Source organism: Limnohabitans sp. 2KL-3, assembly GCF_001269405.1.
Classification (GTDB): domain Bacteria; phylum Pseudomonadota; class Gammaproteobacteria; order Burkholderiales; family Burkholderiaceae_C; genus Limnohabitans_A.
The window spans coordinates 1-110,816 of record NZ_CXON01000014.1 but is presented as its reverse complement, the minus strand read 5'-3'; the positions used below and the strand labels follow the sequence as shown (position 1 = coordinate 110,816).

Genomic DNA, 110,816 nt, shown 5'->3' with positions numbered 1-110,816 from the left:
ACCAGCGACTCGTCCTTGGCGCTGGCCGGGATGTTTTTGGGCAGCCATTCGATCAGCTGGTCCATCTCGGGAATGGGCTGAGTGATGGATGCGGCGTATTGCTTGCTCCAGCGGCCAATTTGGCGCTCGATGTAGTTGCCGGGTTTGCCGTAGCTGGACAGTCCTTGCTTGGCGACATCGACCTTGTGCAGCGCCGCCAGCACGCGGTTCATCTCGTCGTAAATCGCACCGCGCTCGGCAGGCGTCATACCGGGCAGCGACTGGTCCCACAGCACACGGCCTTGCACGAACTCCATAACGTAAAACGCGCGACCGATCACCGATTCGTCGTCGCACAGCACATGCATTTCGGCCACGGGCACATCGGTGCCGTAAAGGCCTTGCATGACGGCAAATTCGCGTTCAATGGCATGCGCCGAGGGGAGCAGCTTGGCCACCGGTCCCGGCTTGGCACGCATCACGTATTGGCGCGAGGGGGTGATGAGCTTGTAGGTGGGGTTCGATTGCCCGCCCTTGAACATTTCCACGCTCAAGGGACCCACAAAACCGGGCAGCCGGGCGCTGAGCCAGGCCTCCAAGGCAGGGATGTCGAAGGCGTGGGTGCCGGTGACAGGCCGGGTCCCCACAAAATGATCAAAAGCACTCATGGGTGGACCCGTCGGAAATTGGTTTTCGCCGCTGTTGGCAGCGAGAGGGTGGAAATGGGGTGTGTCAATGGTCCGCGTTGACGATCAGCAGCAGCGCGTCGCGGTCCAGCACCACCAGGCCACCGGGCTCGATGCGGATGATCTGCTCGCGCTCCATTTGCTTGAGTTCCTGGTTGACCCGCTGGCGCGATGCACCCAGCAGCTGAGCCAGTTCTTCCTGGGCCAATTGCAAGCTGATGCGAATCGCCTTGGCGTCCGACAAACTGGGCACGCCGTAGCTGCGCAGCAAGTGGTTGAGCTGCTTGGCCAGCCGAGCCCGCAAGGGCAGGGTGTTGAGGTCCTCTACCAAGCCATAAAGCTGGCGAATGCGCCGCGCATGCAGGCGCAGCATCGCGTCGTAAAACTCGACGTGCTGCGTGAGGATTTTCTTGAAGTCGGCCTTGGCCACGTTCAGGGTGGTCGTGTCGCCGTGTGCATAGCAGTCGTGCGTGCGACGGTCCCCGTCGAAGATCGACACATCGCCAAACCAAATGCCCGGCTCCACGTAGGTCAGCGTGATCTGTTTGCCCGACACCGAGGTCGAGCTCACGCGCACAGCGCCCTTGGCACAGGCGATCCACTGCTCGGGCGGGTCTCCCCGCGCAGCGAGCATATCGCCGTCTTTGTGACGTTTGACGTAAGCGCATCGAAGTATGTCGTGTCGAAGTGAAGGTGAAAGGCTTGAGAACCAGCGACCACTGTTGATCGCCTCTCGTTCCTCCATTGTCAGAATCGGTTCGTCCATGCTCTGTCCTTTGAGTGACTGATGATTGGGTTTTTGTCGCCTGGGGGACCAGTCGCTTTACTCGTATTTAGGTTTGTGCTTGTTCAAGAACGAAGCAATGCCGATGCCTGCGTTCACATGATGCAAGTTTTTGACGAAGTGATCACGTTCGCGTGCCAATTGCGCATTGAGGCTGCTGCCATCGGCATCGCTGAGTAAATCCTTGATGCTGGTCAAGGCGTTGGGGGCGCGGCTGTTGAGCAGTTCACCCAGTTGCAGTGCTTGCGCAAGGGCTTGGCCTGCATCGGCCAGGCGGTTGACCACACCCAGTTGCTGCAAACGCTCTGCGCCAATGCGCTCACCACACATGAGCAGTTCGGTGGCCAACTGGCGTGGCAAGGCGCGTGACAGACTCCAGCTGCCGCCGCCATCGGGCGACAAGGCAATCGAGCTGTAGGCCATCACAAACACGCTGTTGCGCGCCGCCACGATCATGTCGCAAGCCAGTGCCAACGAAAAACCGGCACCGGCCGCAGGCCCTTCGACGGCGGCAATCACCGGCTTGGGAAAGGTGCGGATGGCTTCGATCCAGTTGTGCAGGCCTTCGATGCTTTGCGCCTGGTGCCCGGGCGGCAGCTGGCGGTTGTTTTGCAAGCGCTGCAAATTGCCGCCTGCGCTGAAAATGCCATTGGCACCGGTGATGACCACGCTGCGCACGTCCGGGTTGGACTCGGCCACGCTCAGGGCTTCCACACCTGCGGCGTACATTTCGGGCCCGAGTGCGTTGCGAAACTCCGGGTTGCTGAGGGTCAGGACCAGGGTCCTGCCTTCGCTGGTGCTGAGCAGTTGGGCGGTCATGCTCAGTCTTCCGTGTGCATGAGGGACAAGCCAATGGCACCTCGGCGGCGCAACCAGGGGCTTGGGCGATAGCGTGTGTCGCCATAGACTGTTTGCAGGTTGAACAACACTTCCAGAATGCTGTCGGGTCCGAGCTTATTGCCCATGGCCAGTGGACCCATGGGGTAGGCCAGGCCCAAGGTGACGGCAGTTTCCAGGTCTTGTGGGCTGCAGATGCGCTGCTGGCACATGTCAGACGCGATGTTCACGATGGTGGCCACGACGCGCTGCGTGACAAAACCGCCGCTGTCGCGGATGACCGACACGGCCTTGCCGTCGCGGGCAAACAGGGCATGGGCCGCATCGCGCATGTCGGCGCGTGTGGCCGGGTTGGTGGCCAGCACGCGGCGTTTGGTGGAGGCATCCACAAACAGCATGTCGATGCCCACAGTGCGGGCCGGGTCCAGGCGCTCGACCACGGCCACGGTGGTGATGTCAAAGCCCAATGGGGCGACGAGGGTCAGTGCTTCAGGCGAGGGCGACGCGCCGGTTTCGATTTTGGCACCCACGTCTTTGAGCAACTGCAGCAGCTCCATGCGGCGGGCTGCACGGGGAGAAACCCAGACGGGTGGCATGCTGTCCACCACGGGAACAGGTGGCTCGGCGGGCACTTGCGCTGCGCCATCGACGTATTTGTAAAAGCCTTCTCCGACCTTTTTGCCGACCACGCCACCGGCCAAGCGTTGGGCCGTGATCACGTTGGGGCGGTAGCGCGGCTCTTCGTAATACTGGTGGTAAATCGATTCGATCACATGGTGAGACACATCGAGCGCAGTCAGGTCAAACAACTCGAAGGGGCCGAGTTTGAAGCCGACTTGGTCGCGCAGGATGCGGTCAATGGTGGCGAAATCGGCAATGCCCTCGCTCACAATGCGCAGCGCTTCGGTGCCATAACCGCGCCCAGCGTGGTTGACGATGAAGCCGGGCGTGTCTTGGGCCTGCACCGGGGTGTGGCCCATCTGGCGTGCATAGACCGACAGACGTTGGCACACAGCCGGATCGGTTTTGAGCCCCGCGATCACCTCGACCACCTTCATGAGGGGCACGGGGTTGAAGAAGTGGTAGCCCGCAAACTGCGCCGGGCGCTGCAAGGCGGCGGCAATGGCGGTCACGGAGAGGGACGAGGTGTTGGTCACCAGCACCGCCGTGGGTGCCAGCACTTTTTCGAGTTCGGTGAACAGGCTTTTCTTGATGTCGAGCTTTTCAACGATGGCTTCGACCACCAGCTCGCATTCGGCCAGGTCTTGCAGGCTGGTGGCACCCAACAGACGACTTTTGTGACCGGTCACGGCTTCGGCTGTCAGGCGGCCTTTTTCCTGCAATTTGTCCCATTGCTGGAACACGGCATCGCGCGCTTTTTGAATGGCTTCGGCTTGTGTGTCGTACAGCCAAACTTGGCTGCCTGCTTGTGCGGCGATTTGGGCGATGCCTCGGCCCATGGCGCCAGCGCCGATGACGGCGACTTTGGAAAATGCGAGTGTCATGTTGGTTGTTGAAGAAGCTGAAAGCGTTTAGGCGCAAAACTGCTCAAAGAGAGTCAATTTGAGACATTCAGTGAGGCATGGCCCGAGGGATTATCGCCTCACTCTTGCAGGACCCAGCGAGTCCTTGGAGCATCTCGTCTTGGACGAGTGTTGGGGCCGACGGCATGGAATTCGGTTTTTTGAGGATGGCTTTAGCGCCTGACTTGCAAGGCACCGGGGTTGACAATGTTGGTGGGGGTGCCCTTGATGTAGTTGACCACGTTGTCAAATGCCACACCGAAGTAAAGCTCGTAGCTGTCTTTTTCGACATAGCCAATGTGTGGCGTGCAAATGCAGTTTTCCAGTCGAAGCAGGGCCGATCCCTGCAAGATGGGTTCAGATTCAAATACATCGACTGCGGCCATCCCAGGGCGTCCGCGGTTCAATGCGCCAATCAAGGCGTTGGCTTCCAACAGTTCAGCGCGTGAGGTGTTGACCAGCAAAGAGCTGGGTTTCATGCGGCACAGGTCTTCCGTGGTCACAATGCCTTGGGTTGATTCATTCAAGCGCAGATGCAAGGACAAAACGTCTGAGTTTTCAAAAAATGCCTCTCTGCTCGTGGACGCAGCGTAGCCGTCCTTGACCGCTCTGACGCGCGATTCATCGCTGCCCCAGATCTGAACTTGCATGCCAAAAGCTTTGCCGTAACCGGCCACCAGTTGTCCAATTTTTCCGTAACCCCAAATGCCCAGGGTTTTGCCCTTGAGGACAGTGCCCAAGCCAAAGTTGACGGGCATGGAGCTGGATTTCAGGCCAGACTGTTGCCAAGCGCCGTGCTTGAGGCTGCTGATGTATTGCGGCAATCTTCGAGAGGCGGCCATTACCAAAGCCCAAGTCAATTCCGCAGGAGCGGTGGGCGAACCAACACCCTCGGCAACTGCAATGCCACGTTCGGTGCAGGCTGCCAAGTCAATGTGACTGCCAACACGTCCAGTTTGTGCAATCAATTTCAATCTTGGCAGTTTTTCAATCAAGGCCCGATTGAGTGCCGTGCGTTCACGGATCAGGACAATCACGTCAGCATCTTTGAGGCGAACAGAGAGTTGACCAATGCCTTTGACTGTGTTGGTGTATACCTTGGCGGGAAAATTCTCGAGCTTGGAAGCGCAACTGAGTTTGCGGACGACGTCTTGATAGTCGTCGAGGATCACGATGTTCATCTCGACATTGTGCCTTGACACTGGGCGCTTACGGCGGGGATGCGCAGATTCCTTTTGAGTGAATCCGCTTTCATGGGCTTGCGTTGCGAAAGCGTGGTGTCGATCCAATGGATTGGGCGGGTTTGTACCCGCCGTGTTTTTACCGATGTGTTTGCCTTGACTCGAGTGCCACCAAGCGGTCCAGCTCGGCGCAAACATCCGCCATGCGCCCCGAAATCACCATTCGTCCGGCACAGTCGGCCTGTTGACCGTTTTCCTGAATGCGCAAGACACGAAGGAGGGGCGGATTGTCTGGCACTTGCGTGCGCTGCGCGGCTGTACAAGCACTTGGGGAGCGAACGGCCCAGCTGGGGTGTGGGCGCGATGTTCGAGATGTTGTCAAAACCGATGTGTTGACAGGATTATGGTTCAGTTTTTTTAAAAAAACTGACAAAGTTAGCAGAGCGATTCCCATGTGAAACCTTTCAAATCATGGAGGTTGGACACAGGCAGGATTGCTGAAGAAAATCGCTGGGCTCAGGGCTGAAGAACAGCGCCCGCCACCTGAGCCAGGATTTAAAGCATCAAATGATGAATGTGTTGCGTATCAGGCCCACCGCCAAGCCTTCAATGTCAAAAGGTTCGCCAGGACGCACCAAAATGACGGGGTAGTCTGGATTTTCAGGCAGCAGTTCAATGCCAGAGGCTGTTTTGTTCAAACGTTTGACCGTGACATCGTCCCCCAAACGGGCCACCACAATTTGTCCATTGCGAACGTCTTTGGTTGATTTCACGGCCAACAAATCTCCATCCATGATGCCCGCGTCCCGCATGGACATGCCTCTGACACGCAACAAGTAATCAGGCTGTTGTGCGAACAAAGTGCTTTCGACTTGGTAAGAGCGGTCAACATGTTCTTGCGCAAGGATGGGAGAGCCAGCGGCAACCCGCCCCACCAAAGGCAAACAAAGTTGCGCCAGTCCGGGCAGGTTCAGGCTGAACGAATCCGCAGGCACACGGGTCGTGCTGCGGGCGCTGCCTTTGAGACGAATTCCGCGGGAAGTGCCGCTGACCAGTTCGATGACGCCTTTGCGGGCCAGTGCTTTGAGGTGCTCTTCGGCCGCGTTTGCCGACTTGAAACCCAATGCCGTCGCGATCTCTGCGCGTGTGGGTGGGGAACCCGTGTTGGCCATGGTGTTCTGAATCAGGTTCAGAATTTCTTGTTGCCTGGCCGTGAGTTTCGGATCGTCGGTCATCGGTGCTCCTAGGGCTGTTGTTTCATCCAGTGACTGTATTTTTAACCAGTTTTTGCGGTTTTGCAAGGAGTGTATGTAAAAACCATCAACCATGGGCCTTGGATGCAAAGCGCCTTGGTGTGGAGCCGCAGGGCATTTGCAACAAAAGCGATGGCCAGGCATCCCCAAAACAAAAAAGCCCCTTAACGGGGCTTTGTGGGGCTGTGCAGCGCATGCTGCGCTCAAGAATTCATCAGCTGAGTGCAGCGAAGGCGCGAGCCGTGATGTCTTCCACACTGCCGGAGCCACTGATGGCGCGGTAGCGGGGGGCTGACGCCGCATCTGCTTTGGCCCAGTTGGAGTAGTAGTCAACCAAGGGGCGTGTTTGCGCACTGTAAACATCCAGGCGTTTTTTGACGGTTTCTTCTTGATCGTCAGCGCGTTGAACCAAGGGCTCTCCGGTCATATCGTCCATTCCGTCCACCTTGGGCGGGTTGAATTTGACGTGGTAGGTCCGACCCGAGGCAGGGTGCGAGCGACGACCGCTCATGCGTTCAATGATGGCATCGAAAGGCACATCGATTTCGAGCACGTAATCCAACTTGACGCCTGCAGCCTTCATGGCATCTGCTTGAGGAATGGTTCGTGGAAAACCATCGAACAGGAAGCCATTGGCACAATCTGCTTGGGCAATCCGCTCTTTGACCAGGTTGATGATCAGGTCATCGCTGACCAGACCGCCAGATTCCATCACCGCTTTGGCTTGAAGTCCAAGCGGTGTTCCTGCTTTCACGGCAGCACGCAGCATGTCACCTGTGGATATTTGTGGGATGTTGTATTTCTGGCAAATGAAGGTGGCTTGTGTGCCTTTGCCGGCGCCAGGTGCGCCCAACAGAATCAGTCTCATGGAAGTTCCTTATAGCTTGTCATGGGTGTCTGTCAGATGGATCTCATACGGACCCACGTCTCCTGACAACGTAGGTCGAGAATATCACGCGATGCTCAAGCCAGGCTTACGCCATCAGCAGGGCGCGGACCCGATCCAAATCTTCAGGCGTGTCTACACCAGGCCCAGGGGCTTTGTCAGTGATGTGCACCGCAATGGCGTGTCCATGCCAAAGTGCGCGCAGTTGCTCCAGTGATTCCACAGCTTCAATGGGGGCTACAGGCAATTGTGGGAAAAGTGACAAAAATCCTGCCCGGTAAGCGTAAATGCCCACATGGCGCAGGGGTGCAGGGTCTGGCAGTTGCATCAAAAGCGGGTCAGCAGGGCCATCTCGCCACCAAGGGATGGGCGCTCTGCTGAAATAAAGCGCGATGCCACGGGCATCGGTGACCACTTTGACCACATTGGGATTGGTGAAGTCGGCGCAGGATGTGATGGCATGGGCAGCGGTGCTCATGCTCGCTTGCGGACACTGCGTCAAAGCAAGGGCGACTTGGTTGATCAATTCTGGCTCGATCAGGGGTTCGTCGCCCTGGACATTGACCACCACCCGGTCGGAGGGCAATCCCAGTTGCTGACAAGCTTCAGCCAAACGGTCACTGCCGCTGGGGTGGTCTTGTCGTGTGAGCAAGGCCTGTATGCCGTGCTCGGCACAAGCATTCACAATGCGGACGTCATCTGCGGCGACCACCACTTGTTGGGCCCGCGAGCGTTGCGCTTGCCTGGCCACTCGCACGATCATGGGCAATCCCACGACATCGGCCAAAGGCTTGTTGGGCAGTCGCGTTGAAGCCAGGCGTGCTGGAATCAGGACCGTAAAGTCCAGTTGAGAGGTAGTTTCGCTCATGACCGTGGGCTCACAAGGGGGGACGCAACGCGGCCAATTTGTCGAGCTCATCATCGCTCAAGGGGCGGGCTTCATTCTCAAGCAAGATGGGAATGCCCTGGCGCACTGGATAGGCCAGCCGGGCGCTTCGTGAGAGCAACTCTTGCGCCTCACGGTCAAAGTTCAAAGGGCCTTTGGTCACGGGGCAGACCAGCAGTTCAAGCAGTTTGGTGTCCATCAAGGAATGATAACTGCGACAAGGTGGCCCTCGTGCTGGGTTGCCGCGAAATCGTGTTCCGATGTCACGCAAGAACCGTTTTGCTCAAGGGTGTGGGTCTGTTTTTGCCAACAGTGCGTCCAGGGCATGCCAAAAAGCAGGTTCAGGCGTGAGCACCAGGGGCACCGCCAGCGCGGTCGGTTGTCGTTGCCAGAGCTTGGCGGCGTCTTTTTCGGTGCACAGCAAGGGTCTTGGACCTTCGCTTCTTGGCCAAGTTGCAAAGTCGAAATGATCGGGCAAGGCTTGAGTGGTTGCCAGTTCAAGGCCGTTTTCTCGGAGCATGTTGAAGAAGGATGCCGGACGCGCCAGTCCAGCAACTGCATCAACGGGGCTGCTTTTCAAATCGTTCAAGGTGCTTGTGCGACCTTGTGCATCCTGCGCCATTTGACCCAGTTGCCGCTTCGCCTGGAAACCACCAGACAGGTTGTTGATGCCCGTGTGGAGAAGCAAGTCAACGGATCTGGGCCATTTTTCTCGCAAAGGCCCAGCAGGAAGCAGCCAGCCATTCCCAACGCCGCGTTCGTCCATCACACAAATTTCAATGTCTCGGGCCAAGGCCCAATGCTGCAAGCCATCGTCACAGACCACGGTGTCCACTTGAGGATGGGCGGCCAACAAGGCCTGACCTGCTTCAACGCGGGATGAACCCACCCAAACAGGAACCCCTGTTTTTTGGCGAATGAGCAAAGGCTCGTCTCCCACGGTTTCGGGACGATCGGCCGGAAGAACTTCACGGGTGTCACGGGTCTGACGGCCATGACCCCTGGAGATCACGCCGACCGTGTGCCCTTTGTGTTGCAGGTGTTCAACCAAGGCCATCGTCACGGGCGTTTTTCCTGCGCCTCCAGCCACAACGTTGCCAACCACAATGACCCGAACGGGCAGTCGATGTCTGCTTTTGAGGCCGGTCAGGTAAAGGCCTGTTCGAGCCATCAAAGCAAGCTGATAAAGCCAGGCCACGGGCATGAGCAAGTGGGCAGCCCAGCCACGCGACAGCCAAACGCGCGGCAGTCGTTGGTGAAGCCAGGTGCCAAGCGCCATGGAGAGTCAAGACCCCGATGAATCAGCCGATTGGGTCGCAAAGGTGATTTGCGACAAGCCTGTGCGGCGGGCCGCTTCCATCGCATTGACCACCGACTGGTGGCTTGCTTGGGCATCCGCACTGATCACCAAAGTCATTTCTTTGGAGGCCAAATTGGCCAAAACAGCTGAAAGTGCACTGACTGAGCTGCCATTGACCGGTGTTTTGTTCAAGGCATATTGGCCTTGTGCGCTGATGGTCAAGATGATTTGCTGAGGCCGGTCTTTTTGTTTTTGCGCATCGGCCACAGGCAAAGTCAGGCTGATTTCTGTCAAACGCGACCATGTGGTGGTGAGCATCAAAAAGATCATCACCACCAACAAAATGTCGATGAAGGGGATCAAGTTGATTTCGGGCTCTGAGGAGGGGCGGTTTTTACTGAAATTCACAATCAATACACAGTCAGTCGCGCAAATGGTTCAGGTGCCGGCAAAATTGTTCGCTGGCTATTTCCATGTTCAGCAGGTGATTGTCCACCACGGATCGGAAGTAACGCCAAAACATCAAGGCAGGGATCGCCACAATCAGGCCGAAAGCGGTGTTGTACAAGGCGATTGAAATGCCCTGAGCCAATTGGGCCGGTTGGTTGTTGGCCGCAGTGTGAGCGCCAAAAATCTCGATCATGCCCACCACGGTGCCCAGAAGACCCAACAACGGGGCGGCCGAAGCAATGGTGGCCAAAGCGGTCAGGTAACGCTCTAAGTCTCGTGCTGCCTTGCGCCCGGCCATTTCCATCCCGGATTGGACATCTTTGTGGGTGGCTTGGGGGTTTTGTTGCAAATTTCTGATGCCGCTGGCCAGAACGGGCCCTAAAACGCCCATGTTTTCCAATTGGCGCACCACTTCTTCTGACGGCAAGTTTGAGCGAGTGACCTCCATGGCTTTTTCCAAAGTGTTCGATGGGGCAACTTTGCGGGTCTGCAATTGAAACAATCGTTCAATGATCAAGGCCAAGGCCAGGACAGAGCACAGAATCAGGGGCCAAATGGGCCAACCTGCGGCTTGTATGATCGATAACAAAACTTTTCCTTCTTGAGAGTTCGGTGTGACAAAAGATTGTCATTATGAACGATGTCTCAAGCGCACGAGGGCCTCTTTAGAGCCCGTCTTTGAGGGTTTCCAACGGGGGAGGCTGTCCTGTGGATAACTTTGTGAAGAACTTTTGAATGAATTTTTTTGAATACTTCTATATTCGATCAATTTTCAGAATTTGGTGATGCTGTTTTGGGAAAAATTGAATGAAATCAATTGCTTAAGATGAACAAAGAGCGTGTGTGCTTTTTGATGGCCCTTGGTGTATGTCGTCCTTCATCTGTGGAGTACTTCACATCAAGCCTCAGCCCGAAGCGGATGGCTCGCCCCCCATTTGAATAACAATCCCCACAATGAACATGCTCGAATCAAGCCAAGAAAGTGCCTGGACAGTCTCCGCTTTGTGCCGTGCTGTGGCCGATACCTTGGACCTGCGCTTCAACCCCGTGATCGTTCGAGGTGAAATTTCCGGCTTTTCACGCGCGGCCAGTGGCCATTGCTATTTTTCCATCAAAGATGACGCGGGTCAGATCCGATGCGCCATGTTTCGCCGTGCGGCCAGTTTGGTTGACTTTTCCCCGCGCGATGGCGAGCTGGTCGAGGTACGAGGCCGTTTGGGGGTGTATGAGGCCCGGGGAGACTTGCAATTGATTGTCGAGTCCATGCAGCGGGCAGGGCAGGGCGCACTTTTTGAGCAGTTTTTGAGACTCAAAATCAAACTGGAAAGCGAAGGGCTGTTTGATGCTGTGCACAAGCGCCCATTGCCAACACAACCCCGCGCCATTGGTGTGGTGACTTCTTTGGGGGCTGCCGCTTGGCACGACGTGATGACCGCCTTACAGCGGCGTGTGCCGCACATTCCGGTGTTGCTGGTGCCTGCGCTGGTGCAAGGTTCAGCTGCGCCCGCTACCTTGGTGCAGGCACTGAACAATCTGTACGCCCTTACCGCAGAAGACAATCCATGGTGTCCGCCTGTGGATGTGATTTTGCTGGTGCGCGGAGGCGGCTCTATCGACGATTTGTGGTCGTTCAACGATGAAAACCTTGCCCGTGTGATCGCCCAAAGTCCAGTGCCGGTCATCAGTGGCGTGGGCCATGAAACCGACTTCACCATTGCCGACTTTGTGGCCGATGTGCGTGCCCCCACACCCACGGCTGCCGCCGAGCTGGCGGCGATGGATCGCGGTGCAGGTTTGCAGGCCCTGTCGGTGTTGGAGCAAAGGCTGAGCCGGGGCTTGATGCGACAGCAAGACCGACAAGCCCAGCGGCTGGACAGCGTTGCTGCCCGTTTCGGTGTGGGCCTGGTTCGTCAGCAAGAGCGGCAGACGCAACGCCTGAGTGCGCTTGCATCTCGTTTGAGTCGCCCGCAGGGCCTGCTGGGCCAGCACAGCCAGTGGCTTGATCGATTGGACAGTCGTCTGCAAAGCGGCGTGCAAACCCAGTCAACTTTGCAGTCTCACCATTTGGACCGCTTGACCGACCGCCTGGCTTTCAACCGAAGCCAGCAGGTGCACCAACGTGCACAACGTTTGGAACACGCTGCATTGCGCTTGTCATCGGTTGACCCGCGTCTGGTTTTGGAGCGTGGCTACGCATGGTTGAGCGATGAGCAAGGCCATGCTTTGAGCCATGCCACTCAATTCAGGTCCGGACAAGGGGTTCGGGCGACCTTGGCCGATGGGGACGTGTCCTTGGTGGTCACACCCTGAACGAAAGTTCTGAACGGGTGGCTCTGTTTGGTGATGGCGGTGAAGGTGATGAACCTGCTCCTTGGATCGTTATTTTTCAGTGACCTGTCACCCTCAAGGGCGATCAAGCTGCCCCTAAAATGCAACAGTTATCTTTTTCACACCACCAAAGGACGCCTTCATGGAACACACCTTGCCCGCATTGCCTTACGCGATTGATGCTTTGGCCCCTCATTACAGCCAGGAAACTTTGGAGTTTCACCACGGCAAGCACCACAACGCTTATGTTGTGAACCTGAACAACCTGCAAAAAGGCACTGAATTCGAGAGCATGTCCCTCGAAGAGATCATCAAGAAGTCCAGCGGCGGCATCTACAACAACTCCGCTCAGATCTGGAACCACACCTTCTTCTGGAACTGCATGAAGCCCCAAGGCGGCGGTGAGCCCACTGGCGCATTGGCTGATGCCATCAACGCCAAGTTCGGCAGCTACGCCGCTTTCAAGGAAGCCTTCGTCAAGAGCGCCGTGGGCAACTTTGGCTCCGGCTGGACATGGTTGGTGAAGAAAGCCGACGGTTCGGTGGACATCGTCAACATGGGCGCTGCTGGCACCCCCTTGACGACTGGCGACACCGCCTTGTTGACTGTGGACGTTTGGGAACACGCTTATTACATCGACTACCGCAACATGCGCCCCAAGTTCGTTGAGACTTTCCTCAGCAACTTGGTGAACTGGTCATTCGCAGAGAAAAACTTCGCCTGATCGAAGTTCTCTCCAAGTCAAAAAGCCCGCAGATGCGGGTTTTTTGCTTTCTGGCCCTAAGGTAAATGGGGCTCTTGGGCAAATCTCCGGTTTCGAAATGCACTTTGACTGTATTGCGATCAACCACTGAGCTGAGAGCGGGGAGGGGCCGGGTGCCGATTTCTGGTACCCCAGCATGAGGCGCCCGGCCCCTCCCCGTTCTCAGCGGACTTCGCACAAACAAGCAGATCAGCGAATCATCATCCCCCCATCTGCCACGATGGTCTGCCCCGTCACGTACTGCCCAGCCGGGCTGGCCAGGAACACCGCCACACCGCCAATGTCGTCGGGCTCGCCCATGCGTCGAAGTGGCGTTTCGTTGTTGTACTTGGCGCTCAGCACCGGGTCCTCGTGCAGAGCCTTGGCAAAGTCGGTCTTGATCAGGCCCGGCGCGATGCAGTTCACGCGGATATTGTCAGGACCCCATTCCACCGCCAAATTGCGCGCCAGCTGCATGTCGGCCGCCTTGGAAATGTTGTAAGCCCCGATGATGGCCGAGCCGTGCAGGCCGCCGATCGACGACACGATGACGATGGAACCGTCCTTCTTGGCTCTCATGTCCGGGTAGACCATGGTGCACAGCCAGGTGTTGGACAACACGTTGTTGCGCATGACCTTGTCGAACACCTCGTCGCTCATGCCGGTGGTCGGGCCGTAATAGGGGTTGGTGGCCGCATTGCAGACCAAGATGTCGATCGGGCCCCAAGCTTGGCGGGTTTGATCAATCAGGTTTTGCAATTGCTCTTTGCTGGAGATGCTCGCGGCAATCGCCATCGCCTCGCCCCCTGCGGCCTGAATTTCCTTGACCACCACTTCGCAGGCGTCTTGCTTGCGGCTGGACACCACTACTTTGGCGCCTTGCTTGGCCAGCTGGTGTGCAATCGAGCGACCAATGCCCCGGCTAGAGCCCGTGACGACGGCGACTTTGCCTGTGAGATTGAACAGTGACATGAAACGGTCTCCTTGTGTGAATTGCTGGCAGTCTGCCTGCGTGTGGTGCTGGTGTCTGTCTTGCGGGTGTCAGCTTGGAGGGTTATCCACCCTGTGTGCTCGCCTCGCCTTGTGTGGGCACCCCACCTTCAGGGCGATGGCTTGTGGTCTGCGAGGCTTATCGCGACGAGGGCGTCGCTCCTACAAGGGGAATGTCTGCATTTTGTAGGAGCCCCGCCCCCGGGGCGATGGGGGTGGTGGTCTGCGAGGCTTATCGCGACGAGGGTGTCGCTCCTACAAGGGGAATGTCTGCATTGTGTGGGAGCCCCGCCCTCGGGGCGATGGCTTGTGGTCTGCGAGCGGCCTATCGTGGCGAGGGCGCCGTTCCCACAAAGCCCCCAATCCTGGCCTCAAGGCTTGTCAGACTGAGCCACAATGCTGCCCATGGAACAAGTTGATGCTGTTGTGATTGGGGCCGGCGTGGTCGGCCTGGCTGTGGGGCGGGCGCTCGCGCTCTCGGGCCGCGAGGTGCTGGTGCTCGAATCGGAAAACGCCATCGGCACGGGCACCAGCTCGCGCAACAGCGAGGTCATCCATGCGGGCATTTATTACCCGGCGGGCTCGCTCAAGGCGCGGCTGTGTGTGCAAGGTAAGGAAATGCTTTACGCCTATTGCGCTGAGCGCGGTGTGGCTCATCGGCGGTTGGGCAAGCTGATCGTGGCGACAAGCTCCGAGCAAGTGCTGGCGCTGGACGGCATCATGGCCAAGGCCGCCGCCAACGGTGTGCACGATTTGCAAAAACTCACGGCTGCGCAGGCCCAGGCGCTGGAGCCTGCGCTGTCTTGTGAAGCGGCGCTGCTCTCGCCCAGTACAGGGGTGATTGACAGTCACGGCTACATGCTTGCCTTGCAAGGCGACATGGAAAACGCAGGTGGTTTGCTGGCGCTGGTCTCGCCTGTGCAGCACATTGGCGTGCGGCAGGGCACCGCCACACATCCGATTCGTGTGACCACACAAGACGGCACCGAGCTGGCGTGCAAAGTGCTGGTCAATGCTGCAGGATTGAGCGCCGTGGCGCTGGCCGAGCGCATGGACGGGCTGGACAAAAGTCTGTTGCCCCAAGCCCATTACGCCAAAGGCAACTATTTCACGCTCTCTGGCAAGGCCCCGTTCTCCCGCCTGATTTACCCCGTGCCCGAAAAAGCTGGTTTGGGCGTGCACCTCACGCTTGACCTGGGTGGCCAGGCCAAGTTCGGCCCAGACGTGCAATGGGTAGAAGACCCCGCCGATCTGCAAGTCGATCCGCACCGAGGCGATGCCTTTTATGCCGAGGTGCGCAAATATTGGCCGGGTTTGGCCGATGGCGCTTTACAGGCGGGTTATGCGGGCATTCGCCCCAAGATCAACGCACCGCACGACGCAGCAGCCGACTTCATGATCCAAGGCCCCGCCGAGCATGGAGTGCCGGGTCTGGTGAACCTGCTGGGCATCGAGTCGCCCGGCCTGACCAGTTCTTTGGCAATCGCAGCGCAAGTGACCGCTTTGCTTTGAATGAAAAAGGCCATGCATGGGCATGGCCTTGTGTGTGATCTTGCGCAAATGCGCGAAGATCAGTTTTCCTCTGAGCCAATCAGGCGGTACACCAGCGCACCCAAAACGGCACCTGCAATGGGTGCCAGCCAGAACAGCCACAGTTGTGATACAGCCCAGTCACCCACAAACACGGCCACACCGGTGCTGCGGGCAGGGTTGACGGATGTGTTGGTGACCGGAATGCTGATCAGGTGGATCAGGGTCAAGCACAAACCGATGGCGATCGGTGCCAGGCCTTGCGGTGCGCGCTTGTCGGTCGAACCCAGAATCACCAAGAGGAACATCATGGTCATGACCACTTCGGTCAACAGGGCCGCCACCATGCTGTAGCCGCCGGGTGAATGCTCTCCAAACCCGTTGGAGGCAAAGCCGCCAGCAACGTCGAAGCCCGCCTTGCCGCTCGCGATCAGGTACAGCACGCCACCTGCGGCAATGCCGCCGAGCACTTGGGACACGATGTAAGGTGCCAGGTCTTTTGCAGGGAAGCGACCACCGGCCCACAGGCCAATCGAGACCGCCGGGTTCAGGTGACAGCCCGAAATGTGACCGATGGCAAAGGCCATGGTCAGGACCGTGAGGCCAAAGGCCAGCGAAACGCCTAAAAAGCCGATTCCCAATTGAGGGAATGCAGCCGCAAGCACGGCGCTGCCGCAGCCGCCCAAGACCAGCCAGAATGTTCCGAAAAATTCGGCACCGTATTTTTTCATGATGAGCTCCGATAGAGTTGTTTGCCAACGGATGTTGGCTGTATTCAGTCTAAGCCGAATAAGAGCTATTTATGACTCTATAAACACTCGGTAACACCTTTGCGTGCAGGTCAGCCTGGTCAAGGCTTTGCACTGGTGCCTCAAGCGAGACAGCGCGGCTCGCATGGCAGCCTCTAACATCTTGTCCATGCACCCATTTGACGAAGCCATTGACCTGAGCCCCACCGCGCCCCACCAATTCACGGGCGTGACCCATCCGGCCTACGCCAACATGATTGGGCCTTTTGGCGGCACCACCTCGGCGCAGTTGTTGCAATCGGCCCTGCTGCACCCCGAGCGCTTGGGCGAACCCGTGGCCCTGACGGTCAACTTTGCGGCCCCGGTGGCCGATGGCGAGATCCGTTTTGTGGCGCGTCCCGTGCGCACCAACCGATCGACCCAGCACTGGATCATCGAAGCCCATCAGACCCAAAATGACACAGAAGGCGTGGTGGCCACCGCCACAGCAGTGTTTGCTGTGCGTCGCGAAACCTGGTCGGATGTGGAGGCCGTGATGCCTGTCAACGTGCCCCCACCCGATGCTGTGCCCCGCATGCCCGTGAAAGGCATGCCGGCCTGGCCACAGCGCTACGACATGCGCTTTGTCGAAGGCGCTTTCCCCTCGGCCTTTGACGAGCAGGAACAAGCCCATTCGCGCTCGACCCTGTGGGTACGCGACGAGCCCGAACGGGCGCTGGACTTTGCTTCTTTGGCGGCCTTGAGCGACAGCTTTTTCCCGCGCATCTATGTCCGTCGCCGCCGCCGCGCCCTGATTGGCACGGTGTCCCTCACCACCTATTTCCATGCCGACAGCGCCTTGCTGGCGCAAGTCGGCACGCGCCATGTGTTGGGCGTGGCCAAGGCACTCAACTACCGCCACGGCTACTTTGACCAGACCGGCGAACTCTGGAGTCCCGAAGGCCAGCTGCTGGCGAGCACGCACCAGCTGGTGTACTTCAAGGACTGAAGGCGCTCAGCTGCCGCACCCCCGTTTATTTCTGTCAGGCAGTGGGTCTTGACGGTTTTATTATTTGCATCTACATTAATTCAATGGATGCCAAGCTGAGTTGGGATGAAGCTAAGAGGCAAATCAACCTGCGCAAGCATGGGCTGGACTTTGCCCTGGCTGGGGCTGTTCTGGATTCCCGTTACCGGCTGGACATACCAGTGGTCCGCGGCGCAGAGCCGCGAACCTTGTCCATGTCCTATGCCATGGGATTTTTGGCTGTTTTGACGGTGGTACACATGGCTCGTGATGGGTCTTTCCGAATCATCAGTTTCCGCCGTGCCAGCCGTGAAGAAAGAGAGGCTTACCTTGTCTGGATCGAAAACGAATGCGATGAGCCGTAAAGACGTGATCAAGGCTTTGAAGGTCAGCGAGCGTGAGGCCCCTTATGTGTGGGATGGCCAGGATGAGGACGAACGGCCCGCAACGACTGAAGAGTTGGCGCACGGTCTGGCGTTGGCCCGCAAACGCGGCAGGCCAGCGGGCAGTGGCGTCAAGGAGCAGGTGGCCATTCGCTTAGACAAGGACATCCTGGAGGCGTTTCGCGCTCAAGGACAAGGCTGGCAAACGCGCATCAACCAGGCCTTGAGGTGTTATCTGGCTGAGCATCCGGCGCAGTCGTGACAACTCGCGAAGGGATCGTTAGGGCTCAGCGCTTCATCTGCTGCAGCGCACTCGCCACTTCAGTGACCAGTGCCGGGCCTTTGTAAATGAGCCCGGTGTAAATCTGCACCACGTCGGCCCCTGCTTCTATTTTGGAGATCGCATCGTGCCCACTCAGGATGCCGCCCACGCCGATGATGGGGAAGTCTTTGCCCAAGGCGGCGCGCAGCCCGCGAATGACTCGGTTGCTGCCTTCCAGCACGGGCGAGCCCGACAGGCCGCCCATTTCTTCGGCATGCGCCAAGCCGCTCACGGCGTCTCGCGCCAGCGTGGTGTTGGTGGCAATCACGCCGTCCATGCCGTGCTTTTGCAAAGTGGCGGCGATGACGCCCACTTGGGTTTCGTCCAGATCGGGCGCGATTTTGAGGAACATGGGCACGCGTCGGCCGTGCTCGGCGGCCAGTTCTTTGCGCCGCGCCACCAGTGCGCCCAGCAAGCCGTCCAGAGCTTCATCGCTTTGCAGGGCGCGCAGGTTCTTGGTGTTGGGGCTGGAGATGTTCACCGTCACGTAGTCGGCATGCGGGTACACACCTGCCAAGGCGACGAGGTAATCGTCGGTGGCGTTTTCAATGGGGGTGGCAGCGTTCTTGCCGATGTTCAGGCCCAAGAGGCGACCTTGCTGGCGAAACTTGGAGCGCTTGACGTTGGCGATGAAGGCGTCGAGCCCGTCGTTGTTAAAACCCAGGCGGTTGATCAGCGCGTTGGCTTCGGGCAGGCGAAACATGCGGGGCTTGGGGTTGCCCGGCTGCGCCTTGGGCGTGACGGTTCCCACTTCGACAAAGCCAAAACCCATGGCACCCAGGCCGTCGATGCAGCGGGCGTTTTTGTCCAGACCTGCGGCCAAGCCCACGCGGTTGGGAAAATGCAGACCCGCCAGCGTGATGGGTTGGGCCACAAAGGGCTGGCGGTAGAGCCGGTCGAGGGGGGTGTTCTGGGTGCGGGCCAGGCCTTCGATGGTCAGCTCGTGGGCCTCTTCGGGGTCCATCCTGAACAAAACAGGGCGGGTCAGGCAATAAGGGATCAGGGACATTGGATAATTCCGGGCTGGTGCAGGAGCGCTGCGTGGGGATCGGTTGCTCCGATTGTCGCAAACCCCGGCCTGCCTTTTTGACATTCCAACCGAGCCCCTTTCATGACCCAAGACGAACTCAAAGCCCTGGTGGGCCAAGCCGCCCTGAAATACGTTGTTCCCGGCGAGATCGTCGGCGTGGGCACGGGCTCTACGGTGAACAAATTCATCGATGCGCTGGCCACCATGAAAGACCAAATCAAGGGCGCGGTGTCCAGCTCCGAAGCCTCCACCGTGCGCCTGAAGGCTTTGGGCATTCCGGTGTTTGACAGCAACGATGTCGAGAGCCTGTCGGTCTACATCGACGGCGCGGACGAGATCGACCACCAAGGCCACATGGTCAAGGGTGGCGGCGCGGCGCTCACCCGCGAAAAAATCGTGGCGGCCCAGAGCCAACAGTTTGTCTGCATCGCCGACGAGAGCAAGTTGGTGGATGCGCTGGGCGCTTTTCCATTGCCCGTTGAAGTGATCCCGATGGCCACCGCCCGGGTCATGCGCCAGTTCGCGGCCATGGGCGGCAGTGCGGTGGTTCGCCAGAAAGATGGCCAGCCGCTGGTGACCGACAACGGCCAGCACATCGTCGACGTGAAGGGCTTGAAGATCACCGACCCGGTGGCGTTTGAGAACACCGTCAGCCAATGGCCGGGTGTGGTGACGGTGGGGGTGTTTGCGGTGCAAAAAGCGCAAGTGTGCTTGTTGGGCACCTCAGCTGGCGTGAAGACATTGGCTTTTTAAAGGCCCCATCTTTGGCGTTGGCAGGTCTTGGACCCGTGGTTCAAGACCCTCGGTCAGATGTTTGCCATGCAAAGGTGTCAGCTCAGCGCCGCCAATTCAGCCTCTTCAAACCCCGCCAGTCGCCTGGCCGCCAGGTTGAAGGGGGGGCGCAGTTTGGGCGCGTCGTATTGGGCGATCAGCTCGGCATAGGTGCTGACCGGGTCCAGACCGCGTTGCGAACACAAATACCGGTACCAACGGTTGCCTGCGGCCACATGGCCGATTTCGTCTTCCAAAATGATGTCTAGGATCTCGCCCGCGCGGTGGTCGCCCACACTGACCAGCTTGTTTTTCACGCCCGGTGAGGCGTCCAGGCCCCGCGCCTCCATGGTGCGCGGCACGATGCCGATGCGGGCCAGGATGTCACCCTGGGTGCGCTCGGCCATGTCCCACAAGGTGTTGTGGGCGGGAAAGTCGCCGTAGTCAAAACCCATGTCCAGCAAATGCTGGCGCAGCAAGCTGAAGTGTTTGGCCTCTTCCTGGGCGATGCGCACCCAGTCGGTGTAAAAAGCCTCTGGCATGCCTGCAAAGCGCCAGACCACGTCGAGCGCCAGGTCGATGGCGTTGAGCTCGATGTGCGCAATCGAGTGCACCAGCATGGCCCGACCTTCGGGCGTGGCCATGGATTTGGCTTTGAGCTGGGTGTGTGGCACCAGCAGCGGGCGGGCGGCGCGGCCGGGGCCAGCAGTGGGGGCGCTCAGGCTGTCGAGCGCGCCCACTGGCAGGCTCAGGTCCAGTGCCAAAGTGGCCTGGGCCTTCAGGTTAGGGTCGGTTTGTGCCCAAGGGATCAGGGCGGCGGAGCGCAGGGTGTGCATGGTGATCGCTGGCAGCGCCCACGGCAGGGTGTGGGCTTCCCTACAATTGTAGGTTTTCAAGAAAACCCAACCGACAGGAGACCGCCATGGCCATTTACCAACTGGATGATCAAACCCCCGAACTCGCCGAGACCGCCTGGGTGGCCGATAACGCGCAGGTCATGGGCGCGGTCAAAATCGCGGCCGACGCCAGTGTCTGGTTTGGCGTGACCGTGCGCGGTGACACCGAGACGATTGAGATTGGCGAGGGCAGCAACATCCAGGACGGTAGCGTCATGCACGCCGACCACGGCAAGCCGATCAAGGTCGGCAAGCACGTCACGGTGGGCCACATGGTCATGCTGCACGGCTGCACGATTGGCGACGAGTCGCTGATCGGTATTGGCGCGGTGGTGCTCAACGGTGCCAAGATTGGCAAGAACTGCCTGGTGGGAGCCGGCTCTCTGGTGACCGAGGGCAAGGAATTTCCCGATGGCTCCATGATCATGGGCACGCCCGCCAAGGTGGTGCGCGAACTCAGCCCCGAGCAGATCGAAGGCCTGCGCCAAAGCGCCAAACATTACGTTGAGAACGCTCGCCGCTTCAAGGCGGGCCTGAAAAAAATCAGCTGACACTTTGGCTGATTTTTTGGCCAGTCCAAACGCTTTTTAACTTTTGAGGATCGGCCCCACGGGGCTGTTGAATGCACTTTGTCCGAACTCCATAAATTCATTTTCGAAGGCCTGCCGGTGCGCGGCATGCTGGTGCGCCTGACCGACGCTTGGCAAGACATCCTGGCGCGGCGTGCCGCCAATTCCGAAACCGGTGCTTACCCCGCGCCCGTGCGCCAGTTGCTGGGCGAAATGGCCGCAGCAGGCGTGCTGATGCAGGGCAACATCAAGTTCAACGGCGCGTTGGTGCTGCAGATTTTTGGCGACGGCCCGGTCAAGATCGGCGTTGTGGAGGTTCAACCGGATTTGAGCCTGCGCGCCACCTGCACCCAAGTGGGCAAGGTGGCCGACAACGCCACCCTGAGCCAGATGGTGAACGTGAACAATGAAGGCCGCTGCGCGATCACGCTCGACCCGCAAGACCGTTTACCGGGCCAGCAGCCTTACCAAGGCGTGGTGCCCTTGTTTGGTGACCGGGGTGAAAAGCTCGAAAACATCAGCGAGGTTCTGGAGCACTACATGCTGCAGTCCGAGCAACTGGACACCGTGCTGGTGCTGGCGGCCGACGATAGGGTGGCGGCGGGTTTGTTGATCCAACGCCTGCCCATCGAAGGTGAGGGCAACTTGGCGGGCAAGACCGACTCCCTCCTGCGCGAGTCGGTGCTCGGTCAAAGTGAAGACTTCAGCCGCATTTCGATCCTGACCAAAAGCCTCAAGCGCGAAGAGCTGCTGGGGCTGGACGCCGAAACCATTCTGCACCGCCTGTATTGGGAGGAACCCCTAGCCCGTTTTGAGCCCTTCATCGGCGAGACGGGTCCGCGCTTTGCCTGCCGCTGCAACCGCGAGCGCGTGGGCAACATGATCCGCAGCTTGGGCACCGAAGAGGTCGAAGGCATCATCGCCGAACAGGGTCAAGTGGAAGTGGGCTGCGACTTTTGTGGTGCGCAGTACCGGTTTGATCCGGTCGATGCGGCTGGCTTGTTTACAGGCTTGCCTGCCGATGTGCCGGGCGGCTCGGTGCACTGATAGTTTCGCAGGTTGGCAGCTCCTGCGCCCACAAAGCTCTCTTCTGCGCAGCGCTCATGTCGGGGCTGAAGCCGCCGACCTACCAATACAGGGTTTTGTAGATTGGTAGTTTCAGCTTCGACATTGATCTCTTGGGTGCAGGTCTCATGTCGGGGCTGAAGCCGCCGACCTACAGGGGATCGGTCGAGGCCGATGGCGCCGACCTGTAGGGTCAAGTTGACCGCTTGGCCAGCAGCCCGGTGAACAGCTTGTGCTCGCACTCGGGGTCGCTGCATTCATTGCACTGCCACACCGTGCGGCCCTGGTTGATGGCAAATTGCGCGTTTTCACGGGCCAAGCGGGCGGCTTCGTCTTCGCCTGGCAGGTCCAGGGCCAGTAGAGCGTTGCTGAGGCGTTGGTGGCCTTGTCCGTAAACCACGCGGTAGCCGATGCCTGCCCGCTCCAGTGCCTGGCGCACCAGGGTGTCCACCGGGCCGCGCACATGCGGGCCATCGCGCTGCAGGCCATCGGCCACCCACGGCAAATCCAGGCCGGTGATCAGGGTGTGGTCGTACAGGGCCTGATGCGCCAAAGCCATGGGGTAGAGGCTCTCGTCTGCAAACAACATGTGGCTGTAGACGGCGGTCATCAGGGGCGTGGTGTCTGAAATGACCCAGCCCGGCGGTGCCTGGTCCACGGCCTGGGCTTGTGTGTGCGCAATGCCCGCTTGCTCATGGGGCTGGGGTGTGCGGCCTTCACGGGCGCACCAGCTGCGCAAGACTTCATCCACGGTGTGCACTGTTTGTCCTCGCATGCGCAACACTTCGGTCAATGCTTGCGTCAGCCAGGATTTGCCGGTGCTTTCGGCACCGACAATGGCAATGCGCCTGGCATTCATGGATGCGCTGCCTTGAGCCGGGCTTGCCAAACGCGCCAACCCCACACGCTCATGAGTGTGAACAGCGCATACAACACGCAAGTCAGCCACAGACCTTTGTGAGCAAACAGCGCCACACTGATGATGTTGACGACCATCCAGACCAGCCAGTTTTCGATGTATTTGCGCCCCAGCAGGGCTTGGCCCACCAGGCTCAGGGCTGTGGACAAGGCGTCCCACCAGGCCACATCGCTGTCGGTGAAGTGTTGCAGCAGCAGGGCCAGTGTGGGCCAAAGTAATCCGCTCACCAGCACCAACCACAGCCAGCCTCGCGTCGACAGCCGCTGGATCACAAGGGCCGGTTGCGTATCCGCACCTTTGCGCAGCCACTGCCACCAGCCCCAGAGCGCGAGAGCTGCAAAAACGATTTGCAGGCCAGCTTCGCCATACAGCAGGCTGTCCTTGAACACAAAAAAGTAGATCAGCGAGCTGAGGATGGCCAGTGGCCAGCTCCAATGCAGTTCACGGATGCTGCACAGGACCATCATCAAACCCAAGACGAAACCGATGAGCTCGGTGGCAGACATCATTTGGCCAGCTGGACCAGAATTTCGTTGGGCTTGACCATGCCCAGTTCACTTCGGGCCCGCTCTTCGACCATGTTCAAACCCTCTTTCAGATCATTCACTTCGGCGCTGAGTTGTTCGATTTTGCGGCGAGCGTCTTCGTTGGATTGCTTTTGTTGTTCCAACTCCTCACGCAGTTCCGAGACATGGGTCAAACTACCGCGCCCGAACCACAGCTGTACTTGCATGATCAACAACAAGGCGATCAGCACAACGGGTAACAGGCGCTTGCCCATGCTCGATCGTTCAGCGCAAGTTGTAGAAGGCGCTGCGGCCAGGGTACACGGCCACTTCGCCCAGGTCTTCTTCGATGCGCAGCAGCTGGTTGTACTTGGCCATGCGGTCCGAGCGGCTCATCGATCCGGTCTTGATCTGGCCGGCGTTCAGGCCCACGGCGATGTCGGCAATGGTGCTGTCTTCGGTTTCACCCGAACGATGCGAGATGACAGCGGTGTAACCGGCGCGTTTGGCCATCTCGATGGCTTCAAAGGTTTCGGTCAGTGTGCCGATCTGGTTGATCTTGATCAGGATCGAGTTGGCGATGCCCTTGTCGATGCCTTCTTTGAAGATCTTGGTGTTGGTCACGAACAGGTCGTCACCCACGATCTGCACGTTTTTGGCCAAGCGGTCGGTCAGCACTTTCCAGCCATCCCAGTCGCTTTCGGCCATGCCGTCTTCGATGCTGATGATCGGGTACTTGTCACACCAGGTGGCCAGCATGTCGGTCCACTGCTCGGATGTCAGGCTGATGCCGCCTTCACCTTCGAGCACGTACTTGCCGTCCTTGTAAAACTCGCTGGCCGCGCAGTCCAGGCCAATGGCGATTTGCTCGCCAGCGGTGTAACCCGCTGCAGCAATCGCGTCGAGCACCATCTGGATGGCCGCTTCGTGGCTGTCCACGTTGGGGGCAAAGCCGCCTTCGTCGCCCACGGCAATGCTCATGCCTTTGTCGTGGATGATTTTCTTCAGGGCATGGAACACTTCAGCGCCCCAGCGAACGGCTTCGCGAAAAGACGGCGCACCCACGGGGATGATCATGAACTCTTGCAGGTCCAGGTTGTTGTTGGCGTGAGCGCCGCCGTTGATGACGTTCATCATGGGCACAGGCAGCTGGTTGCAGTTCATGCCGCCAAAGTAGCGGTACAGGGGCAAGCCAGACTCTTCGGCCGCAGCACGGGCCACGGCCATGGACACGGCCAGCATGGCGTTGGCACCCAGGCGGCTCTTGTTATCGGTGCCGTCCAGGTCGATCAGGGTGCGGTCCAAAAAGGCCTGCTCGGAGGCATCGAGGCCCAACACGGCTTCGGAGATTTCGGTGTTGATGTGCTCGACGGCTTTGAGCACGCCTTTGCCCAGATACCGGCTCTTGTCACCGTCACGCAATTCGATGGCTTCGCGGCTGCCGGTCGATGCGCCGGACGGCACAGCGGCGCGGCCCATGACGCCCGATTCCAGCAGCACGTCGCATTCGACGGTGGGGTTGCCACGGCTGTCCAAAATTTCACGGCCGACGATATCAACGATTGCACTCATTGGGGGACTCTCTCAAAAAGTAAAAATAAAACGGATAAACCAGGCAAAAATTCAAACGCCTTCCACAGCCACCATGCGCATGATGGCAGCACCTTCACGGGCTTCACGGGCTTTGAGGTATTCGGGCAGTTCGTAAAAGGCCTTGGCAGCGTCAAAAGACGGAAATTTCAGGATGACGATGCGCTCTGGTGCCCAGTCACCTTCGAGCACTTGCACCTGGCCGCCGCGCACGCAGACTTCAGCGCCTGCGGTTTTCATGGCAGCGGTTGACCATTTTTTGTACTCTTCGTATTGGGTGGGGTTGGTCACCTGAACGTGGGCGATGATATAGCCGCTCATGCGAAATCTTCCTCTAAAAACGGGTTCTTTTTGGTCACGGAATCGAGCTGTACCAGCGTCTCCAGCAATGCCTTCATTTTGCCCAGCGGCACAGCGTTGGGGCCGTCGGACCAGGCCTCGACGGGCTTGGGATGGGTTTCCATGAAGAGACCCGCCACGCCTGCAGCCACGCCTGCACGGGCCAGTACCGGCACCATCTCGCGTGCGCCACCGCTGCTGGTGCCTTGACCGCCCGGCTTTTGCACCGAGTGGGTCACGTCAAACACCACCGGGGCGCCGGTTTTGCGCATTTCAGCCAGGCTGGTCATGTCGGCCACCAGGTTGTTGTAGCCAAAGCTCACACCACGCTCGCAGGCCAGGAAGTTGTCTTCGGGCAGACCGACTTCACGTGCTGCGCTGCGGGCTTTGTCGATGACGTTTTTCATGTCCCAAGGGGCCAAGAACTGCCCCTTTTTGATGTTCACCGGCTTGCCCGACTGGGCCACGGCTCGGATGAAATCGGTCTGGCGGCACAAAAAGGCGGGGGTCTGCAGCACGTCGACCACGCTGGCCACGGTTTTGACCTGCGACTCGTCGTGCACATCGGTGAGGATCGGCACGCCGATTTGGCGGCGCACTTCATCCAGAATTTTCAGACCTGCATCCATGCCAACGCCGCGTTGGGTGCTGCCCGAGGAGCGGTTGGCTTTGTCGAACGAACCTTTGTAGATGAGGGGAATGCCCAGCGCCGAGCAGGCCTCTTTCAGACGGCCCGCCACCTCGATGGACATCTCCAGGCCTTCGATGGAGCAGGTGCCTGCGATCAAAAAGAAGGGCTGGTTCAGGCCAACGTCAAATCCGCAAAGTTTCATGGGGCTGTCCTCAGGGGGTGTTTCAAGCGGCAGACTTGTGTTCAACGGCCGCTTTCACGAAGGCGTTGAACAAAGGGTGACCATCCCAGGGGGTGGACTTGAATTCGGGGTGGAATTGCACGCCCACATACCAGGGGTGCACGTTTTGCGGCAGCTCGACGATTTCGGTCAGTTGTTCGCGCTGGGTGAGGGCGGAGATGACCAAGCCCGCTTGGCGCAGCTCGTCCAGGTAATTCACGTTGGCCTCATACCGATGGCGGTGGCGTTCGGTGACCACGTCGCCATAAATTTGGTGCGCCAGCGTGCCCTTGGCCACGTCGGAGCTTTGCGCGCCCAGGCGCATGGTGCCGCCCAAGTCGGAGTTTTCATCGCGCTTTTGGATCGAACCATCGGCGTCTTTCCACTCGTTGATCAGGGCGATCACGGGGAAGGGTGTCTCGGGCTCGAATTCGGTGCTGTTGGCGTCCTGCATGCCGGCCACATGACGAGCGTATTCAATGGTCGCCACTTGCATGCCCAGGCAGATGCCGAGATATGGTACTTTGTGGGTGCGTGCGTATTGCGCGGTTTCGATCTTGCCTTCTACACCGCGCTTGCCAAAGCCGCCAGGCACCAGCACACCGTCAAAGTGGGCCAGGCTGGCCACGGTCTCGGGGGTGATGGTTTCAGAGTCGATGTGCTCGATTTTCACGCGCACATGGTTGCGCATGCCCGCATGGCGTAATGCTTCGTTGACCGATTTGTAGCTGTCGGTCAGTTCCACATATTTGCCGACCATGGCAATGGTCACTTCGCCCTTGGGGTTGGCGGTTTCATAAACCAAATCGTCCCAACGCTTGAGGTTGGCAGGTGGGGTGTTCAGGCGCAACTTGTCGCAGATCAAGCCGTCCAGGCCTTGTTCGTGCAGCACGCGGGGCACTTTGTAGATGGTGTCCACATCGGGCATGGAGATCACGCCCCAGCTCTGCACGTTGGTGAACAGCGAAATTTTGTCGCGTTCGTCGTCAGGGATGTAGCGGTCCGCGCGGCAGAGCAGGGCATCGGGCTGGATGCCGATTTCGCGCAGTTTTTGTACCGTGTGCTGCGTGGGTTTGGTTTTGAGCTCGCCTGCGGTGGCAATCCAGGGCAGGTAAGTCAGGTGCACAAAAGCGGTGTTGTTGGGCCCCAGGCGCAAGCTGAGTTGGCGCACGGCTTCCAGAAACGGCAGGGACTCGATGTCGCCTACGGTGCCGCCAATTTCGACGATGGCCACATCGACCGCTTCGGGCGTGCCAAAACCAGCGCCACGCTTGACAAAGTCCTGGATTTCGTTGGTGACGTGGGGAATGACCTGAACGGTTTTGCCCAGGTAGTCGCCACGGCGCTCTTTTTCAAGCACGCTTTTGTAAATTTGGCCGGTGGTGAAGTTGTTGGCCTTCTTCATCCGGGTGTTGATGAAGCGCTCGTAGTGGCCCAAGTCCAAATCGGTTTCAGCGCCGTCGTCGGTGACAAACACCTCGCCGTGTTGAATGGGCGACATGGTGCCTGGGTCGACGTTGAGGTAGGGGTCGAGCTTGATGAGGGTGACGGAGAGGCCGCGCGATTCAAGGAGGGCGGCGAGCGATGCGGAGGCGATTCCCTTGCCCAGGGAAGACACCACACCGCCGGTGACGAAGACGAATTTGGTCATGTCCAAGACGGGAGCCTTGAGCTCCCGGAAGGTGGAAATCGTGATTATAGACAGTCGCTCCCGGTATTCCCCCGTTTCTGTTCTGTTTCCACGCGGAGCTGTCATGTTTTTTTACCCGGGTAATTTAATTTAATCCGGGCATAATTAGATTTTTTGAACAGGACCCATCGTTTGAGCCCGCTGAACCTTGACGCATCCCCCTCAGAATTCATCGCATTTGAAGGCAGCCGTTGCCTGGCACAAGGGGGACTGGCCCAGGTGGCATTGCAGGTCAAGATTGCGAGCGAAGCGAGGCCTTTGGCACGCTTCGTGGTATTCGATGTGTGCAGCAGTGAGGTGTTGGATTTTGACTTGCGGGGCACGTCACAACAGGTGCTCGATCGGTTGGCGCTGTCTCACCCCGCAGTGATGGCGGACATTGCAAAGTCTGTTGACGGGATACATGCCACAGACCCATCTGGCACTGACTCTAACAGTGAAGACGCGGCATCAACCAAGTCAGGCCCGGGTCGCCCCAAGCTGGGCGTGGTGGCGCGTGAGGTGACTTTGTTGCCGCGCCACTGGGCCTGGCTGAGCAGCCAGCCCGGCGGGGCTTCGGTGGCTTTGCGCAAGCTGGTCGAGCAAGCCCGCAAAGACAGCCAGTCACAAGACCAGCGCCGCCTGTCGCAAGAGGCCACTTACCGCTTCATGTCGGTCATGGCAGGCTGCCTGGAAGGCTTTGAAGAAGCCGCCCGCGCCCTGTTTGCCGCCGACCGTTTGCGCTTTGAGGCCTTGACGGCGTCGTGGCCGCAAGACATTCAAAACCATTTGCAACACCTGGCCCAAGCGGCCTGGCTGCCTTCAGACGTTCCCCATTCTCCGGAGTTGCCCCATGCGTGAAAAGTTTCGTTCCCGAGAGGCCGCCATGCCTTTCATCATGTTGGCCGTGTTGATCGACATGGCGGCCATTGGCGTGATCATTCCGGTGCTGCCTGCGCTGGTGGGCAGTTTTTCGGTCAGCCAGGCCGATCAGGCCTATTGGTATGGCGTGACGGCAGTGGCGTTTGGGCTGTCCAACTTTTTGGCAGCGCCGGTGCTGGGCGCTTTGTCCGACCGTTATGGGCGCAGGCCGGTGTTGCTGCTGGGTTTCATGGGCCTGGGCGTGAGCTTTTTTGGCACGGCCATGAGCACCACGCTGTGGGGTTTGATTGCGGTGCGCACGCTGGGCGGTGCCATGCAGGCCAATGCGGCCATTGCCAACGCCTATGTGGCCGACATTTCTGCCCCTGAAGAGCGGGCCAAGCGTTTTGGCTTGCTGGGTGCCATGATGGGCTTGGGCTTCATCGTGGGGCCGGTGATGGGTGGCTTGTTGGGCGCGATTGACCTGCATTTGCCCTTTTATGTGGCCGGTGGCCTCACTTTGCTGAACGGTTTGTATGGCTACTTTGTGTTGCCCGAGTCGCTGCCCGCCGCGCAGCGCAAAGCCTTCAGTTGGCGCTCGGCCAACCCGGCCAGCTCATTGCGCAAGCTGGGGCAGCTCAAGGGCGTGGGGCCGCTGGTGGGCGTGGTGGCCTTCAGCGCTTTGGCGCAGTTTGTGCTGTACACGGTTTGGGTGCTTTACAACAGCTTCAAGTTTGGCTGGGGGCCCAGTGAAAACGGCTGGTCACTGGCCGTGGTGGGCATTGTGGCGGTGCTGGTGCAAGGCGTCTTGATGGGCCGTTTGCTCAAGCGCTATGCGCCGCCCAAGCTGGCCATCATGGGCCTGGTGTCGTCGGTCATCGCCTACACGCTGTGGGGCGCGGCCACCGAGGGCTGGATGATGTACGCGGTGATTGCTTTCAACTTGCTGGGTGGCACGGTGAATGCCTCGGTGCAAAGCATGATTTCATCGGCCGCCGACAGCAAGAGCCAGGGCCAGACGATGGGCGCGGTCAGTGCGCTCAGCAGTTTGATGGCCGTGGTGGCCCCCATGCTGGGCGCGCCCTTGCTGGCCATGGTGTCGCACTTGCCGCAAGGTGACTGGCGCATTGGCGCACCGTTCTTCTTTTGCGCGGTCTTGCAGGTGGCGTCGCTGGCGCTGGCGGTGATGCATTTGCGCAGGCATCGACGCCATCACTGAGTTTTTTCGGTCGGTCCGCAGGCCTTGGGCAAGTCATTGTGGGGGTGGGCAGGTACCTTGCTGTGCAGCGAGGCTTTTGTGCCTTGTCCGTGAACAATGTCGAGTGACCGCTCTGATACATTTCCCCCCATGAGTACATTGAGTGGAAAACACATCGTTCTGGGCTTGTCGGGCGGCATCGCGGCCTTCAAGTCGGCTGAACTCTGCCGGGCTTTGATCAAGGCGGGCGTCACCGTGCAAGTGGTGATGACCGAGGCGGCCGAGCAATTCATGACGGCCGTCACCATGCAGGCCTTGTCAGGTCGGCCGGTCTACACCTCGCAGTGGGACCCGCGTGAGGCCAACAACATGGCCCACATCAACCTGAGCCGCGAGGCCGATGCGATTGTGGTGGCCCCGGCCAGTGCCGACTTCATGTCCAAGCTGCTGCATGGGGGGGCCGACGAATTGCTCAGCCTCATGTGCCTGGCTCGGCCGCTGGACAAGGTGCCGCTGATCGTGGCCCCGGCCATGAACCGCGAAATGTGGTCCAACCCCGCCACGCAGCGCAACGTGGCGCAGCTCAAGGCCGACGGCATCCATGTGCTGGACGTGGGGCAGGGCGACCAGGCCTGCGGTGAGACAGGCGACGGGCGCATGCTCGAAGCCGATGAAATTCTGGAAGAACTCGAGGCGTTTTTCACGCCCAAGGTGCTGGCGGGCAAGCAAGTGCTGGTCACGGCCGGGCCGACCTACGAAGCCATTGACCCGGTGCGCGGCATCACCAATTTGTCGAGTGGCAAGATGGGTTTTGCGATTGCCCGTGCAGCGCGCCTGGCCGGTGCCCAGGTCACGCTGGTGGCAGGGCCTGTGCATTTGCCAACGCCCAGGGGCGCTCAGCGTGTGAATGTCCAGTCAGCCCGCCAGATGCTGGACGCGGTGGCGCTGCATCTGGATAAGGCCGACGTGTTCATTTCTACAGCGGCTGTGGCCGATTGGCGTCCTGCGAATTCGGCCGACCAAAAAATCAAGAAAGACGGATCGGGACAGACCCCTCAGCTGAGTTTTGTGGAAAACCCGGACATTTTGGCCACAGTAGCGCACTCGCCCCGTGCCGAGTCGGGTGAATTGTTTTGTGTGGGTTTCGCCGCCGAAAGTCACGATTTGCTGGCCCATGCCACGGCCAAGCGCATCCGCAAGGGCGTGCCGCTTTTGGTGGGTAATATTGGCCCGGCCACCTTCGGTCAAGACGACAATGCCTTGCTGCTGGTGGATGAAACTGGTGCCCGCGAAATGCCGCACGCCAGCAAGCAGACGCTGGCTGTGGGCTTGATCGCTGACATCGCCACCCGTTTGAACCGCTAAGTCGTTTCAGGGCGCGGCGTTCAGCGTTCAGCGAAAAAACTGAAGCAAACGTCCAGCCCTGTTTGCCCAACGCCCAACCCCATACGCTCAACCCCACATGAACATCGACCTCAAAATCATCGACGCCCGCATGGCCGATCAGCTGCCCGCCTATGCCACGCCTGGCAGTGCCGGGCTGGATTTGCGTGCTTGCCTTGACGCTCCTTTGACCCTGCAACCCAACGCTTGGCAATTGGTGCCCACGGGCATTGCGGTGCACCTGAAAGACCCCGGTTATGCGGCCATGCTGTTGCCGCGCTCCGGTTTGGGCCACAAGCACGGCATCGTGCTGGGCAATTTGGTGGGCTTGATTGACAGCGATTACCAAGGCCAGCTCATGGTCAGCGCCTGGAACCGCAGCGATGTGGCCTTCACCATCGAGCCGATGGAGCGCATCGCGCAGATGGTCATCGTGCCGGTGGTGCAGGCCACGTTCAACCTGGTGAGTGAATTTGATGCGCCCAGCGAGCGCGGTGAGGGCGGTTACGGCTCTACCGGCAAACAATAAGGTCGGGGTGAAGATGTCGGACTCTTCGAGTGCCGACCTGCGCGATGATTTTTTGCAGGTCGGTACTCGAAGAGTCCGACAACGGCTTTTGATGGACCGGTGTATGTCTTAGCGGAAACCGCCGACATGCCTCTGTCGGAATTGCCCTGATGGATCAGTGCAAAGTAGGCCCGGTGGGCAGGCCTTCATCACCGACTTCGATTTTGAAGAACCCGGTGCCGCAGCTGCCGCTGCCCACTTCGGCTTCGGTGGGCTCGCGCACCGATTCCACCTTGAGGCTCAGGCGCAGGGCAATGCCCGACAGCGGGTGGTTGCCGTCCAGCACCACATGCTCGGGATAGATTTCGGTCACGGTGTACAGCACATTGCGCGGCGCATCGGGGTGGCAGCCAGCGGGCAAGGCTGTGCCTTCAATGGTCAGGCCTTCTTCCAAGCCTTCAGGAAACAGCGCAAGGGGTTCCAGAAACAGCAGGTTTTCATCAAAGTCACCAAAAGCATCTTCGGGCTCGAGGTGCAGGTCGACCTTGGCGCCTTTTTCGTGGCCTTGCAGGGCTTCTTCGATCTTGGGCAGCAAATCTTTGCCGCCAATGAAAAATTCAACGGGCTCGTCCAGGGTGTCCAGAACTTCGCCCAGCGTGTCTTTGAGTGTCCAGGTCAGTGCGACCACAGAAGGTGTCTTGATTTCCATAGGACAATTGTCGCAGTTTGGCGGCCGGTTTTGGCCGCTTGTGCTTTGAAGAGGCCGCGCATTGTTGGCCTCAAAGGAACCCACCCATGAACACAGAACAACCCTTGGCCCTTTTAGGCGGCCTGACACCCAGCCAATTCATGAAGCGCCATTGGCAGAAAAAGCCTTTGCTGGTGCGCAATGCCATCCCGGGTTTTTCGCCCTGTGTGGGCCGCGCCGAACTGGTGGCTTTGGCGGGTGAGGAGGGGGTTGAGTCGCGCCTGATCATCGACTCGGACAAAGGCTGGAAGATGAAGCATGGCCCTTTGCTCAAGCGCAGCTTGCCGCCTTTCAGTCAGAAAAAATGGACATTTCTGGTGCAAGGCGTGGACTTGCACCACGATGGCGTGCACGCGCTGATGCAGCAGTTTCGCTTTGTGCCCGATGCACGGCTCGATGATGTGATGATCAGTTACGCCACCGACGGCGGTGGCGTGGGGCCGCACTTTGACAGTTACGACGTGTTTTTGCTGCAAGCCCACGGCCAGCGCAAATGGCGCATCGGGCGTCAAAAAGACTTGAGCCTGCAGCCGGGCGTGCCGCTCAAGATTTTGCAAAATTTTGAAGCTGAAGAAGAGTTTGTGCTCAACCCCGGCGACATGCTGTATCTGCCGCCCAAATATGCGCACGACGGCATCGCGCAAGGCGAATGCATGACCTGGTCGATTGGTTTTCGATCACCGCAAGAAGGCGAGTTGGCCCGTGAGTTGCTGCTCGGCTTGGCCGATGAGGCCTTTGATGGTGTGGGCGATGCGCTGTACCGTGACCCGAAGCAGCTTGCCGTCAGCGCCCCTGCAGCCATGCCGACGCAATTGGGTGATTTTGCACGGCAGGCCATTGCTAAGGCTTTGAATAACCCCCATTTGATCGACAGCTTGCTGGGCGAATACCTGACCGAACCCAAGGCACAGGTATGGTTTGACTCTGTAGAGGACGAACCCGACTTGTCGGTTGGCGTGCAATTGGATCGCCGCACCAAAATGATGTACGACGAGCGTCATATTTTCATCAATGGGGAGAGCTTTCGGGTGGCCGGAAAAGATGCGATGAATTTGCGTGCGTTGGCTGATTTGCGAGAACTTTCAGGGCCTGCATGGAGAAGTTTAAGTAAAAATGCCAAAGAGGCTTTGGTCGATTGGGCGCTCGCTGGATGGCTTTACCCGCGACAGAATCATCCACTTTGAGCTTTTTTACGCTTGCTTTGTCAGTTTGGTGAAGGCAAAGGGAAAACAATTAAGGGAAAACGCTATAATCGTAGGCTGAGTACAAAAGAGCTCGAGTGCTTTTGTCTCGGTCCGACATCCCTCAAAAGTTGTTGTGACAATTTCCGGAAATTGTTTTCTCATCCATTCTTACATCAGGAAAATCAAAATGAACAAGTCTCTCGTTCTGGCCGCCATCATCGCCGCTGCAGCTTTGTCCGCTTGCGGCAAAAAAGAAGAAGCTGCTGCTCCTGCAGCCGCACCTGCTGCTGCTGCACCCGCTGCCGCTCCTGCCGCCCCAGCGGCTGATGCCTCTGCTGCTGCTGCACCCGCTGCCGCTCCTGCTGCTGACGCATCTGCAGCCAAGTAATCTGGCTCAGTTTGAGCGCCTGATGTTGAGTCAGGTTGCCCATCAAAAAACCCCGCATTGCGGGGTTTTTTTTTGGCTGATTGAATCTTGGCTTATCGCAATTGCGGAGCAATCAAATTCAAAATGCGCTCGGCATCTTCCTTGCTGGCAGCTTTGCCCTCAGAGGTCAGAATGCGAATCACGCTTTGATCTGCTGACAAGCCCGTCACACTGATGCGGTAACGAGCCAAAGTCGAGAGTTCAGTTTTGCTGCTGAAGATCCGACTGAAGAAGCCAGGTTGCTCGGCGGTTTTACCTGCTGCAACGTAGCGAACAAAATACAAGCCATTGGCACGATCGCGGTCTTCCACGGTGAAACCGCTGCGATCAAGCGCAACACCTGTACGACGCCATGCACGGTCAAGGGTGTCAATCAAGGTGATGGACGCTTGGCCCTGGGTCACGCCGATGGTGGCACTTTGGCTGACGGGGTTGGCTGCCGTTGCAGCGGCTTTGGCTGCTTCTGGCGAAGTCCCCAGTTTGACCATCAGTCGACGCAAGAACTCAATCTCCAACTCAGGATCGGAAGCGCGAGGTTGCCAAACTGTCTGGTCTTTTTGGGCGTTGGTGTAATTTTCGGCCATGCCTCGGTGTGTGATGTAAATCTCGACGCCACCTTGCGCGTTGCGCTCGATACGGGTTCTAAACTTGTCACGCTCACCAGAGGAATACAGTGATTCCAACACTTTCCCCAAGGTTCTTCGGATGAAGTCTTGTGGAATTTTGGCGCGATTTTCAGCCCAATCTGTTTCCATGATGCCCAGTTCAGGCGAGTCAGTGACCAAAGTGAAGCCATTGCTGGACCAAAATTCGCGCAAAGGCTCCCAAAGCTTGTCTGCGGGCATGGCTGCTACCAACCAGCGTTGATTGCCTTGGCGCTCCAGGCGGACATTGCCCAAGGTGTTGGTTGCGGTACCTGAGTCAACGACCCGCGAACCTGCATTTTGGAAACCAGAGGCCGTGGCCGATGTGCTTTCGATGGCGTAACGCGATTCCTTGCGCAATTGCGTCAAATCGGGGGGGACTTCAAGGGTCGGCGCTTTGGCCGCGCTTTTGTAGTTGATCTTGTCCTCTTCGAGTGCCGCACATGCGTTCAGCAAGGCCGCCAAGGACAGGATGCTGGCTGTCCGCTTAAAGGGGATGGAGGAAAGGGTAAGGAAAGGGGTGGTGTTCACAAACATCCTTGAGGTGCTCATCAAATCAGGCCGGCGGCGTGGAGTGCTGCTTCAACCACTGGGTGTTGGGCCGCAGACAGTTCCGTCATGGGCAGGCGCAAAGTCGGGCCGCTCAGCCCCATGCGTTGCATGGCCCATTTGACAGGGATGGGGTTGGCTTCAACAAACAAGTTTTTGTGCACAGGCAGCAGTTGAAACTGGATGCGCATGGCTTCTTTCACATCACCACGGGTTGCGGCCATGCACAGATCATGCATGAGCCGAGGCGCGACGTTGGCGGTCACGCTGATGTTGCCGGCACCGCCGCACAGCATCAGAGCCACAGCGGTGGCGTCGTCGCCAGAAAACACCGCAAATTCTTTGGGCACTTCACGAATGAGCCACTGGGCACGCTCAATGTTGCTGGTCGCTTCCTTGATGCCGATGATGCCGGGCACCTGGGCCAGTCGCAGCACGGTTTCGTGCTGGAGATCGGCCACGGTGCGGCCTGGCACGTTGTACAAAATCACGGGCAACTCGGGCACAGCCTCGGCGATGGCTTTGAAGTGCTGGTAGAGGCCTTCTTGGGTGGGCTTGTTGTAATAGGGCACCACTTGCAGCTGGGCGTCAGCGCCGACTTTGTGTGCAAATTTGGCCAGATTGATCGCTTCAGCAGTGGAGTTGGCTCCACAACCGGCAATGATCGGGATGCGTTTGGCCGCTTGTTCTACGGAGACACGGATGATTTCACAGTGCTCGTCCACGGTCACAGTGGGCGATTCGCCCGATGTGCCGACCACCACGATGGCGTCTGTGCCTTCGGCAACATGCCAGTCGATCAGTTTTCGCAAAGTGGGGTAGTCCACATTGCCATTGGCAAGCATCGGTGTGATCAGGGCAGGAATGCTGCCACGGATAGGGCGAAATTCGGTGGTCATGTCAGGTGTTTCTGAGCAGGAAAAAAGATCATTCTAACGAGTGCCAGTCACTTGCAGCTTGGCAAACCCTGCACAGGTGCCAAGACATGCCAAGGCGCGAGGCGGGCAGGGTTTCAAGCAGCTTGTAAGGGCCAGCGTTCGATGGCACCGGATGCCCCGGCTCGCACGGCCACAATGCGCTGCACAAAACGGTCTGGCGAAGACTCGAAACCGTCTTCGTAAGCCACTGTGCGCAAGCCAACAGTGGCTTGTAGAAGTTCGCCGGGCTGCAGCAAAAAGTCAGGCCGCGACGGTTTGCCCACGCTTTCGTTGCCTGCCGCAAAGGTTTCGTAAATCAGAACCCCCCCGGGGGCCACAGTGCTCACGAGGGTGGGCAGCAGCGCACGCCACAGGTAATGGGTCACCACCACGCAGCCAAATGTTTGCCCGGCAAAGGGCCATGGGCCGTTTTCAATGTCGGCGCAAATGACCGAGCCACTGGCTTGGGCTATTGCCACCGCTTCGGGGTTGCGGTCCACCCCGGTAACGCGGTGTCCCAGGGCGGACAGATGGCGCATGTGACGACCCGCGCCGCAGGCCACATCGAGCACGGTGCTGCCCGGGGCAATGAGGTGGGACCAGCGTTGGACCCAGGCAGAGGGGTTTTCGGTACCGTGCATGTTCAGTCAAAGGGTAAAGTTAAAAACACGACCACAATTGGTCGGCCAGCATCAGCACCACATCGGGTTGGGCGTACAGCCCGAAGGTGATGGCCAACATCAAGGCTGCGAGCAGCCAAAGGGTGCTTCGGGTGCTCATGCGGTTTGGGGGGATGCACGCACGATGGGGCTCTCACGCACCGGCAAGTTCACCAGCGCAGCCAACACGCCCAGCGCAATGGCCAAGTACCAAACGATGTCGTAGCTGCCGGTCTTGTCGTACAAATAACCACCCAGCCACACGCCCATGAAGGAGCCGATCTGGTGGCCGAAAAAGATGAAACCGCTGAGCATGGACAAATGCGCCACGCCAAAAATGTGCGCCACTGCTGCGTTGGTGGGCGGTACGGTGGACAGCCACAGCAATCCCATCACGGCCGAAAAGATGTAAACGCTGGTGGGCGACAGTGGCACCAGCAAAAACAGCGTGATCGCCACCGAGCGCGAGATGTAAATGGTGGCCAGGATGTGCTTTTTGGGAATTTGTGGGCCCATGGTGCCCGCAATGTAGGTGCCCACCACGTTGAACAGACCAATCAGGGCCAGCGCATAACTGGCCACTTGGGGTGCCATGCCGTGGTCTTTCAGGTAGCTGGGCATGTGCACCCCAATGAACACCACCTGAAAGCCGCACACAAAGTAGCCCGCCATCAGCAGCTGAAAACTTGGGTACTTGAAGGCTTCTTTCAGCGACTGGAGGATGGTCTGCTCACGTTTGACCTGGCCCGCAGCATGCAAAGCCGGCTCGCGCAGCCCCCATGCCAGTGGAATGATCAGCACGGTGGCGGCGGCCAAAATCATCAGGGCGTTTTGCCAACCCGCTTGGCTGATCAGCATGCCTTCCACCGGCACCATCAAAAACTGCCCGAAGCTGCCGGCCGCTGCCGCAATGCCCATGGCCCATGAACGACGCTCGGCCGGCACATTGCGCCCGATCACGCCATAAATCACGGCGTAGGTGGTGCCCGCCTGCGCAGTGCCGATGATGACGCCTGTGAAGAGCGCAAACATCCAGGGCGTTTGGGCCTGGGCCATGCCCATGAGCCCCAATCCATAGAGCAAGGCCCCGGCCGTGATGACGCGGAATGCGCCAAACTTGTCGGCCAGCATCCCTGCAAAAATACCCATAAAACCCCAGGCCAAATTCTGGATGGCCATGGCAAAGCCAAATTCTTGGCGGCCCCAGCCTTGAGTTTGGGTGATGGGCTGAAGCCACAGGCCAAAGCCGTGGCGAATGCCCATGGAGAGGGTGACGATGGCCGCGCCGCAAATCAGCACCTGGGTCAGTGAAAGGGGTTTGTGTTGCATCCCCCGACTTTAACCAATCTCCTTGGCGTTCCCGGTAGCAAGTCAAAACCACTGTCTATGCATCCAGTAAGCTTGCACAAATCCCACTACAATCCGCCACCATGGCCACCCAAACAACTGTCAAAACCTCCAGCGAATACTCCGAAGGCTCGATTCGAGTTCTCAAAGGTCTGGAGCCCGTCAAGCAACGCCCGGGCATGTACACCCGCACCGACAACCCCCTGCACATCATTCAAGAGGTGCTGGACAACGCCGCCGACGAGGCGCTGGCGGGTTACGGCAAAAAGATCAAGGTCATCCTGCACTTGGATGGCTCGGTCAGCATCGAAGACGATGGTCGGGGCATTCCCTTTGGCATGCACCCCGAAGAAAAAGCCCCCGTGATCGAACTGGTCTTCACCCGCTTGCATGCGGGCGGCAAGTTCGACAAGGGCAAGGGCGGCGCCTACAGCTTCTCGGGCGGCCTGCACGGCGTGGGTGTGTCGGTGACCAACGCACTGTCCAAACGGCTGGAAGCCACCAGTTACCGCGAAGGTCAAGTGGCCACCTTGGTGTTTTCGGGCGGCGACGTGACCGAGCCGCTGGTGAGCCGAGCCACAGGCGCGGGTGACCGCAAACAAGGCACGACCGTTCGTGCGTGGCCCGACGCCAAATACTTTGAGTCCAGCAACCTGCCCATGAACGAGCTGACGCACCTGCTGCGCAGCAAAGCCGTGCTCATGCCGGGCGTAACGGTGACCTTGGTCAACGAGAAAACCAAAGAAACCCAGCAATGGCAATTCAAGGCGGGCTTGCGCGACTACCTGACGCAAACGCTCAATGGTGAGCCCGTCATCCCGCTGTTTGAAGGCGAAGGCTTTGCCGACGGCAACAACGACAGCTTTGCCGAAGGCGAGGGCGCCTCGTGGGCCGTGGCCTTTACGGAAGACGGTGCGCCGGTGCGTGAAAGCTACGTCAACCTGATACCCACCAGCGCAGGCGGCACGCACGACAGCGGCTTGCGCGACGGCCTGTTCACCGCCGTCAAAAGCTTCATCGAGCTGCATGGCTTGTTGCCCAAAGGCGTCAAGCTCATGCCCGAAGACGTGTTTGCCCGCGCCAGCTATGTACTGAGTGCCAAAGTGCTGGACCCGCAGTTTCAAGGCCAGATCAAGGAACGCCTGAACTCGCGTGATGCGGTGCGGCTGGTCTCCAGCTTTGTGCGCCCGGCCTTGGAGCTGTGGCTGAACGAGCATGTGGACTACGGCAAAAAACTGGCCGAGTTGGCCATCAAGGCTGCGCAAACCCGCCAGAAGGCCGGTCAAAAGGTGGAAAAGCGCAAGAGCTCCGGCGTGGCCGTGTTGCCCGGCAAACTGACCGATTGCGAGAGCAAAGACATCCTGCACAACGAGGTGTTTTTGGTCGAGGGCGACTCGGCCGGCGGCAGCGCCAAAATGGGCCGCAACAAAGAATGTCAGGCCATTTTGCCCCTGCGCGGCAAGGTACTCAACACCTGGGAAGTCGACCGCGACCGCTTGTTTGCCAACAACGAAATCCATGACATCTCGGTGGCCATTGGCGTGGACCCGCACGGTCCGAACGACAACCCCGACATGAGCAACCTGCGGTATGGCAAGGTGTGCATCTTGAGCGACGCGGATGTGGACGGCTCGCACATCCAGGTGCTGCTGCTGACTTTGTTCTTCCGCCATTTCCCCAAGCTGATTGAAGCGGGTCACCTGTATGTGGCGCGGCCGCCTTTGTTCCGGGTCGATGCGCCTGCACGCGGCAAAAAGCCTGCCTCCAAAGCCTATGCGCTGGACGAGGGCGAGCTCACCGCCATCATCGACAAGCTGCGCAAAGACGGCGTGAAAGAAGGCGGCTGGAGCATCAGCCGTTTCAAGGGCCTGGGCGAGATGAGCGCCGAGCAGCTGTGGGACACCACGCTCAACCCCGACACGCGCCGTTTGCTGCCCATCGAGTTGGGCCCGCTGGACAACGCGGGTACTGAAAACCTGATGATGCAACTGATGGGCAAAGGCGAAGCCGCCGCCCGCCGCGAGCTGATGGAACTGCACGGCGACAGCATCGAAATCGACGTTTGAATTTCTTGTAGGTCGGAGCTTCAGCTCCGACAAATGTGTGCGCACCCCACGTCGGAGCTAAAGCTCCGACCTACAAAACCATTGACATGACCACTGACCTCTTAACCCCCGAACCCACCGCTGCTCCTGAAGGCGACCACCTGGGTGCTTACGCCCAGAGGGCCTATCTGGAATACGCGCTGTCCGTCGTCAAAGGCCGCGCCTTGCCCGATGTGTGCGACGGCCAAAAGCCTGTTCAGCGGCGCATTTTGTATTCGATGGACCGCATGGGCCTCTCTTACAGCGGCCCCAACAACAACACCGCCGCCAAGCCCGTCAAAAGCGCCCGCGTGGTGGGCGATGTGCTGGGCCGTTACCACCCGCACGGCGACACGGCGGCGTATGACGCCCTGGTGCGCATGGCGCAGGACTTTTCGCAGCGCTACCCGCTGATCGACGGCCAGGGTAATTTTGGCTCGCGCGACGGCGACGGCGCGGCCGCCATGCGTTACACCGAAGCGCGGCTGTCGCGCATCACCAGCTTGCTGCTCGACGAGATCGACATGGGCACGGTGGACTTCATCCCCAACTACGACGGCTCCACCGAAGAGCCGCGCCAGCTGCCCGCCCGCTTGCCGTTCAGTTTGCTGAATGGCGCCAGCGGCATTGCCGTGGGCCTGGCCACCGAGATTCCCAGCCACAATCTGCGCGAAGTGGCCGACGCCTGCGTGGCCTTGATCAAAAACGACAAGCTGAGCGACAGCGAGTTGATGGCCATCATCCCTGGCCCCGACTACCCCGGTGGCGGCCAGATCATCAGCCCGGCCAGCGACATCGCCGACGCCTACCGGACGGGACGCGGCAGCCTCAAAGTGCGCGCCCGCTGGAAGATCGAAGAACTCGCCCGTGGCCAATGGCAGCTGGTGGTGACCGAGTTGCCGCAAGGCGTCAGCTCGCAGCGCGTGCTCGAAGAGATCGAAGAACTCACCAACCCCAAAGTCAAAGCCGGTAAAAAAGCGCTCAGCACCGACCAGATGCAGCTCAAGGCCAGCATGCTGGCTGTGCTGGATGTGGTGCGTGACGAATCGAGCAAAGACGCCGCCGTGCGCCTGGTGTTCGAGCCCAAGACCAGCCGCATCGAACAGAGCGAACTCATCACCGCCTTGCTGGCCCACACCAGCTTGGAAACGTCTGCGCCGATCAATATGACGTCCGTGGGCATCGACGGCAAGCCGATTCAAAAATCGCTGCGCCAGATGCTGGTGGAGTGGATCAGCTTCCGCCAGACCACCATCACCCGCCGCAGCCAGCACCGCCTGAACAAAGTGCTGGACCGCATCCACATTCTGGAAGGCCGTCAGCTGGTGCTGCTGAACATCGACGAGGTGATCCGCATCATCCGCCACAGCGATGAGCCCAAGCCCGCGCTGATCGAAGCTTTCAAACTCAGCGACCGCCAGGCCGAAGACATTCTTGAGATTCGCCTGCGCCAACTGGCCCGCCTCGAAGCCATCAAGATCGAGCAAGAGTTGAGCGAACTGCGGGGTGAGCAAGGCAAGCTCGAAGAAATTTTGGGCAGCCCCGCCGCACTGCGCCGTCTGATGATCAAAGAGATCGAAGCCGACGCCAAAACCTTTGCCGACCCACGCCGCACCCTGATCCAGGAAGAGAAAAAAGCCGTGGCCGAAGTCAAGGTGGTGGACGAACCGGTGACGGTGGTCGTGTCGGAAAAAGGCTGGGTACGCGCCCGCACGGGCCATGGCCACGACGCCACCAGCTTCGCCTTCAAGGCGGGCGACGGCCTGTACGGCACTTTTGAATGCCGCACGGTGGACACGCTGCTGATCTTTGGCACGGCCAAAAATGGGACAGGCCGCATCTACAGCGTGCCCGTGGCCACCTTGCCCGGCGCACGCGGCGATGGCCAGCCGATCACCACCCTCATCGATCTGGAAACCGGCACGCAACCCGCCCACTACTTTGCAGGCCCGGCCCACGCCACGCTGCTGCTCAGCGGCTCTGGCGGCTATGGCTTCATGGCCTCGGTCGAGAACATGATTTCGCGCAACAAAGCAGGCAAAGCCTTCATCAGCCTGGGCGATGGTGAAACCGTCTGCGCCCCCAGCCATGTGAGCGGCAGCAGTGCCACCGTGCCTGCCGATAAACAGCCTATGCCCGCGGCGACCAGCGTCTGCTGCGCCAGTGCAGGCGGCCGAGTGCTGACGTTTGAGATCAGCGAACTCAAAACCATGGAAAAAGGCGGCCGGGGCCTGATGCTCATCGACCTGGAAGCCAAAGACACCTTGGCTGGAGCGGCGGCTTACACCCGCAGCGTCAAGATCGCCGGCATTGGCCGAGGCGGCAAAGAGCGCGAAGAAACGCTGGAAATCCGCAGCCTGAACAACGCCAAAACCGCCCGCGCCAAAAAAGGCAAAGTGGCGGACTTGGGCTTCAAGCCGAATCGGGTGACGCGGGTCGAGTGATCAAGGCGCAGTGATGCTTTTTTAAGCACCCCCCGCCAGCCCTTATCTGGCGGGCCTTTCGCGGCTTGTCCCTGCACTTGTCCACAGCTTTGGGCACGGTGTTTGGGGACAGTTCTTTGCAGGGGGCATCTTTCGGGTGTCAACCTTGACCAGCGCAAAAATGTCAATTGACCATGACCAATTTGCCTTTGACACTGCGCGATCCCATGAGGGTGTAAGCTGCCTTGAGTTCGCTCATGGGCAAGGTCCGATCCAAGACAGGTTTGATTTTTCCTTGGGCGTACCATTGACTCAACTCGGCCATCATTGCCGCATTGGCTTGGGGTTCGCGTCGGGCGAAATCACCCCAAAAAACACCAACCAGTGATGCGCCTTTGAGCAAAGGCAGATTCAAGGGCAATGATGGGATGGGCCCCCCCGCAAACCCTACAACCAGATAACGACCACGCCACGCAATTGAGCGAAAAGCGGGTTCTGCCAGTTCTCCCCCGACAGGGTCGTAAATCACATCTGGCCCGCGTCCTTGAGTGAGTTCTTTCAAGGCTTCACGCAAGTTTTGTTGGCTGTAATTGATGGTCTCGTCTGCCCCTAATGAGGTGCACAAAGCGCATTTTTCGTCGGTGGACGCCGCCGCAATGACTTTGGCCCCCATGGCTTTTGCAATCTGAATGGCCGCAGTGCCAACGCCACCTGCGGCACCCAAAATCAAAACGGTTTCGCCTGCTTTCAGCTGCGCACGGTCGACCAAGGCGTGGTGCGAGGTGGCATAGGTCATGATGAATGCAGCCCCATCCGTGGCCGAAAACCCATCCGGTAAGGGCAGGCATAACTTTGCCGGTGCCAATGTGTGTGTTGCAAAGCCTCCGGTGCCTGATAAACAGGCAACCGACTGACCTACAACAAGATGCTTGACCCCTTCGCCCACAGCCTCAATGGTGCCCGCATACTCCGAACCCGGCACAAATGGAAGTTCGGGCTTCATTTGGTATTTGTTCTGCACAATCAAGAGGTCTGGAAAATTCAGGCTTGCTGCTTGAATTTGAATCAGCACCTGGCCTGGGCCCGGTTGCGGTGTGGGCAGCTCTTTCCAGTTCAGGGCATCGACTCCCACAGGGTTTTCACAAAGCCATGCTTGCATTCAATCTCTCCAGATCATCAAGTTCAACAAAGCGTTTGATCTTAGGGAATGGAGCGTATCGTTTCGTGTCCCCCGAGCGACCCCGAGGTGAAGCACCCTGTCAAACGCCAATTGGCGACCGATGGCTGCAGCAGGCCTACAATGGTTCAACCTCAAAAAATTCACATGAAAATTCTGATTTCAAACGACGATGGTTTCCGAGCCGAAGGCATTGTGGCTTTGTACGAATCCTTGAAAAAAATAGCAGATGTTGAGGTTGTTGCGCCTGAACACAACAACAGTGCCAAATCAAATGCTTTGACTTTGCACACCCCTCTCTACGTGAACCGCGCTGAAAATGGCTTCAGATACGTCAATGGCACACCTGCAGACTGTGTGCACATTGCTTTGACGGGCCTATTGGGTTACAAGCCTGATCTGGTGATCTCGGGCATCAACAATGGTGCAAATATGGGGGACGACACGATTTATTCCGGAACGGTGGGCGCTGCCATGGAGGCTTACCTATTTGGGATTCCGGCGATGGCTGTTTCACAAATCAACAAAGGCTGGGAGCATTTGAGTGCGGCCGCCCAGACTGTTCAAAACATGGTCCAGAAAATGATGGTGGGGGCGCTGCTTGACCAGCAGCCTTGGCTGTTGAATGTGAATATTCCCAACTTGCCATTTGAGCAAATCAAGCCCCCCATTGTTTGCCGATTGGGGCGACGGCATGCAGCCGAGCCCGTGATCACACAAGTCGATCCTCGTGGTCAAACAATGTACTGGATTGGCAATGCCGGTCCGGCCATGGATGACAGTGAAGGGACGGATTTCCATTCAGCTCAATTGGGCCATGTGGTCGTCACGCCCCTGAAAGTGGACCTGAGTGACCATGACAACTTGTCTTCTTGGTCGCAATCGTGCAAAGACATTTTTCACCGGACATCCGTATGAAAGAGCGCCCGGGTTTCCCCGCCAAGTGGCGATCTTCGGGCGGCGCAGAGCCAGATCATGGGCGTGCAGTGCAGTCCAAGTTGGGTGCAGGCCAGTCGGAGCGCAATCTGAGTTTAAGGACGGGGGCAATGACCCCGAATGTTCGCACTCAGTCGATGACTTACGCCCCCCATGGACTGCCCGTGACGACCGGTTTAGGGCTGGATTCAAGCGCAGTGCGCGCGCGGATGGTGAGTAAATTGGCAGAGCAGGGCCTGCAAGACCCTTGGGTATTGCAGGCCCTGGGGCGGGTTGATCGCCATCTATTTGTGGCGTCAGCATTGGCCAACCAAGCCTACGAGGACACCAGTTTGCCCATTGGTTTTGGGCAAACGATTTCCAAGCCCAATGTGGTTGCTCGCATGATCGAGTTGTTGCGTCATGGTGCAAACGGACGTCTGGGTCGTGTGCTGGAAATTGGAACGGGTTGTGGTTATCAGGCCGCAGTCCTGAGCCACATGGCCAGCGAGGTTTACAGCATCGAGCGTGTCCGAGGTTTGCATGAACAAGCCAAAGAGCATTTACGGCCCTTTCGTCTGCCCAATGTTCACTTGATCTTCGGTGATGGCATGCAAGGCTATCCCAAGGGGGCACCCTATGCGGGGATTATTTCTGCGGCAGGTGGTGACCAAGTGCCTGCGGCATGGCTGGATCAGTTGGCTGTTGGTGCTCGATTGGTGGCCCCAACCATGACGCCCGCGGGTCACCAGGCATTGCTGGTCGTTGAGAAAACGGCTTCAGGCTACGAACGGCAGGTTTTGGAAGCTGTTCACTTTGTTCCTCTAAAATCAGGGGTCGAATAAATGATTGAGCTCGGATGATATTCAACGCCTTACCCCGTCGATTTTGGACTTGTCTGACCGCTTTGATTTTGGTCGGATGCTCTGCTTCACCACGCGCACCTGCGCCAGTGGAAGACCGCATGCAGGGCGTCACTGTCAGGAGTGCCCCCGTTCCTGCGCTTATTGCGTCGACTTTGCCCGGTGCTGAAAATGCGGGCAAACCGGGGTACTACACCGTACAAAAAGGGGACACCCTGACACGGGTTGCCTTGGACCATGGTCAGTCATGGCGCGATTTGGTGCGTTGGAACAGTTTGTCCAATGCCCATCTGATCGAGGTGGGCCAGGTTTTGCGTGTCCTGCCGCCAGGGGCTTCTGTGGAAGCCAAAGGTGTGGTTGTCCAACCGATTGGCGGCAGTGCCGAGGTGGTGGTCAGCAAACCTGCTGCTTCCCCGCCTTTGCCAGTTGCAGGCACCTCCACAACAACGGGCAATGACGATGGGCTAGGGTTCATCTGGCCCGCCAGTGGAAATTTACTCGCTGGTTTTGATGATGTGAAAAACAAGGGTCTTGACATTGGCGGCAAAGCGGGCGATCCGGTTTTGGCCGCCGCAGACGGCCATGTTGTGTATGCTGGTGCGGGTTTGCGAGGTTACGGCAACTTGATCATCTTGAAGCACAACAACACTTTTTTGAGCGCATACGCTCACAACCAAGCCTTGTTGGTCAAGGAGGACCAAAAGGTCAATAAAGGGCAAAAGATCGCCGAAATGGGCAAAACCGATGCTGACCGCGTCAAACTCCATTTCGAGATTCGCCGCCAAGGAAAACCTGTCGATCCAGCCAAGTATTTGCCCAGTCGCTGAAGTGTCCATGCATTGACCCGCCAACAGAAGAAAGTCTTCGACGCGGTAGCGGCATTGATGTGGCCTCACCAGCGTTTTTCCCTTTCTTGTTGGATTGGGTATATCCCATCAAAAGTATGACGCAGCCCCATCAAGTGGGCACCACATCCTGAGACAATCAGGGCATGAGCGATCCAGACATTTCCCTATCCCAAGCCCACGCCGACGAACCCAGCCACTCCAGTGCTGACCTGCCCGAGGGCTGGTTGCGTGTCGGCTCCCTGGACATGGATGCCCAAGGCATCGCCCGCCGCCCTGACGGCAAAGTCGTGTTCATTGAAGGCGCTTTGCCTTTTGAGCTGGTCTCGGTCAACGTGCACCGCAAAAAGAACAACTGGGAGCAGGGCACCGTCACCCAGATCCACCACGAGTCATCCCAGCGCGTGCGGCCTGGTTGCCCGCATTTCGGCCTGCATGCGGGGGCCTGCGGCGGTTGCAAGATGCAGCACCTGGAGGCATCGGCCCAAGTGGCCATCAAGCAACGCGTGCTCGAAGACAACCTGTGGCACCTGGGCAAAGTCAAAGCCGAAACCATGCTGCGCCCCATCGAGGGGCCGACTTGGGGCTACCGCTACCGCGCCCGCCTGTCGGTGCGCTACGTGATCAAAAAAGGCGAAGTGCTGATTGGTTTCCACGAGCGCAAAAGCCGCTACATCGCCGACATGAAAGTGTGCCATGTGCTGCCGCCGCATGTCAGTCGGATGCTGCTGCCTTTGCGTGCCTTGATTGGGCAGATGGAGGCCCGCGAAACACTGCCCCAGCTGGAGTTGGCCTGTGGCGACGAGGTCACGGCCTTGGTCCTGCGCCACCTGGAACCCTTGGGCGAGGGCGACAAAGCCCTGCTGCGTGCATTTGCCGCCGAGCACCAGGTGCAATGGTGGCTGCAGCCCAAAGGCCCGGACACGGTGCATTTGCTTGATGAGGGTGGGTCACAGCTCAGTTATGGTTTGCCCGACTTTGGCATCACCATGCCATTTCGGCCCACCGATTTCACCCAAGTCAATCCCTTCATCAACCGCGTGCTGGTGGCCCGTGCCTTGCGCCTGCTGCAAGCGCAAAAGACCGAGCGGGTCATTGACTGGTTCTGCGGCCTGGGCAACTTCACCTTGCCGCTCGCCACGCAAGCGGGGAAGGTATTGGGCATTGAAGGGGCCGAGACCCTGGTGGCACGTTCACGCGACAACTATGCCCGCAACCAAGCTACACGGCCCGAAGGTCAGACCTTGGCCCCTACGCAGTTTGTGGCGCGCAATTTGTTCGAGATGACGCCCGAGATGCTGGTGGCCGACGGCACCGCCGACAAATGGCTGGTGGACCCGCCGCGCGAAGGTGCCTTTGCCCTGAGCAAAGCGCTGGCCGAGCTGCACGAAAACCAGGACCTGCGCCAAGGCTGGACACCACCCCAGCGCATTGTGTATGTGAGCTGCAACCCCGCCACCCTGGCTCGGGATGCGGGCATTTTGGTGCACCGTGCAGGTTACCGCTGTGTGGCCGCAGGGGTCATCAACATGTTCGCGCACACGGCCCATGTGGAGAGCATGGCGGTGTTTGAGTTGGCCTGAAGACTCTTTGACGGGCAGTGACCCACTTGCCTGCCGATCGGCATAGGGGGGCCGCGATTTTCGCAGCCGCCCCTGCCACACCACCCGGCATGCGGGTCCGCACCGGGCGGTTCGAGAGCTTGAGGTCATGACAGCCTTGGCACTCCCAACCTATCAAAGTACGCAATCGTCAGCACCGTCTTGAGCAACCGGTCACTGTTGCGCCACCAGCGACGGCTATTCACCGCCACTTGCCGCGCCACGTTCTCCTTTGCTCCCAGTGCCTTCAGCTCCCGATAGATCGCCCGGGGACTCTTCCAGTGCTTGAGCTGGATGGCCCTCAACCGATGACGCAGCCACTCATCCAACTCTCGCCAGACCCTGGGCGTTTGCGACATCCCGAAGTACGCCTTCCAGCCCAGCACGTAGGGCCGCAGCTTTTCCACCACTTGCGCCATGCTGCGCCCACCCGAGCGGCGCGTGAGTTGCCGGATGCGGGCCTTGAAGTTGTCCAGTGCCTTGTAGGCCACCGCACATTTGACTTCTTTGCCCTTGGCCACCCACAGCTCGTAACCCAGAAACTTGCGCCCGAAGGCGCTGGCCACCGCGCTCTTGGCTTCGTTGATCTGAAGCTTCAGGCCCGTGTAGAGTTTTCTGAGATACGCCATCACCCGCTCGCCAGCTCGTCTGCTGCCCACGTAAACGTTGCAGTCGTCAGCGTAGCGCGCGAAGCTGTAGCTGCGCGCCTCCAACGCCTTGTCCACTTCGTCGAGCAACACATTGGCCAGCAGCGGACTGAGCGGCCCGCCTTGCGGCGTGCCCAAGTGGCGATCGACCACCACCCCGCCATCCATGATCCCAGCATTCAGATACGCCCGAATCAGCCGGATCACGCCAGCGTCATCGATGCGCCTTTTGAGCCTGTCGATCAGGATGTCGTGATTGACTCGGTCAAAGAACTTGGCCAAGTCCACGTCCACCACCACGCGCTTGCCCGATTGGACGAACGCCCGCGCGGCCTTGACCGCATCGTGTGCACGCCTGCCCGGTCGAAACCCGTGGCTGTGCTCGCTGAAGGTGGGGTCGATCAACGGTTGCAGCACTTGAAGCAGTGCTTGCTGGATCAATCGATCTATGACCGTCGGAATGCCCAGCTCGCGCTGGCTGCCGTCCGGTTTGGGAATCAATACCTTGCGTACCGGACTGGGCCGGTAGCTTCCTTCCAGCAGCGCTTGGCGAATGTCCGGCCAGCTCGTTTGCAGCAAACGGGCGGTTTGCTCGATATTGAGCCCGTCAACCCCGGCTGCGCCCTTGTTGGCCTTGACCCGCTTCCACGCCGTTTGCAGGCTCTGCCCTTGTCAGCGCCGCCTCCAGCAGGCCACCTGTGCCTGCCAGTTGCTTTGCCGACCCTGTATCCGGGTGCTCATGCAACGTACCTCGGGTTTCGTCGCTGGCAGTGTCTGGCCCGGCTTCACCGTGCCGCCTTCCTGCCCGCCCGGATCGCTCCGGCATCTGACGCATGACCTTGTGGCTTTGCATGTCCTCGGTTACTCACTCTCGTTCGGTCCTTCGCTCTTGCCTTGTGGCCTCAGCGGCCCCGGCTTGCAGCTACTACGACCTCTGCTGACTTCTCGCTCCGGCAAAGCCGTCTTCCTTTCAGAAACAAGGCGAGATCTCCCCAGGTAAGGGTCGCACACCTTCATCGCAAAACCGCCGCATCTACGCCACCTCGCCTTGGTCACAAGAGCTTCGCGGTTTCGTGCCCGCTCGCCCTGCTTGGCAACGCCTTCTATGCGGTTCTTGTTCATCGGCTCACGATTTACGCTCCACGCTTCCTTCCCACGCTCGGTCGCCCTCACGCAGTTGCGCAACACTCAAGCTCACTGTGACCAGCTCGCAGCGGGACTTGCACCCGCAGGTGTGCGCCCATGCTGGGCGCACACGTCAAAAAGGCTCCCGAAGGAGCCTTTTTGATGGAACCACAGGACCGTTATCAGTCGCGTTCGCCACCCATGATGCCCAGCAGAGCCAGAAGGCTTTGGAAAACGTTGAAGATGTCCATGTACAAAGCCAAGGTGGCACTGATGTAGTTGGTTTCGCCGCCATCGATGATCTGTTTGAGGTCATACAACATGTAAGCGCTGAAAATACCAATGGCCATGACCGAGATGACCATCATGCCCACAGTAGAGCCCACAAACACGTTGATGATGCCGCCGATCATGATGGCCAAAGCACCGACAAACAGCCACTTGGACATGCCTGACAGATCACGTTTGATGGTACTGGCCAAACTGGCCATCACGAAAAACACGCCTGCTGTGCCTGCAAAGGCGGTCATGATCAGTTCGGAGCCGTTTTTGAAGCCCAGCACCATGGCGATCATGCGGGACAGCATCAAACCCATGAAGAAGGTGAAGGCCAACAAGACGGGCACGCCAGCCGCAGAGTTTTTGGTTTTTTCGATGGCAAACATGAAACCGAAGGCTCCGGCCATGAACACAATCAGGCCCACGCCACCGGACAGTGAACGGGTGATGCCAGTGGCCACGCCAAGCCAAGCGCCCAAAACAGTGGGCAATAGACTCAAGGCCAGCAGCCAATAAGTGTTGCGCAGAACGCGGTTGCGAGCCGCTGTGTCCACATGGCCCCAGCCATTGGAATTGAGAGTTTGAAGGTCGCTCATGGTGTATCTCCTGTCATGCCTGATTAAAGGTGGTCTCATTGTAGGGTGACCCTCATCGCTTTGGCTTGACTCCTGGGATTCCCGGCAGTTGATGGGGTTATACGGGTGCATCAGTTTTGCGTTGAAGTGAGCAATCGAGGGCGCGGGCCCGTGTATGCTTGTGGTTTTCATTTTTCAGACCCTCACCTCCATGAAAACTCAGTCTTCTCTCGAACTGTCCGATGTCAAAGCCATTGCCGCTGCGGCCGAAGCCGAAGCCCTCCAGAACAATTGGGCAGTCAGCATCGCCATTGTGGATGCGGGTGGCCATTTGCTGCACTTTGCCCGTCTGGACGGTGCGCCCCCTGTGTCTTCGCATATCGCCCCAGCCAAAGCGCACACCGCAGCTTTGGGTCGCCGCGAGAGCAAGGTGTACGAAGACGTGATCAATGGTGGACGCACTTCCTTTTTGTCGGCTCCGACCATCCACGGCATGCTCGAAGGCGGTGTGCCGATCATGAAAGACGGTTTTTGCCTGGGCGCAGTTGGCGTGAGTGGCGTCAAGTCGAACGAAGACGCTCAGATCGCCAAAGCCGGTATCGCCGCCATCGGTCTGTGATGGCCTGATCAGGGCAGTCTGGGGCTGTCCTGACAGGTTTGCCAAAACCATTGACCCACAAAAAAGCCGCTGAAAAGCGGCTTTTTTGTGGGCGTCAAGAACGCATCAATACAGGTCGAGCACAGCACCTTTGCTCGCGCTCGATGCATTAAAAGCGAACTTGGCCTGCACGCCACGGGTGTAACGGGGTTCGGGGGCTTTCCAGCCTTCACGGCGTTTGGCCAGTTCGGCTTCGGGCACGTTCAATTCCAAAATCAGCTTGTGCGCGTCGATGGTGATGCTGTCACCCTCGTTCACAAAGGCGATGGTGCCGCCTGCTGCAGCTTCTGGGGCGACGTGGCCCACCACCATGCCCCAGGTGCCACCGGAGAAGCGACCGTCAGTGATCAGGCCCACGCTTTCACCCAAGCCTGCACCGATGAGCGCGCCCGTGGGGGCCAGCATTTCGGGCATGCCGGGGCCGCCTTTGGGGCCGAGGTAACGCAAAACCATCACGTCACCGGCTTGAATCTTGCCTGCCAAGATGGCTTGCAGGGCCGATTGTTCGTCGTCGAACACGCGGGCTGGGCCAGTGATGACGGGGTTTTTCAGGCCAGTGATCTTGGCCACGGCGCCTTCGGGCGACAGGTTGCCCTTGAGGATGGCCAAGTGGCCTTCGGCGTACATGGGCTTGTCAATCGGGCGGATCACATCTTGGTCAGCGCGAGGAACGTCGGGCACGTCCTTCAGGTTTTCGGCAATGGTTTTGCCAGTGATGGTCATGCAGTCGCCGTGCAACAAGCCAGCGGCCAGCAAGGTTTTCATGACTTGCGGAATGCCGCCCGCTTGGTGCAGGTCAACCGCCAGGTACTTGCCGCTGGGCTTCAAATCGCAAATCACGGGGATTTTCTTGCGCATGCGCTCGAAGTCGTCAATGCTCCATTCCACGCCTGCGGTGTGGGCGATGGCCAAGAAGTGCAGCACCGCGTTGGTCGAGCCACCTGTGGCCATGATCACGGCCACGGCGTTTTCAATGGCTTCTTTGGTGACGATGTCGCGGGGCTTCAAGTCGTTTTTGATGGCTTCGATCAGCACTTTGGCCGATTCTTTGGCCGAGTTCTGCTTTTCGTCGTGCGGGTTGGCCATGGTCGACGAGTAGGGCAGGGACATGCCCAGCGCCTCAAAAGCCGAGGACATGGTGTTGGCGGTGTACATGCCGCCGCAAGAGCCCGTTCCGGGAATGGCGCGTTTTTCGATTTCTTTCAGGTCAAAGTCGCTCAGCTTGCCCGCTGCGTTTTCGCCCACGGCTTCAAAAACGCTCACGATGTTCAAGTCTTTGCCTTGGTAGCGGCCGGGCAAGATGGTGCCGCCGTAGACATAAATGGCCGGCACGTTGGCGCGCAGCATGCCCATCATGCCGCCGGGCATGTTTTTGTCGCAGCCGCCGACCACCAACACGCCGTCCATCCACTGGCCTTGCACGCAGGTTTCGATGCAGTCCGAGATGACTTCGCGGCTGACCAGCGAGAACTTCATGCCCTCGGTACCCATGGCCATGCCGTCCGAGATGGTGGGGGTGCCAAAGACCTGGGCGTTGCCACCGGCTTCTTCAATGCCTTGGATGGCCGCGTCAGCCAACTTTTGCAGGCCGCTGTTGCACGGGGTGATGGTGCTGTGGCCGTTGGCCACGCCCACCATGGGTTTGACGAAATCCCCCTCTTCATAGCCCATGGCGTAGTACATCGAGCGGTTCGGGGCGCGGGATTTGCCCTGGGTGATGTTGGCGCTGCGGCGGTTGATGGGGGTGATCGGGATGATTTTGTCGCTCATGGTGGTGTCTCTATAGATGCCCAAAAGAAGGTCGCCACATTCTAACGGGCGCTTATCGGGTCTTGGTGTCGAGTGCGAGGCATCTCCGGTGCACAATCCGGGAATGCTGATCCATCCTCAAATTGACCCCGTCGCCCTGCAATTGGGCCCCTTGGCCATCCATTGGTATGGCCTGACCTATTTGGCCGCCTTTGGCCTGTTTTTCTGGTTGGGCGAGCGTCGTCTGGGCCATGCGCCCTTCAAACACCTGCCGCAATGGCAAAAACGCGATGTGGAAGACATCCTGTTTTTGGGCGTGCTCGGTGTCATTTTGGGCGGGCGCGTGGGTTATTGCCTGTTTTACAAACCCGCTTATTACCTGTCGAATCCCCTGGAAATCCTGGCTGTCTGGCAAGGTGGCATGAGTTTTCATGGGGGCTTGCTGGGCGTGATCTTGGCCATGGTGTGGTTTGCACGCAGCCGACAGCGGTCGTTTTTGCAGGTCATGGATTTTGTCGCGCCGTGTGTGCCCACGGGACTTGCCGCTGGTCGGGTGGGCAATTTCCTCAATGGCGAGCTTTGGGGCCGAGTGGCCGACCCCTCGCTGCCTTGGGGCATGGTGTTCCGGGGGGCGGGCGATTTGCCGCGCCACCCCTCGCAGCTCTACCAAATTGCCCTGGAAGGCTTGCTGTTGTTTGTGTTGCTGTGGTGGTTTGCCCGCAAAGACCGTCCCACCGGCCAAGTGTCGGCAGCCTTTTTGCTTGGCTACGGTTTTTTCCGCTTTGTGGCCGAATTTTTCCGCGAACCCGATGCGCATCTGGGCCTTTTGAGTCTGGGCATGAGCATGGGGCAGTGGTTGTGTGTGCCGATGATGTTGGGCGGCGTGGCTTTGTGGGCCTTCTCAGCCCGAAAACCCAATTGAAAGGGTGAGGGCTGACACCTTCGGGTCAGCACCCGTGAACGGAATCCTTCACCATGAAGCACTTTTGACATGGAAGGACGGGTCCCATGAATTTGCTGCGCAGAAACCTTTGGCTTGCTGCTTTGTCCACGCTGTTGCTGGGGGCCTGCTCGGGTACCTTGCGCACTGCGGGGGCTGACAAACCGCCCGTGGTGTTTGTCCACGGCAATGGGGACACGGCCGCCCTGTGGCAAAGCACGATGTGGCGCTTTGAATCCAACGGCTGGCCGCGCGAACGCCTGCATGCCATCGATGTGCCCTATCCCCTGGCGCGAGACGCCGACAACAGGCCCCAAGCGGGCCGCACCTCCACCGCCGAGCACATGGCCTTTTTGCGCGAAGAAGTGCAAGCGGTCTTGAAGCGAACCGGTGCCGCGCAGGTGGTGTTGGTCGGCAACTCGCGGGGTGGCAATGCGATTCGCAACTTCATCTGCAATGGTGGGGGGCAAAACCTCGTCAGCCATGCGGTGCTGGGCGGCACACCCAATCACGGTGTTCAGGCTATTCCCGGCGTCAACGAAGCCAATGAATTTTCCGGCACTGGACCCTTTCTGAGTCAGCTCAATGCGCCCAAAAATGCACAGGGCGACGAGGTCTGTGGCCTAGCCAAATGGATGACCATCCGTTCGGACAACAACGACAAGTTTGCGCAGCCCGATGGCCTGTGGATTGGCATGAAAGGCAAAGCGACCAACGTGACTTTTGCCGGCCCGGAGCTCAAAGGGGCGACCAACGTGGTGATCCCCCGCATTGACCACCGCGAAACGTCTTATTCGGCAGCGGCTTTTGAAGCCACTTACCGTTTCATCACGGGTCGCACGCCTGCTTTGGGCATCCAAACCGAGGCTTCGGTGCTTTTGAACGGCAAAGTGGTGGGTCTGGGCTTGAATCCACAAGACGCGCAGAGTGGCAACTTTGTGAACAATTTGCCACTGGCTGGTGCAGGCCTAGAGGTTTATGAAATTGACCCCGTGACAGGGCAGCGCAAAGGCGCTGCGGTTCATCAAAAAACGGTGGGAGTAGACGGGCTTTGGGGGCCTTTCAAAGGCACATCACAAGCAACCTATGAGTTTGTCATCACGGCCAAGGGCTATGCCACGACACACATTTACCGCAGCCCATTCCCGCGCTCGAGCGGCATCGTTCACATGAAGCCCGAGCGCGTGGCCGAGGCCGACCGGTCGGCTTCTGCATTGGTCAGTTTTGTGCGGCCCCGTGGCTACTTTGACCCGCCGCGTGACAGCATGCGCCTGGACGGCAAAACGAGCTTGCCGGGGGTGCCCCCGGGAGCGGGTGTGGCCAGTTCCAAACTGCGGCTGGATGACAAAACCCAGCGAACTGTGGCCGCAGAATTCAACGGTGAGCGCCTGGTCGGCTTGACCTGGCCCATGGCCGAGGGTCGCACCACAGTGCTGGAGTTGACCTATTGAAGTGCCCCGGCGCTTGCAAGTTCGTTTTCAGCCAAATTACAACCACAGGAGACATGCACCATGAAAAAAAGCTTTTCACTGGCCTTTGGCGTCATCGCCGTGTTAGCGGGTTTGCAGGCGCAGGCCCAGACATCCGCCTCTGGCCCGACCGTTTACCCCAGCAAACCGATCCGGATCGTGGTGCCTTTTCCGGCAGGCGGCACATCCGATGTGCTGGCCCGTTTGGTCGGCCAAAAGCTGACCGAGTCTTGGGGTCAGCCCGTGGTGGTGGACAACAAACCGGGCTCCAACGGCAATTTGGGCGCTGATTGGGTCGCCAAGTCGGCCCCCGACGGTCACACCTTGGTGCTCATGGATGTGGGCAACCTGGTCATCAGCCCGGCTTTGTACAAATTGCCGTTCAATGTGCTCAATGACTTCGCTCCCGTCGGCATGGTGGCCTATTCACCCCACCTGTTGGCCGTCAGCACCAAGGTGCCCGCCAACACACCCGCTGAATTGGTGGCATACGCCAAAGCACAAAAGGGCAAACTCAATTACGCAGCGGCGGCGGGCATGGGCAGCGCCACGCACCTGGCCGGTGTCATGTTTGCCCAGCGGCAGGGTATCGAGTGGGGTTATGTGCCTTACAAAGGTGGGGCACAGGCCATCACCGATCTGATCGGTGGCCAGGTGGATGTGATGTTCAATGGCATGGTGGCCACCTACCCACATGTCAAAGCCGGAAAAATCAAACTCATTGCGGTGTCCAGCACCAAGCGCAATGGCCAGTTGCCCGATGTACCCGCCATCAGTGAGAGCCTGCCGGGTTTCTTGACCGGCAGTTTTCAGGGTCTTTTGGCACCCGCTGGAACGCCCAAAGCGATTGTGGACAAGCTCAATGCAGAGGTCCAAAAGATCGCCGCCATGCCCGACATCAAAGAGCGCTTGGTCACATTGGGGGCCGAGCCCTCGAACATGTCACCTGAGCAGTTTGGCCAATGGATCAAGTCAGAAATTCCGGCCATGGCCAAAATCGTGAAGGATGAAAAAATCACGGTGGATTGACCTTGCGACCTTGTGCTGTGACCTTGCTCAGACCATCCAGTGGGTGGCCAGTCAGGGGCACGGTGTGATTTGGGGGGTTCAAGCCAGGTGCGGTGGCTGCACAAAGCCGCACCACTCGGTTTCGAGCCAGCGGGCCATGTTCAGGCACAGCGGGTCGGCCAAACTGTTGCCGATGATTTGCGCGCCAACGGGTAAGCCGTCCGGGCTTTGACCGATCGGGATGGCGGTGGCGGGCAGGCCCACCAAGCCGGGATAGCCCGCCCAGAACAGACTGTCGGTGTGCGGCTGGTTCTGGCCGTTGACCTGCAGCATGCGCTCCCAACGTTCGCCTTGCTGGTTGTGCAAAAAGGCGGGCGAGGTGGCCACTGGCGTGATGAGCAGGTCCACAGTCTCGAAGTAGCTTTGCCACTGAGTCCGCAGCACGGCGCGTTGCTGGTCAAATTCGACCCAGTCGCGGTGCGTCAGGGTGCTGCCGCGCCAGACGCGCTCGCGCATGGTGTCCAGTGCCGGGTCGGCTTGCTGGCCCAGCGCCTGAAAGCGGGCAAAGGTCGCGTCGTCCAGCCAGGCGCCAGTGGCCGAGCGCAGCAGGTAGGAGTACACACGGTGCGACTGCGCGCTGTCCACCGGGCGGTGGTCGTCCAGCACGGTCACGCCTTGCGACCGTAAAAAGTCGGCCAACGCGTGCAGCCGGTCTTGGATGCTCTGGTCCACCCGAGCCTCGGGGTCGTCGTAGACGATGGCCACGCGGCATTGCCAGGGGGCTTTGTCGGTCTGCCGCCATTGGGCGGGCGTCCAACCCATGGGGCCAAACTGTTGCAAGGGGGTGGTCAGCACCTGCATGGCCAGTTGCAGGTCCTGGGCGCTGCGCGCCAGCGGCCCTGCCACGGCAATGTCCAGGCTGTCAATGCAGCGCACACCGGGCAATTGGTGGCCCTCCATGGGCACCACACCCCAGGTGGGTTTGTGGCCATAAACGCCGCAGTAATGCGCCGGGTTGCGGATGGAGGCACCAATGTCGCTGCCCAGCTCCAGCGGCGTCATGCCTGCGGCCAGCGCCGCGCTGGCCCCGCCCGACGATCCGCCCGGCGTGCGACTCAGGTCCCAGGGGTTATGGGTCGTGCCATAGACCGGGTTGAACGATTGCCAATCGCCCAAAGCCACCGGCACATTGGTCTTGCCAAACACCACCGCCCCGGCGTTCAGCAAGCGCTGCACGGCCACGGCTGGTTGTTGTGCGATGTTGTCTTTGTACTGAGGAAAGCCCCAGCAGGTGGGCGTGCCCGGCAGGTCAAACGACTCTTTGACGGTCATGGGCAGGCCGTGCAGCAGCCCCCAGTCTTCGCCATGGGCACGCGCCGCGTCGGCTTGGGCGGCGCGTTCGCGGGCGGCCTCAAAGGTGCGCACCACCACGGCGTTGATCGGGCCATCGCGCTGCTCGACGCGGGCGATGTGCTGTGCGAGTAATTGGCTGCTGGTCACTTCGCCTGCGCGCAGGCGGGCCATCATTTCGGTGGCGGTGCTGTAAGTGAAATCGGTCATGCTGAACAAGTTAGGCTGGAATGAAAAAACCCGGGCATGTCACGAGGGGTGAGCATGTCCCGGGTGGCGCGAGCGTCAGCACGGGTGCGCTGCGCACTCAGTGTTTCACTGCGGTTCGACCTTGGCGGCCTTGAACAAGGCGCGGTAGCGTTCCACTTCGCCATAGTAAAACTTGTCCAGCTCGGCCATGCTCATGGGCGCAGGTATCTGGCTGCCCGTGGTGGACATGCCTTTGACATAAGCCTCGCTCTTGATGGCTTCGTTCATGGCCTGGTTGATTTTCTGAACGGCGGCCTCGGGCGTGCCTTTGGGAACTTGCAGACCGATCCAGATGTCAAAGTTGAAACCCGGGAAGGTTTTGTGGGCGCTGATCGGCGCCACGTTGGGGAAAAGCGTGTGAGGCTGGGGCGAGGACACGCCGATCAACTTGAAGCGGCCTTCCTTGATCATGCCCGGGGCCGGTCCTGCCAGAGGGGTAAAGCTCATGTCCACCGCGCCGCCACCCAGGTCGGTGAAGATTTGCACAGCTGCTTTGTAGGGCACGTGCAGCATGTCGAGTTTGCTTTGCGCTTTGAATTGCTCGCCCATGATGTGGTACAGCGAGCCTTGGCCCACGCTGGCATAGCTGACCTGTTTGCCTTTGGCCCAAGCCAGAAATTCATCGATGTTGTTGGCCGGGATGTCCTTGCGGATCGCCAGACCAATGGATGTGCGGCCCATCAGGCTGGCCAGGCGAAGTTCTTCGGGCTTGAACTTCACCGCCGAAAGCGCCAGGGGGGCCATGACCAACTCCATGGGCGTGCCCAGAATTTGATAGTAGCCATCGGCCGGTGCAGCCAGAACCTTTTGAATGCCCAGAGCGCCGCTCACGCCACCGAGGTTTTCGACCATGATTTTTTGGCCCAGGCTTTTTTCGTACTCGATCTGAACCATGCGGGCCACAGCATCAGAGGCCCCCCCTGCCGGATAGGGAACCATGAAAGTGACCATCTTGTTGGGAAAGCTTTGTGCAGAGGCGCTGAGCACCATCAAGATGCCCAGCAGGCCTGCGAGCAGGCTGGAAATCGTTCGGCGTGAAATCATGGGTGTCGTCCTTGTGTGTCTTTTTGGAGTGGGGCGCTTGACACCCCGGAGCAGAACCAAAGTCTGAACAAGATACGGGTTTCAAGCTATCGAAAACTTGCAAACCCTGGGCGGGGTTTTCCCGAAAAAGCGGAGGGTGACCCGGTTCAGTCTGTTGTAACCAAGCCCTGGATGGCCTGCTGTGCCGCAAGTAATCCCTGCTGCCAGACCTGTTCTTGCCAAGCGGGCGAGGGCGGGTTGAAGGCCTGGAGCATGTCGGCACGGATGGCGCGTTGCTGCTCGGACGGGGCTTCAGGATGCAGGGCCAGCCAGTGATCGGCCCGCATGGCCTGGATCATCTGTGCCAGGGGCAAGGTGCCGAACTCCAAGCAAATGCCGGTGTACTGCGCTTGCGGGCACTCTTCATAAATGGCCATCTGGATCGGGCCCGAGAGCGGGACGCTTTGGGACGTGCCCGTATCTACAGAAGTGATGTCTGGCCCCCACCACTGGCGGGCGCGTTGCAGGGACTGGCCGTTGTCGGTGCAAGCAAAAATGCGCTCGCCATGGCCGTGCGGCCCCAAGCCCGTGTGCAGGTCGATCCAGGCGATCTGGCGCGCTTGCCTGAGGTGCTTTTGCAGCACCTGCCTGAACGTGCGGTGGCTCCAAGTGGGGGCCAAGCCCCCAAACCAGACGCCCAGGTCAAACTGGTATTGCCCACTGGTGATGGCACGCTGCATGCGGCGCTCGCCCCAGGCATCGGCCTGAGCCTGCAAAGCAGCGCTGGCCTCTGGGCTGGGCGGCCAGTGGGTGGGCAGCAGCAGTTCATGAACCTGCGCGTAGTCGGCGTTGACCGGCAGGGGCTGAGAAAAGTCAATGAAGTTGCGGTTGAGGTCGACGTTGTCTTCGTTCACCCGGCGTGCATGTGAAAACCCATGCGGGTTGACTGCGTGCACATGCACCACGGCCACTCCAGGCGGCAGCGTCAGGTTTTGCAGCAAGCCCGTCTGGATGGCCGAGCCGCAAAACCCCTCGATGCCGTGCACTGCGCTGGTGGTCATCAGCACTTGTGCGGCATCGGCCGGGCCGTGCACGGCCACATCCATGGCGAGTTGCTCGCCATTTGCACCTGGCAGTGACATGGCGTTGATGTGCAACTGTGCGTTGCAGGCTTGCGCGGCCAGCACAAATCGAGCGCGGGCCTCCCGGTAGCTGGGGCTGAAAAGCGGTGTGCTCATGGTGTGGCCTTGTGTTGGTTGAGCCAGCCTGCGGCCAGGCCAAAGCCCGCGATCATCCCCATGCCGCACAGGGCCAGGGCGTCAGGCAGGTGGTCAAACATCCACCAGCCGCCCAGGGCAGAAAACCCGATGGCCGTGTACAGGTAAGGCGACAAAACCGAGGCGGGCGCTTTGGAAAATGCCAGCACCGTGAAGTACTGCCCGTAAGAGCCCGCCAGTGCTACGAAACCCAGCAGGGCCAAGTCGGGCCAAGGCATCTGGGCAGGCCAGAAAAACGGCACCACGGCCGACATGAGCGCCAAGCCCAGCGCGCTGGTGCACAGCTGGATGGTCAGCGGCGAGTCCTGCCGCGCCAAGTACCCTGTCAGGGTTTGAAAGCCGGTGTAGCAGACCACCCCCAGCAGTGCCAGGCAGGCACCCGTCGGGTCCACATGGCCCCCTGGACGCACCACCAGCAGGGCTCCTGTCATGCCGCCCGCCACACAAAGCCAGCGCAGCCAGGGCACGCTTTCTTTCATCACAAAGCGGGCGACCAAGGTCACGGCCAGCGGCACCAGGCAATAAATGGCGGTGAACTCGGCCACGGGCATGCGCTGCAAAGCGCCATAACCCAACACGCTGCCCCCCACGACCAGCGCGCCGCGCAGCCACTGCAGACGCCACTGCCGTGTGCGCCACAGTTCGGGCGATTGTCTGCGCCAGATCGTGGCGCTGACCAGTGCGGTCTGCAGGGCGTAGCGCGTCCAGATGATGATGACGGGCGCCACGCTGAGCATCAGTTTTTTGCTGAAGGTGTCTTGCGTCGACAGGCAGGCCATGGCCGCGACCATGGTCAGGATGGCGGTGAGCTGGGTTTGGCGGGCGGTGCTCATCGCTTGTGCAGGGTGTCGGAGGGCAGCTCGCCAAACAGGCGACGGTAGTCCTGGGCGAATTGGCTCAGGTGCCAAAAGCCCCAGTGCGAGGCGATGTCCTGGATGGTGACGCCTGGGGCGGCCTGGCGCAGGGCGCGGCGCACGCTGTTCAGGCGCAGCGAGCGCAGGTATTTGATGGGCGTGGTGCCCAGCACATCCTGAAAGCAGTAATTGAGCTTGCGGCGGCTGGTGCCCAAGCGGCTGCAGACCTCGAGGATGGACAGGGGCTCGTCGGCGTGGCCCAGCATCAGCTCGCAGGCGCGGTCCACCAGTTTTTTTCTCCGCTCCAGGGTGGGCAACTCCGAGGTGTCGACCTTCGCAGGCAAGGCTTCGAGCCATTCCATCAGGATCTCGTCGCGCAGCTGGCGCAGGGCTTGCGGGTCGTGCTGGCGGTGGGCCAGCGCGCTGGCCTGGTCCAGGACGGTGAGCTGCATGTCGCGCAGGTTTTGGGCTTTGATGTCGGTGGTTTGCAGCACCAGCTGCTTTTCGAGCCAATGCGCCAGGGGTTTTTGGTACATGCGCTCCCACAGCGGGTTGAGCAGGCTGCGCTCCACCACCACCGCGATCAGAGTGAAGTGGGGCGGGGTGGTCAGGTCGACCTCGTCGCCCTTGCCACACATGATGGCGTGGGCGGGCACCCGTTGGCCGTTGAAAAACAGGTCGGGGGAGTCCTGCAGCGCCATGGCAAATCCGTACACGCTCTCATGCAGCTGTCCCCGCTGTCGCAGCGCGATGCTGGTGTCTTCGCGCAGCAGCGTCACCTCGGGCAGTTGCACCTGGTGGATACGCCCCTTGAACTGGCCGGGCGAGAGTTGTTCGTACTGCAGCGCCCAGCCTTGCTGGGCCAAGGCGTGCTGGTCCATGTCCTGGGTGTCGAGCACTTGGACCCAGGGCGAATCGGGGGTGGGAGAGGTCATCAAAAAGTCAAAACAGTCAGCTGGGGCATGGACCTGAGTGTGCCTGTTTCGCTTGGGCAGGCTTTTTCGTGAAAACCCGGGGTGTGTGATGCCCAAACTTGATAGCGCGATGAGCGCCTTGTGCATAGCATGGCTGTCAGCATGAAAGACACCTGATGACCCTGCCGAACTTGCATATCGCCGTTTTGCTGACCAACAACGACACCTCGGCGTTTGCCGCGCATTTTCCGAACGACGGACAAAAGGTCGTCCAGTTGCTGCAGCCCCTGCGGCCTGACTGGTCTTTTGAAGTGGTTTCGGTGAAGGACGGCATGTTTCCGAGCGGCCCTGAGGCTTTTGACGGTTATGTCATCACCGGCAGCCCGGCCTCGGTCAACGACGACCGCCTGCCCTGGGTGGGGTCGTTGCTGGATTTCATCCGTGCCGTGCATGCCGCACGCCAACCGCTGATCGGCCTGTGCTTTGGCCACCAGGCGGTGGCCCGGGCGCTGGGCGGGCAGGTGGCGCGCAACGCGGCGGGTTGGGGCTTGGGCACCGCCCCAACGCACTGGCAGGTTGAACGCCCCTGGATGCAGCCCTTTCACAGCACCACTACCTTGATGGCCGCCCACAACGAACAGGTCACCCGCATGCCCGAGGGGGCCGAATGCCTGGGTGGCAGCGATTTTTGCCCCATCGGCTCGATGCAGATCGGCCAGCACATCTGGACCACCCAGTACCACCCCGAAATGCCGCAGGTGTTCATGCAGGCGCTGCTGGGCTACCTGGCCGACAAGCTCGACACGAACACCATGGCCCGCGCCCACGCCAGCCTGCAGCAGTCCGCCGATGTGCCGCTGTTTGGCCAGTGGATGGCGCAATTCATTGAACACGCAAGGAACACCCGCCCATGACCGTCTGGCACCCCACCGACGATGGCCACGCCGACTTGGCGGACCACGACAGCTATGTGAACGGCACGCCGCACAACACTTTCCAGCGACTGCGCGACGAGGACCCGATGGCCTGGTGCGATTGGTCCGAAGGCAAGGGCTTTTGGTCGGTCACGCGGCATGCCGACATTCTGGAGCTCAACCGCAACCACCAGCGCTTGAGTTCTGCCCAAGGCATCCGCATGGAAGACCAGTCGCACGAGGAGTACATGGCGCGGCGCACCTTCCAGGAGACCGACCCGCCCGAACACACCCGCACCCGCATGCTGGTGGCCAAAGCCTTCTCCAAGCCCATGATGGCGCTGTACGAAGACCAGATCCGCGAGCTCTGTGTGGGCATCCTCGACCAAGCGCTGGCGCTGGGCGAGTTTGACGCCACGCACCAGATCGCCCGCCAGCTGCCCATGCGCATGCTGGGGCGCATCGCGGGCTTGCCCGAAGAAGACCTGGACTGGCTGGTGGACAAGGGCGACGCGCTCATGGCCAACACCGACAGCGACTTCACCAGCCATGTGGTCGACAAAATGGACACCGAGGCCTACCGCTTCATGCCGTTTCGCTCGCCTGCCGGGGCTGACTTGTTCGATTACGCGGCCCAGATGATGGAGCGCAAACGCGCAGCGGGTGACACCAGCGGCGTGCTGCACCAGATCACCCAGCCCGATGCGCAAGGCAATGTCATCAGCGACACCGAGTTCCGCAATTTCTTTTGCCTGCTGGTGGCGGCGGGCAACGACACCACGCGCTACTCGATTGCCGCCGCTTTGCACGCGCTGGCCAACCAGCCGGGACTGATGCAGCAACTCAAGTCGGTGCAGGGCGAAGCCGCCTGGGAAGGCGTGGCCGACGAATTCATCCGCTGGGCATCACCCGCCACGCATTTCCGCCGCACCGCCACCGAGGACTTCGAATACCACGGCAAACAGGTCAAGGCGGGCGACAAGGTGCTCTTGTGGTTCATCTCAGGCAACCGTGACGAGCGGGCTTTTGACCGGCCGTTCACGGTCGATCTGAGTCGGGGTGTGAACCGACACCTGTCATTCGGGCAGGGTGGGGCGCATGCCTGTCTGGGCATGTGGCTGGCGCGGCTGGAGCTGCGGGTCTTGTTGCAAGAGCTGATCCAACGGGTCGACCGCATTGAGCAAACAGGCGAACACGCCTTTTTGCGTTCGAATTTTGTCTGTGGCATCAAACGCCTGCCGGTGCGCATGCACCTCATCTGAAGGGAAAACACCATGTCGAATGTTCAAGAACGCCTGCGGGTGCTGTTTTGCGACCACCTGGCCATTGCGCGAGGCAAATACGTCACACTCCAACCCGGTCAGGGCGGCGGTGCCCGTTTTTGCCGCGGCACCTTTGGCGTGACGTATGAAAAAGAGCTGATCCCGGCCCCCGGCGCCATGGTCATGGAAGGCCTGCCCGACATGGAAGCGGCCTACACCGCCGAAGACATCCGCCCGGGCTGGCAGCCGTTCACCCAAGTGGCCATTGGCGACCTCAAAGCCAACGACGGCGCGCCCCTGCCCATGTGCGGACGCAGTGCTTTAAAGCGCGCCGTGGCCGACTGGCAGGCCATGGGCTACGACCCGATGGTGGGCATTGAGCTCGAAGCTTTTGCCTTCCAGATTGAGCCCGACGGCTCGCTCAAACCCTACGACACCCCTGCGGCCCATGTGTATTCAACCGGTCCATTCTCCGACCCGAGGGGCTTCACCGATGCCCTGTGGGAAAAAGCCACGGCCGCGGGCTTTCGCATCGACAGCATGAACACCGAATACGACGCGCCGCAGTTCGAGTTCACGCTCACCTATGACCGCGCCGTCAAGGCGGTGGACGACATCTTTTTGTTCCGCCTCTTGGCGCGTGAAGTCGCTTTCCAGCACGGCATCGTTTTGACCTTCATGCCCAAGCCTATCCTCACGGTGGGGGGCAGCGGGGTGCACATCAACTTCAGCCTGCGCGACGGCCAGGGCCACAACGCGATATCGGGCGGCCACGACGCCAGCCAGTTCAATGCATTGACGCTGGGCTGCACCGCCGGGCTGATGCACCACCACCAGGCCCTGGCGGGCCTGCTGGCCCCCAGCGCCAACTCCTACCAGCGCCTGCAACCGGCCAGCCTGTCCGGCTTTTGGCAAAACTGGGCCGTGGACCACCGGGGCGTCACGGTGCGGCTTTCGGCTGAAAGCGGTCCGGGCGCACGCATTGAGCACCGCATGGGCGACGCTGCCGCCAACCCCTACACCCACACCGCCGCCGTGCTGCAGGCCGCCCGTTTGGGCGTGGCCAACGCCTACCCACTGCAGCCCGCCGAAACCGGCGATTGCCTGGAAAACAAGGACGCCACCCACAGTGTGCCGGGCACCTTGGCGGGTGCCTTGGATGCGCTCGAAGCCGACACGGCGCTCACGCAAGCGCTGGGCGAAGGCCTGGTGGCCAACCATGTGGGCATCAAGCGCCACGAGATCGAGCGCACCGCAGGCCTCGAAGGCGACGCGCTGCGCGATCACTACATCCGATTCATTTGATCTGAAAGAACCCACCCCATGCCCCAAGTGCACTGGATCATGAGCAACGGCGACCGCGTGAGCGACGACGTGAACGACGGCACCAACCTGATGGACGCCGCGCAGATGAACGGCATCCCCGGCGTGGCGGGCGAATGTGGTGGCTGCCTGTCTTGCGCCACTTGCCACGTCTACGTCGACGAAGCCTGGCTGGCTGCTTGCCCGCCGATGGATGAGGTCGAAAACGCCATGCTCGACATCGTCATCGCGCCCCGCCAAAGCGGCAGCCGCTTGAGCTGCCAGCTGGTCGCCTCCGCTGCGCTGAATGGCATCGTGTTGCATGTGCCTGACTGAAAATTTTTCGGACCACTGATCCATTGAACGTAGGGAGAGATCATGAAACAAGAACACATCGACGCGCTGCGTCACCTGCCGATTGCCCACCAAGGCCTGCTGATCGACGGCCAGTGGCAGCCCGCAGGATCTGGCCAGACCTTGCCCGTGGTCTCGCCCATCGACGGGCAGACGCTGTGCTCCATCGCGGCGGCCGGGGCTGTGGATGTCGACCGCGCTGTGCAAGCGGCCCGCCGCAGCTTTGAGCAGGGCGTGTGGTCGCGCATGGCGCCTGCCGAGCGCAAGAAAATTCTGCACCGCATCGCCGACCGCATCGAGGCGCACCACGCCGAGCTGGCGGTGCTGGGTGTGCGTGACAACGGCACCGAGATTGCGATGGCCTGGAAGGCCGAGCCGGGCAGCGCGGCGGGCACCTTCCGTTATTACGCCGAGTGTGTGGACAAGATCAATGGCGAAATCGCGCCCACGCCAGAAGGCACGCTGGGCTTGATCCACAAGGAGGCGGTCGGCGTGGTCGGAGCCATCGTGCCCTGGAACTTTCCGCTGATGATCGGTGCCTGGAAGATCGCCCCAGCGCTTGCAGCAGGCAACTCGGTGGTGCTCAAACCTTCTGAAGACGCCTCGCTGTCTTTGCTTCGCCTAGCGCAGCTGTGCCAGGACGCGGGCTTGCCTGCGGGTGTCTTGAATGTCGTCACGGGCACCGGCGCAGAGACGGGCGAGGCGCTGGCGCGGCACATGGATGTGGACATTCTGACTTTCACCGGCTCCGGCCTGGTGGGGCGCATGTTGCTCAAGTCCTCGGCCGAGTCCAACCTGAAACGGGTTTACCTGGAGCTGGGCGGCAAGTCGCCCAACATCGTTTTTGACGATGCAACCGATTTGGCGCAGGCGGCCAAAGTCTCGGCGATGGGCATCTTCCGCAACAGCGGTCAGGTGTGCGTGGCGGGCTCGCGCCTCTTGGTTCAGCACTCGGTGCATGACGAATTCGTGGATCGCTTGCAAAACATCGCTTCCAGCCTGCGCGTGGGTGACCCGCTGGATGTGACGATGGACATTGGTGCCGTGAGCAGCGCCCGCCAACTGGCCCGCAACCAGAGCATGCTGGCCCGTGCTTTAGAGCAGGGCGCGCGTCTGCGCACGGGTGGTCAGGTGATTGCGCCTGTGCCCGGTGGCCAATACATGAGCCCCGCCGTGCTGGATAGCGTTCAGCCCGAGATGGAGATTGCCCGGCAGGAAGTCTTTGGCCCGGTGCTGGCCGTGATGCCGTTTGACGACGAGGCCGAGGCGGTGCGCCTGGCCAATGGCACCGAATACGGCCTGGCCGCAGGGGTGTGGACGGGCAGCCTCTCGCGCGCCCACCGCATGGTCCGCGCCATCAAGGCAGGGCTGGTGCACGTCAACACCTATGGCGGCCCCGACATCACCGTGCCGCTGGGCGGGGTGCGGCAGTCGGGCAATGGGCACGACAAGTCGATGCATGCCATGGACAAATACCTGGACCTGAAAACGGCCTGGATTCAGCTTTGATTTTGAAAGTACGCGACATGAACCACGAGCAACTCAAGGCCGACAACGCCCAATACCTGTGGCACCCCATGGCCCACCCGGGCGCGATGAAAAAGTCCACCCCCGACATCATTGCCAAAGGCGAGGGCTGCTGGATCTGGGACGTGGACGGGCACAAGATGCTGGATGGTGTGGGCGGTCTGTGGGCCTGCAACCTGGGCCACAGCAACAAGCCGGTGCGCGACGCCATCGTGGCGCAGATGGACGAGCTGCCCTTTTACAACGTGTTCCGCGGCACCACCCATGTGCGCGCCATCGAGCTGTCCAAACGTCTGGTGCAAATGATGCAGCCCGAAGACGTGGCCACCGTGATGTTTTCCAACGGTGGCTCGGACGCGGTGGAGGGCGCATTGAAGGTGGCCCGCCAGTACTGGAAGCTCAAGGGTCAGGCCGACCGCTTCAAGTTCATCAGCCTGCGCCAGGGCTACCACGGTGTGCACTTTGGCGGCATGAGCGTGAACGGCAACACCAACTTCCGCCGCGCCTATGAGCCGCTGCTGCCCGGGTGCTTCCACATCGACACGCCTTGGGCCTACCACAACCCTTACACCGATGACCCGATCCGACTGGGTGAAATCTGCGCCGAGTTGCTGGAGCGCGAGATCGTCTTTCAGGGGCCGGACACGGTGGCCGCTTTCATTGCCGAGCCGGTGCAGGGCGCGGGTGGTGTGATCGTGCCGCCACCCAACTACTGGCCGCTGGTGCGCCAGATTTGCGACAAGTACGGCGTGCTCTTGATCGCCGACGAGGTGGTGACCGGCTTTGGCCGCAGCGGCGAGATGTTTGGCACCCGCCTTTGGGGGGTGAATGCCGACATGTGGTGCCTGGCCAAGGGCATTTCTTCGGGCTACGTCCCCCTCGGGGCCACGGCCATCAACCGCCGCATTGCCGACGTGTTTGACGCCGACACCACGGGCACGGCTTCGGTCTCGCACGGCTACACCTACAGCGCGCACCCGGTGGCAGCGGCGGCGGCGCTGGCCACACTTGACCAGATCGAGGCGCTGGACATTACCGGCAATGCCGCCCGTGTGGGTGCGCACCTGCAGACCCGCCTGCGCAAGTTGGTGGACACCAGCAGCTTTGTGGGCGATGTGCGTGGTGTGGGCCTGATGCTGGGCATCGAGATGGTGAGCGACAAGGCCAAACGCACGCCGATGACCCGCAGCAGCGACATCCCGGCGCGGGTGGCCAAGGCGGCCTACAAAGCGGGCCTGATGGTGCGCATCTCCGGCCCCAACCTGATCCTGTCGCCGCCGCTGGTCATCACCCTTAAGGAAGTCGACTTCATGTGCGACGTGCTCGAAGCCGCCTTTGCCGCCGTGCAGGAGGGCCGCGCATGAAGAGCCCGGTCATTCTGATTGTCGGCACCGTCGACACCAAGAGCGACGAGATTGGCTTCATGCGCGAGCAGGTGCTCGCCGCAGGCGGCCAGGCGTTGATCATGGACGTGGGGGTGCTGGCCAAAGGGCAAGTGGTCCCGGACATCGCCAACACCGACGTGGCTGCGGCTGCGGGCGTGACGCTTCAGCAGGTGATGGACAGCGGCGATGAAAACAGTGCCATGGCCCTGATGGCCCTGGGCGCAAGTCGCTTGGCTGCCCAACTGCAGCGCGAAGGCCGCATGGATGGCCTTCTGGTGCTGGGCGGCACCATGGGCACCGACCTGGCGCTCGATGTCGCCAGCAGTTTGCCGCTGGGCGTGCCCAAGGTGGTGCTGTCCACGGTGGCGTTTTCGCCGCTCTTGCCACCCGAGCGCATGCCGCCCGATTTGATGATGGTGCTCTGGGCGGGCGGCCTGTATGGGCTCAACAGCCTGTGCCAGTCGGCGCTGGCCCAAGCCGCAGGCGCGGTGGTGGGGGCCTGCCGCGTGGCACGCGTGCCGCGTTTCGAGCGGCCCGTGGTCGGTATGACGTCTTTGGGCTCGAGCTGCCTGAAATACATGGTGCAGCTGCAGCCTGAGCTGGACAAGCGCGGCTTTGATTTGGCCGTGTTTCACACCACCGGCATGGGGGGCAGGGCGTTTGAATCGCTGGCCGCACAAGGCCAGTTCGCCTGCGTGATGGACTTCAGCCTGCAGGAGATGGTCAACCAGATGGGCGGCTCGGTGGTGAGCGCGGGGCCTGACCGTTTGATGGGCGCAGGCAGCAAAGGCGTGCCGATGATCGTCGCTCCGGGAGCCACCGATCTGGTGGATTACCCCGCTTGGGGCCAGATGCCCGAGCGTTTTGACGGGCGGCCTTCGCACGACCACAACCGATTGATCGCTTCGGTGGGCATCGACGCCGACATGCGCCGCGAATTCGCCCGGGAGCTGGCGAGTCGCCTGCGGCAGGCTCAAGGCCCGGTGCACTTGGTGCTGCCCTTGCAAGGCATCGAAGAGTGGGACCGGCCCGGCGCGCCGCTGCATGATGCCGAGGGTTTGGCGGCTTTGATGGATGAATGTGGCCAATGCGATTGGGGTGCTGCCGAAGTCTCGCGCATCGACGCGCACATCAACGATGCGGGCTTTGTGCAGCAGGTGCTGGCGGTGTTTGACGATTGGCTGGCCCAAGGGCTGGTGTTGCCTGCTGTGGGCAAGAAAGCTGACCATGTCTGATGCAGTGAAACCCGAAGACAAAGCCCTGATCTTGGACTTCGGCGGCGTCATCAGCCGCACCTTGTTTGAAACCCACGCGCTGAGTGAGGCGGCTTTGGGTCTGCCTGCGGGCACGCTGACCTGGCAAGGCCCGTTTGCCCCCGAGGCGGACCCGCTTTGGCAGGACATGCAGGCCGACCGCATCAGCGAGCGCGCGTATTGGCTGCAGCGCACGCAAGAAGTGGGGCGTCTGTTGGGTGAGGACTGGACCGAGATGCAGACCTTTGTTCAGCGCGCCCGGGGGGCGGATGTGCAGGCCGTGATCCGGCCCGAAGCGGTGGCGGCCATCCACCAAGCCAAGGCGCAGGGTTACAAGCTGGGCATTTTGTCCAATGAACTGGATCTGTTTTATGGTGCTGATTTTCGCGAGCGTTTGCCCTTGCTCCAGCAGTTTGACGTGATTGTGGACGCCACTTACACCCAGATCCTCAAACCCGATCCACGCGCTTACCAGGCTTGTTTGCAGGCCTTGGGCGTGCAGGCCAAGCATGCGGTGTTTGTGGACGACCAGTTGCGCAACGTGTTGGGGGCACAGCGCTGCGGCCTGCCCGTGGTGCATCTGGATGTTTGCCAACCGGCTGCTGGTTTTGCCACCGCCTTGCAGATGCTGGCGGTCTTGTGATGCGCTGTTTGGGCCGTCGGTCAAGGGTGATGCCAAGGGCAAAGCAGGGCATGATCTGGGCATTCACTGTGCGACTTGACAAGGAAGTGGGCTGGTGGCACAGGGATCGGAGGTGACACCCCGGCCCGCGCCCGTGTTTGCAAAAACTTTATGATGCCGTTTCCGAACAAAACCAGGAGACACAACATGAACGATTTGAACCCATGGGGCCAGCGCCGCGACTTTTTGAAGGCCATGGCTGCCGTCACGGGCTCCCTGCCGCTGTGGGCCCAGGCTCAAAGCAGTTGGCCCAGCAAGCCTGTGAACATGGTCGTGCCCTTTCCTGCGGGCGGCGGAACGGACGCGTTTGCCCGGCCCATGTCGGCCGCGTTCGCCAAGCTCACGGGCAAGCAGCTGATCATTGACAACCGTGGGGGGGCCGGTGGCACGCTGGGGGCGGGCATCGCGGCCAAGGCCACGCCCGATGGCTACAACTATTTCATGGGTGCCGTGCACCACACCATCGCGCCCAGCATGTACCCGCGACTGGACTACGACTTGGAGCGTGACCTGATCCCCCTGATCCAGGTGGCCAGCGTGCCCCAAGTGCTGGTGGTCAACCCCAAGAAAGTTCAGGCGGCCGACTTCAAGGATTTCCTTGACTTTGTGAAAAAGAACCCGGCCCGCTTGAACTATGGCTCTGCAGGTGGTGGCACCTCGCACCACTTGGCGGGTGAGTTGTTCAAATTGCAGACCAAGACCTTCATCACCCACATCCCTTACCGGGGCGCTGGCCCAGCCTTGCAAGACCTGATCGCGGGCAACGTGGACATGATGTTTGACGGCTTGGGTTCGTCGGCGGCGCACATCAAGGGCGGCCGCATCAAGGCCCTCATGGTGTCGGGGGCCAAGCGCAATGCGGCATTCCCGGATGTGCCTTGCTCGGCCGAGCTGGGTTTGCCCGATTACACCGTGTCCACTTGGTATGGCGTGTGGGCCCCCAAGGGCACACCTGCGGACGCTCAGGCCCGTGCCATCGAGGAGTTTCGCCGCGCCTGCCAGACCGACGAGGCCAAAGCCGTCTGGGCTAACCAGGGCGCGGAGTTCCCCAACCTCACGGGCGGCCAGTTCGATGCGTTCATCAAAAAAGAGTTGGCCAAGTGGTCGCAGGTGGTCAAGGCCTCGGGGGCCAAGCTCGACTGAGTGCGGCACTGGGTGTTCAACGGGCTCTGATCGGGCCCTTTTTCATGTCTTTTTTCACCTTGCAATTTTGAAACCATGACCCACAACAACCTGTTTTCGGCCCTGCGGGCTGCTTTTCCGGCCGACATGACTGCTGTGGCGGTCGAAACCGATGAAGGCCTGCGCTACAGCTGGCATGACCTGGACCGCGCCACGGCCATGGTGGCCAATTTGCTGCAATCGCTGGATTTACCCGAGGGCAGTCGGGTGGCCGTGCAGGTCGAAAAATCGGTCGAAGCCATGGTGCTTTATCTGGCTTGCTTGCGCGCAGGCTGCGTGTTTTTGCCACTCAACACCGCCTACCAAAGCGCCGAGATCGAATACTTCATTGGCAACGCCGAGCCGGCTGTGGTGGTGTGCAGTGGGGCCAATTTTGGCTGGGTGAGCAAGATCGCGTTCAAGGCAGGCACCCAGCATGTGTTCACCTTGAATGACGACCGCACCGGCAGCTTGCTCGACCGTGCAGCTCAGCACAGCGACCAGCACACCCCCGTACCGCGACTGGCCGATGACCTGGCCGCCATCCTTTACACCAGCGGCACCACCGGCCGCAGCAAGGGGGCCATGCTCACCCATGGCAATTTGCTGAGCAATGCACTCACGCTCAAGGATTACTGGGGCTGGACTGCAACCGGTGGGCCTGCAGGCCAGGGGGATGTGCTCATCCACGCCTTGCCCATCTTCCATGTGCACGGCTTGTTTGTGGCCATCCATGGCGCCCTGATCAACGGCAGCAAGATGATCTGGATGGCCAAGTTTGACCCCAAGCGCGTGATTGCCCGCATGAAAGAGGCGACCGTGTTCATGGGCGTGCCCACGCTGTATGTGCGCATGCTGGCCGAGCCCACCCTCGACAAGGCGGCGGTCAGCCAGATGCGCTTGTTCATCGCGGGCTCTGCGCCTTTGTTGATCGAGACCTTCACCGAATGGCAGCAGCGCACGGGCCACACCATCTTGGAGCGCTATGGCATGAGCGAGACCGCCATGCTGACCTCCAACCCCTATGCGGCTGACCAGCGTTATGCCGAGCAGTCTGAGCGGCGCGGTGGCACGGTGGGCTTTCCTTTGCCGGGCGTGTCCTTGCGCGTGCGTGGCGACGATGGCCTAGACATGCCCGTGGGTGAGATCGGGGGCATTCAGGTGCAAGGTCCCAATGTGTTCAAGGGCTACTGGCGCATGCCTGAGAAAACAGCCGAAGAGTTCACCACCGACGGCTTCTTCAAAACAGGCGATGTGGGCAAAGTGGACGAACGCGGCTATGTGACCATTGTGGGCCGCAGCAAGGACCTCATCATCAGCGGCGGCTACAACGTGTACCCGGCCGAGATCGAGGGTTACATCAACGAGATGCCCGGTGTGGCCGAAAGTGCCGTCATCGGTGTGTCCCATCCCGATTTTGGCGAAGTGGGCGTGGCGGTGGTCATTGCCAAATCCGGGGCTGACGTGAAGCCTGAAGCCATTTTGGCCGAGCTCAAGGCCAAACTGGCCAACTTCAAGATCCCCAAGCGTTGTTTTGTGGTGGCCGAATTGCCACGCAACACCATGGGCAAGGTCCAGAAAAACCTGCTGCGCGATCAATACAAAGCTTTGTTTTGATTTGAACTGCCATGGATCAGGTCGGGTCTTTCTCAAAGCGAATGACCCGGCCAAGCGGTCATTCGGCTCAGTGCCTCACTTCAGGTAGGCATTTTTTTCATGCACACCCTGAATGTGCTGGGCCGCTTGTTCTGGGCTCATTTCCTGGTTGAGTACTTTGACATTGACGTGCCAAAGTTCCTCTTCCATAGAGGGCCAGACGCGGTTGATTTTTTGGGCGTTCAGACGAATGGTGTCTTGGCATGTTTGTCGCCAGCTTTGCATTTCTTTGCCCAGTGGGTCATCGATCTTGATGGGGTGGTCTGCCAGTGGAAAGTAGCCTGTCAGGGTGTCGGTGAGCAACTGCGCAAAATCTGCTGTACCCAACCAGGCCATGAATTTTTGGGCTGCGGCTTGATGGGGGCTGTTTTTGTTCACCCCGATGCCGAAATCTGGGTGGACCGAAATGTGACAGGATTGCCCCGGGTGTTCGACGGGCGGCTTGAAAACGCCCAGATCGATGGGTTTTTTGTAAGCAAAGCTGGTACTGCGCAAAAAGTCGATGTCCCAAGACCCTGATGGATAGACCGCTGCATTGCCCGTGGCAAACAGCAACTGAATGTCGCTGTTGGACATGCTGTTTTGTGCGGGATGCATGTAGGGTTTGAGTTGGGCCATCATTTTCCAGGCCCTGATGAAACCAGGGTCGGTGAATTTGACCGTCCCCTCCATCAGCCCAAAACGTGCTTTTTCGCCTTCCCAGAAGTTGGGACCCAGGCCGGTGAAGACCACTTGGGTGGACTCCCACATGTCCGCCGTGCCCAAGGCCAAAGGCGTCACCGTCTTGTGGTCTGCCACTTGGCTCAGCAATTGGTAGAGCTGCTCCCAAGTGGTCGGGGCTTGCAATTTCAGGTCTCGCAAGATTTTCTTGTTGTAAAACAGCCCATGCATGACATAAGCAACGGGCATGCAGTAGGTGGTGGCACCGTCGTCGGTGGTCCAGGCCCTTCTGGCTTGGGGATTGAAGTTTTTGAGTGCCTCTTCTTTGAGGGGGACCAAATAACCTTTGGCTTGTATGCGCACGCTGGCATCAAAAGGGCGGCAAAAAATCAAATCCCCCGCCCGCCGAGTCGACAACCTGGCCTCGAGTCGAGAATCGTAGGCCAGGGGTTCTTCGGGCTTGAACTTCAATTGGATGCCCGGGTGCTGTCGCTGGAAAGCTGGAATCAGGACCTTGTCCCAAAAAATCTGGTCATCCTTGCGCCAACTTTCGATGGTTAACTCTTGGGCCTGGGCGGTGTTGATGCCATACAGGCTGGCCCACAGCAAGCCGCATGCGATCAGCGTGCGGCCAACACAATGACTCTCTTTAACAATGAGCCCATGAGTACTGCGAAATGAATTCATGAATCATGTCACCATAAAAATGAATTCATTTTATTTAAATTTAATGTACTGTCGATTCAAAACATGATCGACGCGATGAATGTGCCAGGCGGTCCTGTCGCCTGGAACTTTTCAGCGCAACACCAGCACAGGAATATGCGAGTGCGTCAGCACCTGTTGGGTCTCGCTGCCCAGCAACAAGCGTTTGATGCCTTTGCGGCCGTGTGAGGCCATCACGATCAAGTCGGCTTTGTGTTTTTTGGCAGAGGCAATGATGGCGTCTGAGACCACGTCTGATTTGACAGCGATCACTTTGATGAGCACAGATTTGGATTTGGCTGACTTTTCGACGGCTGCCAATTGGGCTTTTGCCGACTCAGCCCACTGTGCTTCCACACGAGAAATTTCCTCTGCAGACAAGGGAATGCTGCCTTCAAAGTAGGCCTGAGGGTAGCGTGGCACCACCTTGAGGGCGACCAGTTCTGCGTTGCAGGTGGCGGCCAGTTCAATGGCGCTGGCCACGGCTTTTTTGGACAAGGTTGAGCCGTCCGTGGCCACAAGAATGCGTTTGTACATGAGTTGCTCCTGTTCAGATGGATAAAACCTGAGCTTAGAAGAGCTCTAAGTGAGCTCGCTTGATGCACATCAAGCTTTGTTCGGGTCGCCTGTCGTATCTTCGAAACATGACTCAAGTCAATGTTCCTTCCGTTCCCGACGCACGCCATCCATCCGCCGTCCTTGCCCATTCGCGCGAGACGCAGGGTGTCGAAAGTGCACAGGGGCAAACACCTGAGCAGCGCTTGCATTTGCTTGATGAACCCGAAGAGTGGGCTGCATTCAGTTTGCCGGAAAAGACCGAATCGGGTTGCTGGCGTTCCAGTGTGGTGTTTGAGGGCATGCACTGTGCCGCTTGCGCCATCACCCTGGAAGATGCCTTGCGTGCTGTGCCTGGCGTGCAGTCGGTGCAAATCAGCGGTGCCAGCCACAGAGGGCAGATTGTTTGGTCCCCTGAGCACACGCGACCTTCGGAATGGATGCGCTCGGTTGAAAGTCATGGTTACAAGGCCTTGCCTGCCAACGACGCGCACGCTCACGAACGCCGCCGCAAGGAGGCTCGGCGCATGGTTTGGCGCTTGTCCGTGGCGGCCATGTGCATGATGCAAGTCATGATGTACGCCACCCCGACCTACCTCACGCAGCCGGGCGAGATCTCGGACGAAGCCCTGTATTTGTTGCGCTGGGCGTCTTGGGTGTTGTCATTGCCTGTGATTTTTTTCTCATGCACCCCTTTTCTGAGCAACGCCTGGCGTGACCTGCGCCAGCGCCAGATCAGCATGGATTTGCCCGTGGCGCTGGGCATGGTGGTCACTTTTACGGTCAGTACTTTGGGCACCTTTGAACCCGAGGGGCCATTCGGGGCCGAGGTCTTTTTTGACTCGTTCACCATGTTTGTTTTCTTTTTGTTGATGGGTCGCTGGCTGGAGCAGCGCATGCGTGACCGCACGGCCGGGGCGCTGGAGGCTGTGCTCAACCGCTTGCCTGACAGTGTGCGCAAGCGCCAGAGCGATGGCAGCTGGGTGCTTTTGTCGATTCGCCGGTTGCAAGTGGGGGATGTGATCGAGGTCATGCCTGGTGAAGCGTTTGCGGGCGATGGCCTGGTGTTGCTTGGACAGACCCAGGTGGACGAGGCCTTGTTGACGGGCGAGTCCCGTCCGCTGGCGCGGCGTGTTGGCGATCGGGTGATTGCAGGCAGCCATAACTTGACGGGCACGCTGCAGGTGCAAATTGAGCAAATCGGTGCGGCCACGCGTTACGCCCAAATTGTTTCCTTGATGGAAAGCGCCTCAATCTCCAAGCCCAGCATGGCCTTGCTGGTGGACCGCTGGGCCAAGCCATTTTTGGTGGCCGTGCTGCTGGCTTCGCTGGCTTCAGCCATTTTCTGGTGGCCCAGTGACCCCGCGCATGCCGTGATGGTGGCTGTGGCGGTGTTGATCGTGACCTGTCCTTGCGCTTTGTCGCTGGCCACGCCCGCCGCCATGCTGGCCACGGCCGGGGCGCTGGCGCGCCGTGGTGTGTTGGTGCGCAGGCTCAGTGCTTTGCAAAACCTGGCCCACATTGATACCGTGATTTTTGACAAAACCGGTACGTTGACCCGCGACGCTTTTCAGGTGGTGCACACGCACACCCGAGAGGGCTTGACCGAGGCACAGGTGTTGGCTTGGGCGGGCAGCTTGGCACGCCACTCTTTGCATCCGGTGTCTCGTGCCCTCTGGTCCGAGGCGCGCAGACAAGCCGATGTCGCGCAACGGTTGCCCGCGCTCGAGGCCCTGACGGCGCAAGAGGTCACTGAGTTGGCCGGGCAGGGCGTTCAGGGTCGTCTGCTCGATGGTGCTCAGCCTTTGGATTTGCGTTTGGGTTCACCCCGTTTTTGTGCCGCCCCGGCGCTCGGGGGGCACCACCTGCAAGTCAGCTTGGCCGATGCAAGGGGTTGGCTGGCCACGTTTGAGCTGGCCGAAGAAGTTCGCCCCGAAGCCGTAAGCGTGGTCCAGCAATTGAAGCGCATGGGCTTGTCCCTGAAAGTATTGTCGGGCGACGGCCAGGCGGCCGTGGCCCAAGTGGCACTGGCTGTCGGCATCGCGGATGCACAAGGGGGATGCAGCCCGCAGCACAAATTGCAAGCGCTGCAGGCCATGCAGTCCCAGGGGCACAAAGTGGCCATGGTGGGCGATGGCCTGAACGATGGGCCGGTGCTCGCGGGTGCCGATGTGTCATTCGCTTTGGGGCAGGCCGTGCCCTTGGCCCAATCCAAGTCCGACTTCGTTCTGATGGGGGGGCACTTAGATGCCCTGGTGGATACCGTCCAGCGCAGTCGCAGGACTTTGCGCATCGTCAAACAAAACCTGGTCTGGGCAGGTGTCTACAACGCCGCGTGCGTGCCCTTGGCCCTGATGGGCTGGTTGCCCGCTTGGGCCGCCGGCTTAGGCATGGCGCTCAGTTCTTTGCTGGTGGTGCTCAATGCCTTGCGTTTGTCGAAAGCTTTCGCCGAGCTTTCACCTCGAGCCACGCCTGAACTCAACCCTGCTTGAAATGTGGAAGAAAGCACCCCATGGATATCCTTTATTTGCTGATCCCTTTGTCTGTTGGCTTGGTGTTTTTCATCCTGGCTGGTTTGTGGTGGGCCATTCACCGGGGGCAATTTGAGGACATAGAGGCCGAAGGCGAGCGCATTTTGCGCAACGATTGATTTTGATCAAGTGCTCAGGGTATACACCGAGGCAAACTTGACGAGAAGTTTTTAAAAAAGAAGAGGTGAAAATGAAATTTGCCAATGTGCAGGCGACCACCTACAACGATAAAGTTGTCAGGCAGTTCGCCATCATGACGGTGGTTTGGGGTGTGGTGGGCATGCTGGTTGGCGTGATCATCGCGGCCCAACTGACCTGGCCGGAACTCAATTTCGGCATTTCCTGGCTCAGCTATGGCCGCTTGCGGCCCTTGCACACCAACGCGGTGATTTTTGCGTTTGGTGGTTGCGGCTTGTTTGCCGCCGCCTATTACGTGGTTCAACGCACCTGCAACGTGCGCTTGATCAACGACAAAGTGGCCGCTTTCACCTTTTGGGGTTGGCAGCTGGTCATCGTCTTGGCGGCCATTTCTTTGCCTTTGGGTTTGACCCAGAGCAAGGAATACGCCGAGCTGATTTGGCCCATTGATGTGTTGATCGCCGTGGTCTGGGTGGCGTTTGCCTTTGTCTTTTTTGGCACGGTGGGCATTCGCAAAGTGCGTCACATTTACGTGGCCAACTGGTTCTTTGGTGCTTTCATCATCGCAGTGGCTTTGTTGCACATCGTCAACAACATCCAGCTGCCCACAGGCCTGCTGCACTCGTATTCGGCTTATGCCGGTGTGCAAGACGCCATGGTGCAGTGGTGGTACGGCCACAACGCGGTGGGCTTCTTCCTCACGGCAGGCTTCCTGGGCATGATGTATTACTTCATTCCCAAGCAAGCCGAGCGGCCCGTCTATTCGTACCGCCTGTCGATCGTGCACTTTTGGGCGCTGATCTTCACCTACATGTGGGCCGGTCCTCACCACCTGCACTACACCGCTTTGCCTGACTGGACACAGTCTGTGGGCATGGTCTTCTCCCTCATTTTGTTGGCCCCCAGCTGGGGCGGCATGATCAACGGCATCATGACCTTGTCGGGCGCTTGGCACAAACTGCGCGACGACCCGATCCTGCGCTTCTTGATCGTGTCCCTGTCTTTCTACGGCATGTCGACCTTCGAAGGCCCGATGATGTCCATCAAGACCGTGAACGCGCTCTCCCACTACACCGATTGGACCGTGGGCCATGTGCACTCGGGTGCCTTGGGTTGGGTGGGTCTGGTGACCATGGGCTCCATGTACTACCTGATTCCCCGTTTGTTTGGCCAGAAGAAGATGTACAGCGTCAAAGCCATTGAAATCCACTTCTGGACGGCCACCATCGGCATCGTGATCTACATCGCCGCGATGTGGATTGCCGGTGTGATGCAAGGCCTGATGTGGCGTGCCATCAACGCCGATGGCACCTTGACCTACACCTTTGTGGAGTCCGTCAAAGCCACCTTCCCGTTCTATGCCTTGCGTTTGCTGGGTGGTTTGTTGTACCTGGGTGGCATGGTCATCATGCTTTGGAACACCTTCAAGACCGTGTCCATGGGCCGGTCGGTAGAAGTCCAGATTCCGACACTCGCACCTGCACACTGAGGAGAAATAAAACATGGCTCAAAACCCAAAATCAGGCGGCTTGTCTCATGAGAAAGTCGAGACCAACAACTTTTTGATGATCGTCCTGATCTTCATCGTCTTGTTGGTGGGCGGCATGGTCGAAATCGTGCCCCTGTTCTTCCAGAAATCCACCACCGAACCGGTGCCTGGCTTGAAGCCTTACACCGCTTTGCAAGTGGTGGGGCGCGATGTGTATGTGCGCGAAGGTTGCTACAACTGCCACTCGCAGATGATTCGCCCCTTCCGTGCTGAAACCCTGCGCTACGGCTCTTATTCTTTGGCGGGTGAATTCGTCTATGACCGCCCCTTCCAATGGGGCAGCAAGCGCACCGGTCCTGATCTGGCCCGTGTGGGCGGCCGCTACAGCGATGAGTGGCACCGCATTCACTTGACCAATCCCCGTGATTTGGTGCCCGAGTCCAACATGCCTGCTTACCCTTGGTTGGAAAAGACGGCTGCAGACCACGGCACAGTGGTGGCGCACATGTCGGCCTTGCGGACCTTGGGCGCACCTTACACCGATGAAGAGTTGGCCAAAGCACCCGAAGAAGTCAAAGGCAAAACCGAGTTGGATGCGGTCATTGCTTACCTGCAAGTGCTCGGCGTTCACCGCAAATAAGGCACAGCCATGGACATCAATACTTTGCGATCCATCGTGACCGTTCTTGCCTTCATTGCTTTTATGGGCATCGTGGTTTGGGCGTGGTCTCGGCGCAACCAGGCCAGCTTTGACGAGGCGGCGCAATTGCCGTTTCGCCAGGACGACTGAGCAGTCCTTCAGAACTCAAAAAAATACTTCAAGGAAATTCCATGAGTGACTTCATCAGCAACTTCTGGCACTTGTATGTGGCCGGCATCACGCTGGTCAGCATCATTGCCTGTCTGCTTTTGTTGTGGTTCAGCGGCAAGGCCAAGGCCATGACCGCCAACGACAACACCACCGGCCACGTCTGGGACGGTGACCTGCGCGAGATGAACAACCCCTTGCCCCGCTGGTGGGTGGGCTTGTTCATCATCACCATCATTTTTGCCTTCGTTTACTTGGCCATGTACCCCGGTGCGGGCAACTTCGCAGGCAAATTTGGCTGGTCTTCGGCCGGTCAGTACGAGGCCGAAGTGGCCAAGGGCAATGCCGAAGTGGCACCGCTCTACGCCAAGTTCTCGGGCATGCCACCTGAAGAGGTGTCCAAAGACCCTCAGGCACTGGCCATTGGTGACCGCTTGTTCATGAACAACTGCGCCCAGTGCCACGGCTCTGACGCACGCGGTAGCAAGGGTTTCCCCAACCTGGCCGATGCCGATTGGTTGTATGGCGGCACGCCCGACGCGATCAAATCCACCTTGGTGCAAGGTCGTATGGGCAATATGCCGCCCATGGCCGCCGCCGTGGGTACGCCTGAAGACGTGCGCAACGTGGCCCACTATGTGCTGAGTTTGTCCGCGAGCCCACACGATTCATTGCGTGCCTCTCTGGGCAAATCCAAGTTCGGTGCCTGCGCTGCCTGCCACGGCATGGACGGCAAAGGCAACCACGCCATGGGTGCGCCCAACTTGACCGACGACATCTGGTTGCACGGCTGGGGTGAGAACGCCATCGTCAACATGATCAACAACGGCAAGGTCAACCAAATGCCCGCTCAAGCCACCAAGTTGACTGAAGGTCAGATCCATGTGCTGGCTTCGTACGTCTGGGGCTTGTCCAACAACACGGTGGCCAAGGCCTCTGTCAGTCCTGCCAAGTGATGTAACCCCCTTTGCAGCAGGCGGCCCTGCTGCAGAGTTTGACCAAGGTCTCCATTTTGTCCACCCCAGATCGTCCTACCCGTGCCGTGATCCCGATCACTCCCATTGCGCCTGCCGAGGACGATGTGGTCATGGTGTCTTTGTACCAAGCACAACAAAAAATACACCCACGCAGCGTGCAAGGGGTTTTTGCACGGTGGCGTTGGCTGATGGTGGTCATCACTCAGTTGGTTTTTTACGGCTTGCCCTGGCTGGAGTGGGGGCAGCGTCAGGCCGTTTTGTTTGACCTCGGGGCGCGTCGGTTTTACATTTTTGGCCTTGTGCTGTACCCGCAGGATTTCATTTATCTCACGGCTTTGTTGGTCATCTCGGCCTTGTCGCTGTTTTTGTTCACCGCTGTGGCTGGTCGTTTGTGGTGTGGTTTTGCTTGCCCACAAACCGTCTACACCGAAATTTTCATTTGGTTCGAGCGTCAGTTTGAGGGTGACCGATCAGCCCGCATGCGTTTGGATGCTGCACCCTGGAGCTTGAACAAGGTTTGGCGCAAAACCGGCAAGCAATTGACTTGGATTGTGTTTTCACTCTGGACGGGTTTCAGCTTTGTCGGCTATTTCACCCCGATCCGTGAATTGTCGGCTTCGGTGCTGTCCCTGGGTTTTGGCCCGTGGGAAATTTTCTGGATTCTGTTTTACAGCTTTGCCACCTATGGCAATGCGGGCTTCATGCGCGAGCAGGTGTGCAAATACATGTGCCCCTATGCCCGCTTTCAAAGCGCCATGTTTGACAAAGACACGCTGATCGTCACTTACGACGAAGCGCGTGGTGAACCCCGTGGCCCCCGCTCCAAAAAGGCCGACCCCAAAGCCCTGGGCTTGGGCTCTTGCGTGGACTGCACGCTGTGTGTGCAAGTTTGCCCCACCGGCATCGACATCCGCAAAGGCTTGCAATACGAGTGCATTGGTTGTGGTGCTTGCGTGGACGTGTGTGACACCGTGATGGACAAGGTCGGCTACCAGCGAGGCTTGATCAAGTTCTCGACACAAAACGCCATGGACAAAGGCTGGAGTTGGGCGCAAACCGTGCGTCGCATTTTCCGGCCTCGTGTGCTGATTTATACCGCTGTGTTGTGGGCGATCATCATGGGTGTGGGTGTGTCGTTGTGGCTGCGCGAGCCGTTTAAGGTGGACATTGTGCGTGACCGCGCCACCATGGCGAGGATTGTGGCGGGCGGCAAGATCGAGAATGTGTACCGGTTGCAGATCATGAATGCGGCTGAAGAGGCGCTGATTTTCCGCTTGAAAGTTGATGGCTTACCGGGTCTGGCGTTGGCCAGTGAGCCGGAAGTTCAAGTCAATGCCACCGAATCGCGCTGGGTCTCTGTGCAGTTGCAAGTGCCCTATGATGCGGCTGCTTCTGGCTCTCACCCGATTCAGTTTCACATTGAGGCGCGAAAGTCTTCCGGTGCTCCTGTTGATGCCTCGGTGGGACATTTGAGTGAAAAAACTGTTTTTCTGATTCCCCGCTGAGCGGCTTGTCCATTGAGAAAGAACCCCATGAGCAGCACTTTGAATTCGCAACCGACTGGTCAGCCCTGGTGGCGTTTTGGCATGGTTTGGATGGTGCTTGGCGGGCCAGCAGTGGTGGTGGTGGCGGGCTTGACGACCTTCTACATTGCCGCGAGCAACCCCGATCCGGTACTGACCGTGACACCACGCACCGCCACTCAAGAACGCCAAGGCATCACCCTTGCACCGGCCATGCAAGGCCGCAATCATGCGGCTACGGGTGAGTTGCCCAAGTCCAAGGATGCTTTGGGCAGTGCCGCCGCGGTTGATGGGCATACGGGCGTCCCAGCGTCGGCATCTGCCCCGGCTCCAGCACCCTCTAAACCCTGAGTGGGAAGGATAAACACCATGCGCTCACAACGTTGGATGTGGATCACTTGGCCATCCTTTTTGGTGGCAGGTTTGCTGGAGGTTTTGGTGTTTGCTTTTGTTGACCCCTTGGATCTGCACTGGTTTGGTCGGGATCTTGACCTCACACGTCAGGCCATTTACTCCTTGGCATTTTTTGCTTTTTGGGGTTTGGCCATGCTGTCCAGCGGACTGAGCTTGTTCTTGGGTTTGTCATCCACTGAAGTCAACCGCTGATCAGCCGTCTCAGTCTCAGTGGCAGGCTGAGGTGTTGTTGACCAGTTTTTGCAAGCCTTGCGTGCTCAAAATGCGGACGTGGCGTTGTTTGACTTCAACCATGCCTTCTTCGACAAATTTTGAAAAAGTGCGACTCACCGTTTCAAGTTTGAGGCCCAGATAGCTGCCGATCTCTTCGCGGGTCATGCGCAGGACCAACTCAGATTGCGAGAAACCTCGGGCATGAAGGCGTTGAACGAGGTTCAATAAAAAGGCGGCCAAGCGTTCCTCGGCCCGCATGCTGCCCAACAGCAGCATCACGCCGTGTTCGCGCACAATTTCACGGCTCATGATTTTGTGCACATGGTGCTGAAGCGCCGTCACTTCGCGGGAAATTTCTTCAATCCGGTCAAAAGGCATCACACACACTTCGGCGTCTTCTAACGCCACCGCGTCACAGCTGTGTTGGTCGTTCACAATGCCGTCCAGACCAATGATCTCGCCCGCCATCTGAAAGCCCGTGACTTGGTCGCGCCCGTCTTCTGTGGCCAAGCAGGTTTTGAAAAAACCCGTTCGAATGGCGTAAAGCGAGGTGAATTTTTCGCCGTTGGTGAACAAGGTGTCGCCCCGCTTGACTTTGCGCCGCACAGCCACCAGGTCGTCAAGCCGGTTCAAGTCATGGTCGCTCAGTCCCATGGGCATGCACAGTTCACGCAAATTGCAGTTGGAGCAAGCGACTTTGATGGTTTCGGGATTCATGGTTTATCTCGGGTAGTGCTTTGGATTTGCCTTGGATCAAGGTTTGAGCTTAAACCGAAAAATCTTTCAAAATCGCATGAGTACCTGCTCTGTGCGGGAAATCCTCTAAAACAAGTACACCCTTTGACGTGCGTCAAAACTCATGTATTTCCAAAAGGGCACAGTCACATGGATCTTTTGAAAACGTTTGAGTGAAGGGCCAAGCCATGTCTGTCATCACCCCCGAATTGTTGGTCCGTTTTGACGTGCCTGGGCCCCGATACACCTCCTACCCAACGGCGGACCGTTTTGTGGACGCCTTTGGCGAAGCCGACTACATCCAAGCCTTGGCCCACCGTCAAATGGGTGCGGTGGGCAAGCAGCCGCCCTTGTCGTTGTACCTGCACATACCGTTTTGTGAATCCCTTTGTTATTACTGTGCGTGCAACAAAATCATCACCAAACACAAAGAGCAAGCAGCGACTTATCTGCATTACCTGAACAAAGAGCTGGCGCTGCACACCCGCCATCTGGGTCGCGGCCAAGCGGTCAGTCAACTGCATTTGGGGGGCGGAACGCCCACATTCTTGAGTGATGCCCAGTTGCACCAACTGATGGCCATGCTGCGTGAACACTTTGCCTTTGTCCCCGGCGGTGAATATTCGGTCGAGGTGGACCCGCGCACCGTGGACGAAAGCCGTTTGGCAGTTTTGGCCGAGCTGGGTTTCAATCGCTTGAGTTTGGGTGTCCAGGACTTCGATCCGGATGTGCAAAAAGCGGTGCACCGCATCCAGCCCGCCGAACAAGTCTTCCAACTGGTTGCAGCGGCCCGTCGTTTGGGATTTGAGTCGGTGAATGTGGACCTGATTTACGGTTTGCCATTGCAAACGCCCGAATCGTTTGAGCGCACTTTGGCACAGGTCAATCAGCTGCGCCCAGACCGCATCGCCCTGTATGCCTACGCCCATTTGCCCGAGCGTTTCAAGCCGCAGCGGCGAATCCACGCACACGAATTGCCATCGGCTGCTGGCAAGGTGGCAATGCTCTCTCGCTCACTCGATGCCTTGACCGATGCGGGCTATGTCTATATTGGCATGGACCATTTTGCTTTGCCTGAGGACAGCTTGTCCGTGGCCAAAAGGCAAGGGCGCTTGCACCGCAATTTTCAGGGCTACAGCACGCAAGCCGACTGTGACCTGATTGCCTTGGGCGTGTCATCCATTGGGCGAGTGGGTGCCACCTACAGCCAAAACGCCAAAACCATGGCCGAGTATGCCGAGTTGCTGGATCAAGGGCGTTTTCCCGTGGTTCGGGGTCTGTCGCTCACGCGAGATGACCTGATCCGACGCTCGATCATCATGGCACTCATGTGCCAAGGACATTTGCAATACGAGTCCATCAATCTGGCTTGGTTGGTGGATTTCAAGACGGTGTTTGACGCAGAGCTGCGCCAGCTGGAAGCGATGCAATCGCAAGGACTGGTTCAATTGAGCGATTCGGGCATTCAGGTCACGCCCATGGGATGGTTTTTTGTTCGCGGGGTGGCCATGGTGTTTGACCGTTATGTGCAAAAAGACCGGGATCACAGCTGTTTTTCCAAAATCATTTGAACGCTGTGCTTGATGCTGGCTGCATCGCAGACAATGCAGTTCACGAGGAAAAAGCGGGTATTGCATGCAAAGTTCTTTGGCCATCACGGCCTTGATGATGGGGGTGTTGGGTGGGCCGCACTGCGTCGCCATGTGCGGCGCGGCCTGTGCGGGGCTGGGTCAGACGGCGGGTGAGCGCCGTGGGCAGGCTTTGCTGGCTTTTCAGTTGGGGCGCTTGGGGGGCTATTCGCTGCTGGGGGCCGTGGCCGCAGCCAGCGTCCAAGGTCTGGGCTGGTTGACCACCCAGTCGGCCGCCATTCGACCGCTTTGGACTTTGCTGCATCTGGCCGCCTTCGCATTGGGCTTGTTGCTCATGCTGCAGGCACGTCAACCCGTGTGGCTCGATGGTGCGGCACGACGACTGTGGGCGCGTGTGCGAGCCTTCAACACCCACTGGGGGCGCGCAGCACCCTGGATGGTGGGCGGGTTGTGGGCCTTGATGCCCTGCGGTTTGCTGTATTCGGCCCTGATGGTCGCGGCCTTGACCAGCCAGCCTTTGGAAGGCTCAGCCACCATGGCCTTGTTTGCGCTGGGCAGCAGCATCAGCCTGTGGGCCGGGCCATGGCTGTTTTTGCGCATGCAGACCCTGGGCGATGGGGCCTGGGGCATGCGAGTGGCGGGCTTGGCGTTGTCGGCCGTGTCGGCCTGGGCCGTGTGGATGGGGCTGGTGCATGACCAGGCCCCTTGGTGCGTTACACCCTGACACCAAAGTGCAGGGCCCGGGGCGTGAGATGCTTTCTGCGGCATTCACAATCATGGCGATAAGTGTCCGTTGTTTTTGCCACCTTCCGCGAAAGACTCCCCATGAAACTGATCCGAACACCCTCGATGGCTTGGGCCCTGATGACGGCGCTGGCCCTGCCTGTCGCATCCGTGCAGGCCCAAAGTGCATCCGGTGCCCCCCATGCCGCACATGCCCCACTCAACCAAGTCTTGCATTTGACAGCCTCGGCCCAGACCGAGGTCGCGCAAGACTGGTTGGTGATCACCCTGTCGGTGCAAAAAGAAGGCTTGCAGGCCCCAGCTGTGCAAAAACAGCTCAACGCCATGGTGTCCGCCGCTTTGGCTGTGGCCACCCCCATGGCCAAACCCGGGGCCTTGGAGGTGAAAACGGGTGACATGAATGTGTCACCACGCTATGGCCGTGAAGGCAAGATGAACGGCTGGGTGGGCTCTGCGCAACTTGTTTTGCAAGGCCGTGATGTCGAGCAAATCACCACCCTCGCAGGGCGCATGCCAGATTTGACGGTGTCGCAGATCGACTGGCGCCTGAGTCCTGAGCAGAAAACTTCGGCCGAAGCGCGCATTCAGGCCGAAGCGGTGGCAAATTTTCAGAGCAAAGCCCAATCCCTGACGAAGCAGTTTGGCTTTGCGGCTTACACGCTCAAAGACGTGCGCGTGAGCGCCCAGGAGGCGGGCGAGGGCCAGGTCATGCCGCGCATGGCCATGGCCCAGATGGACGCGCCGTCGCCGATGCCGGTGCCAGCGGTGGCCGGCAAGTCACGCGTGGTGGTGAATATTTCGGGCAGCATTGTGCTGCGTTGATTTGGTTGGCCTGCAGCCTGAATCGGTGGCTGCGGGCCTCGCTCCATCAAGCGGACAGGCCCTTGTAGAGCATGTAAGCGGCCAGCAAATACAGCACGCTGGCAAATACGCGCTTGAGTTGCTTGACGGGCAACTTGTGCGCGGTGGACGCCCCAATCGGGGCCATCAGCACGCTGCACACCGCAATCACCACCAAAGCGGGCAACCACAAGTAGCCAAAGGTGTAGTCCGGCAAGTTTTGCACGTTTTGCCCGCTCACGATGTAGCCGGCCACGTTGGCCAGCGCGATCGGAAAGCCCAGCGCAGCGCTGGTGGCCACCGCGTTGTGGATGGCCACATTGCACCAGGCCATGAAAGGCACGCTGATGAAGCCGCCGCCAGCGCCCACCAAGCCCGAAAGCAGGCCGATCAGGCCACCTGCGCCGAGCAATCCCTGAAAACCAGGCACTTGACGCGAGGGTGCAGGTTTTTTATCCAAAAACATTTGTGTGGCCGAAAAACCCACAAAGAGGGCAAAAAACAAGGCCAGATAAGCGCCTTTGGCAAATGCAAAAATGCCCATGCTGCCAATCAGGCTGCCCAGGACAATGCCAGGGGCCAGGCCTTTGACCAAGTCCCAGCGCACAGCTTTTTTCTTGTGATGGGCCCGCACACTGGACACCGAGGTGAAGATGATGGTGGCCATGGACGTGGCGATGGCCATTTTGACTGCCAGGTCAGGGCTGACACCGCGAGCGCCCAGCATGTAGGTGAGAAATGGCACCATCACCATGCCGCCACCGATTCCTAAGAGGCCTGCCAAAAAGCCAGTGCACAGGCCAAGAACGGCCAATTCAGCCAACAGCAAGGGTTCGATGATCATTTTTGAGCGGGGGAGTGAGGAAAGGTGTCTGCAAGTGCCACCGGACCGTCATCCTGAACCGGGGGTTCAGGTGGGCGAGGGCAGACTGACGTTGGGTTCATCTGACGCGAGATGATCACGCTCACCAGCCAATGTTCCAAGCCCGGGCTCTAAGAGCATTGGTTCAAGGAAATATAAAGCCCGGCATGCACCGCAGACCTGTTCATTGTAGGGGCATTTGTGGCCGCAAGATGCAGCGCGGGTGAGATGACCTGCGTGGCGAGAAATCCTAAATCAACTGACCATCTTGATTCAGAGAGCCATCGAGCTTTTCCAGCAATTGCATCAGGCGTTGTTGTGTATCGGCCGGGATCGCTTCAGGCGATGAGGCGGGGGGCGGCTCGTTTTGTTCAAAGGCCACATTCAAGGCGGCCAACACGGCAATGCGTTCACGGGCCTTGATCTTGCCAGCGTCGCGAATTTTGCACATGGCTTCATCCACTTTGCGAACAGCCCCCAGAAGGCGAGCTTGCCCCCCTTCCGGGCAGCCCAGAACATAACTCTGGCCCATGATCTGGACGTCGATTTGTTGTGTGGTCATGGAGAAGCCTTTCAGGGCGAAGTTGCAGCACTGGGCAGGCGATCAATCAAGGCGTCGACCCGGGCTCTGGCCGCAGCAAGGCGCGATTTGAGTTGGTCGCGTTCTAGGCTGAGAGACTGGACTTGCTGGGACAGCAAAGTGTTGGTCTTTTGAAGCTCTTCGTGGCGCAGCAACAAGTGATCCACACGTTCGGCAATTTGATCGATGGTGTCGGAATTGGCCATGGCTTACAAGAAAACAGATGTACCTTATTGTAGGGGAGTCATTCAGTGGCCACTGAATTTGCTGGTTTGTTCTTGGTCATGTGTAGGTTTGCCGACAGCTTCACTCCTAAAATGGGCGCTGTTGGTGCTCGCGATGCCGGTTCACGGCTCGCAGTTCAACGGGAAGCAGGAGGGACAAGCCAACTCGGCCCACCTAACCTGCGCTGCCCCCGCAACGGTAAGCAGACGGGTTTTCAGTCAAACGGAAACCCAGCTTTCATCTCAAACCACTGGCCGCCCTGAAACAGACGGCTGGGAAGGTGATGAAGGTCGCTCTGTCAGCCCGGATACCGGCCAACAAGGTGACCTGTCGCAAGACGGGTTGTAAAGCCCATGCACTGTCGGGGAAGGCGGTGAGGGCGTTTGACTTGTTCGTTTTCCATGAAAAATCGTTCTCTTTGTGCGCGGCGTGTTGCGCCTGCACTGTCTTTGCTGTCATTGGCTTCAGGTGTGGCCTGGTCGCAAGGCCCAGCGCCCGAAATGGTGGTGACGGCCAGCCGTACTGAACAAATTCTGACCGAGGTGTTGCCCCACACGACCGTGTTGGGGCGAGATGCCATTGAGCAATCGCAGGTGTTGGACTTGCCAACTTTGCTTGCACGCGAGGCTGGATTTCAGTTCACTCAAAGTGGTGGTCGGGGCGGTCAGTCCACAGTTTTTCTGCGTGGCGCGGCCTCCTTGCAGGTGCTGGTTTTGGTGGATGGCATCCCCATGACCAAACAAGACACCACAGGTGCGGTCAGCCTGGAGCACATCATGCTTGACCAAGTTGAGCGCATCGAAATTGTGCGTGGAAATGTCTCGGCCATTCATGGCGGGGGGGCCGTCGGGGGCGTGATTCAGGTTTTCACCCGTCAAGGAAAAGGTCAGCCGACGGTCTATGTGACCGCTGAGCAGGGCTCGCTGGGGGCCCAGCGATGGAATGCCGGGACAAATGGTGCGGTGGGCTCTTTCGCTTACGCTTTGTCCGTGGGGAAAAACCGAACCGATGGCATCAATGCAGCCAACCCCGCCCAAACCCTCAATACCCATCCCGATCGTGATGGGTATCGCAACGACAACCATGCCTTGAATCTGTCTTACCAGCTGAGCCCTGACTTCAAATTGGGTTTGCGCTCATCGCATACCCAGGGGCGCTTTGATTACGATGTGTCTGGCAGTTTTGCCGAACCCACAGATGTTCATCAAGGCCGCACCCAGCTGGACAGCCACACCGTGTATGCGTCAGGACGCTTGGGTCCTTTGTGGACGTCTCGCCTGAGCTTTTCGGACGCCAAAGAGCTCAATGACACCCACACCGTGGGGGGCTACTCTTTCACCACACATGCCCAAACGCAGACCCGATTGCTGTCGTGGACCCATCAGTTTGATTTGCCATCCATGGTGTTGTCCGCTGGCATGGACCATCAAACACAATCCATTGACATGGCCACCGACGGTGTGTCGGGCTTGACCCGTGATCGCACCGCCAAAGCCATTTACGGTGGTGTGGTCTACAGACAAGCCGCCCACAGTTTGCAATTCAACTTGCGCCGAGATGACGTTCAAGGCTTGTCTGCCAAAGATTCCGTGTATTTGGGCTATGGCTTGGATCTGAATGCGCAATGGAAATTGATTGCCAGCCATGCCACAGCGTTCAACATGCCCCCGCTGGGTTATTTGTTTGACCCCTACAGCGGTAACCCTGACTTGCGCCCAGAGTCTGCCAAGACACGAGAGGTGGGGGTGCAATGGGCGCAGGGTCCTCACCGTTTGCGTTCAACTTGGTTTGTTTCACGCACACGCGACTTGTTGTTGTATGACATGAACACATGGCAGTTCAGCAACATCAGCAGCGCCAAAAACAAAGGCCTTGAAACGAGTTACAGCGGTCAACTGAACACGACCGATTTGCGTGCCAGCTTGACCTTGCAAGACCCGGTGAACGAAGAAACGGGTCAAAGATTGGTTCGCCGGGCCAAGACCCTGGCTTCGGTGTCGGTCTCCCAAGCGCTGGGTTTGTTGACCATGGGGGTCAGCGTGCGCTACACAGGACCACGCCCGGACATTGAGGGTGTGCCCGGCTTGCGCAGCAACACCTTGCTGGATGTGACGGCTCGTTACAACCTCAGCCGGGACTGGACACTGTTTGGGCGTGTGGAAAATGCCACAAACAGCCCGTACCAAACAGCTTATGGCTACAACCAGTTGCCGCGCACCACCACGGTGGGCCTGAGTTGGAAAATGAAACATTGATTGGACTCGGCCCATGCAACACCTCTTGCCTCAACGCATCGTTTGTCTCACCGAAGAGACCACGGAGTGGCTCTATTTGCTGGGGCAGGAGCAGCGCATCGTGGGCATCTCGGGCTACACGGTGCGCCCGCGTCGGGCCCGCGAAGAAAAGCCCAAGGTCAGTGCTTTTTTGAGCGCCAAGATCGACAAAATCCTGGCGCTCAAGCCCGATTGTGTTTTTGGGTTTTCGGACCTGCAGGCCGAGATCGCGTCTTTGTTGATCAAGGCCGGTGTGCAGGTCACGGTGTTCAACCAGCGCAGCGTGGATGAGATCTTTTCCATGCTGTACCAAGTAGCGGCCATGGTGGGGCAGGCCGAGCAAGGCCTGGTGCGCTTGCAGGGTATGCGTGCCGAACTCGATGCCATCGCGCAGCGGGCCGCAGGTTTCAAGCGCCGCCCCAAGGTGTTTTTTGAGGAGTGGGACGAACCGCACATCAGCGGCATCCGCTGGGTGTCTGAGTTGATGGGCATCGCTGGCGGCGACGATGTGTTCCCAGAGCTGGCGGTGCAGTCGCTGGGCAAGGACCGGATCATTGCCAACGGGCAAAGCATTGTGGAGTGTGCGCCCGACATCATCATCGGCTCGTGGTGCGGCAAGAAGTTTCGCCCCGAAAAAGTCGCGGCCCGGCCTGGTTGGCAAGACGTGCCGGCCGTGCGCACCGGGCAGATTTTTGAAATCAAATCGGCCGACATTTTGCAGCCCGGGCCTGCCGCGCTCACCGACGGCGTGGCGCAGATGCACCGCATCTTCAGCCAATGGGAAGCGCTGCATGGCTGAGCGCTTGCGACGCTGGGCTCCATCCTTGGCCCTGGTGGTTGCCGTGTGGGCGTGTGCGCACGCCGCACAAGCCTCACAAACAGTCACCGTGCTCGACGACCGCCAACAAAAAGTGCAGATCGCCCAAGCCCCGCAGCGCATCGTGAGCTTGCTGCCGTCCCTCACCGAAACCGTTTGTGCCTTGAAGCAGTGCCACAAACTGGTGGGTTTGGACCGGTATTCCAATTGGCCTGAGTCAACCAAGTCGGTGCCGCGTGTGGGCGGAGGGCTGGACCCGAACATCGAGAGCATCGTCGCGCTCAAGCCCGACCTGGTGCTGGCGGCAGGTTCCACCCGGGGTGCAGACCGTTTGCAGGCGCTGGGCCTGAATGTGCTGCGCCTGGAGCCGCGCAACCACGCCGACGCGCAGCGTGTGTGGCGGACCGTGGCGCAGGCGCTGCATGTGCCCACCGCTGAGAGCGACCGGGTGTGGCAGGGCATTCAGTCGGGCGTGCAGGCAGCGGTGCAATCGCTCAGCCCCGCTGCACGGCAGCAGCGGGTTTACTTTGAGGTGAGCCCTGCGCCCTATGGCGCAAGTGAATCGTCTTTCATGGGTGAGACGCTCACGCGCATGGGGGTGGCGAACATCTTGCCTGCATCGATGGGGCCGTTTCCCCAAGTCAATCCCGAATGGGTGGTACAGGCCCGGCCCGACGTGATCATGGCGGGCGATAGCAGCCGCGCCAGCATGCTGCAGCGCCCGGGCTGGAGCCGCTTGCGGGCCATGCAAGGCCAGCGCCTGTGCGTGTTCAAGCAGGATGAGTCGGACATGTTGGTGCGGGTCGGCCCGCGCATGGCCGAAGGCGCACAGCTGATGGCCGACTGCCTGAACCGCGTAGCGTCCCAAGCCGACACGGGTGTCCAGCGGTGAACACGCACAGCCAAGCATCTCGCTGGGCGCTGCTGCTCTTGGCCGTGGGCCTGTCCGTGGTGGTGCTGGGTACGGCCGCTGGCAGTCAGGGCTGGCAGGCCTGGTGGTCGGTGGGTGCCGATGCGGTGTCGCGCCAGATCGTGTGGGACATCCGCTTGCCGCGCAGCCTGGGCGCGTGGCTGGGCGGGGCCTTGCTGGGCCTGGCCGGGGCGGTGGCGCAAGGCTTGTTTCGCAACCCCCTGGCCGATCCGTATTTGCTGGGCAGTGCCTCGGGCGCGTCATTGGGCGTGGGGGTGTATTTGAGCTTGTGGGGTGGCAGTGCCTGGGCCATGAACGCATGGTTGGGTCTGGGCTTGACGGGCGCGGCCTTTGTGGGCGCGGTGCTGGCCGTGGTGCTCACGTTGCTGCTGGCGCGTGGTGTGCAACAAACCCTGCGCCTGCTGTTGGCGGGCGTGGTGGTGGGCGTGGTGTTGGGGGCGGTCACGTCTTTGATCTCGCTGCTGCAGCCCCAAGTCTTGCAGGCCATGCAGGGCTTCATGCTGGGCTCGACCGCGTTTGTCAGCTGGAGCGCCTGCGCCACCATGTCGGTGGTGCTGGCCTTGTGCGTGGTGCTGGCCTGGATTTTTGCCCGTGTGCTGGACGCTTTAAGTTTGGGCGAAGCCACGGCGCAAAGCCTGGGCGTGCCGCTGCCACTGGCCCGCATGGTGCTGGTGGGGGTGGTTTCTTTGGCCACGGGGGCGGCGGTGGCGCACATGGGGCTGGTGGCGTTTGTCGGTTTGGCCGCGCCGCATTTGGTGCGCTCGCTGGTGCGCTGCACACACGCCTGGCGCTTGATTTTGTCGGCCCTGATGGGCGGGGCCTTGCTGGTGCTGGCCGATGTGATGGCCCGTGTGATGTTGGCACCACAAGAGCTGCCTGTGGGGGTGCTCACGGCGGTGCTGGGCGGGGGCTATTTGCTTTGGCGCGTGTACCGTGATGCCGACACGGGGGCGCGTTCATGAGCCCCGCGCTGCAAACCCGGCAACTGAGCGCCGAGTTGGGGGGACGTCAGGTCTTGCAAGGCATTGACCTGCAGATCGCGGCGGGCCGCTGGACCTGTGTGGTCGGCCCCAACGGGGCGGGCAAATCGAGTTTGCTCAAGGCGCTGGCGGGTTTGTTGCCATACAGCGGGCAAGTGCTGTGGCAGGGCCAGCCGCTGGCCTCACTCACCCGCCAGCAAAGGGCGCTGCAACTGTCCTGGCTGGGGCAGGGCGAAGCCAGCACGCTGGACTTGCGGGTGTGGGACGTGGCCATGCTCGGCCGCTTGCCTCACCAAAGCTGGCTGAGCGCACCCTCAGCGCAAGACGCACAGATGGTCGAAGCCGCCCTCAAGGCCACACAGGCTTGGGATTGGCGCGAGCGCATGCTGGGCGAGCTGTCGGGCGGCGAGCGCCAACGCGTGCTGCTGGCCCGCGCCATGGCCGGCAACGCGCCCACCATGCTGATGGACGAGCCCCTGGCCAACCTGGACCCGCCGCACCAAGTCGACTGGTTAGAGCAGGTGCATTGCCTCTTGGCGCAAGGCACCACGGTGGTCAGCGTGTTGCACGAGATCGGCATGGCGCTGCACGCGGATGACATCGTGGTCATGCGTGAAGGCCAAGTGGTGCACCACGGCGCAGGCCGCGATGCGGCCACGCACGCCGCCATCGAGGCGGTGTTTGATCAGCGCATCCGCATTCATGCGCTCGATGGGCAGTGGGTGGTCTTGCCACGCGTGGCCTGATGCCGCCTGCGGGCATGGCCATGGCTAGAATCCAAGCCATGGAACTCAAAATCGTTGTCTACTCCAAGTCCGCCTGCCCACAGTGCGAATCCGCCAAAATGGTGCTCAAGTCCAAGTCATTGGCCTTTGAAGAAATCAAAATCGACGGCGAAGCCGAACGCATGGCCTTTTACGAAAAATGTGGCCCTTCGGTGCGCCAAATGCCCCAAATCTTCATCAACGACCAGCGCGTGGGTGGTTTGGCGGGTTTGCAAGCCGCCTTGGTGCAATTGGGCCGTTAAAACTCTTTTGTGGCTGTGTCCACGTTCAAGGAATCGCCATGAGCCTGATCATGAAACAAGCCATCACCGGGCCTGCGGTCTGGAAGGGCGCCGACATGATCGGCGACACCACTTGGATGCATGTCTTGAGCCCCAAGGTGTTGGCAACCCTCGACGCCGCGCTCGCCCATGTCAAAGCCAAAGGGCTGACGTTTCCCAATTTCAGTCGCGAAGACTTTCCCATTGGCGACTGGGCGCAGGCCCTGAAAACCCACAGCGACGAGTTGGAAAACGGTCGGGGCTTTTTGGTGCTGCGCGGCTTGCCGGTCGAGCGTTACAGCGAAACAGACATTCAGATCATCTACTACGGCATTGGCCTGCACATGGGCGTGCCTGTTCGGCAAAACCCCAAGGGCGACCTGCTGGGCTTGGTCATGAACGTGGGTGATGTGACGAAAAAGACCACCCGCGTCTATGAAACCAACCTCTACCTGCCTTACCACTCAGACCCGTCGGACGTCGTGGGCCTGTTGTGCATGCGCAAGGCCAAGCAGGGTGGTTTGAGTTCGCTGGTGAGTGTGGCGGCGATTTACAACGAAATTTTGCAAAAGCACCCCGAGTACCTCGGTCTGTACTACCGCACCTGGTATTTTTCGCACCTGTGTGAAGACCTGCCCAGCCTGTCACCGATTTTTAGCCACCACCAAGGCAAGCTCAGCTGCCGCTACCTGCGCCAGTACATCGAGCTGGGCCATGAAATCCGCAACTTGCCGCTGTCCCAAGTCGAAATCGAAGCGCTCGACTTGTTCGACGAGATCATGCACCGCGAGGACTTCCGCCTGAGCATGATGCTGGAGCCCGGCGATCTGCAATTTGCCAACAACTACGCCGTGCTGCATTCGCGCAATGGGTTTGAAGACCATGGCGTGCACGAGCTCAACCGCAAGATGTGGCGCTTGTGGGTCAAGATGCCCAATGCCCGACCATTGGCACCCGAGTTTCCCGGGCGCAACGGATTTCCGGCTCCAGTGGCTTTGGTTTGACCATGACCCATTCCCTGACGCTTGGGTGGGCGCTGGTGTTGGCTTTGGCCGTGTGCCCTGCTGCCCAGGCTGAACCCGACGAAGAGGCGCTGGGCAAATCGCTGGGCTACCCCAATGGGCCACGCTGGACGGCCATGGAAAACCGGGTGGGCGCCTGGTCAGCACTTGACCGTGTGCCAGGCGTTTTGACTGAAACTGTGGCGCGGGGCAACAGCGTTTTGCCTTTGCCACAGGCCAGTGTGCCTGCAGTGATCAAATACCGCTACCGCAACCTGGGCTACACCCTGGACGAGTACCTGGAGCGTCGCCGCATCACGGGCTTGTTGATCCTCAAAAATGGCGAAATCGTGGCCGAGCGTTACCGTTACGGACGCACCGAAGATGCCCGGTTTTTGTCGTTTTCGATGGCCAAAAGCGTGACCTCGATGCTGGTCGGGGCCGCCTTGCAGCGGGGGCTGATCGCCTCGCTGGATGACCCGGCGGGTCAATATGCCAAAGACCTGCAGGGCAGCGCCTATGGGCAGACCTCGATAAGGCATTTGCTGCGCATGAGCTCTGGCCTGACCTTCACCGAACGCTACGACGGGCAAGACGATGTCTCGAAACTCTCACGCAGCTTCGCCACAGGCAGCCCAACGGTTGCCAGCGTGCTGCGCTCGTTTTCAGACCGCCACAGCCCCTCGGGGCAAAAATTTGTCTATGCCAGCGCCGAAACCGAAGTGTTGGGCCGCGTTCTGACGGGTGCCACGGGCCGCAGCATGGCCGAGTTGACGAGCGAATGGCTGTGGAAACCCATGGGGGCTGAGCGAGATGCCTTTTGGTGCCATGGCCGAGACCGGCAAGCTGGGGCGTATTTTTGCTTCAACGCCAGCTTGCGCGACTGGGGGCGGCTGGGCGTTTTGATGGCCAAAGACGGCAAGCTGGGCGAGCAACAAATATTGCCCGCAGACTATTTGCGCGAGGCGACCGATGCCGCGTTGCAGCCTCCCGCCTTTGCGCCCTACAAGGCCACGCCTTCTTTTGGCTACGGCTACCAGTTTTGGTTGCACCCTTTGAAAGAGCGCAGTTTCGGCTTTCAGGGCGTGCATGGTCAGACAGTGTTTGTGCAACCGGCCACTGGCATCGTGATGGTGCAAACCGCCGTTTATGCCCAAGCCAGCGGGCACCAAGACCCTGAGCCCTATGCCGAACGCGCTGCCTTTTGGCTGGGGGTGCTGCAGTCGCTGGGCGGGCGCACTGAGCGTTACTGAACCGCGCTGGTTTTGGGCTTGAAGTCACAAAACGCGGCCACGGCGCACTGACCACACAGCGGTTTGCGGGCCTGGCACACATAGCGCCCGTGCAGGATCAGCCAGTGGTGGGCATCGACCAAATAATGGGCGGGAATGCGTTTGAGCAACTTGAGCTCGACCGCCAAAGGTGTTTTGCCCGGGGCCAGGCCTGTGCGGTTGCCCATGCGAAAGATGTGCGTGTCCACCGCCATGGTGGGCTCGCCAAAGGCCGAGTTCAGCACCACATTGGCCGTTTTGCGGCCCACACCGGGCAAGGCTTCGAGGGCTTCGCGGGTGCGGGGCACTTGGCCGCCGTGCTGCTCCACCAAAATTCGGCAGGTTTCCATCAGGTGTTTGGCTTTGCTGCGGTACAGGCCAATGGTCTTGATGTAGTTCTCCAGCCCTTCCAGACCGAGGTCCAGAATCTTTTGGGGTGTGCCCGCCACGGGAAACAGCTTGCGCGTGGCCTTGTTCACGCCCACGTCGGTGGCCTGGGCCGACAGCAACACGGCAGCGAGCAACTCAAAAACGCTGGTGTATTCCAGCTCGGTCACGGGCATGGGGTTGGCGGCTTGCAAGGTGGCAAAAAAAGATTCGATCTGTGCGGGTTTCATGGGAATAAAAAGTAGGTGTACAGATGTTGGCAAAATGTCGGCCAAGACAACCTGAAAGATACACCACCATGCCTTTGCAATTTGCCGACCGCCTGAACAATGTCGAAACCTCCGCCATCCGAGAGCTGTTCAAGCTCTTGGGCAAGCCGGGCATCATCAGCTTTGCGGGCGGCTTTCCCGACAGCGCCATGTTTGACGTGGACGGCATCCGCGAGGCCAGCAACGCCGCCCTGAGCCAAGACCCGGGTGCTGCCCTGCAATACGGCGCGACCGAAGGCTTTGGCCCGCTGCGCGAGCAACTGGCGCACTTCATGGGCCAAAAGGGTGCCCAAGACGTGGCTGCCGACCAGCTGATCGTGACCACCGGCAGTCAGCAGGCGCTGGACTTGATCGGCAAAACCATGATCAGCCCCGGCGACAAGGTGATCGTGGAAGGCCCGACATTCCTCGCCACCATCCAGTGCTTCCGTTTGTATGGGGCCGAACTCATCAGCGCCCCGGTGGACGGCCAGGGTGTGAAGACCGACGAGCTGGAAAAGCTGATCGCCGAGCACCAACCGAAGTTTGTGTATTTGATCCCCACCTTTGGCAACCCCAGCGGTGCCTTGCTCAGCGCCGAGCGCCGCAAGCAAGTGCTGGAGATGGCCGTCAAGCACCAGACCCTGATCGTCGAAGACGACCCTTATGGCGACTTGTATTTTGGCGAAGCACCACCGCCCAGTCTGCTGGCCATGAGCGCATCGGTGCCCGGCAGCCGCGAGCTGCTGGTGCATTGCGGCTCGCTGTCCAAAGTGCTGTCGCCTGGCCTGCGTGTGGGCTGGATGATTGCCCCCGCCGAATTGCTGGCCCGCGCCACCATGTGTAAACAGTTCAGCGACGCCCACACCAGCACCTTTGCCCAGGCCACGGCCGCGCAATACCTGTTGGCGGGGCGCATGCCGGCAACGCTGAACAAAGTGCGTGTCGTTTATGCCCAACGTGCCCAAACCATGGGCGATGCGCTGCGCCGCGAATTGGGCGATGCGGTCGAGTTTGTGCAACCGCAAGGCGGTTTGTTCGTTTGGGCTCGCCTCACGGGTGCGGGTGGCAAGGTCAATGACGGCAATGCGTTTGCCAAACGCGCCATCGACAACGGCGTGGCCTTCGTGCCGGGCACGCCATTCTTCTGCGCCAATCCCGACCATGCCACCTTCCGCTTGAGCTTTGCCACCGTGGGTGAAGACAAAATCCTGGAGGGCGTATCCCGCCTGGCCAAGGCGCTGGACTGAGTTTGGGGTGTGTCTTTTGTAAGAGCGGCGCCCCCGCCGCGATTTGGGGGGCTTTCCATTTGTAGGAGCGGCGCCCCCGCTGCGATAGACCCCTCGCAGACCACCAGCCATCGCCCCGGGGGCGGGGCTCCTACAACAACATCCTGTAGGGCTTACCATTTGTAGGAGCGGCGCCCTCGCCGCGATAGACCGGTTGCAGACCACCAGCCATCGCCCCGGGGGCGGGGCTCCTACAACAACAGCCTGTAAGGGCTTTCCTTTTGTAGGAGCGGCGCCCCCGCCGCGATAGACCCCTCGCAGACCACCAGCCATCGCCCCGGGGGCGGGGCTCCTACAACAACAGCCTGTGAGGGCTTTCCATTTGTAGGAGCGGCGCCCCCGCCGCGATAAACCCCTCGCAGACCACCAGCCATCGCCCCGGGGGCGGGGCTCCTAGAACAACAGCCAGTGCCCATTTTTTTTCAGGACTTGTGCCATGAGCTCCAACACCACAGACATTTGCATCACCGTCCAAGGCACCGAAGTCTGGCTGCAAGGCCAGGGCGACGAAGTCATCCTCATGCTGCACGGATGGCCCGACACCCGTGCGCTTTGGGACGGCACCGTGGCCGCTTTGCAAGACCGTGCCACCTGCGCACGCCTGACGCTGCCCGGTTTTGAAACCGGCCCCTCTGCCACCAGTCTCGACGACATGTGCCGGTTGCTGCGTCAGATCGTGGACCGGATCAGCCCTGGCAAACCCGTGACCCTGATGCTGCACGACTGGGGTTGCATTTTTGGTTATGAGTTCGCCATGCGCCACCCTGATTGTGTGGCCCGCGTGGTGGCGGTGGACGTGGGTGACCACAACTCGGGTGCCTTGTTGCGCAGCTGGGGCACCAAGGAAAAACTGTCGGTCATGGGTTACCAGGTTTGGCTGGCGCTGGCCTGGAAGCTGGGGGGGCATTTCAGTGAAAAAATAGGCACCCGCATGACCCGCGCCATGGCCCGCTGGCTGCGCTGCCCCACAGACCCTGCCACGATCACCAACAAGATGAACTACCCCTACGCCATGCGGTGGTTCGGCACAGCGGGTGGCTTCAAGGGCGCGTCGCAAATCCAGTTGCCCATGCCGCTGCTGTTTGTTTATGGCGAGCGCAAACCCTTCATGTTCCATTCGGCCAAGTGGCTGGAAAAAGTTGCCGCCACGCCCGGCAGTGCGGTGCAGGGCCTGCCCTGTGGGCATTGGGTGATGATCTCGCGGCCCGAGGCCTTCCACGCGCGGGTGCGCCACTGGTTGTGGGGCGAAGCGTGAACGGTCAAGGCATGCAGGTGCGCCCATGAACTCCGAAGACCTGATGAAACTGGTCACCATGACCATGCCCTTTGGCAAGCACAAGGGCGTGCTGATTGCCGACTTGCCCGGCAACTACCTCAACTGGTTTGCACGCGAGGGTTTCCCCAAAGGCGAGGTCGGCCGATTGCTGCAGCTCATGCAGGAGATCGACCACAACGGCCTGAGCGATTTGCTCAAGCCCTTGCGCAGCGCCCCCCGGCGCAGCTGATCACTCCTGCCCGTACATGATGTTGATGCGGGCCACGTATTTGGACACGCCTGGCCCCACCTGACGGCCTTCGTGCACCACCGAATGAGGGCCAAAGCCGTGGCGAAAGAACAGGGCCGATCCTTTGCGCGGCAACACATCGACCCCGCTGCCATCGGGTCTGAACAACCGGGTGCAGCCGCCACTGACGCCGTCTTCCGGGCCATTGAGGTAAAGAATCATGGTCAGGCCCGAGCGCACACTGTTGCCCCATTGCAACATGTCTCGGCGGTCTTCGCTCAGGCTGTAGCCGGGCCATTCGCCATCCACATGGCGGTTGAACACGTCGTTGGCGTCGTAGCGGTACATGTTCAGGCGCTGGCTGAGCAGGCCGTAAAGGGGTTGGCCGTCGATGCTGGGGGGCAGCAGGTGCCGCATGCGGCTCATCAAAGGGTCGAGCAAACGGTCGTCGGCCACCCAATGCACCGATTTGTTCATGCGCATGCCCGGGGGCGTCTGGATGCCGGGGGCTTCGTCGCGGTAGCCCAGCAGTTCGCTGGCGGTGACCAGGGCGTCGGCTTCTTCACTGGTCAGCAGGTCTGAAATTTCAAACGCCAGCAGACCTCCCAAGGCGATGTCGGTGCGCACGGGTTTGAGGCCCGTTTGTGTTTTCAGGCGCAAGGCACGCGGGCTGCTGCTGAAGGCGTGGATGGGCGTCATGGGCACGACGCCCCCCATGGGCAAGGAGCCGGGCATGTGGGCGACGGGCCAATGAGGGGGCCATTCGGCCGACCCGTCGTTGGCGTCTGCGGTGTCCTGGCTGGGGGTGTCGAATGCGGGGGGGGCTGTGCAGTTCATGGCCGTGGCGGGTGAGTCAGTGTTAGGGTGATTTACCACTGACCGATGTTGGGCATGGACACCCAAGGCTCGGCAGGTGGCAGGGGGGCGCCGCATTGCAGCAGCTCAATGGAAATGTGGTCGGGTGAGCGCAAAAAGGCCATGGTGCCATCGCGGGGCGGGCGCACGATCTGCACGCCGTGGTCTTGCAGCCTTTGGCAGGTGGCATAAATGTCGTTAACGGCATAGGCCAGGTGGCCGAAATTGCGGCCTTGTGTGTAGGACGACTCGTCCCAGTTGTGCGTCAACTCGATTTGCGCCTGACTGTCGCCGGGGGCGGCCAGAAAGGCCAGCGTGAAGCGGCCACTGGGCACATCGAATTGCCGCAGCAATTGCAGCCCCAGCGCATCCCGGTAAAAGCGCAGCGATGCGTCCAAGTCACTGACCCGAACCATGGTGTGCAGGTATTTCATGGCTTGGGTCTGCCGATCACTTGATTTTGAGCACCCACAGGGCCAGCTTTTGGGCATCGCTTGCGGACAGTTGGGCTTGGGGCGGCATGGCCATCTGACCCCACTTGCCCTTGCTGCCTTGGCGAATGCTCTGGATCAGCTGGTCTTTGGCGTCGGCTTGGTCTGCGTATTTGGCGGCCACATCCTTGAATGCCGGTCCGACCAAGGCGCTGGCCATGGCGTGGCAGCCCGTGCAGCCGTTTTTCTTGGCCAGCGCTTCATTGGCCCAACTGTGGCTGCCCAGCAGCAAGCCAGCGCTCAAAAGCAGAGCGGTTTTCATTCAACGCCCCAGGTTTTTGAGCAAATCGGGCTGGACGATTTCGATCCAGTAACCGTCGGGGTCCTTGATGAAGGCGACGTCTTTCATCTTGCCTTGGTCGGGGCGTTTCACATAGCTCACCTGGTTTTCGTCAAACCAGGACACGGCCGCAGCCAGGTCGGGCACCGAAAAGCAGATGTGGCCAAAGCCTTGGGGCTGGGCGTTGCCGTCGTGGTATTTGAAGTCGGGGTCGCTTTCGGTGCCCCAGTTGTGGGTCAGTTCCAGAATGCCGCGCTGGCTGAAGGTCCAGGCGGTGCGCTCACCCTCGTCGCTGGGGGCGGAGTCGCCGCTGGGGCGGTGCAGAAAATACAGCGAGAACTTCATCTCGGGAAAATCCAGCTTGCGCAGCACCAGCATGCCCATGATGCGGGTGTAAAAGTCGAGGCTGACCTGAGGGTCCTTGATGCGCAGCATCGAGTGGTTGAACACAAAGCCGCGTGTCTGTTCGGGGGTGGTGGGGCTCACACCGGGCAGGTTTTCTGTGCGAAAGGTCATGGCAAAAGGATGAATTGAATAAGGGATGGAACGAGGGATGGGATGGCTGACAGGCTCGCCAAACTGCACGCGTGGCAAGTCGTCTGGCGAACGCTCGGATCGCCAGGTCAGTGCAGTGATGAGATGAATTACCTGCCCACTGCCGCGAGCATCTTTGGGGGGGCGATGGTCTCCCCAGAGCGTGCTGCGATGGGCAGAGCCACCGGGTTTGGCGGGTTGAGCTGCTTTTCCAGGTTCATCATCGAGCGGTGCAGGTAACGCATGCTGGTGACCCGCAAGAACGATGCAAAGTTGGGCACCTCGCCCCGGTGCGCCATGATTTCTTCGTGAAATTTGGCGATCAGGGCATTGGTGGTGCAGCCTTCTTCTTCGGCCATTTCGGCCAGGATGTCCCAGACCATGTTTTCCAGCCGGATGCTGGTCAACACGTTTTTGATGCGCACCGTGCGTGAGCGTTGCTCATACTGGATGGGGTCAGCTTTGACAAAATATTCACACATGGTGCGCTCCTGTGGCTACGGCAATCTGGGACATCTTGGGTGGCGCTTTCAGCTCAAAGCGCTTTTTCGGTCATCAATTTGGCGATCTGATCGGCTTGGCGAATGGCCAGCGTCACGATCGTCAAAGTGGGGTTTTCTGCGCCGCCAGTGGTGAACTGGCTGCCGTCGCTGACAAACAGGTTGCTGATGTCGTGCGATTGTCCCCATTTGTTGACCACGCCGTCTTCGGGTCTGGCGCTCATGCGACAAGTGCCCATGTTGTGGGTGGACGGGTAGGGTGGCGTGCGGAAAGTCTTGATGGCCCCGGCCGCGTTGTAGATGCGCTCGGCCTGTGTGAAGGCGTGGTTGCGCATGGCGATGTCGTTGTCATGGTCGTCAAAATGGACGTTGGGCGCGTAGTTGCCGTACTGGTCCTTGACGTTCTTGTTGAGTGTGACGCGGTTGCTTTCGCGGGGCATGTCTTCACCCACCAGCCACATGCCGGCCAGGTTGGTGTAGTGGTCCATCCACCAGGCAAATTCAGGGCCCCAGCCGCCGGGGTTCAGGAAGGCGGCCATGAAGGGGATGCCCAGCGACAGGGTTTCCAGCTCGTAACCGCCCACAAAGCCCCGGCTGGGGTTGTGCGCCGCTTCGTCGCGCACGATACCGGCCATGGTGGTGCCCCGGTACATGTGGACAGGGTTCTTGAAGGCGGCATACACCGAGCCGGTCATGTGGCGCATGTAGTTGCGGCCCACTTGGCCCGAAGAGTTGGCCAAGCCGTCCTTGAACTTGCTGGACTCCGACATCAACAACAGGCGGGGCGTTTCGATGGCGTTACCGGCCACGCAGACCACGCGGGCTTTCTGGCGCTGTTCCTTGCCGTCCTTGTCGAAATACACCACGCCGGTCACTTTGCCTGCAGCGTTGTGTTCGATGCGGGTGACGTGCGATTGGGGGCGCAACTCAAAATGGCCCGTGGCTTCGGCGCGTGGAATCTCGGTGTAAAGCGTGGACCATTTGGCACCGCTCTTGCAACCCTGAAAGCAAAAGCCCAACTGCAGGCAGCGGCCTCGGCCATCTCGGGGCTGGCTGTTGATGGCCATGTTGCCGGTGTGCACTTCCTTGTAGCCCAGCTTGGTGGCGCCCGCGTGCATGACCTTGAAGTTGTTGTTGCCGGGCAGGCCGGGGATGCCGTTGGTGCGGGTCACGCCCATTTTGTTTTCGGCTTTGGCGTAATAGGGGGCCAGCTCGTCCAGTGTCACGGGCCAGTCCAGCAGGCTGGCACCAGCGACGTTGCCATAAACGGTTTTGGTGCGGAACTCATGCTCTTGAAAGCGCAGTGAAGCCCCGGCCCAGTGGGTGGTGGTGCCGCCCACGGTTTTGCAGATCCAGGCGGGCAGACCGGCAAAGTCTTTGGCCACGCGCCAGGAGCCCGAAGTGGTGCGGGCGTCCAACCAGGCCAGCTGGCTGAACGACTTCCATTCGTCGTTGATGAACGATTCTTGCGATTGTCGTGCGCCCGCTTCGAGCGACACCACCTTGATGCCTTTTTGGCACAGTTCGTTGGCCAATGTGCCGCCGCCTGCGCCTGAACCAATGATGACGACCACGGAGTCGTCGTTGAAATCAAATTTAGCCATGTCAAACCTCTGTATTCGGTGGGGGGTCAATGTGGAGAGCAGCCGGGATCAGCCCATGAAGGGCGGTGGGCTGGCTTCTTTGGACGGAGCAGGCAACCATTTCAGGTCCTGAAAGCCCCGGGTGATGTAGCCGCCTTTTTCCCAGGCCGATCCGGGGTAGCCAAACACCGCATAGGCCATGTCGTTGTCATAAAGGGAGGTGACGCACTGACCGCGCACGGTGGCAAAAAACGCTGTGCCTTCCATGCTCAGCACCAGCTCGTATTGCTGCTTGGCGCTGGCCTTGGCAAAGTTGCCGCCAGTGGATTTGTTCAGGTAGGCCACGCCGTCCTGAAGCATCTTGGCAGCGCCTGCGTCACCAGCGGCTTTGGCGTCCAGGTCTTTGGACAGCAGGGCATAGACCGCATCGGGCAGTTTTTTGTGGGGAAACAAGACCCGGCCCATGGCCATCAGGGTTTTGCCTTCGGCGGTGGAGAGTTTTTTCAGCTCCAGCGCCCAAGCCGTGGACGGGGCCAGGGCCGCGAGCATGGTGCCCGAAGCGAGGCTGCCAAACAGCAGGCCGGACCCTTTGAGGAAGTCGCGGCGTGCCAAAGGCATGTTGACTTTGCGGACAACGCCGCTTTCTTCGTCGCAGCCAGCGGCTTCGACATTCTGGGTGATGGGTATGACGCGCATGAAAGTCTCCGTTGATGTGGATGTCTTTGCATGGTTTGCAAAGGACAGGTCCAGTATTTCAGCGGAGGCCCATCAGCGGGTGATAGCTGGCTACTTACAAAGCGCCAAGCCCTCAGGGTTTACACGGGGAATCAGTCACTTGCATGACTGATTTGGGGGGTGATCAGGGCTTGAAGACTTCCAACAGGCGGTCGAGCCCGCCCGTGTGAATGGCGACCATGGCTTGCTCGCGCACCTTGGGTTTGGCGTGGTAGGCCACTGACAAACCCGCCACGCCCATCATGGGCAGGTCGTTGGCACCGTCACCCATGGCGATGCATTCGTGGGCCTCAATGCCCAGCAGCGAAGCCACTTCGAGCAGGGTGCGGCGTTTTTCAGCGCCGTCGCAAATGTCGCCCCAGCTTTGCATGACCAGGCCGCCCGTGAGTTCGCCGTCCACGATCTCCAGTTGGTTGGAACGGGCGAAGTCGATGTTCAGCCGTTCTTTCACGCGGTCGGCAAAGAAGGTGAAGCCGCCCGACACCAGCAGCACCTTCATGCCTGCCTTCTGGCAGGCGGCGATCAACTCGGCTGCGCCGGGGTTGATGTTCAGGCGCTCGGTGTAGATACGTTCCATGTCGGCCAGCGTCACGCCCTTGAGCAGGGCCAGGCGGCGGCGCAGGCTTTCCTTGAAGTCGGTGATCTCGCCGCGCATGGCGGCCTCGGTGATGGCCGCCACCTCGGCCTTGCGGCCGACGGCGTCGGCGATCTCGTCGATGCACTCGATGCTGATGAGTGTGGAGTCCATGTCAAACGCGATGAGTTTGAATTGGGACAAAGACAGGGGGGCGGTGAAGCCTTGGATGGCAAGGCCCGGGGCAAACTCGGTTGAGGTGGCGGAAGCAGTGGTCATGGGCACGATTATCAGGGGTATGCAGCACACCCCATCAGTCGCAGCAGGGCGACGTCAACGCTGGGGTCGTGCGAGGGCAAAATCGCTGCCTTTTCAGGTGCCGCCGCATGGTGTGCGGGTATTTCTTGAGGCATGATCCGCATCCAACGTTTTTTACAGCCCTCATGACCGACGACACACACGACATCCCCCTGATCCAGGAAGCCCGATGCTGGCAAAACGAGCAATGGACCGCCCAAGTCATCAAGAACGACGACGACGACGGTTGGGCGGTGGCCATGTACAAGTCGGGCGAGTCCGAGCCCGCTTTGGTCGGCCCCTGGACCATGGGCCGCGACAAGAAGAACCCCAAGCCGCTGGACGGCACGGCCTTCATCACGCTGGTCAAAACCGCCAGCGAGTTTGTGCGCCGCAGCGAGCAGCAGTTGCACGCGCAACTCAACCAGAGCGTGACCGTGAACGGGGCTAACAGCCGTGTGACGGTGCTGCTGCGCATCGTGCCCGACGAGGACAACCCCTATGCGGTGCTGAGCGCGCAAGACGAAGGCGGCGATGAACTGACTGAAATCAAAGTCGATGCCGGTTTCAAGCTCAACCGCCAGACCGCGCAGGCCTGGGTGGATGCCGACTTTGCCAAGCCGGGCCAATCGGGCACTGGCAGGCGCTGAAGTCACGCCTGGCTGTCACCTGCGGGCCAGGCCAGCACATGGGTGCTTGACTTGCAGGTGCTGTGCTGGCACCTTGGTGGTTTGACCTTATTCGCCATGACTTTTCGTGGCTTTGGAAAGACCCCATGAGCCGACAAGCCGCCATTGACCGAGCCCAGCGCCATTTTGACGAAGGCCATTTCCAGCAAACCCTGGCGCGGCGTGTGGCCGCCCCCACCGAAAGCCAAAACCCCGAACGGGCCGAGCAGCTGCAGGCCTACCTCACACAAGAGATGCAGCCCGCCTTCGAAGCCATGGGCTTTGCTTGCCGCCTGCTGCAGCACCCCAAGGCCAAAGCGCCGTTTTTGTGGGCCGAACGCATCGAAGACCCGGCCTTGCCCACGGCCCTGGGTTACGGCCATGGCGATGTGATCCGGGGCCTGGACAAGGAATGGCGCGAGGGTTTGTCGCCGTGGTCGCTGACCGAGCAAGCCGGGCGCTGGTACGGCCGGGGCATTGCCGACAACAAGGGCCAGCACAGCGTGAACCTGCAGGCCATGGCCTGTGTGCTGGCCGAGCGCGGGCGCTTGGGTTTCAACGCCAAATACCTGATCGAGATGGGCGAGGAAACCGGCTCGCCGGGTTTGCGCGATGTGTGCGCCGAGCACCGAGATTTGATGCAGGCCGATTTGCTGATTGCGTCGGACGGCCCCCGCCTGCGGGCAGACCGGCCGACGATTTTTCTGGGCTCCCGCGGCTGCGTCAACTTCGAATTGACCATCGAGGCCCGTGCGGGTGCGCACCACTCGGGCAATTGGGGCGGCTTGATCTCCAACCCCGGCATTCAGATGGCGCACGCGCTGGCCAGCCTGGTGTCGGCCACGGGTGAAATTCTGGTGCCCGAGTGGCGGCCGGCCGCCTTGCCCGCATCGGTGCGCCGCGTGCTGGCCGATTGTGAGGTGGACGGCGGCGTCGACGGGCCAGTGATCGAGCCCGAATGGGGCCAGCCGGGCCTGAGCCCTGCCGAGCGCGTGTTTGGCTGGTCATCGTTTGAGGTGCTGGCCTTCAAGACCGGCAACCCCGACACCCCGGTCAACGCCATTCCGGCCAGGGCCTGGGCCTGCGGGCAGTTGCGTTTTGTGGTGGGCATTGACCCGGATGACATCCTGCCTGCCTTGCGCAGGCACCTGGACCAACACGGGTTTGGGATGGTGAAGGTCAAAGCCGCGCGGGACGAATTGTTCAAGGCCACCCGCATCGACCCCGACGACGACTGGGTGCGCTGGGCGGTGGATTCGCTGGCCAGCACCACGGGCAAAAAACCGGCGGTGCTGCCCAACTTGGGCGGCTCTTTGCCCAACGACATCTTCACCGACGTGTTGGGCCTCAAAACCATTTGGGTGCCGCACTCCTACCCCGGCTGTTCGCAGCACGCGCCCAACGAGCATTTGCCTGCCGAGTTGCTGCGCGAGGCTCTGAGCGTCATGACCGGTTTGTATTGGGATCTGGGCTCGGGCGCTGTGCCTGCGCTGTCACGCTGAAAGTCTGAAATGAACGCACGCTACACCTGTTTTTGCCAAATCTCGGACCTGCTTGAGGCCGAGCCTTCGCTGCGCGAAGCGCGCCAGCACCTGCACAAGTTTCCTGAGCTGTCGTTTCAGGAAAAGTCCACCGCCCAATGGGTGGGTGACCGGCTGGAGGGCTGGGGCTACCGCGTCACGCGCCATGTGGGCGGGCACGGTTTGGTGGCCTCGCTGAGCAACGGAGAAGGCCGTGGCATCGCCTTGCGTGCCGACATGGACGCCTTGCCGATCCACGAAGAAACCGGCAGGCCCTATGCCAGCGCCCATGCAGGCACCATGCACGCCTGTGGTCACGATGGACACACGGCCATGTTGATGGGGGCGGCGCAGCAACTGGCCAAAACGCGGCAATTCCAGGGCACAGTGCACCTGGTGTTTCAGCCAGCCGAAGAGGCCGGCAAAAACAGTGGTGCGCAGCAGATGATTGCCGATGGCCTGTTCGAGCGCTTTCCGTGTGATGCCATTTTCGGCATGCACAACCACCCGGGTGCTGCGCAGGGCACGTTCATGTTTGGCAAGGGCGCTTTCATGTCGGCCTCGGACACTTGCCGCATCAAGGTCATTGGCCGTGGCGGCCATGCGGCCAGGCCCCACCAAGCGGTGGACCCGGTGATGATCGCGGGCAGTTTGATCATGGCTTTGCAAACCGTGGTCTCGCGCAACATTGATCCGACGCAGACGGCGGTGGTGACGATTGGCTCGGTGCACGCGGGGCAGGCGTCCAACGTGATCCCCGAGTTCGCCACGCTGGGCCTGAGCATCCGTTCGTTCAGCCCCGAGGTGCGCAACCGCTTGCAAGAGCGCATCACGCATTTGGTGCGGGACCAAGTCAGCTCCTATGGTGGTGAGGTGGAGATCGAGTATGAGCGGGGTTACCCGGTGGTCATCAACAGCGAGGCCGAAACCGATTTTGCGCGCCAGGTGGCCGAAGAATTGGTCGGCCCCGAGCAGGTGGTGTTTCCCTTTGGTCCCGTCACGGGCAGCGAAGATTTTGCGTATTACCTGCAGCACAAGCCCGGCAGTTTTTTGCGTTTGGGCAATGGCCTGGACAGCGTGATGCTGCACAACGCCAAATACGATTTCAACGACGCCAATTTGTCGGTGGGCGCGGCGTACTGGACGCGTTTGGTGGAGCGGTTTTTGAATGAACCCGCTGATGTTGTGTAGGAGCGACGCCCTCGTCGCGAAAACCCTCGCAGACCACCAAGAATCGCCCCGAGGGCGGGGCTCCTAGTGCGCCCGTGAAGGCGCGTACACAGCATGGTGAGAGTCCATGTCGGGGTAAGCCAAGGCCCCGTAGTCGAAGGTAACTGCGTCGCTGCGAAGCGGGGTGGAGAGCAACCGGAGGCGAACTGGCGGTGCGCAGTAAAGCGAACTCGATTCGGCAGGGAGTGGCGGCGAGCTGGCTGGGAGAAGGCGAAGCCTGAAACACATCGCATGCGTTGTTTTGGTGG

112 protein-coding genes, 1 pseudogene and 1 riboswitch (1 of these 114 running past the window's edge) are annotated in these 110,816 nt (G+C 59.8%); of the genes and pseudogenes, 61 read left to right on the top strand and 52 right to left on the bottom strand.

Annotated elements, in window-relative coordinates; translation table 11 throughout:
- The 12 genes from AMM41_RS15875 to AMM41_RS15820 all read right to left on the bottom strand — a co-directional run.
- Nucleotides 1-647, bottom strand: partial view of a phosphotransferase gene (locus tag AMM41_RS15875; RefSeq protein WP_089961132.1) — the 5' portion only. Its footprint begins 439 nt before the window's first position; 647 of the gene's 1,086 nt are visible here — the first part of the coding sequence; its start codon is at nt 645-647; the stop codon falls past the left edge of the window.
- A 64-nt stretch (nt 648-711) separates the two neighbouring features.
- Nucleotides 712-1,431 carry a Crp/Fnr family transcriptional regulator gene (locus AMM41_RS15870; RefSeq protein ID WP_089961128.1) on the bottom strand — a complete coding sequence of 240 codons (720 nt, stop codon included), beginning with the start codon at nt 1,429-1,431 and terminating at the stop codon, nt 712-714.
- 57 nt (nt 1,432-1,488) lie between these two features.
- Nucleotides 1,489-2,268, bottom strand: a complete 780-nt coding sequence (locus AMM41_RS15865) for an oxepin-CoA hydrolase, alternative type (protein ID WP_089961123.1) — start codon at nt 2,266-2,268, stop codon at nt 1,489-1,491.
- A 2-nt stretch (nt 2,269-2,270) separates the two neighbouring features.
- Entirely contained in the window at nt 2,271-3,791 is a 1,521-nt protein-coding gene (locus tag AMM41_RS15860; protein WP_089961120.1) for a 3-hydroxyacyl-CoA dehydrogenase, read from the bottom strand.
- 191 nt (nt 3,792-3,982) lie between these two features.
- Nucleotides 3,983-4,990 (bottom strand): D-2-hydroxyacid dehydrogenase family protein, encoded by a 1,008-nt coding sequence (locus AMM41_RS15855; protein ID WP_089961116.1) that lies wholly within the window; start codon nt 4,988-4,990, stop codon nt 3,983-3,985.
- Between the two features lie 563 nt (nt 4,991-5,553).
- Nucleotides 5,554-6,225, bottom strand: coding sequence for a transcriptional repressor LexA (lexA, locus tag AMM41_RS15850; RefSeq protein WP_089961111.1), 672 nt, complete (start codon nt 6,223-6,225; stop codon nt 5,554-5,556).
- Between the two features lie 232 nt (nt 6,226-6,457).
- The gene (gene adk, locus AMM41_RS15845) at nt 6,458-7,111 is read right to left on the bottom strand and encodes an adenylate kinase (RefSeq protein ID WP_089961108.1); all 654 of its coding nucleotides are present in this window, start codon (nt 7,109-7,111) and stop codon (nt 6,458-6,460) included.
- A 106-nt stretch (nt 7,112-7,217) separates the two neighbouring features.
- Nucleotides 7,218-7,997, bottom strand: coding sequence for a 3-deoxy-manno-octulosonate cytidylyltransferase (gene kdsB / locus AMM41_RS15840; RefSeq protein WP_194944822.1), 780 nt, complete (start codon nt 7,995-7,997; stop codon nt 7,218-7,220).
- Between the two features lie 10 nt (nt 7,998-8,007).
- Nucleotides 8,008-8,214: a Trm112 family protein gene (locus AMM41_RS15835; RefSeq protein WP_089961104.1), complete on the bottom strand. Its 207-nt coding sequence runs from the start codon at nt 8,212-8,214 to the stop codon at nt 8,008-8,010.
- Nucleotides 8,215-8,298: 84 nt separating this feature from the next.
- Nucleotides 8,299-9,294, bottom strand: a complete 996-nt coding sequence (lpxK, locus tag AMM41_RS15830) for a tetraacyldisaccharide 4'-kinase (protein WP_089961099.1) — start codon at nt 9,292-9,294, stop codon at nt 8,299-8,301.
- 6 nt (nt 9,295-9,300) lie between these two features.
- Complete coding sequence (locus AMM41_RS15825) at nt 9,301-9,723, bottom strand: ExbD/TolR family protein (protein WP_089961184.1); 423 nt, start codon at nt 9,721-9,723, stop codon at nt 9,301-9,303.
- Nucleotides 9,724-9,736: 13 nt separating this feature from the next.
- A complete protein-coding gene (locus tag AMM41_RS15820; protein ID WP_089961094.1) occupies nt 9,737-10,354 on the bottom strand; it encodes a MotA/TolQ/ExbB proton channel family protein in 618 nt (205 codons plus the stop codon).
- Nucleotides 10,355-10,719: 365 nt separating this feature from the next.
- Between AMM41_RS15820 and xseA the strand changes: the two genes are divergently transcribed.
- A complete protein-coding gene (gene xseA / locus AMM41_RS15815) occupies nt 10,720-12,075 on the top strand; it encodes an exodeoxyribonuclease VII large subunit (RefSeq protein ID WP_089961091.1) in 1,356 nt (451 codons plus the stop codon).
- 160 nt (nt 12,076-12,235) lie between these two features.
- Nucleotides 12,236-12,817: a superoxide dismutase gene (locus tag AMM41_RS15810; RefSeq protein ID WP_089961087.1), complete on the top strand. Its 582-nt coding sequence runs from the start codon at nt 12,236-12,238 to the stop codon at nt 12,815-12,817.
- 228 nt (nt 12,818-13,045) lie between these two features.
- Here the strand turns inward: AMM41_RS15810 and AMM41_RS15805 are convergent, their stop codons facing one another.
- Nucleotides 13,046-13,807 (bottom strand): SDR family NAD(P)-dependent oxidoreductase, encoded by a 762-nt coding sequence (locus tag AMM41_RS15805; RefSeq protein WP_089961083.1) that lies wholly within the window; start codon nt 13,805-13,807, stop codon nt 13,046-13,048.
- Nucleotides 13,808-14,230: 423 nt separating this feature from the next.
- On the opposite strand from AMM41_RS15805, the gene AMM41_RS15800 reads away from it, so the two are divergent.
- Complete coding sequence (locus AMM41_RS15800) at nt 14,231-15,337, top strand: NAD(P)/FAD-dependent oxidoreductase (protein WP_089961181.1); 1,107 nt, start codon at nt 14,231-14,233, stop codon at nt 15,335-15,337.
- 59 nt (nt 15,338-15,396) lie between these two features.
- On the opposite strand, the gene aqpZ is transcribed toward AMM41_RS15800, so the two are convergent.
- Nucleotides 15,397-16,086, bottom strand: a complete 690-nt coding sequence (gene aqpZ / locus AMM41_RS15795) for an aquaporin Z (RefSeq protein WP_089961078.1) — start codon at nt 16,084-16,086, stop codon at nt 15,397-15,399.
- Nucleotides 16,087-16,273: 187 nt separating this feature from the next.
- Between aqpZ and AMM41_RS15790 the strand changes: the two genes are divergently transcribed.
- From AMM41_RS15790 to AMM41_RS15780, 3 genes are all read left to right on the top strand, one after another.
- Nucleotides 16,274-17,092, top strand: coding sequence for an acyl-CoA thioesterase (locus tag AMM41_RS15790; protein ID WP_228769315.1), 819 nt, complete (start codon nt 16,274-16,276; stop codon nt 17,090-17,092).
- 83 nt (nt 17,093-17,175) lie between these two features.
- Nucleotides 17,176-17,475, top strand: coding sequence for a BrnT family toxin (locus tag AMM41_RS15785; RefSeq protein ID WP_089961075.1), 300 nt, complete (start codon nt 17,176-17,178; stop codon nt 17,473-17,475).
- Nucleotides 17,465-17,755 (top strand): BrnA antitoxin family protein, encoded by a 291-nt coding sequence (locus AMM41_RS15780; protein WP_089961071.1) that lies wholly within the window; start codon nt 17,465-17,467, stop codon nt 17,753-17,755. Before AMM41_RS15785 ends, AMM41_RS15780 begins: the two co-directional genes overlap by 11 nt.
- A 25-nt stretch (nt 17,756-17,780) precedes the next feature.
- Here AMM41_RS15780 and AMM41_RS15775 read toward each other — a convergent pair whose 3' ends face one another.
- On the bottom strand, nt 17,781-18,824 hold the full coding sequence (locus AMM41_RS15775; protein WP_089961068.1) for a quinone-dependent dihydroorotate dehydrogenase: 1,044 nt from the start codon (nt 18,822-18,824) through the stop codon (nt 17,781-17,783).
- A 102-nt stretch (nt 18,825-18,926) separates the two neighbouring features.
- Here AMM41_RS15775 and rpiA point away from each other — a divergent pair, with 102 nt between their 5' ends.
- Complete coding sequence (gene rpiA, locus AMM41_RS15770) at nt 18,927-19,598, top strand: ribose-5-phosphate isomerase RpiA (protein ID WP_089961065.1); 672 nt, start codon at nt 18,927-18,929, stop codon at nt 19,596-19,598.
- A 77-nt stretch (nt 19,599-19,675) separates the two neighbouring features.
- On the opposite strand, the gene AMM41_RS15765 is transcribed toward rpiA, so the two are convergent.
- Complete coding sequence (locus tag AMM41_RS15765) at nt 19,676-20,452, bottom strand: ferritin-like domain-containing protein (protein WP_089961175.1); 777 nt, start codon at nt 20,450-20,452, stop codon at nt 19,676-19,678.
- 86 nt (nt 20,453-20,538) lie between these two features.
- Between AMM41_RS15765 and AMM41_RS15760 the strand changes: the two genes are divergently transcribed.
- A complete protein-coding gene (locus AMM41_RS15760) occupies nt 20,539-21,063 on the top strand; it encodes a gamma carbonic anhydrase family protein (RefSeq protein WP_089961063.1) in 525 nt (174 codons plus the stop codon).
- Between the two features lie 78 nt (nt 21,064-21,141).
- Nucleotides 21,142-22,128, top strand: coding sequence for an Hsp33 family molecular chaperone HslO (locus AMM41_RS15755; protein ID WP_089961060.1), 987 nt, complete (start codon nt 21,142-21,144; stop codon nt 22,126-22,128).
- 211 nt (nt 22,129-22,339) lie between these two features.
- Here the strand turns inward: AMM41_RS15755 and AMM41_RS15750 are convergent, their stop codons facing one another.
- From AMM41_RS15750 to AMM41_RS15720, 7 genes are read right to left on the bottom strand one after another with little or no spacing between them, the layout of a single operon-like run.
- Complete coding sequence (locus tag AMM41_RS15750) at nt 22,340-23,005, bottom strand: AAA family ATPase (RefSeq protein WP_089961057.1); 666 nt, start codon at nt 23,003-23,005, stop codon at nt 22,340-22,342.
- Complete coding sequence (gene pnuC / locus AMM41_RS15745; RefSeq protein WP_228769314.1) at nt 23,002-23,571, bottom strand: nicotinamide riboside transporter PnuC; 570 nt, start codon at nt 23,569-23,571, stop codon at nt 23,002-23,004. The genes AMM41_RS15750 and pnuC overlap by 4 nt, the downstream gene beginning before the upstream one ends.
- Nucleotides 23,571-23,846 carry a cell division protein FtsB gene (gene ftsB / locus AMM41_RS15740; protein ID WP_089961051.1) on the bottom strand — a complete coding sequence of 92 codons (276 nt, stop codon included), beginning with the start codon at nt 23,844-23,846 and terminating at the stop codon, nt 23,571-23,573. Before ftsB ends, pnuC begins: the two co-directional genes overlap by 1 nt.
- A gap of 10 nt (nt 23,847-23,856) precedes the next feature.
- Nucleotides 23,857-25,143 carry a phosphopyruvate hydratase gene (gene eno / locus AMM41_RS15735; RefSeq protein WP_089961048.1) on the bottom strand — a complete coding sequence of 429 codons (1,287 nt, stop codon included), beginning with the start codon at nt 25,141-25,143 and terminating at the stop codon, nt 23,857-23,859.
- A 51-nt stretch (nt 25,144-25,194) separates the two neighbouring features.
- Entirely contained in the window at nt 25,195-25,482 is a 288-nt protein-coding gene (locus tag AMM41_RS15730) for a DUF1330 domain-containing protein (protein WP_089961045.1), read from the bottom strand.
- The gene (gene kdsA, locus AMM41_RS15725; protein WP_089961041.1) at nt 25,479-26,333 is read right to left on the bottom strand and encodes a 3-deoxy-8-phosphooctulonate synthase; all 855 of its coding nucleotides are present in this window, start codon (nt 26,331-26,333) and stop codon (nt 25,479-25,481) included. The genes AMM41_RS15730 and kdsA overlap by 4 nt, the downstream gene beginning before the upstream one ends.
- Nucleotides 26,334-26,355: 22 nt before the next feature.
- Nucleotides 26,356-28,002: a CTP synthase gene (locus tag AMM41_RS15720; RefSeq protein ID WP_089961038.1), complete on the bottom strand. Its 1,647-nt coding sequence runs from the start codon at nt 28,000-28,002 to the stop codon at nt 26,356-26,358.
- A 171-nt stretch (nt 28,003-28,173) separates the two neighbouring features.
- Here AMM41_RS15720 and AMM41_RS15715 point away from each other — a divergent pair, with 171 nt between their 5' ends.
- From AMM41_RS15715 to dut, 4 genes are all read left to right on the top strand, one after another.
- Nucleotides 28,174-28,881, top strand: a complete 708-nt coding sequence (locus AMM41_RS15715) for a DUF2239 family protein (protein WP_228769313.1) — start codon at nt 28,174-28,176, stop codon at nt 28,879-28,881.
- The gene (locus AMM41_RS15710; protein ID WP_228769312.1) at nt 28,874-30,100 is read left to right on the top strand and encodes an MFS transporter; all 1,227 of its coding nucleotides are present in this window, start codon (nt 28,874-28,876) and stop codon (nt 30,098-30,100) included. Before AMM41_RS15715 ends, AMM41_RS15710 begins: the two co-directional genes overlap by 8 nt.
- A 129-nt stretch (nt 30,101-30,229) precedes the next feature.
- The gene (gene coaBC / locus AMM41_RS15705) at nt 30,230-31,444 is read left to right on the top strand and encodes a bifunctional phosphopantothenoylcysteine decarboxylase/phosphopantothenate--cysteine ligase CoaBC (protein ID WP_089961036.1); all 1,215 of its coding nucleotides are present in this window, start codon (nt 30,230-30,232) and stop codon (nt 31,442-31,444) included.
- Nucleotides 31,445-31,541: 97 nt separating this feature from the next.
- The gene (gene dut, locus AMM41_RS15700) at nt 31,542-31,991 is read left to right on the top strand and encodes a dUTP diphosphatase (protein ID WP_089961033.1); all 450 of its coding nucleotides are present in this window, start codon (nt 31,542-31,544) and stop codon (nt 31,989-31,991) included.
- 154 nt (nt 31,992-32,145) lie between these two features.
- Here dut and AMM41_RS15695 read toward each other — a convergent pair whose 3' ends face one another.
- Entirely contained in the window at nt 32,146-32,679 is a 534-nt protein-coding gene (locus AMM41_RS15695; RefSeq protein ID WP_089961029.1) for an FKBP-type peptidyl-prolyl cis-trans isomerase, read from the bottom strand.
- 86 nt (nt 32,680-32,765) lie between these two features.
- On the opposite strand from AMM41_RS15695, the gene AMM41_RS15690 reads away from it, so the two are divergent.
- Nucleotides 32,766-33,902: a JmjC domain-containing protein gene (locus tag AMM41_RS15690; RefSeq protein WP_089961165.1), complete on the top strand. Its 1,137-nt coding sequence runs from the start codon at nt 32,766-32,768 to the stop codon at nt 33,900-33,902.
- 187 nt (nt 33,903-34,089) lie between these two features.
- A complete protein-coding gene (locus tag AMM41_RS15685; RefSeq protein ID WP_089961026.1) occupies nt 34,090-34,290 on the top strand; it encodes a hypothetical protein in 201 nt (66 codons plus the stop codon).
- A gap of 92 nt (nt 34,291-34,382) precedes the next feature.
- On the opposite strand, the gene bamC is transcribed toward AMM41_RS15685, so the two are convergent.
- From bamC to AMM41_RS15665, 4 genes are all read right to left on the bottom strand, one after another.
- The gene (gene bamC / locus AMM41_RS15680) at nt 34,383-35,510 is read right to left on the bottom strand and encodes an outer membrane protein assembly factor BamC (RefSeq protein WP_194944823.1); all 1,128 of its coding nucleotides are present in this window, start codon (nt 35,508-35,510) and stop codon (nt 34,383-34,385) included.
- A gap of 14 nt (nt 35,511-35,524) precedes the next feature.
- Nucleotides 35,525-36,421, bottom strand: a complete 897-nt coding sequence (gene dapA / locus AMM41_RS15675) for a 4-hydroxy-tetrahydrodipicolinate synthase (protein WP_089961019.1) — start codon at nt 36,419-36,421, stop codon at nt 35,525-35,527.
- 113 nt (nt 36,422-36,534) lie between these two features.
- The gene (locus AMM41_RS15670; protein ID WP_089961014.1) at nt 36,535-37,080 is read right to left on the bottom strand and encodes a class I SAM-dependent methyltransferase; all 546 of its coding nucleotides are present in this window, start codon (nt 37,078-37,080) and stop codon (nt 36,535-36,537) included.
- Nucleotides 37,081-37,215: 135 nt separating this feature from the next.
- Nucleotides 37,216-38,427: an MFS transporter gene (locus AMM41_RS15665; RefSeq protein WP_089961012.1), complete on the bottom strand. Its 1,212-nt coding sequence runs from the start codon at nt 38,425-38,427 to the stop codon at nt 37,216-37,218.
- A 101-nt stretch (nt 38,428-38,528) separates the two neighbouring features.
- On the opposite strand from AMM41_RS15665, the gene AMM41_RS15660 reads away from it, so the two are divergent.
- Entirely contained in the window at nt 38,529-40,511 is a 1,983-nt protein-coding gene (locus AMM41_RS15660; RefSeq protein ID WP_089961008.1) for a DNA topoisomerase IV subunit B, read from the top strand.
- Between the two features lie 86 nt (nt 40,512-40,597).
- Nucleotides 40,598-42,973, top strand: a complete 2,376-nt coding sequence (gene parC / locus AMM41_RS15655; protein ID WP_089961004.1) for a DNA topoisomerase IV subunit A — start codon at nt 40,598-40,600, stop codon at nt 42,971-42,973.
- Nucleotides 42,974-43,136: 163 nt separating this feature from the next.
- Here the strand turns inward: parC and AMM41_RS15650 are convergent, their stop codons facing one another.
- Complete coding sequence (locus AMM41_RS15650; RefSeq protein ID WP_089961000.1) at nt 43,137-44,111, bottom strand: NADPH:quinone oxidoreductase family protein; 975 nt, start codon at nt 44,109-44,111, stop codon at nt 43,137-43,139.
- A 165-nt stretch (nt 44,112-44,276) separates the two neighbouring features.
- Between AMM41_RS15650 and surE the strand changes: the two genes are divergently transcribed.
- The 4 genes from surE to rlmD all read left to right on the top strand — a co-directional run bounded on the left by surE (nt 44,277) and on the right by rlmD (nt 48,335).
- The gene (gene surE, locus AMM41_RS15645; protein WP_089961162.1) at nt 44,277-45,047 is read left to right on the top strand and encodes a 5'/3'-nucleotidase SurE; all 771 of its coding nucleotides are present in this window, start codon (nt 44,277-44,279) and stop codon (nt 45,045-45,047) included.
- Between the two features lie 155 nt (nt 45,048-45,202).
- A complete protein-coding gene (locus AMM41_RS15640) occupies nt 45,203-45,889 on the top strand; it encodes a protein-L-isoaspartate(D-aspartate) O-methyltransferase (protein ID WP_228769316.1) in 687 nt (228 codons plus the stop codon).
- Nucleotides 45,890-46,008: 119 nt separating this feature from the next.
- Nucleotides 46,009-46,734, top strand: a complete 726-nt coding sequence (locus AMM41_RS15635; RefSeq protein WP_228769311.1) for a peptidoglycan DD-metalloendopeptidase family protein — start codon at nt 46,009-46,011, stop codon at nt 46,732-46,734.
- Nucleotides 46,735-46,898: 164 nt separating this feature from the next.
- Nucleotides 46,899-48,335 (top strand): 23S rRNA (uracil(1939)-C(5))-methyltransferase RlmD, encoded by a 1,437-nt coding sequence (rlmD, locus tag AMM41_RS15630; protein ID WP_089960993.1) that lies wholly within the window; start codon nt 46,899-46,901, stop codon nt 48,333-48,335.
- Nucleotides 48,336-48,460: 125 nt separating this feature from the next.
- On the opposite strand, the pseudogene ltrA reads toward rlmD, so the two are convergent.
- A pseudogene (gene ltrA, locus AMM41_RS15625) lies at nt 48,461-49,853 on the bottom strand (group II intron reverse transcriptase/maturase).
- 454 nt (nt 49,854-50,307) lie between these two features.
- The gene (locus tag AMM41_RS15615) at nt 50,308-51,000 is read right to left on the bottom strand and encodes a Bax inhibitor-1/YccA family protein (protein ID WP_089960990.1); all 693 of its coding nucleotides are present in this window, start codon (nt 50,998-51,000) and stop codon (nt 50,308-50,310) included.
- Between the two features lie 190 nt (nt 51,001-51,190).
- Between AMM41_RS15615 and AMM41_RS15610 the strand changes: the two genes are divergently transcribed.
- A complete protein-coding gene (locus AMM41_RS15610) occupies nt 51,191-51,598 on the top strand; it encodes a GlcG/HbpS family heme-binding protein (protein ID WP_089961151.1) in 408 nt (135 codons plus the stop codon).
- 105 nt (nt 51,599-51,703) lie between these two features.
- On the opposite strand, the gene ilvD is transcribed toward AMM41_RS15610, so the two are convergent.
- Entirely contained in the window at nt 51,704-53,407 is a 1,704-nt protein-coding gene (gene ilvD, locus AMM41_RS15605) for a dihydroxy-acid dehydratase (protein ID WP_089960987.1), read from the bottom strand.
- Between the two features lie 103 nt (nt 53,408-53,510).
- Between ilvD and lgt the strand changes: the two genes are divergently transcribed.
- The 3 genes from lgt (at nt 53,511) to AMM41_RS15590 (ending at nt 56,824) form a co-directional block, all read left to right on the top strand.
- Nucleotides 53,511-54,308 carry a prolipoprotein diacylglyceryl transferase gene (gene lgt, locus AMM41_RS15600; RefSeq protein ID WP_089960984.1) on the top strand — a complete coding sequence of 266 codons (798 nt, stop codon included), beginning with the start codon at nt 53,511-53,513 and terminating at the stop codon, nt 54,306-54,308.
- A gap of 86 nt (nt 54,309-54,394) precedes the next feature.
- Entirely contained in the window at nt 54,395-55,777 is a 1,383-nt protein-coding gene (locus AMM41_RS15595) for an alpha/beta fold hydrolase (protein ID WP_089960980.1), read from the top strand.
- A gap of 60 nt (nt 55,778-55,837) precedes the next feature.
- Nucleotides 55,838-56,824, top strand: coding sequence for a Bug family tripartite tricarboxylate transporter substrate binding protein (locus tag AMM41_RS15590; protein ID WP_089960975.1), 987 nt, complete (start codon nt 55,838-55,840; stop codon nt 56,822-56,824).
- 78 nt (nt 56,825-56,902) lie between these two features.
- On the opposite strand, the gene AMM41_RS15585 is transcribed toward AMM41_RS15590, so the two are convergent.
- From AMM41_RS15585 to AMM41_RS15565, 5 genes are all read right to left on the bottom strand, one after another.
- The gene (locus AMM41_RS15585; RefSeq protein WP_089960972.1) at nt 56,903-58,363 is read right to left on the bottom strand and encodes an amidase; all 1,461 of its coding nucleotides are present in this window, start codon (nt 58,361-58,363) and stop codon (nt 56,903-56,905) included.
- A gap of 105 nt (nt 58,364-58,468) precedes the next feature.
- Nucleotides 58,469-59,446, bottom strand: coding sequence for a Bug family tripartite tricarboxylate transporter substrate binding protein (locus AMM41_RS15580; RefSeq protein WP_089960969.1), 978 nt, complete (start codon nt 59,444-59,446; stop codon nt 58,469-58,471).
- A 146-nt stretch (nt 59,447-59,592) separates the two neighbouring features.
- A complete protein-coding gene (locus AMM41_RS15575) occupies nt 59,593-60,663 on the bottom strand; it encodes a M14 family metallopeptidase (protein ID WP_089960965.1) in 1,071 nt (356 codons plus the stop codon).
- Complete coding sequence (locus AMM41_RS15570; protein WP_089960961.1) at nt 60,660-61,535, bottom strand: DMT family transporter; 876 nt, start codon at nt 61,533-61,535, stop codon at nt 60,660-60,662. The genes AMM41_RS15575 and AMM41_RS15570 overlap by 4 nt, the downstream gene beginning before the upstream one ends.
- Nucleotides 61,532-62,491: a helix-turn-helix domain-containing protein gene (locus tag AMM41_RS15565; protein WP_194944821.1), complete on the bottom strand. Its 960-nt coding sequence runs from the start codon at nt 62,489-62,491 to the stop codon at nt 61,532-61,534. Before AMM41_RS15565 ends, AMM41_RS15570 begins: the two co-directional genes overlap by 4 nt.
- 155 nt (nt 62,492-62,646) lie before the next feature.
- Between AMM41_RS15565 and AMM41_RS15560 the strand changes: the two genes are divergently transcribed.
- The 10 genes from AMM41_RS15560 (at nt 62,647) to AMM41_RS15515 (ending at nt 73,927) form a co-directional block, all read left to right on the top strand.
- Nucleotides 62,647-63,384 (top strand): type 1 glutamine amidotransferase, encoded by a 738-nt coding sequence (locus AMM41_RS15560; protein ID WP_089960954.1) that lies wholly within the window; start codon nt 62,647-62,649, stop codon nt 63,382-63,384.
- Nucleotides 63,381-64,646, top strand: coding sequence for a cytochrome P450 (locus tag AMM41_RS15555; RefSeq protein ID WP_089960950.1), 1,266 nt, complete (start codon nt 63,381-63,383; stop codon nt 64,644-64,646). The genes AMM41_RS15560 and AMM41_RS15555 overlap by 4 nt, the downstream gene beginning before the upstream one ends.
- Before the next feature lie 12 nt (nt 64,647-64,658).
- Nucleotides 64,659-65,951, top strand: coding sequence for a type I glutamate--ammonia ligase (locus AMM41_RS15550; RefSeq protein ID WP_089960946.1), 1,293 nt, complete (start codon nt 64,659-64,661; stop codon nt 65,949-65,951).
- An 18-nt stretch (nt 65,952-65,969) separates the two neighbouring features.
- On the top strand, nt 65,970-66,284 hold the full coding sequence (locus AMM41_RS15545) for a 2Fe-2S iron-sulfur cluster-binding protein (RefSeq protein ID WP_089960942.1): 315 nt from the start codon (nt 65,970-65,972) through the stop codon (nt 66,282-66,284).
- 42 nt (nt 66,285-66,326) lie between these two features.
- The gene (locus AMM41_RS15540; RefSeq protein WP_089960937.1) at nt 66,327-67,811 is read left to right on the top strand and encodes an aldehyde dehydrogenase; all 1,485 of its coding nucleotides are present in this window, start codon (nt 66,327-66,329) and stop codon (nt 67,809-67,811) included.
- 17 nt (nt 67,812-67,828) lie between these two features.
- Nucleotides 67,829-69,193, top strand: a complete 1,365-nt coding sequence (locus AMM41_RS15535) for an aminotransferase class III-fold pyridoxal phosphate-dependent enzyme (RefSeq protein WP_089960934.1) — start codon at nt 67,829-67,831, stop codon at nt 69,191-69,193.
- A complete protein-coding gene (locus tag AMM41_RS15530; protein WP_089960930.1) occupies nt 69,190-70,449 on the top strand; it encodes a Tm-1-like ATP-binding domain-containing protein in 1,260 nt (419 codons plus the stop codon). The genes AMM41_RS15535 and AMM41_RS15530 overlap by 4 nt, the downstream gene beginning before the upstream one ends.
- A complete protein-coding gene (locus AMM41_RS15525) occupies nt 70,442-71,110 on the top strand; it encodes an HAD-IA family hydrolase (RefSeq protein WP_089960927.1) in 669 nt (222 codons plus the stop codon). The genes AMM41_RS15530 and AMM41_RS15525 overlap by 8 nt, the downstream gene beginning before the upstream one ends.
- Nucleotides 71,111-71,296: 186 nt before the next feature.
- Nucleotides 71,297-72,292, top strand: coding sequence for a Bug family tripartite tricarboxylate transporter substrate binding protein (locus tag AMM41_RS15520; protein WP_089960923.1), 996 nt, complete (start codon nt 71,297-71,299; stop codon nt 72,290-72,292).
- A gap of 75 nt (nt 72,293-72,367) precedes the next feature.
- Entirely contained in the window at nt 72,368-73,927 is a 1,560-nt protein-coding gene (locus AMM41_RS15515) for a malonate--CoA ligase (protein ID WP_089960919.1), read from the top strand.
- 75 nt (nt 73,928-74,002) lie between these two features.
- On the opposite strand, the gene AMM41_RS15510 is transcribed toward AMM41_RS15515, so the two are convergent.
- Both AMM41_RS15510 and AMM41_RS15505 read right to left on the bottom strand, forming a co-directional pair.
- Entirely contained in the window at nt 74,003-75,313 is a 1,311-nt protein-coding gene (locus tag AMM41_RS15510; RefSeq protein ID WP_089960915.1) for an ABC transporter substrate-binding protein, read from the bottom strand.
- Between the two features lie 111 nt (nt 75,314-75,424).
- Complete coding sequence (locus tag AMM41_RS15505; protein ID WP_089960910.1) at nt 75,425-75,868, bottom strand: universal stress protein; 444 nt, start codon at nt 75,866-75,868, stop codon at nt 75,425-75,427.
- A 107-nt stretch (nt 75,869-75,975) separates the two neighbouring features.
- Between AMM41_RS15505 and AMM41_RS15500 the strand changes: the two genes are divergently transcribed.
- The 9 genes from AMM41_RS15500 (at nt 75,976) to AMM41_RS15460 (ending at nt 83,958) form a co-directional block, all read left to right on the top strand.
- On the top strand, nt 75,976-78,378 hold the full coding sequence (locus AMM41_RS15500; protein ID WP_089960906.1) for a heavy metal translocating P-type ATPase: 2,403 nt from the start codon (nt 75,976-75,978) through the stop codon (nt 78,376-78,378).
- Nucleotides 78,379-78,398: 20 nt separating this feature from the next.
- A complete protein-coding gene (gene ccoS, locus AMM41_RS15495; protein ID WP_089960903.1) occupies nt 78,399-78,536 on the top strand; it encodes a cbb3-type cytochrome oxidase assembly protein CcoS in 138 nt (45 codons plus the stop codon).
- 71 nt (nt 78,537-78,607) lie between these two features.
- A complete protein-coding gene (ccoN, locus tag AMM41_RS15490; RefSeq protein WP_089960900.1) occupies nt 78,608-80,044 on the top strand; it encodes a cytochrome-c oxidase, cbb3-type subunit I in 1,437 nt (478 codons plus the stop codon).
- Nucleotides 80,045-80,057: 13 nt separating this feature from the next.
- A complete protein-coding gene (ccoO, locus tag AMM41_RS15485) occupies nt 80,058-80,684 on the top strand; it encodes a cytochrome-c oxidase, cbb3-type subunit II (protein WP_089960898.1) in 627 nt (208 codons plus the stop codon).
- A 9-nt stretch (nt 80,685-80,693) separates the two neighbouring features.
- Entirely contained in the window at nt 80,694-80,834 is a 141-nt protein-coding gene (locus AMM41_RS15480) for a cbb3-type cytochrome oxidase subunit 3 (protein WP_089960894.1), read from the top strand.
- 41 nt (nt 80,835-80,875) lie between these two features.
- Nucleotides 80,876-81,808 (top strand): cytochrome-c oxidase, cbb3-type subunit III, encoded by a 933-nt coding sequence (gene ccoP / locus AMM41_RS15475; protein WP_089960891.1) that lies wholly within the window; start codon nt 80,876-80,878, stop codon nt 81,806-81,808.
- A 131-nt stretch (nt 81,809-81,939) separates the two neighbouring features.
- Entirely contained in the window at nt 81,940-83,334 is a 1,395-nt protein-coding gene (gene ccoG, locus AMM41_RS15470; protein ID WP_089961148.1) for a cytochrome c oxidase accessory protein CcoG, read from the top strand.
- Between the two features lie 27 nt (nt 83,335-83,361).
- Nucleotides 83,362-83,703 carry a nitrogen fixation protein FixH gene (locus AMM41_RS15465; protein ID WP_089960888.1) on the top strand — a complete coding sequence of 114 codons (342 nt, stop codon included), beginning with the start codon at nt 83,362-83,364 and terminating at the stop codon, nt 83,701-83,703.
- An 18-nt stretch (nt 83,704-83,721) separates the two neighbouring features.
- Nucleotides 83,722-83,958 (top strand): hypothetical protein, encoded by a 237-nt coding sequence (locus tag AMM41_RS15460; RefSeq protein WP_089960884.1) that lies wholly within the window; start codon nt 83,722-83,724, stop codon nt 83,956-83,958.
- 15 nt (nt 83,959-83,973) lie between these two features.
- On the opposite strand, the gene fnr is transcribed toward AMM41_RS15460, so the two are convergent.
- Nucleotides 83,974-84,696, bottom strand: a complete 723-nt coding sequence (gene fnr / locus AMM41_RS15455) for a fumarate/nitrate reduction transcriptional regulator Fnr (protein ID WP_089960881.1) — start codon at nt 84,694-84,696, stop codon at nt 83,974-83,976.
- Between the two features lie 206 nt (nt 84,697-84,902).
- Here fnr and hemN point away from each other — a divergent pair, with 206 nt between their 5' ends.
- The 3 genes from hemN (at nt 84,903) to AMM41_RS15440 (ending at nt 87,869) form a co-directional block, all read left to right on the top strand.
- Nucleotides 84,903-86,285, top strand: coding sequence for an oxygen-independent coproporphyrinogen III oxidase (gene hemN, locus AMM41_RS15450; RefSeq protein ID WP_089961144.1), 1,383 nt, complete (start codon nt 84,903-84,905; stop codon nt 86,283-86,285).
- A 64-nt stretch (nt 86,286-86,349) separates the two neighbouring features.
- A complete protein-coding gene (locus tag AMM41_RS15445) occupies nt 86,350-87,027 on the top strand; it encodes a sulfite exporter TauE/SafE family protein (RefSeq protein ID WP_089960878.1) in 678 nt (225 codons plus the stop codon).
- A 101-nt stretch (nt 87,028-87,128) separates the two neighbouring features.
- Entirely contained in the window at nt 87,129-87,869 is a 741-nt protein-coding gene (locus AMM41_RS15440) for an SIMPL domain-containing protein (RefSeq protein ID WP_089960875.1), read from the top strand.
- A gap of 46 nt (nt 87,870-87,915) precedes the next feature.
- Here AMM41_RS15440 and AMM41_RS15435 read toward each other — a convergent pair whose 3' ends face one another.
- The 3 genes from AMM41_RS15435 to AMM41_RS15425 all read right to left on the bottom strand — a co-directional run bounded on the left by AMM41_RS15435 (nt 87,916) and on the right by AMM41_RS15425 (nt 89,535).
- Nucleotides 87,916-88,731, bottom strand: coding sequence for a sulfite exporter TauE/SafE family protein (locus tag AMM41_RS15435; RefSeq protein WP_089960870.1), 816 nt, complete (start codon nt 88,729-88,731; stop codon nt 87,916-87,918).
- A gap of 268 nt (nt 88,732-88,999) precedes the next feature.
- A complete protein-coding gene (locus AMM41_RS15430) occupies nt 89,000-89,311 on the bottom strand; it encodes a cell division protein ZapA (protein ID WP_089960867.1) in 312 nt (103 codons plus the stop codon).
- Nucleotides 89,312-89,322: 11 nt separating this feature from the next.
- Complete coding sequence (locus tag AMM41_RS15425; RefSeq protein WP_089960865.1) at nt 89,323-89,535, bottom strand: DUF904 domain-containing protein; 213 nt, start codon at nt 89,533-89,535, stop codon at nt 89,323-89,325.
- A gap of 105 nt (nt 89,536-89,640) precedes the next feature.
- A riboswitch (cobalamin riboswitch) is annotated at nt 89,641-89,888 on the top strand.
- A 67-nt stretch (nt 89,889-89,955) separates the two neighbouring features.
- On the opposite strand from AMM41_RS15425, the gene AMM41_RS15420 reads away from it, so the two are divergent.
- The 8 genes from AMM41_RS15420 to AMM41_RS15385 are packed head-to-tail and all read left to right on the top strand — an operon-like array spanning nt 89,956 to nt 97,854.
- Nucleotides 89,956-91,809 (top strand): TonB-dependent receptor domain-containing protein, encoded by a 1,854-nt coding sequence (locus AMM41_RS15420; protein ID WP_089960862.1) that lies wholly within the window; start codon nt 89,956-89,958, stop codon nt 91,807-91,809.
- Between the two features lie 13 nt (nt 91,810-91,822).
- The gene (locus AMM41_RS15415) at nt 91,823-92,626 is read left to right on the top strand and encodes a cobalamin-binding protein (protein WP_089960859.1); all 804 of its coding nucleotides are present in this window, start codon (nt 91,823-91,825) and stop codon (nt 92,624-92,626) included.
- Nucleotides 92,619-93,536, top strand: a complete 918-nt coding sequence (locus tag AMM41_RS15410; RefSeq protein WP_089960856.1) for an ABC transporter substrate-binding protein — start codon at nt 92,619-92,621, stop codon at nt 93,534-93,536. Before AMM41_RS15415 ends, AMM41_RS15410 begins: the two co-directional genes overlap by 8 nt.
- Nucleotides 93,533-94,537: a FecCD family ABC transporter permease gene (locus AMM41_RS15405; RefSeq protein ID WP_194944820.1), complete on the top strand. Its 1,005-nt coding sequence runs from the start codon at nt 93,533-93,535 to the stop codon at nt 94,535-94,537. Before AMM41_RS15410 ends, AMM41_RS15405 begins: the two co-directional genes overlap by 4 nt.
- The gene (locus AMM41_RS15400; RefSeq protein ID WP_089960850.1) at nt 94,534-95,301 is read left to right on the top strand and encodes an ABC transporter ATP-binding protein; all 768 of its coding nucleotides are present in this window, start codon (nt 94,534-94,536) and stop codon (nt 95,299-95,301) included. Before AMM41_RS15405 ends, AMM41_RS15400 begins: the two co-directional genes overlap by 4 nt.
- 38 nt (nt 95,302-95,339) lie before the next feature.
- Nucleotides 95,340-95,582, top strand: a complete 243-nt coding sequence (locus AMM41_RS15395) for a glutaredoxin family protein (protein WP_089961140.1) — start codon at nt 95,340-95,342, stop codon at nt 95,580-95,582.
- Between the two features lie 38 nt (nt 95,583-95,620).
- The gene (locus AMM41_RS15390; protein WP_089960846.1) at nt 95,621-96,604 is read left to right on the top strand and encodes a TauD/TfdA family dioxygenase; all 984 of its coding nucleotides are present in this window, start codon (nt 95,621-95,623) and stop codon (nt 96,602-96,604) included.
- A gap of 2 nt (nt 96,605-96,606) precedes the next feature.
- Nucleotides 96,607-97,854, top strand: coding sequence for a serine hydrolase domain-containing protein (locus tag AMM41_RS15385; RefSeq protein ID WP_089960842.1), 1,248 nt, complete (start codon nt 96,607-96,609; stop codon nt 97,852-97,854).
- On the opposite strand, the gene nth is transcribed toward AMM41_RS15385, so the two are convergent.
- Nucleotides 97,848-98,489 (bottom strand): endonuclease III, encoded by a 642-nt coding sequence (nth, locus tag AMM41_RS15380; protein WP_089960839.1) that lies wholly within the window; start codon nt 98,487-98,489, stop codon nt 97,848-97,850. The genes AMM41_RS15385 and nth overlap by 7 nt on opposite strands.
- A gap of 68 nt (nt 98,490-98,557) precedes the next feature.
- Here nth and AMM41_RS15375 point away from each other — a divergent pair, with 68 nt between their 5' ends.
- The 3 genes from AMM41_RS15375 to AMM41_RS15365 all read left to right on the top strand — a co-directional run bounded on the left by AMM41_RS15375 (nt 98,558) and on the right by AMM41_RS15365 (nt 101,301).
- A complete protein-coding gene (locus tag AMM41_RS15375; RefSeq protein WP_089960835.1) occupies nt 98,558-99,757 on the top strand; it encodes an aminotransferase-like domain-containing protein in 1,200 nt (399 codons plus the stop codon).
- 475 nt (nt 99,758-100,232) lie between these two features.
- Nucleotides 100,233-101,051, top strand: coding sequence for an alpha/beta fold hydrolase (locus tag AMM41_RS15370; RefSeq protein WP_089960831.1), 819 nt, complete (start codon nt 100,233-100,235; stop codon nt 101,049-101,051).
- A 25-nt stretch (nt 101,052-101,076) separates the two neighbouring features.
- Nucleotides 101,077-101,301 carry a DUF3820 family protein gene (locus tag AMM41_RS15365; RefSeq protein WP_089960828.1) on the top strand — a complete coding sequence of 75 codons (225 nt, stop codon included), beginning with the start codon at nt 101,077-101,079 and terminating at the stop codon, nt 101,299-101,301.
- Here the strand turns inward: AMM41_RS15365 and AMM41_RS15360 are convergent, their stop codons facing one another.
- The 8 genes from AMM41_RS15360 to serB all read right to left on the bottom strand — a co-directional run bounded on the left by AMM41_RS15360 (nt 101,302) and on the right by serB (nt 107,132).
- A complete protein-coding gene (locus AMM41_RS15360) occupies nt 101,302-102,138 on the bottom strand; it encodes a 2OG-Fe(II) oxygenase (protein ID WP_194944819.1) in 837 nt (278 codons plus the stop codon).
- Between the two features lie 32 nt (nt 102,139-102,170).
- Nucleotides 102,171-102,590 (bottom strand): VOC family protein, encoded by a 420-nt coding sequence (locus tag AMM41_RS15355; RefSeq protein WP_228769309.1) that lies wholly within the window; start codon nt 102,588-102,590, stop codon nt 102,171-102,173.
- 16 nt (nt 102,591-102,606) lie between these two features.
- Nucleotides 102,607-102,909, bottom strand: coding sequence for a c-type cytochrome (locus tag AMM41_RS15350; protein ID WP_089960819.1), 303 nt, complete (start codon nt 102,907-102,909; stop codon nt 102,607-102,609).
- Nucleotides 102,910-103,443 carry a lactoylglutathione lyase gene (gloA, locus tag AMM41_RS15345; protein ID WP_089960815.1) on the bottom strand — a complete coding sequence of 178 codons (534 nt, stop codon included), beginning with the start codon at nt 103,441-103,443 and terminating at the stop codon, nt 102,910-102,912. It lies immediately after the preceding gene.
- 128 nt (nt 103,444-103,571) lie between these two features.
- A complete protein-coding gene (locus tag AMM41_RS15340; protein WP_089960812.1) occupies nt 103,572-103,943 on the bottom strand; it encodes a ribbon-helix-helix domain-containing protein in 372 nt (123 codons plus the stop codon).
- Nucleotides 103,944-103,996: 53 nt separating this feature from the next.
- On the bottom strand, nt 103,997-105,565 hold the full coding sequence (locus AMM41_RS15335; protein WP_089960808.1) for a GMC family oxidoreductase: 1,569 nt from the start codon (nt 105,563-105,565) through the stop codon (nt 103,997-103,999).
- Nucleotides 105,566-105,613: 48 nt separating this feature from the next.
- Nucleotides 105,614-106,240 (bottom strand): twin-arginine translocation signal domain-containing protein, encoded by a 627-nt coding sequence (locus AMM41_RS15330; protein WP_089960805.1) that lies wholly within the window; start codon nt 106,238-106,240, stop codon nt 105,614-105,616.
- 163 nt (nt 106,241-106,403) lie between these two features.
- A complete protein-coding gene (gene serB, locus AMM41_RS15325; RefSeq protein ID WP_089960801.1) occupies nt 106,404-107,132 on the bottom strand; it encodes a phosphoserine phosphatase SerB in 729 nt (242 codons plus the stop codon).
- Nucleotides 107,133-107,296: 164 nt separating this feature from the next.
- Here serB and AMM41_RS15320 point away from each other — a divergent pair, with 164 nt between their 5' ends.
- The 3 genes from AMM41_RS15320 to AMM41_RS15310 all read left to right on the top strand — a co-directional run bounded on the left by AMM41_RS15320 (nt 107,297) and on the right by AMM41_RS15310 (nt 110,529).
- On the top strand, nt 107,297-107,800 hold the full coding sequence (locus tag AMM41_RS15320) for a hypothetical protein (protein WP_089960798.1): 504 nt from the start codon (nt 107,297-107,299) through the stop codon (nt 107,798-107,800).
- A 125-nt stretch (nt 107,801-107,925) separates the two neighbouring features.
- Nucleotides 107,926-109,320, top strand: coding sequence for a M20 family metallopeptidase (locus AMM41_RS15315; protein ID WP_089960794.1), 1,395 nt, complete (start codon nt 107,926-107,928; stop codon nt 109,318-109,320).
- A 9-nt stretch (nt 109,321-109,329) separates the two neighbouring features.
- The gene (locus AMM41_RS15310) at nt 109,330-110,529 is read left to right on the top strand and encodes a M20 aminoacylase family protein (RefSeq protein ID WP_089960791.1); all 1,200 of its coding nucleotides are present in this window, start codon (nt 109,330-109,332) and stop codon (nt 110,527-110,529) included.
- Nucleotides 110,530-110,816 lie beyond the last annotated feature (287 nt).

What these genes read in the sequence shown, in the direction of transcription:
- AMM41_RS15730 (WP_089961045.1), bottom strand. Translation starts at nt 25,482, where the DNA reads ATGAGCGGCTATATCATCGCCCACGTTCAGGTGACCAACCCCACCCAA.
- AMM41_RS15460 (WP_089960884.1), top strand. Translation starts at nt 83,722, where the DNA reads ATGCGCTCACAACGTTGGATGTGGATCACTTGGCCATCCTTTTTGGTG.
- rpiA (WP_089961065.1), top strand. Translation starts at nt 18,927, where the DNA reads ATGACCCAAGACGAACTCAAAGCCCTGGTGGGCCAAGCCGCCCTGAAA.
- lexA (WP_089961111.1), bottom strand. Translation starts at nt 6,225, where the DNA reads ATGACCGACGATCCGAAACTCACGGCCAGGCAACAAGAAATTCTGAAC.
- AMM41_RS15615 (WP_089960990.1), bottom strand. Translation starts at nt 51,000, where the DNA reads ATGAGCGACCTTCAAACTCTCAATTCCAATGGCTGGGGCCATGTGGAC.
- AMM41_RS15335 (WP_089960808.1), bottom strand. Translation starts at nt 105,565, where the DNA reads ATGGCTAAATTTGATTTCAACGACGACTCCGTGGTCGTCATCATTGGT.
- AMM41_RS15670 (WP_089961014.1), bottom strand. Translation starts at nt 37,080, where the DNA reads ATGCACGGTACCGAAAACCCCTCTGCCTGGGTCCAACGCTGGTCCCAC.
- AMM41_RS15610 (WP_089961151.1), top strand. Translation starts at nt 51,191, where the DNA reads ATGAAAACTCAGTCTTCTCTCGAACTGTCCGATGTCAAAGCCATTGCC.
- AMM41_RS15445 (WP_089960878.1), top strand. Translation starts at nt 86,350, where the DNA reads ATGCAAAGTTCTTTGGCCATCACGGCCTTGATGATGGGGGTGTTGGGT.
- AMM41_RS15590 (WP_089960975.1), top strand. Translation starts at nt 55,838, where the DNA reads ATGAAAAAAAGCTTTTCACTGGCCTTTGGCGTCATCGCCGTGTTAGCG.
- ccoN (WP_089960900.1), top strand. Translation starts at nt 78,608, where the DNA reads ATGAAATTTGCCAATGTGCAGGCGACCACCTACAACGATAAAGTTGTC.
- nth (WP_089960839.1), bottom strand. Translation starts at nt 98,489, where the DNA reads ATGAAACCCGCACAGATCGAATCTTTTTTTGCCACCTTGCAAGCCGCC.
- AMM41_RS15660 (WP_089961008.1), top strand. Translation starts at nt 38,529, where the DNA reads ATGGCCACCCAAACAACTGTCAAAACCTCCAGCGAATACTCCGAAGGC.
- AMM41_RS15765 (WP_089961175.1), bottom strand. Translation starts at nt 20,452, where the DNA reads ATGCACACCCTGCGCTCCGCCGCCCTGATCCCTTGGGCACAAACCGAC.
- AMM41_RS15575 (WP_089960965.1), bottom strand. Translation starts at nt 60,663, where the DNA reads ATGAGCACACCGCTTTTCAGCCCCAGCTACCGGGAGGCCCGCGCTCGA.
- AMM41_RS15510 (WP_089960915.1), bottom strand. Translation starts at nt 75,313, where the DNA reads ATGAATTCATTTCGCAGTACTCATGGGCTCATTGTTAAAGAGAGTCAT.
- AMM41_RS15550 (WP_089960946.1), top strand. Translation starts at nt 64,659, where the DNA reads ATGTCGAATGTTCAAGAACGCCTGCGGGTGCTGTTTTGCGACCACCTG.
- AMM41_RS15865 (WP_089961123.1), bottom strand. Translation starts at nt 2,268, where the DNA reads ATGACCGCCCAACTGCTCAGCACCAGCGAAGGCAGGACCCTGGTCCTG.
- ilvD (WP_089960987.1), bottom strand. Translation starts at nt 53,407, where the DNA reads ATGAGCGACAAAATCATCCCGATCACCCCCATCAACCGCCGCAGCGCC.
- AMM41_RS15515 (WP_089960919.1), top strand. Translation starts at nt 72,368, where the DNA reads ATGACCCACAACAACCTGTTTTCGGCCCTGCGGGCTGCTTTTCCGGCC.
- AMM41_RS15440 (WP_089960875.1), top strand. Translation starts at nt 87,129, where the DNA reads ATGAAACTGATCCGAACACCCTCGATGGCTTGGGCCCTGATGACGGCG.
- lgt (WP_089960984.1), top strand. Translation starts at nt 53,511, where the DNA reads ATGCTGATCCATCCTCAAATTGACCCCGTCGCCCTGCAATTGGGCCCC.
- AMM41_RS15430 (WP_089960867.1), bottom strand. Translation starts at nt 89,311, where the DNA reads ATGACCACACAACAAATCGACGTCCAGATCATGGGCCAGAGTTATGTT.
- AMM41_RS15420 (WP_089960862.1), top strand. Translation starts at nt 89,956, where the DNA reads ATGAAAAATCGTTCTCTTTGTGCGCGGCGTGTTGCGCCTGCACTGTCT.
- AMM41_RS15635 (WP_228769311.1), top strand. Translation starts at nt 46,009, where the DNA reads ATGCAGGGCGTCACTGTCAGGAGTGCCCCCGTTCCTGCGCTTATTGCG.
- AMM41_RS15640 (WP_228769316.1), top strand. Translation starts at nt 45,203, where the DNA reads ATGACTTACGCCCCCCATGGACTGCCCGTGACGACCGGTTTAGGGCTG.
- eno (WP_089961048.1), bottom strand. Translation starts at nt 25,143, where the DNA reads ATGAGTGCAATCGTTGATATCGTCGGCCGTGAAATTTTGGACAGCCGT.
- AMM41_RS15720 (WP_089961038.1), bottom strand. Translation starts at nt 28,002, where the DNA reads ATGACCAAATTCGTCTTCGTCACCGGCGGTGTGGTGTCTTCCCTGGGC.
- kdsB (WP_194944822.1), bottom strand. Translation starts at nt 7,997, where the DNA reads ATGAGCGAAACTACCTCTCAACTGGACTTTACGGTCCTGATTCCAGCA.
- AMM41_RS15390 (WP_089960846.1), top strand. Translation starts at nt 95,621, where the DNA reads ATGAGCCTGATCATGAAACAAGCCATCACCGGGCCTGCGGTCTGGAAG.
- AMM41_RS15750 (WP_089961057.1), bottom strand. Translation starts at nt 23,005, where the DNA reads ATGAATGCCAGGCGCATTGCCATTGTCGGTGCCGAAAGCACCGGCAAA.
- AMM41_RS15360 (WP_194944819.1), bottom strand. Translation starts at nt 102,138, where the DNA reads ATGAACTGCACAGCCCCCCCCGCATTCGACACCCCCAGCCAGGACACC.
- AMM41_RS15860 (WP_089961120.1), bottom strand. Translation starts at nt 3,791, where the DNA reads ATGACACTCGCATTTTCCAAAGTCGCCGTCATCGGCGCTGGCGCCATG.
- AMM41_RS15310 (WP_089960791.1), top strand. Translation starts at nt 109,330, where the DNA reads ATGAACGCACGCTACACCTGTTTTTGCCAAATCTCGGACCTGCTTGAG.
- AMM41_RS15710 (WP_228769312.1), top strand. Translation starts at nt 28,874, where the DNA reads ATGCGTGAAAAGTTTCGTTCCCGAGAGGCCGCCATGCCTTTCATCATG.
- lpxK (WP_089961099.1), bottom strand. Translation starts at nt 9,294, where the DNA reads ATGGCGCTTGGCACCTGGCTTCACCAACGACTGCCGCGCGTTTGGCTG.
- AMM41_RS15355 (WP_228769309.1), bottom strand. Translation starts at nt 102,590, where the DNA reads ATGAAATACCTGCACACCATGGTTCGGGTCAGTGACTTGGACGCATCG.
- AMM41_RS15785 (WP_089961075.1), top strand. Translation starts at nt 17,176, where the DNA reads ATGGATGCCAAGCTGAGTTGGGATGAAGCTAAGAGGCAAATCAACCTG.
- AMM41_RS15330 (WP_089960805.1), bottom strand. Translation starts at nt 106,240, where the DNA reads ATGCGCGTCATACCCATCACCCAGAATGTCGAAGCCGCTGGCTGCGAC.
- AMM41_RS15540 (WP_089960937.1), top strand. Translation starts at nt 66,327, where the DNA reads ATGAAACAAGAACACATCGACGCGCTGCGTCACCTGCCGATTGCCCAC.
- AMM41_RS15425 (WP_089960865.1), bottom strand. Translation starts at nt 89,535, where the DNA reads ATGGCCAATTCCGACACCATCGATCAAATTGCCGAACGTGTGGATCAC.
- AMM41_RS15520 (WP_089960923.1), top strand. Translation starts at nt 71,297, where the DNA reads ATGAACGATTTGAACCCATGGGGCCAGCGCCGCGACTTTTTGAAGGCC.
- AMM41_RS15505 (WP_089960910.1), bottom strand. Translation starts at nt 75,868, where the DNA reads ATGTACAAACGCATTCTTGTGGCCACGGACGGCTCAACCTTGTCCAAA.
- AMM41_RS15665 (WP_089961012.1), bottom strand. Translation starts at nt 38,427, where the DNA reads ATGCAACACAAACCCCTTTCACTGACCCAGGTGCTGATTTGCGGCGCG.
- xseA (WP_089961091.1), top strand. Translation starts at nt 10,720, where the DNA reads ATGAACATGCTCGAATCAAGCCAAGAAAGTGCCTGGACAGTCTCCGCT.
- AMM41_RS15565 (WP_194944821.1), bottom strand. Translation starts at nt 62,491, where the DNA reads ATGACCTCTCCCACCCCCGATTCGCCCTGGGTCCAAGTGCTCGACACC.
- AMM41_RS15415 (WP_089960859.1), top strand. Translation starts at nt 91,823, where the DNA reads ATGCAACACCTCTTGCCTCAACGCATCGTTTGTCTCACCGAAGAGACC.
- AMM41_RS15465 (WP_089960888.1), top strand. Translation starts at nt 83,362, where the DNA reads ATGAGCAGCACTTTGAATTCGCAACCGACTGGTCAGCCCTGGTGGCGT.
- ccoG (WP_089961148.1), top strand. Translation starts at nt 81,940, where the DNA reads ATGGTGTCTTTGTACCAAGCACAACAAAAAATACACCCACGCAGCGTG.
- AMM41_RS15595 (WP_089960980.1), top strand. Translation starts at nt 54,395, where the DNA reads ATGAATTTGCTGCGCAGAAACCTTTGGCTTGCTGCTTTGTCCACGCTG.
- fnr (WP_089960881.1), bottom strand. Translation starts at nt 84,696, where the DNA reads ATGAATCCCGAAACCATCAAAGTCGCTTGCTCCAACTGCAATTTGCGT.
- AMM41_RS15320 (WP_089960798.1), top strand. Translation starts at nt 107,297, where the DNA reads ATGACCGACGACACACACGACATCCCCCTGATCCAGGAAGCCCGATGC.
- AMM41_RS15395 (WP_089961140.1), top strand. Translation starts at nt 95,340, where the DNA reads ATGGAACTCAAAATCGTTGTCTACTCCAAGTCCGCCTGCCCACAGTGC.
- AMM41_RS15800 (WP_089961181.1), top strand. Translation starts at nt 14,231, where the DNA reads ATGGAACAAGTTGATGCTGTTGTGATTGGGGCCGGCGTGGTCGGCCTG.
- AMM41_RS15775 (WP_089961068.1), bottom strand. Translation starts at nt 18,824, where the DNA reads ATGTCCCTGATCCCTTATTGCCTGACCCGCCCTGTTTTGTTCAGGATG.
- serB (WP_089960801.1), bottom strand. Translation starts at nt 107,132, where the DNA reads ATGACCACTGCTTCCGCCACCTCAACCGAGTTTGCCCCGGGCCTTGCC.
- ftsB (WP_089961051.1), bottom strand. Translation starts at nt 23,846, where the DNA reads ATGGGCAAGCGCCTGTTACCCGTTGTGCTGATCGCCTTGTTGTTGATC.
- AMM41_RS15480 (WP_089960894.1), top strand. Translation starts at nt 80,694, where the DNA reads ATGGACATCAATACTTTGCGATCCATCGTGACCGTTCTTGCCTTCATT.
- AMM41_RS15535 (WP_089960934.1), top strand. Translation starts at nt 67,829, where the DNA reads ATGAACCACGAGCAACTCAAGGCCGACAACGCCCAATACCTGTGGCAC.
- AMM41_RS15650 (WP_089961000.1), bottom strand. Translation starts at nt 44,111, where the DNA reads ATGCAAGCATGGCTTTGTGAAAACCCTGTGGGAGTCGATGCCCTGAAC.
- ccoS (WP_089960903.1), top strand. Translation starts at nt 78,399, where the DNA reads ATGGATATCCTTTATTTGCTGATCCCTTTGTCTGTTGGCTTGGTGTTT.
- AMM41_RS15585 (WP_089960972.1), bottom strand. Translation starts at nt 58,363, where the DNA reads ATGACCGATTTCACTTACAGCACCGCCACCGAAATGATGGCCCGCCTG.
- AMM41_RS15530 (WP_089960930.1), top strand. Translation starts at nt 69,190, where the DNA reads ATGAAGAGCCCGGTCATTCTGATTGTCGGCACCGTCGACACCAAGAGC.
- AMM41_RS15760 (WP_089961063.1), top strand. Translation starts at nt 20,539, where the DNA reads ATGGCCATTTACCAACTGGATGATCAAACCCCCGAACTCGCCGAGACC.
- AMM41_RS15690 (WP_089961165.1), top strand. Translation starts at nt 32,766, where the DNA reads ATGAACACAGAACAACCCTTGGCCCTTTTAGGCGGCCTGACACCCAGC.
- pnuC (WP_228769314.1), bottom strand. Translation starts at nt 23,571, where the DNA reads ATGTCTGCCACCGAGCTCATCGGTTTCGTCTTGGGTTTGATGATGGTC.
- AMM41_RS15435 (WP_089960870.1), bottom strand. Translation starts at nt 88,731, where the DNA reads ATGATCATCGAACCCTTGCTGTTGGCTGAATTGGCCGTTCTTGGCCTG.
- AMM41_RS15350 (WP_089960819.1), bottom strand. Translation starts at nt 102,909, where the DNA reads ATGAAAACCGCTCTGCTTTTGAGCGCTGGCTTGCTGCTGGGCAGCCAC.
- AMM41_RS15870 (WP_089961128.1), bottom strand. Translation starts at nt 1,431, where the DNA reads ATGGACGAACCGATTCTGACAATGGAGGAACGAGAGGCGATCAACAGT.
- hemN (WP_089961144.1), top strand. Translation starts at nt 84,903, where the DNA reads ATGTCTGTCATCACCCCCGAATTGTTGGTCCGTTTTGACGTGCCTGGG.
- bamC (WP_194944823.1), bottom strand. Translation starts at nt 35,510, where the DNA reads ATGTTTGTGAACACCACCCCTTTCCTTACCCTTTCCTCCATCCCCTTT.
- AMM41_RS15500 (WP_089960906.1), top strand. Translation starts at nt 75,976, where the DNA reads ATGACTCAAGTCAATGTTCCTTCCGTTCCCGACGCACGCCATCCATCC.
- AMM41_RS15855 (WP_089961116.1), bottom strand. Translation starts at nt 4,990, where the DNA reads ATGAACATCGTGATCCTCGACGACTATCAAGACGTCGTCCGCAAACTC.
- AMM41_RS15570 (WP_089960961.1), bottom strand. Translation starts at nt 61,535, where the DNA reads ATGAGCACCGCCCGCCAAACCCAGCTCACCGCCATCCTGACCATGGTC.
- ccoP (WP_089960891.1), top strand. Translation starts at nt 80,876, where the DNA reads ATGAGTGACTTCATCAGCAACTTCTGGCACTTGTATGTGGCCGGCATC.
- kdsA (WP_089961041.1), bottom strand. Translation starts at nt 26,333, where the DNA reads ATGAAACTTTGCGGATTTGACGTTGGCCTGAACCAGCCCTTCTTTTTG.
- AMM41_RS15410 (WP_089960856.1), top strand. Translation starts at nt 92,619, where the DNA reads ATGGCTGAGCGCTTGCGACGCTGGGCTCCATCCTTGGCCCTGGTGGTT.
- dapA (WP_089961019.1), bottom strand. Translation starts at nt 36,421, where the DNA reads ATGACCACCGAATTTCGCCCTATCCGTGGCAGCATTCCTGCCCTGATC.
- AMM41_RS15560 (WP_089960954.1), top strand. Translation starts at nt 62,647, where the DNA reads ATGACCCTGCCGAACTTGCATATCGCCGTTTTGCTGACCAACAACGAC.
- coaBC (WP_089961036.1), top strand. Translation starts at nt 30,230, where the DNA reads ATGAGTACATTGAGTGGAAAACACATCGTTCTGGGCTTGTCGGGCGGC.
- AMM41_RS15805 (WP_089961083.1), bottom strand. Translation starts at nt 13,807, where the DNA reads ATGTCACTGTTCAATCTCACAGGCAAAGTCGCCGTCGTCACGGGCTCT.
- AMM41_RS15315 (WP_089960794.1), top strand. Translation starts at nt 107,926, where the DNA reads ATGAGCCGACAAGCCGCCATTGACCGAGCCCAGCGCCATTTTGACGAA.
- adk (WP_089961108.1), bottom strand. Translation starts at nt 7,111, where the DNA reads ATGAGACTGATTCTGTTGGGCGCACCTGGCGCCGGCAAAGGCACACAA.
- ccoO (WP_089960898.1), top strand. Translation starts at nt 80,058, where the DNA reads ATGGCTCAAAACCCAAAATCAGGCGGCTTGTCTCATGAGAAAGTCGAG.
- AMM41_RS15695 (WP_089961029.1), bottom strand. Translation starts at nt 32,679, where the DNA reads ATGGAAATCAAGACACCTTCTGTGGTCGCACTGACCTGGACACTCAAA.
- AMM41_RS15385 (WP_089960842.1), top strand. Translation starts at nt 96,607, where the DNA reads ATGACCCATTCCCTGACGCTTGGGTGGGCGCTGGTGTTGGCTTTGGCC.
- AMM41_RS15580 (WP_089960969.1), bottom strand. Translation starts at nt 59,446, where the DNA reads ATGATTTCACGCCGAACGATTTCCAGCCTGCTCGCAGGCCTGCTGGGC.
- parC (WP_089961004.1), top strand. Translation starts at nt 40,598, where the DNA reads ATGACCACTGACCTCTTAACCCCCGAACCCACCGCTGCTCCTGAAGGC.
- AMM41_RS15835 (WP_089961104.1), bottom strand. Translation starts at nt 8,214, where the DNA reads ATGGACACCAAACTGCTTGAACTGCTGGTCTGCCCCGTGACCAAAGGC.
- AMM41_RS15400 (WP_089960850.1), top strand. Translation starts at nt 94,534, where the DNA reads ATGAGCCCCGCGCTGCAAACCCGGCAACTGAGCGCCGAGTTGGGGGGA.
- aqpZ (WP_089961078.1), bottom strand. Translation starts at nt 16,086, where the DNA reads ATGAAAAAATACGGTGCCGAATTTTTCGGAACATTCTGGCTGGTCTTG.
- AMM41_RS15365 (WP_089960828.1), top strand. Translation starts at nt 101,077, where the DNA reads ATGAACTCCGAAGACCTGATGAAACTGGTCACCATGACCATGCCCTTT.
- AMM41_RS15555 (WP_089960950.1), top strand. Translation starts at nt 63,381, where the DNA reads ATGACCGTCTGGCACCCCACCGACGATGGCCACGCCGACTTGGCGGAC.
- AMM41_RS15545 (WP_089960942.1), top strand. Translation starts at nt 65,970, where the DNA reads ATGCCCCAAGTGCACTGGATCATGAGCAACGGCGACCGCGTGAGCGAC.
- AMM41_RS15525 (WP_089960927.1), top strand. Translation starts at nt 70,442, where the DNA reads ATGTCTGATGCAGTGAAACCCGAAGACAAAGCCCTGATCTTGGACTTC.
- AMM41_RS15685 (WP_089961026.1), top strand. Translation starts at nt 34,090, where the DNA reads ATGAACAAGTCTCTCGTTCTGGCCGCCATCATCGCCGCTGCAGCTTTG.
- AMM41_RS15810 (WP_089961087.1), top strand. Translation starts at nt 12,236, where the DNA reads ATGGAACACACCTTGCCCGCATTGCCTTACGCGATTGATGCTTTGGCC.
- AMM41_RS15370 (WP_089960831.1), top strand. Translation starts at nt 100,233, where the DNA reads ATGAGCTCCAACACCACAGACATTTGCATCACCGTCCAAGGCACCGAA.
- rlmD (WP_089960993.1), top strand. Translation starts at nt 46,899, where the DNA reads ATGAGCGATCCAGACATTTCCCTATCCCAAGCCCACGCCGACGAACCC.
- AMM41_RS15780 (WP_089961071.1), top strand. Translation starts at nt 17,465, where the DNA reads ATGAGCCGTAAAGACGTGATCAAGGCTTTGAAGGTCAGCGAGCGTGAG.
- gloA (WP_089960815.1), bottom strand. Translation starts at nt 103,443, where the DNA reads ATGACCTTTCGCACAGAAAACCTGCCCGGTGTGAGCCCCACCACCCCC.
- AMM41_RS15375 (WP_089960835.1), top strand. Translation starts at nt 98,558, where the DNA reads ATGCCTTTGCAATTTGCCGACCGCCTGAACAATGTCGAAACCTCCGCC.
- dut (WP_089961033.1), top strand. Translation starts at nt 31,542, where the DNA reads ATGAACATCGACCTCAAAATCATCGACGCCCGCATGGCCGATCAGCTG.
- surE (WP_089961162.1), top strand. Translation starts at nt 44,277, where the DNA reads ATGAAAATTCTGATTTCAAACGACGATGGTTTCCGAGCCGAAGGCATT.
- AMM41_RS15340 (WP_089960812.1), bottom strand. Translation starts at nt 103,943, where the DNA reads ATGTGTGAATATTTTGTCAAAGCTGACCCCATCCAGTATGAGCAACGC.
- AMM41_RS15790 (WP_228769315.1), top strand. Translation starts at nt 16,274, where the DNA reads ATGCACCCATTTGACGAAGCCATTGACCTGAGCCCCACCGCGCCCCAC.